This is a genomic window from Alteromonas sp. KUL106 (assembly GCF_009811415.1).
In the GTDB taxonomy this organism is placed as follows: Bacteria; Pseudomonadota; Gammaproteobacteria; order Enterobacterales; family Alteromonadaceae; genus Alteromonas.
The window spans coordinates 1-115,343 of record NZ_BLIG01000024.1 but is presented as its reverse complement, the minus strand read 5'-3'; the positions used below and the strand labels follow the sequence as shown (position 1 = coordinate 115,343).

Here is a 115,343-nt window from a genome sequence, read left to right as displayed (position 1 = left end):
ACACCCGGGTGAGCTTCATCTGCGGCTCCCCAACGCACAAAGTGGGTGCCCTGTGATTCTAGCTGAGCCACTTTAGTTTGATAATCTGTGTAATCACCGTAACCCAGTAATATTATACCGTCGGCTTTATTTGAATCTTCGTATTCTGCGTGCCAATCGTCGTCTAAATTTTGAAACGATACGAGAAGATCATAGTTTGCTTGCGCGCATGCTCGAGTAATACTACCCAGCATCGCCAAGAAAAACGGATTAATCATCGAATCATCAGAGGTTGGATCTTCAAACAAGAGTAGGGCAATTGTGCTGCTCTTTTGCTTCCTCAAATTACTCGCGTTCTTATCGACTTTATAATTGAGTTCCCGAGCAATACGCTGAACGCGGTCGCGTGTTTCTTGATTCACTAACGGGCTGTTATTTAGCGCGCGCGAGACGGTTGACTGCGAAACCCCTGCCAAGTGGGCAATATCAAAAGAGGTTGCTTTTTCTTTCATAAACACCATGTTTTGCTGTTACGACATTGTTGTCGCAAAATTAGGTTAACATATTTTTCAACTTTCGCGTGCTTTTTGCGACGCTGGCGCGTAAATGCAAGCAAAGTTAATAAAACGTCTGTCAAAAGACAATGACATTGACGTCACTAAACGTATATACAGCGCTTTGTTTACAGAACGCTGCTTATTCAACCACTTGTTAGCCTTCTTTGAATAAAACATGGTTGAAGTAATTGCGAGAGTGTTATACTCAGCGAGATTTTGAAACATTATGTGCATAAGGGGAACAAGCGAATGGCCGAGACTGAACACCGTCCGACCAATTTTATCCGTCAGATTATTGATAAAGACCTGACTAATGGTCTACACGACGCTATTAAAACTCGGTTTCCACCAGAGCCGAACGGCTTCTTACATATCGGCCACGCCAAGTCTATTTGCTTGAACTTTGGCATTGCGCAAGACTACTCTGGTACGTGCAATCTTCGTTTTGACGATACTAACCCTGCAAAGGAAGACATTACCTTCGTTAATTCGATTAAAGAAGACGTGCAATGGCTTGGTTTTACATGGAATGGTGAAGCACGCTACTCATCGAATTATTTTGATCAGCTACATGCTTATGCGGTTGAACTTATCGAGAAAGGCTTAGCTTACGTAGATTTTTCCACGCAAGATGTGATGCGCGAAATGCGTGGCACGCTCAAAGAGCCTGGTCAAAATAGCCCTTATCGCGATACAGACGTTGAAACAAACCTTAGTGAGTTCGCCAAAATGACCGCTGGCGAATATAAGGAAGGTGAGTGTAGTCTTCGTGCAAAGATTGACATGACGTCGCCATTTATGTGTATGCGTGACCCAGTAATCTATCGTGTTAAGCATGCTCACCACCACCAAACGGGTGATAAATGGTGTGTTTACCCGATGTACGATTTTACTCACTGTATTTCTGACGCGATTGAGGGAATAACCCATTCGCTGTGTACACTTGAGTTTCAGGATAACCGTCGTTTATACGACTGGGTTATTGAAAACATCTCTATCGACTGTACACCGCGTCAGTATGAGTTTTCTCGTCTTAACTTAGAATATACCGTGTTGAGTAAACGTCGCCTTATTCAACTGGTTGAAGAAAATCATGTAAGCGGTTGGGATGACCCGCGCATGCCAACCATAGCGGGCTTACGCCGCCGTGGGTACACACCTAGCTCTATCGTAGAGTTTTGTAAGCGAATTGGTGTGACTAAGATGGACAACATGGTTGAAATGTCCATGCTTGAAGCGTGTATTCGTGACGACCTCAACACCAATGCGCCGCGTGCAATGGCCGTGCTAGATCCCATAAAGCTGGTAATCGAAAATTATGACGAAGGGCAGACTGAGACACTGGTAGCGCCTAATCATCCTAACGATGAAAGTATGGGTACGCGTAACATCGGCTTTAGTCGCGAAGTGTATATTGAGGCAGAAGACTTCCGAGAATCGGCGAATAAAAAGTTTAAACGCTTGGTGCTCGATAAAGAAGTACGTCTTCGCAACGCCTACGTGGTAAAAGCTAATCGCGTTGAGAAAGATGAAAACGGCAATGTAAAAACTGTTTACTGTACTTATGACCCCGAGACATTAGGCAAAGATCCCGCTGATGGTCGCAAGGTCAAAGGTGTTATTCATTGGGTGGATGCGGCTACAGCGCAGGCGGCGGAGTTTAGATTATATGACCGTTTGTTTAACGTGCCTAATCCTGCTGCGGAAGAAAATTTCACCGATGCGATTAATCCTGACTCACTGGAAATCAAACAAGGTTGGGTTGAAGCTGGCTTAGCGAACAATATTCCTGAAGTTGGCGCATGGCAGTTTGAACGCACGGGTTACTTCTGTGTCGACAACGACAGCACAGAAGACAGGCCTGTTTTCAACCGAACGGTTGGCCTGAGAGATACATGGGCAAAAATGGGCGAGTAGGCACAGGCCTTTAGGCGACCTGACATGCAAAAATCAAAAAACCGCTTAAGTGCTACTTAAGCGGTTTTTTTGTTCAACACTTGACTCATACCCATCCGCATTGATAATACCAGTCCGCATAGATAATTACCCACTCAGCGAGACTTAACATGTTATAGGCTACTTTGGCTGACAATCAAGGGACTGACCGTTTACCGCTTTACTGTCATCACCCATCAAATAAAGATACAACGGCATTATGTCTGCGGGTGTTTTTAATGTTGCTGGGTTCTCTGCAGGGAAAGCCTGTGCTCGCATGTGCGTGCGTGTGCTACCGGGGTTGATACAGTTAAAGCGTAACGTCTTATTTTGATATTCATCAGCAAGCGTTTGCATGACGCCTTCTGTGGCGAATTTCGATACGGCGTATGTTCCCCAGAACGCACGACCTTTTCTTCCCACGCTTGATGTAGTGAATACGACCGAGGCGTTTTTCGCTTTCTCTAATGCAGGAATGAGGGCCTGTGTCATATAGACCATACCATTTAGGTTTATCTGCATAACGTCTTGCCATTCTTGCGCATCAATGTCTTTAAACGCGCTTAAATGGCCCAAAATACTCGCATTGTGAAGTACGCCGTCTAATCGGCCAAACTGGTCGATAATAGTTTGGGTCATTTGCTGGTAGTGAGAGGGGGTTGCCCCTTTAATATCTAAGGGAACGATAGCCGGTTCCTGTCCGCCAGCAGCCACAATTTCATCATATACGGCTTCCAGTTTAGATACAGTGCGTCCCAATAATATACAAATAGCGCCATGTGCCGCATAAGTTTTCGCGGCCTGCGCACCAATCCCATCGCCAGCTCCGGTGATAAGAATAACTTTATCGCGTAATAAATCCGCTGGTGCGTTGTAATCGTTCATTGTTTTCCTTCAAAAGATTTTTTCTATCGCAATGATTGGGGCGTGTTGGCCCAAATAAGAATATGACTGCAGATCATACTCAGCCTGACTCACAAGTAAAACAATGATTGAAAAATTCTTCAAACGTAAAAAAAGTTAACAAAAGTGGTTAACAAAACTTTGCAAAGTTGCAACAAAGTCAATAAGATTGAGGAAGATACAACTGGTCTAACATGTTTAAAACTATCAACTACACCTGTAAAGACAGGGTAGAGCAAGCTACTTTTAATAGCGTTAGGTTTTAGACACAGAATAACAACAATGCTTGTAGGGAGTAGAGATGAGAAAACTCGTATTAAGTTCCAGTGTGGCCCTTGCGCTGGGTCTAGCAGGCTGTGGTGGCTCCGATGAAACCCTTTCCGACATTCAGGCCGAAACAGAAATCCAAACACCATTTTCACGAATCGTTTTTGACCCAGCCGCTGGGAACCTGAACATTCCAAACGACCTTCTTATGCTTCCGGGCGCAGACGGTTTCTTTGATTACACACTAAATATCCCGGTTGATGACCCTACTAACTTTGGTGACCCGCAAAATGCGTTAAATGTGTTAGACGGTTGGTCTACTCAGCATCCATTCGTCATTAATGTAAATACGCCAGCTGGAGCGTCACTGGACGAGAGTACATTAGCATCTGGCGTGCTGTTATTTGAAGCAACCCTTGGGCTTGACCAACGTGATCCAGACTGTGCACAAATCACAACACCCTCTGCGGGTTGTAAACTTGGTGACCAGCTAACCTTTGGCGTAGATTACGTGCTGAGCTTAGCTGACAGTAATACGATCACGTTTGTTCCATTGAAGCCGCTCAAGCCTGCTCAAGGTTACATGCTGGTTATGACCACTGAATTGAAAGATTCATCGGGTAAATCGGTACAAGGTTCAACAACGTGGGATTCTGTAAGACAAGACATTAATACCAATCCTTTATCTAGTGCTGCTCAGCTGCAGCTGCAAGGCTTAGTGAATTCACTCGTTAATCCTGTGATAGGTGCAGGTTACGAGCGCGAAGACATTACTTATGTGTCTGCTTTCACAACTCAGTCTACAGCTAACTCACTTGATACTATTAAAAAGGTGATGATTAGCCGTTTTGCACAACTCGCTGCGGGTGGCGATCCGTCTGCGCCTACTGCACTACCAGCGATTACGGTTAGCGATGTATCTACAGCGCCAAACGCGATGGAAGCGTTAGGCTTAGTGAACGAAACCGTGGTTGCAGGTGCAGTTGAGCTAGGTAAACAAGGTTTACCAGAACCGGTACAAGCAGCAATCGATGCGACAGATTTTAGCCTACTTGAAACATGTGCAGGCCTTGCGGGAACAGCGTCGGGTCAGCTAGCTGCCCAATGGGGTGCACTGAATGAATTCGCAGTTGGCGTGTCTACCGGTATCCTAGCGCAGGCCGGTCCATTTTGTGCCGCACAACGCTATGAAGGTAATATAGCACTGCCTTACTTCCTTGGTGTGCCAAGCGCAGAGAACCCGCTAGCGCCGGTAAATGAATTCTGGAAAGCCGCGTGTGACAGCGGTATCGTGTTAGCGGTCGCTCCACAGGAACTACTTGCAAATGCAGAGCCGGGCCCTAACGCAGCAATGTGTTCTGCGCTTGGTCTTGCTGACGTTCGTATCAACGGCGAAATGTTGGATAGCGCGAGAAATATCACTAAATTTAACCCGTATCCACAGCCAACGGGCGGAAATATGGGAACGGAAACCCTCGACGTTCAGGTAACTATCCCTGACCCTGCTATTGCGGGCGCGCTTGGATTCCCCATTAGTATGCCTGAAGCAGGGTGGCCCGTGGTTATCTTGGCACACGGTATCACCAGCCAAAAAGAAGATATGCTTGCTATCACCGGCACGCTGTCTCTAGCAGGTATTGCGTCAGTGGCTATCGATCAGCCAATACACGGAAGCCGTGGGTTCGACCTAAACGGCGACGGTACGGATGAGTTAAACGCAACAACAGTAAGCGCAACTCACTACATGAACCTTGCTAGTTTGCCAACCGCTCGCGATAACTTACGTCAAAGCGTGTCAGATTTACTTGGCCTGCGTTTAGGGCTAAATGCGGTAGTTGATACTACAGCTGCACAAAACGTTAAGTTCGATATGTCTCGCGTTTCTATCATGGGTGTATCATTAGGTGCGATAACGGGCGGTAACTTTGCTGCTGTTGCAAATACATCAATGGGTGGCGATCTCGCTGCGCTTGACGGTATGTTCGCTGTCAAACAAGCATCACTTGAGTCTCCTGGAGGCGGCGTAGCGCAGTTCCTACTAGAGTCAGCTGCATTCGGCCCTTTAATTAAAGGTCTCTTGCTTTCACAAGCTTCTGAGGACTTTGTTGCATTGCTGAATCAGCTATACGAAACAACTGACGTAAGTGAAGCACAGCTTCGTGCTGCAGTATCGGTATTTGAAGATAATCTTACTGCTGAACAAGCAGCGGCGGTCAACGCGGTGTTTGCTGAGTTTGCTTTTGCAGCACAAACCGTGATGGACGCAGGCGACCCAACTAACTATGCGCAGACGTTAGGTAGTACTACGCCCGTTCACATGATGACCGTTGTCGGTGACGGTAGTGAAGAGAACCTGCCTGACCAAGTTATTCCAATTTCAACGGCATTACCGTTGTCAGGTCAGCTTCCGCTGGCGGCTACCATTGGCTTAGAGCAAGTAACGACTACACAGGGACCAGGTGCAGATCCAATTAGCGGTATCGTTCGGTTCAACAGTGGCGCGCATGCTTCAAGCTTAAGCCCTGCGGCGAGTGCAGCGGTAACGGCTGAAATGCAAAGAGAAGTGGCAGGCTATATTGCGTCGGACGCATTAGTTCTTCCTATTTCAGATGAGAGTGTTGTAGCAAATTAATTAGCTGCCGTTTGCTCTGTAAATCTGCACGCAGAGCGCGGCGATACAAATGCTTACAATTTAAACGTGTAAAGCCGGCAATTACGCCGGCTTTTTTATTTAAGAACCATAATGTTATTTGAATGTTTAATGTTGTTAATGTAGTGTAAATGCAAGGTCCGATCAGTTTAGACTTTTGGCTTAAAACCACCGCTTAAACGGTGTGCAACGATGAAGTCAATGACCTTATCCATTCATCATTAGGGAACATTTGTCGATGATAAATCACACTACATTCACCGCTAAACGGACGCTTATTGCACTCTCACTCACTGCGCTACTTACTGCATGTGGCGACAATAACAATGATTTTTCAAACGTAGAGCAACCCGCGCCCACACCACCAACAATACCTGAACCAACACCATCGCCTATACCAGCGTTTTCGCCAGATGGTGCGCTTTCAGCTGACGTAACGTGGACGACCTATGGGGTTCCGCACGTAAAAGCTGATAACCTTGAAAGTATGGCCTACGGGGTAGGTTATGCATTTGCTCGCGATAACCTGTGCGTATTGGCTGACCAGATCGTCAAGTATAACTCTGAGCGTGCAAAATATTTCGGTCCCGATACGGTACCCGGAAGTGGTGATTCTGAGCACCTGATCAACGATTTTGGTTTTTTAACGTTAGGCATTCGCGAACTTGCAGAAGAAAATTTACCGCGGTTGTCAGCAAACTCGCGGGCAATGTTCCAAGGTTACACGGCTGGGTATAACCGGTATTTAAATGAAACGCCTTTAGATGAGCAAGACCAAAGTTGCGCAGGTCAACCCTGGGTCACAGAAATTGACAGTGTGGACCTCTTAACGTATTCATTAGGTGTAGCGTTACTTCCGGGGGCTGCGAATTTCCTTGGACCTATGTTTATTGCTGCCCCTGAAGGTAAAAGCTATCTACCTACTCCAGCGGCCTCTACAACTGAAGTTACTTCTTCATTGAAGATCACACCAACGGTAGGCCTGCCTGAGAGAAATCCTCAAGAAATGGGCTCGAATGGATGGGGTCTAGGCAGCGATAAAACCACCAATGGCAAAGGCATGGTTTTGGGGAACCCACATTTTCCACACACAGGTAACTTACGCTTTTGGAACTTCCATGCACAAGTTCCTGGTCATTTAAACGTTACAGGCGGGTCATTGATGGGGTTACCTGGCGCTGTAAACATTGGGTTTAATGAAAACGTCGCGTGGACACATACCTTCTCTACGGCAGAACATTTTGTTGTATATCAACTAACCCTTGATGAAAACGATGAATCTGGCCTTACCCATTTAGTTGACGGCAACAGACGAACTATCTATGAAAAGCCAATGCAGATTGATGTTGCAGTGGGTGGCGGTCAAACCATTAAGCTCAACAAGACGGCGTATTACACAAACTACGGCCCGATGATCGAAGTACCAGGAAACTTCGATTGGACCGGTAACAATGCGTTTGCCATTAAAGACGCCAATTTGCCAAACTTTGATATTGTGGATCATTGGCTTGCTATGAATATGGCGACCTCCATGGAGGAATTTAAGCAGGCGTTTAAAGATTACGATGGCGTTATTTTTAACAATACGATGGCAGCTTCTGCTGATGGTCAGGTTTTTTACATTGATGATTCTACCGTGCCGAACCTTACAGAGACGGCAATTGAACAACTGACCACAAATCCGTTACTCATTCAAACAAAAGCTGCTGCTGGATTTACCGTATTACCCGGCAATATTTCACAGTTTGATTTTGAAGGACCTGTTCCTTACGAAGAGGCGCCGAAGTACGAAGGTACCGATTCGGTTCAGAATTCAAACGATAGCTATTGGTTGACGAATTTAAATTCACCCATTGTTGTGAGCAATCCGCTGTTTGGAAAAGTCGATAATCAGCAATCTTTGCGTTCACGTATGGGACAGCAGTTCATAGAGAATGAAGCGGGCAGTGACGGTACCTTTACACCACAAGAGGTCGAAGGGTTGCTATTAAATAACAGGAGTTATTTAGCTGAAAACATTCTGCCTTCGCTACTCTCTTTATGCGCAGCACAGGGTGATACGCCTGTAGATGTAGACGGAACGAACGTGAGTGTAATGCAAGCATGCGAAGCATTAGAAGATTGGGACGGTACCATGAATCTTGCTAGTACAGGTGCGCACGTGTTTAGAGAGTTTGCCTTTCAGTTTAATCGAGCGCCACAGTGGGAAATACCGTTCTCCTTGGATGCACCTGTAACAACACCATCTGGATTAGTACAAAATGAGTTGACGTTGCAACAGTTAGCAAGGGCGACTCAAGTTATTGAAGCGGCGGGGATCGCGTTTGACGCACCGTTGGGAGACGTTCAATTTGTGGAGCGAAGCTTACCTGATGGTTCAGCTTCAGGAATAAAGTTGCCATGGGCGGGCGCGCACAATATTGAAGGTGGCTTTAATGTCTTTGACGCTATTCGCAATAGAAACGGCACACTGCTGCCACGCCATACTTATAATCCAGTAAACAGTAGCACCATTATGAGTGCTGAGGGGCAAGGCTATCATATCAATTACGGTACTAGCTGGGCGATTGTGATCAACTTTACCGATGAAGGTCCTAAGGGGCGTGGTATCTTGACTTACTCTCAGTCTCGCAAGTATGGCAGCGAGCACTTTTTAGACCAAACTCAACTTTATTCTACTCAACCAGCGTTAAGGGATATCTTTTTTACAGAAGAAGAAATCGAAGCGAATAAGATAGAGCAGCTTACCCTATCGTCAGACTAGCGTGAGACTGGTATTATAGCGTAATGAAAACAGCGACTTTGCCGTTAATCGGTAAGTCGCTATTTACTTATGGGTTTGCTATTTAGGGTTACCCGTTAATTTTACTAGGAGTAGAGTTTGGAGTTTTTGTACGAATACGGGTTGTTTGTTGCTAAATCAGTAACACTTGTCGTTGCTTTTATCGTGGTTGTTTCAACTATTGTTGGTGTTGCGAGTAAGCAAAAGCAAGGTAAGGGGCAGCTGGAAATCGTTTCTATTTCTGAGCAATTGAAAGATGTTACGAATTATGCAAAACACGTCCTTTTGGATAAAAATGCACTCAAAAAGTTAGCCAAAGAACAGAAAAAAGAAGCCAAAGCTAAGAGTAAAGCAAAAGACAAGGAGCAGGATGATTCTTCAGCAAAATCTCGCCTCTTTGTTATTGATTTCAAAGGCTCTATGGATGCGAACGAAGTGGACCACTTACGTGAAGAAATAACTGCGATCCTGTGTGTCGCCAATGAAGCCGATGAAGTGTTGGTGCGCCTTGAAAGTGGCGGCGGCGTCGTGCATGGCTATGGACTTGCCGCGTCGCAGTTACAGCGCATTAAAGAAAAAGGGCTAAAGCTTACTATTGCGGTAGATAAAGTTGCGGCGAGCGGCGGCTACATGATGGCTTGTGTTGCAGATAAGTTATTGGCTTCTCAGTTTGCTTATATCGGAAGTATCGGTGTGTTAGCTCAACTGCCTAATTTTAACAAGCTCCTCAAGAAAAATGATATTGAATTTGAGCAGCATACCGCGGGTGAATTTAAGCGTACCCTCACTATTTTTGGTGAAAATAACGATGAAGGTCGAGCAAAGTTCAAAGAAGAAATTGAAGAAATTCATGTGCTGTTTAAGGACTTTGTTCAAAGTCAGCGCCCAGATATGAATATTGACAAGGTAGCAACGGGTGAATACTGGCCTGGCATAAAAGCAAAATCATTGGGTTTAGTTGACGACATTACTACGTCAGATGACTACATTCTTTCTCAATATCCAGCGCGAGAAATTTTTAGCGTCAAATACGCAGTGAAAAAGAATGTTGCTGAGAAACTCGGTATGTCGGTAGCACGCGTTGCTGAGCGCGTGTTCATGAAATCAATGAATAAGGCGCGTCACTGGTTTTAATGTCAACATCGCGTCTGTATTTTTAGGAACGGTATGATATCGCTTTCTACTCATACAGACGTGAGTTAAGTTTTTTAACCTATAAAAAGATAATAAAAATAATATGGCACGGCACACTAAAACCGATATCTTAGATGCGGCGGAATTCTTGTTTTCTCAGGGCGGATTTACGCAAACCTCCATGCGAGAAATCACTGCAAGAGCAGAAGTGAATTTAGCGTCTGTGAATTATCATTTCGGCAGTAAGAAGAATTTAATTCAAGCCGTGTTCAAACGGTACTTTGATCACCTTATGCCACAGGTAGAGTCGTGTCTGGCGTCCTTGTCACCGATTGAAGGTGCCAAAGGCGTTGAGCAACTTTTATATTCCTTGATCCCACCCATGTTAAATCTCAATACGCTTTCAGAGCAGGGTACAGCGACGTTTGTAAAGCTACTGGGGCGAGGGTATAACGAAACACAAGGACATTTGCGTAAATTTCTAATGAACGATTACGGGGATTGTATTCGTGCGCTCGTTGACGCTATCAGACGTTGCCTACCTGAACTACCTGAAGAAGAACTATTTTGGCGTCTGCATTTTGCGATGGGCAGCTTCGTTTTTTCGATGGCGTCGAGTCAGGCGCTGACGGAAATCGCTGAATCTGATTTTCACAAGCATGTCGATATAAAAGAAGTTATTCAACACCTTGTGCCATTTGTTGCTCAAGGCCTGGCGGGTAAATAATGTACGTGAAAATGGCTTTTAGATTGTTCGCAGCACGCGATTAATCAACGAATCAACGTATTGGCGCGCTCACCTATCACAAGCACCATTCAAGTAACGCTGTATATTGCGAAGGGTGAAGCGCCTTAGAAATAAGAAAGGTGTTTTACATTATTTACCGTGGAAGGGTAGCACCGGGCGCTTCTGCATTGAGTTTCTCTGCCCAAAAGTCTTTCACTGAAAATCCTGATTTTTTAGACGTTGTTGCTTTTTTTTCTGAGGGTTTAGCGGTAGCTTTCGTGTCTTTCTTTGGCGTCTTTTTCTTGGCGATGTCAGGTGCTGAGTTTAAAGATTCTGTCATTTCTTGAAGTTGTGCTAATCGCACGTTTTTGCCGCCGTCGATACTGTACCATCCACTTTTGCTTTCGATAGATGGGGCTTTTCCGTGCGCTTTTTGGTAAGCGTCATTAAATGCTGTTATTACTGCGTCTTTGTCTAAGTTGGTCATGCTTTTTTGCTCTTCATTTTGTTAAGATGACGAACGTTTTGAGACTTATGATGCTACCGCGACAACGCAAGAAACATTATTGCGTAGCATAAAATCTAAACTGGCTCGTGCCGCAAAAAATTGGACTCACTCACCACTCACATTTGTCTAATTACAGGTATAATGCTAAACGTTCGCGTCTTTTTATAACGTTTTTTGAACTATTTGTCTAACTTTTAGCCGGAGGACTTGTGTCTATAACCAACCTAGAACTGCAGAATTATCTAAATGGAATGTTAAGGGTTAGTGAGATCAGCGATTATTGCCCAAATGGTTTACAGGTTGAGGGCACAAATAAAATCGAAAATATAGTTACTGGCGTCACTGCTTCTCAGGCGCTGGTTGATGCTGCAATAGACGCTAAAGCTGATGCCCTCATAGTTCATCATGGTTATTTTTGGAAAGGTGAATCACAAGTGATTGCCGGAATGAAAAAGCGTCGTCTTCTGGCGTTGCTCTCCAATGACATTAACCTTTATGCCTATCATCTTCCACTGGATGTACACCCAGAGTTTGGCAACAATCGTCAGCTCGCCACACTGTTAGGCATACAAAATGTGAGTGCGGTAAGTGGCGTAAAGCCTGTTGGTGTGGTCATGCAGGGAACGTTCGAAGAAGAGATTGAAGGGACAGCGTTACAGTCAAAGTTACAGGGCTTGCTAGGAAGAGATGTGTTAATAGAAGGTCCTGTGTCTAAACCTATCTCGACACTTGCTTGGTGCACGGGCGGCGGGCAAGGGTTTATTGAACAAGCCGTTGAACTTGGTGTAGACGCATTTATTACCGGTGAGGTGTCAGAGCAAACCGTGCATACCGCGAGGGAAATGGGGATAACTTTTTTTGCAGCAGGGCACCACGCTACTGAGCGTTACGGAGTGAAGTCGCTGGGTGAGCACATTGCAGAGAAGTTCCAGTTACCAGTCGAATTTATAGATGTCGACAATCCTGCATAGGGAAAAGAACGCTAAATGAACAACGATCGTATTTTTGATGGTATCGCGGAAAAGTTTTCAAATAATATTTACGGTACTACAAAGGGTAAGTTACGACATACTTTACTCTGTGACGTTCTTTCGCCCTATTTAACAACACCGCTTCGCGCCATTGAAATAGGTGGTGGAACAGGGGTGATGACTGCCCATATAGCGTCAATGGGTCACGCGGTAACGCTTACGGACGCTTCAAAGGATGTCCTTGAACAAGCACGGGCCGTACTTGGGGAATTTGATAATATAACGATAAAACAACAGTATTTACAGGCGATAGAAGATTTAGCCAACTACGACCTAGTGGTTTGTCACGCCGTCCTTGAATGGCTTGAAGCCCCTTTTGACGCAATAGATTTCATCTTTCACAACATGAGGCCGGGAGCCTGCCTTAGTCTTAGTTTTTTTAATCAAGATGCGAACTTATTTGCCAATGCGATTTACGGCAATTTTGACTACATCGCTAAGGGAATGAAAGTAAAAAAGCAGGTAAGGTTAAACCCTAAACAACCGCTCAGTGCGATGCGCGTGGTAGAGCACTGTGAGAAATTAGGCTTTGAAGTGCTGGAAAAGGCTGGAATTCGCTGTTTTCATGATTACATGCGGGATACCAGCCATCAAAGCAGTAAGTTTGATGACTTACTTGCGTTAGAACGCCAATACCACAAAACCGAACCTTATATGTGGCTCGGAAAATACTTCCACCTGATGTTGAAAAAACTGTAGCGTCACGTATTTGTTTTATACCAGTTCGCTTAGATAATTACCCACTCAGTGAGAGTTAAAATGTTCGTCATCGCGGCGTGTTATCGCAGGTATAGGGGTTCTACATCAAGGTGGCTACACTTCAGATTCGGTTGCCGCCATTGAGTATATTATCAAGCGTTATTTCGCCAATTTCATGCAAGGCTTCATGAGTAAAGAACCCTTGGTGCCCTGTGATCAAAACATTAGGGAAAGTAGTCAGTCGTTGAAAAACATCATCCTGTATAATGTCTTGAGAGTGGTCGCTAAAAAAGAGTTCGGATTCTCTTTCATAAACGTCCAACCCTAAATAACCTATTTTCTTGGATTTAAGACCCTTCACGATCGCATTGTCGTCAATGAGACCACCACGGGAGGTGTTGATAAGCATGACGCCGTCTCGCATCTTGGCAATACTATTGGCGTTGATGATGTGGTGGCTATTCTCATTGAGCGGGCAATGCAACGTTATGATAATACTTTTCGACAACAGTTCGTCTAGAGAAACATACTTAGCCCCCATGCGCTCAACAGAGGGAAACGGTTCCGGGTCGAAACATAATACATTGCAACCAAAGCCTAATAGTATCCGAATAACTGCTTTGCCAATTTTTCCCGTTCCAATAACACCGACGTACTTTTGGTGAAGGGTAAATCCCATCAAGCCTTGCAGGTTAAAATTTCCTTCTCTGACCCGGTTATACGCCTTATGTGTTTTTCTATTTAATGTAAGAATAAGTGCCAGCGTATGTTCAGCCACAGTTTCTGGACTGTAAGCGGGCACACGGCTTACACTTATTCCTGCTTTGGCGGCAGCATTAATATCTACATTGTTATAGCCCGCACACCTGAGCGCCACATGCCTTACATCATTTTCTTTCAATACGTTAAGGGTATGCGCATTTACATCGTCATTTACAAATACCACAACATCAGAAAATCCTTTACTACCTGATGCCGTTGAGGCCGTAAGCGGATGCTCATAAAATGTCGCCTCTATTGGAGAGGAGAGCGTTTTATTGCGGGCATCGAGTAGTTCGGTAAAAACCTGTTTTTCATAAGGGCGAGTACTGTAAAAAACGACTTTCCTGCTGGCGCTATGGTTCATTTTTAACCTTCCTGTGTCACGTTTATACCTTGTAATAAAGTATAGTGAAGATGCCTACCAATTATTACTCTACAGGCAAAAGCTTGACGATATCCTTTTCAATTGCAGAAGGTTTGATAGTCGGCGCGTATCGCTTAAGTACTTTACCGTCTGAAGTGACAAGAAACTTTGTAAAATTCCATTTTATTCGCTTCGTACCCAAAAGACCTGGCGCCTGTTCTTTTAATGCTTCAAAAAGTGGATTTGCATCATGACCATTGACTAGGGTTTTTTTGAACAAGGGAAAGGAAACCCCGAAGTTTAAGCTACAAAACTGTGCGATATCATCATCGCTCCCTGGCTCTTGATGACCAAATTGATCGCATGGAAATCCTAAGACTTCTAGACCTTTATCTTTATACTTTTTGTACAGTGTCTCCAACCCCTCATATTGAGGGGTAAAGCCACATTTGCTGGCAGTATTGACGATAAGCAATACTTTTCCTTTGTATTGTTCTAGGGTCGTTTGTTCGCCGGTATTGAGGGTTACAGGGTGCGCGTAGAGTTCCAAAGTAAATTCCTATGTTTTTGTTGTTGTTAAGTCTGTTACTCTTAAGTAATCAACTTATTGATGTTTAGTTTCTAGAGTATATTTTGTATGACTGATTTTAAAGTGAGTTTTTTAGGTTTGGGTGTAATGGGTTTTCCAATGGCCGGACACTTGAGCAAAGCGGGTTATCCTGTAACTGTTTATAATAGAACCACACAAAAGGCCAAGGACTGGGTATCAAGTTATCAAAACGGCACAGCCCAAGTAACAGCCTGTGAAACAGTGGATCAGGCCTGCAAAGATGCTGATATTGTTTTCATGTGTGTGGGCAACGACAATGATGTTAAAGAGGTTGCTACACAAGCCCTTAACGCAATGAAACCGGGGAGTGTGCTTGTCGATCACACAACCGCTTCAGCAGACATTGCAAGAGAACTTTATGCCGCATGCAGTGATAAGCACATAGGCTTTCTCGATGCTCCGGTCTCAGGCGGTCAGGCCGGTGCTGAAAATGGCCAACTTACAATAATGGTGGGAGGCGATGAAGACATTTACAGTAAAGTTGAACCTGTGATGTCTCACTATGCACGACACAGTCAATTGTTAGGCAAAAGTGGAAGCGGGCAATTAGCAAAAATGATGAATCAAATATGTATTGCTGGCATTGTACAAGGGCTTGCGGAAGCGTTGCATTTTGGGCAAAGAGCCGGATTAGATTGTCATGCTGTCATTGATGTCATCAGTAAAGGGGCTGCCCAATCTTGGCAGATGGAAAACAGAGCCAGCACTATGCTAAACAATAGTTTTGATTTTGGTTTTGCTGTTGATTGGATGCGAAAAGACTTAGGCATTGCGCTAGATGAAGCACGTAAAAATGGCTCCACGCTGGCGCTTACTGCGCTGGTTGACCAATACTACGCTGATGTGCAAAAACTAGGCGGTGGACGCTGGGATACATCGAGTTTGTTGACGCGCCTTAAATAATGAGGTCGTATGGTTAGTGCAATATAGCGCATTGGTTGGTCCTGACTATACATCGGGACTTTGCATTTAACCCGTTACATTGAACGCTCTTGAGCAGAGAGAATAAGCTGCTCAAGACGTGATTTGTTAGTCTCATTTAATGTCATTGTTGTTATCTTTGCAATGAGCTGTTTAAGGTTAAATTTTCGATATACGCCCGTATCTGCCTCAATCATACATTGAAGTAAATTCAAGCCAAATGCTGGTGTTTCCGGCGAAAGATGAAACGCGTCATAAAAATGCTTCATTGCGCTTGTGAAGCTCCCTTCAATAAATAGCTGGGTGCCGGTTTCGTTAATAAGCACGGCCTGCTCGTGATTCAAGCCTAATCGCTCTCCACCAGAAAAAATGAGTTCATCATTCATCACTTGTTCAGAGATAGCCTGTAGCTCAACATTTTTTTGCTTGGCCATCAGGAGTAATTCGCCCGCTTTACGTTCATCACCTAAGCCGTGATGAACCTTAGCCGCTATAACTAATATCGAGGGTTCAGTACGCAAATAGTTGTCTATGTAGTCGCCCTCTAGCAAATGTGCGGCTTTCTCTAAATCATTGTCAATAACTGCACCGAATGCGAGAAGATAGTCTCGTTTTTGAAGAATTTGAGGATCGCCTTGGCTTCTACCCGCTATGCCGACCAGCTTACGGGCCTGAGATAAACTCTCGGCTCGGTTTGTTTCGGGAGATTCTTCAGCAAGAAAAAGATAAAATTCTGCAAGTTCAAACGTGAAATCAATAAACCTATCTTTAGCGCTTCGATGGATAGCTCTTTTTTTCTGAAGCAGATCAATTGCTTCTATCACCTTGTCTTGTTTTTGAAATGCAATGGTTTTTAACTTAGCCGCGGGAAGGCTCAGTTCACTGAAGTTAATCTCATTTAAATACTTTTCAACATCCTCAAAGGCGTTCTGCTCAAAGGAAATAGACGCCAACCATTCAAACGCTTTATCACGAGCAAGACTCGAATTAACCATATTCCCTAAGAAGTTTTTACACTCTGGCCATTCCCCAGAGACATATTGGCACTTGATTTTACCCCATTGAGCCCACAATACCTTCTCAGAACGGGTCAATACATCTTCATATATAGTGAGTGCACTGCGAATTTCTCCGCACTCAACGAGGAGTCGCGCATAAAGTTTTCTTATGTCTCCGACGAGACGTGGCGGTATACCTTCTTTGATTTTAGCTCTTATGATGCTAACCGCTCGATCAGGTTGCTTACTATCGAGGGCGTGTAGCGCGTTTTTGATAAAGTCTCGGTAGGTTAAATAATGTTTAACTTGCCGGGTTAGGGAGGCAATGGTGTAGGGCTTGATCAAAAGAACATCAGGCTGCAAGTCCATAATGCGGCCGATAATTTGTGGAGACCTATCCGATGTTAAAAAGATAATACCTGTGCTTGGTCGAATAAATCCTGCCTCGCGCAAGTTTTGTATCCATTCAACCCCGTTTTTACCCTCACCGAGATGGTAATCCATTAGCACTAGCTCAAAGTGTTGTTTTTTAAGCGCTGCCTTAAGTTCAACACCCGTTGCAAAACTGCTCACTTCTAAATTCGCAATAGACATAAGGTGCCCTCGAAGCGCAGTTCGAGCAGTGGCGTTATCCTCTACGATGGCTATTCTAAATTCCACGGCTACCTGGTGAGTAATGACAAAGTCACTACATTATCAGTCGCGGCAGAAAAGTGCATTAGCAAATAGACCAAGATTCCATTGATAGTTGGCCTAATTTTCATTTCTGGCCCAATTTCGTCACAAAATATTTACGTCAGATGCGATCTATATTAAAAGAATGTTTACCTTTACGTTTACGTAAGGGGTAGCTATTGGTTATTGTTACGGAAAAGCCAATCAATTGAAGGTATGACTCATGAACTTTGATTTAACAGACGATCAATTAGCCTTTGAAGATACTGCCCGACAATTCGCGCAACAAGAATTAGCACCCAATGCGGCAATGTGGGATAAAGAACATTATTTTCCTGTAGAAGCGATAAGAAAAGCAGGAGAATTAGGGTTTTGTGGTTTATATGCACCAGAGAGTGCAGGGGGCCTGGGGTTATCACGCCTCGATTCGTCGATTATATTCGAGCAACTCGCTATGGGATGCACAACGACGACGGCTATGCTAACCATACACAACATGGCAACATGGATGATTGCTACGTGGGGGACCGAGGAAGTGAAAAATACTTGGTGTGATTCCCTGGTATCGGGCAATAAGCTTGCGTCCTACTGTCTTACTGAACCCGGCGCAGGTTCTGATGCTGCGTCACTTAAAACGAAAGCTACCAAGGAAAACGGCGGCTATGTTTTAAACGGTGCTAAAGTCTTTATTTCTGGTGCAGGAAGTACGGACGTACTGGTTGTTATGGCTCGTACCGGTGAAGAAGGTCCTAAAGGTGTATCGGCGTTTGCTGTTCCGGCAAACGCAGAAGGTATTGAATATGGCAAGGCCGAGGAAAAGATGGGCTGGAACGCACAGCCAACCCGTATGATTACCTTTGATAACGTAAAGTTAGACGCAAGCTGGTTATTAGGCGATGAAGGTCAAGGCTTTAAAATGGCTATGCAGGGCTTAGATGGTGGCCGTATCAATATCGCAACCTGTTCAGTAGGAACCGCACAGCAGGCGTTAAATGTCGCACGTGATTACATGAATGAGCGCGAGCAGTTTGGTAAACCTATTGCGGGTTTTCAAGCGTTACAATTTAAACTGGCTGACATGGCCACTGAGCTAGTAGCAGCAAGACAAATGGTTCGCATGGCCGCATGCAAATTAGATAATGATGACGCTGATAAAACCACGTACTGTGCGATGGCAAAACGCTTCGCAACAGATGTTGGTTTTAACGTGTGTAACGACGCGCTACAGTTACACGGTGGATATGGCTACATAAAAGAATATCCGCTCGAGCGCCATTTCAGAGATGTCCGCGTTCATCAAATATTGGAAGGGACTAACGAAATTATGCGCGTGATTATCGGCAGACGTTTATTGTCCGATGAAAGAAGCGTGTTGTAACACGCTCCTTTCACTCATTTTTTATTAACGGATTTCTTAAGAGGAGTTGTAATGACAGGTGCCGAATCAGTTGTGGTCGTTGATGATGTTAGTACAAATAACAATGGCTTTAACATAGGTCGCTTGACGTTAAACAAGCCAAAGGCTTTGAACGCGCTTGACCTCGAAATGGCTGACATCATGCTAAAAGCCCTTCAAAAGTGGCAGACGAGAAGTGATATCGTCGCGATTGTTATTGATTCAGCCGGTGAAAAGGCCTTCTGTGCGGGCGGTGATATCGTCTCTATGTACGAGTCAATGGTGGAGGCACAAGGTCAAATTCCAGCCTTTCTGGAAACATTTTTTGAAACCGAATATACGTTGGACTACACCATTCATAACTACAACAAGCCGATTATAGTGTGGGGCAGTGGTATTGTAATGGGGGGTGGCATGGGTCTTCTATGTGGCGCTAGCCATCGGGTAGTTACAGAAACCTCACGCTTGGCAATGCCCGAAATCACCATTGGCCTCTATCCCGATGTAGGAGGAAGTTATTTCCTTCCTCGTCTTCCTGGGAAGTCCGGATTATTTCTAGGGTTAACTGGGGGCCAAATGAACGCGGCTGACGCATGCTTTGTTGGTCTCGCTGACATTATGGTGGCCAGTTCCGAAAAGACGAATTTGATCGAGCAACTCGTAAATTATACGTGGGGTCCCACCGATCAAAACAGTTTACAAGAAGCGGTAAACACTATCTTGAACGACCTTGCTAAACCAGAAAGCGAGCCTCAAGGGAACATTGAGCCCAATATGGCGCTCATTAATCGGCTATGTGAAGCCGACTACGTGAGTGACGTCGTTAACGCGATTCTTTCTTCAGACATGCAAAATGATAAGTGGCTTTCAAAAGCGCAAAGCACGCTTGCGAAGGGGTCGCCCATTACAATGCACCTCGTCTTTGAGCAGTGTAAAAGAGGGGCTGACATGTCACTTGCGGCATGCTTTAGAATGGAAGCTGATATGTCTTGTCGCTGCGGAGAAAGTGGCGAATTTCAAGAAGGCGTCAGGGCGTTACTCATTGATAAAGATATGGCGCCAAAATGGAAGTATAAAAACGTTGAAGACGTTCCGAAAAGTGAAATTGAGCATCACTTTACATCGCCTTGGTCTAAGGAAAGTCACCCCTTGTCATCACTTCAGTAGTGGGATTCTCCAGAAAAAGACAGCGCTGTTATCTGCCTATTGCTGAAGTGAGCGTTTTTGTATCCGTCACTTCCTGATGATAGGGGAATACATCACAGCTTGTTGCCGTAAAGGTATGGGATTTGGTATCCTTTACGGCAAATTACTGACAAAAAAGATCCTGCCATGTGGCACTGCCCACTTTGTAAATCTCCAATTTCTCTAGACACGAAACAAACGCGCTGCCTCAATGGTCACAGCTTTGACAAGGCAAAATCAGGTTATGTGAATTTATTACCTGTTCAGTTTAAAAAGTCAAAATTACCAGGAGACGATAAGGAGATGGTGCGGGCCCGTAGGCAATTTCACCAGTTAAACGCCTATAAACCGCTTATAGATAGAATGGTTTCCCTTCTTGGGGATGCTTTAATTGATTTAAATACGCGACGCGTAGCATCGAATGGCAATGGGGCAACCAACGTCATTAATATTTATGATGCCGGCTGTGGTGAAGGCAGCTATTTAGATGCGGTAACCGACGGACTATCCTCAAAAGGGTTGAACGTTACAGGGGCAGGGAGCGATATTGCTAAAATTGCGGTAGAACTTGCAGCAAAGGCATTTAAGCAGTTACAGTTCGTGGTCGCCAGTAGCTTCGATCTCCCGCTTGCTGATGGCTCTCAAGACGCCGTAATTCAAGTTTTCGCTCCAGGTAGCAATGATGAATACCTTAGGGTACTAAAAAGTGAAGGCCTGCTTATTACCGTAGATCCTGGCCCAAATCACCTATATGAGCTAAAAGAGCGCGTTTATGACAATCCTAAGCAGCACCGAGTTGATGACATGTTGAGAACAGGCTTTACGCGATTAAGTAGTGAGGTATTTTCGTTTTCTATTGAATTTGACCACCACGAGCACGCTCTCGCGCTTATAAAGATGACGCCGTTCTACTGGAAGTTACCTAAAGGTAAAGTTGATGAGATCGTGACAAAGCTTATGTCGGTTTCTGCTGATTTTCATATTCAACTATGGCAAAAGCGTAGCAATGAAGACACCCAATGAACAGTTCCGATAAACAGCGCGCGCTTTTTTTAGACAGGGACGGTGTTATTAACGCAGACCATGGCTATGTTGGGACATATAAAGATTTCCATTTTATAGAAGGGATTTTTGATGTAGTCCTTTTCTTCCAATCAATGGGATACCTGCCTATCGTCGTAACAAATCAAAGTGGTATTGCACGTGGTTTTTACACAGAGACTGATTTTGATGTGTTAATGGACCAGGTTAAGAAAGATTTTTCTGCCAATGGTATCCATTCATTGCCTGTGTATTATTGTCCACATCACCCAGAAGCGAAAATACCGCAATACGCAATGACATGTGTATGCCGCAAGCCAGCACCCGGCATGCTTCTAAACGCCGCGCAAGATTGGCATATTGATTTGGCTAGCAGTGTATTAATTGGTGACAGTTGGCGCGATATACAGGCTGCTGATGCTGCTGGGATAAAGCAAAGTTACTTTCTGTCGAAGAATACTGCTACTCGTGAGCAATCAAGTTTACTCTCACAGCACCACAAAGTTACAAGCGTCTCGAGCTTTTCGGCACTGTTAGCTGCTGCTTCTCGTTACGCGTAACCTTCCAGTGCTTTGAAAAGACAGTGTTTTTAATTAATGTGGTTAATTAAATGTGCGGTAAGAGACGTTACCGCACATCTTAGACTTAATCAGTTTTGCGTTGAAAAGCGAGAGAGGTGTTTTATTGCCTGACTGAGCAGATCGACGTTTAGGGCGTCTTTGCTGCGTTTACCCGTCGTCATGTCGTTAATTTCATAACTTCCATTACTCAATACGTCCGTGCGCTTACCGTCGTGAAATACAACAATGCGCTCGCCAGATGTACTGACCAACCATGCTCTTGAGGGAGAGAGTAGATTTTGACCCGTTGAATAGTAGGTACTCGGTGCGTTGCAGCCCAGAGCACCAAGTATGGTAGGCGCTAAATCTTCCGTACTCGCTATTGTCGCGTTTAATTCAAGCGTACTGTAAAGCGAGCCCTTTCCCTCTTTATCTCCAAATCCCGTCGCGACGATAATATCGTGTTTGCGAATGAGCGTGCTTTTCACATAGCTTTCCACATTCTTACTAGGCATAAACGCGATGTGAAGACCTTGGTGATTATTAGTGATTGGCTGAAGGTATCCCGACAACTGTGGAAGAGGTAACGCTTCATCACTATGGATACTCACTGGCATTCCCGAACCCAATGGTAGCGCGAGAAGAACAGGGCGCTTCTGAGCCAAAGCGTCTTGATAAATTTCAGGTACGCCAAACAGGGTTGATGTCATCAAACCTTCTATAGAGCTCGCCGTCGAGTAGTAATTGGATACCTTATTTAAGGTGATGCCGTTAATATTCGTCAAATCCACAGCGTGTTCACTATCTGTTTGCACTATTACGGTCAAATTTCTATTTGTCTCGACAGAACAATAAACAGGTTCTGCTGGATACGTAATGTTATGAATGTCTGGATTGAACTGAAGCTGCTTTCGCTCTTCATACGCAGCTAAGTCAAGGAGACCATATCGTGACATTGTCGTTTTGGCTGTTGCTGGGTACGACAAGGGGAACATATTGTCTTGCTTTATGATAGGTTGATAAAGCCTTGCGTCTGCCCAAACATGGATTGCGTGACTAGTGACAAAACAGCTCACGAAAAACGTAGTGACAGGGATCCCGACTTTGTGGCGCGAAAAACGTTCAACGCGTTTCCAAATCGCATTCGCTAATACAAGTTGAAAGCCAAGCCATACAATAAATAACAGGAACAAAAACGACCACTGTTGCCAACTTTCGATGGCCATGGTTGATTGTGCTTCATCTCGCAATAAATCTGCTGCGTGAAAGCTAATGTGAAAGCCGGTACGGTTAAATAGCAGGGCATCAAAAGCCAAAAGCGCAAGGCCAACCGCAGCGATGATTGATGCGCTTAACTTTATGATCCTCTGATTACTGACCAAATAGCACAGCGGAAGGATAAAAATCACAAAGCCAAAAAAAGTCATAAACCCAATATGACCAAACCAATTGGCAAGAAGATACAGAGTGCCGACACCCGTGCCAGGCATTGGCGATGAAAAAACAAAAATTGAGGCAATGACAATGGCGATGACAATATTCGCCAAGGCAAACCAGTGCCCCCAATTTACCAGTTTAGTAACGCGCTGGCGACGAGGTGATTCAGCAAGTATCATGCAATCCCTTAGCTATTTTTAACGCTTTTCTTTAGAACGTCGGCAAATTGTGTTGCCATGGCTTCGCGATTTTCAGGGGCTACCTGAGTATTTAAAATGTGCGTAATAACATTGCCTAACACCATCAGTGAAAGATCACGGTTTGCACCGCCTTCTTCAAGGGTTAGAATAACGTTATTCATTAGCGTTTCGAATTCGTCGTTGCTATAGCGGCTTTGTTGGGGCATTGCTACGCCTCTTTTTTATGATTATCTTTGATAAAAAGAATGGTTTTACACATAAAATGATTATAATCGTTGTTTGAGTGAGTACAATCATTCATTCTTAAATCCCGCAATTCTTTGAATATTTCTGACACTTTTTAAGCAACAGGACACCTGATACTCTATGAGTGCACTGATTCATCACTTTGTTGTACATCGTTTGATTGTAAACAAAGAAGAGAAAATTGAAGCAATTCCACGTGACAACTGCTTAGCAGTGACACCTGAAATTGAGCTTCTAGCCCATCAAATCAACCACAGCTTCAACACTAAACCGGGAAAAGGCGTTGGCCATTTTGTTACGGAAGTCTCTCGTGAAGCGAAAGTGGAAAATGAAGAAGGTGAAGCGATCACCCAAACAAGCACCGAGAATGTGGCTGAGTTTGCTGAAAGTCTTAAGCAATATATGGATATTCAAAAAGCGGCGGGCGACAATGTCGAAGAGGCATTTCACGCATTTTCGGTCTCGGCTACACATCGCTTAGTTCGCACCTTGGCAGAAATGGGCACGGTAGAAACCGGCTTTTTGATTTTCTGCCAGTATGAATATTTAGCCACTCAGTATCTTATGATTGCACTGCTAAATACGCGGTCACATGTAGAAGTCACTCACTCGCTAGACTTATCTGCTCGAGAGCACTTGGATTTAGCGAAAATGCAATTAGCCGTGCGTTTCGACTTAACACAGCTAGATATCCAACCTGAACAGCAACGCTACGTTAGCTTTATAAAAGGGAGAATGGGGCGAAAAGTATCTGACTTCTTTATGCAGTTTGTTGGTTGTGAAGAGTTGGTTGATGTAAAGCAGCAAAATAAACAATTGATTTCTACCGTTGATGCCTACCTTGCCAGCGCGTCTCTGGACCCGCAAGAACAGCATCAGCACAGAGAAGAAGTTAAATCATACTTTAAAGAAAAGATTGATGCGGGCGAGAGTTTATCGGTAGATGAACTGGCTAACCGACTTCCACAAAATGAAGAGACCAGCAGTAATTTTTCTGCGTTTACGCAGTCTATGGAAGTGCCGCTTGAAAAAGAAATTCAGCCAGACCCAGCAGCGCTAAAACAACTTGCTAAATTTACCGGTCAGGGCGGTGGTATCTCGCTAAGCTTCGAACGCAAGTTAATGGGTGATAGGGTGTTTTACGACCCGGCTACGGATACGCTAACAATTCGCGGAATTCCACCAAATTTAAAAGATCAGCTTAATCGCCAATCTTCAATGGACTAGTCGCTGCGAAGCGAAGATAAAAAACGTATACTAGTCAGTAGAAAATAAACTCGATTCAAGGGTGTTATGCAATTATTTGTAAATGATTTGACAGTGATGGACTTCTCTTACCTTTGCCCGAAGCGTGGCATGGTAGGAGAAAGCTGGATTGTCGATGTGATTTTGGACGGTGAACTCAACGAAGAGAGCATGGTTCAAGACTTTGGTCACGTGAAAAAGAACTTAAAGCGACTTATCGACGAGTATGTCGACCACAAGTTACTTGTACCTGCTGAATACAGCGGTTCACAAGTCATTCACGATGATGATTCTGAACAGGTTGAAACCCGTTTTATCTGCACTGATGGGCGTAGCATCATGTTACATTGCCCAGCCGAAGCCTATGCATTTGTTTATTCTGATGAGATAAACATGGAGTCTGTTGGCGTTTACTTAAAAGAAGTGTTGGCGACGCACCTTCCTGAAAACGTTGAAAACATAACGCTGCATTTACGTGAAGAAGTGATTAACACTCCTTATTATCACTATACTCACGGGCTTAAAAAGCACGACGGTAATTGCCAGCGTATAGCGCACGGTCATCGTTCGCGTATTGATATAATTCTTGATGGCAAAGTGTGTAACGAAAGTCAGCAATATTGGGCAGACCGTTGGGCCGATATTTATATAGCAACCCGTGAAGATGAAATTGCCTACAGCGATAGAAAGCTTAAAGGTGAGGTCGCTAATGACGAGGATTATCACTGTTTTGCTTACGAGTCATCGCAAGGCTACTTTGAACTATTAATTCCTAAATCAGATTGCGAAGTCATTGAAACCGATTCAACCGTTGAGTGTTTAGCGCAATATCTCTTGGAAGAGCAAAAGAAGCGTACGCCAGATGGTGTTTGCCAAGTCATCGCATACGAGGGCGTGGGTAAAGGCGCCACAGTAAAAGGTTAACGTTCGATTACTGCGAGTTATAGGGAAGGGAGTTAACGATGCTATTCACGCTTTCAAAAAACAGATTAGGCATTGTAATATCACGTATATTGAAATGTGCGATGGTGCTTAGCGCAGCTGCTTCTATGTCATTTGTTTCTGCGGCTGCAGAGTTAAATGACCAAACCAACGTGTTACCTAGTCACAAGCAAATAGACGTTGCGCTGAACGGCAAGTTTACGCAAGGTGCTTTGTTGCGCGGGCAAGCACCCGCAGGAGCCAAAGTAACGCTTAATGGAGAAAACGTCCAAACAAATAAAGACGGGAAATTTGTCGTCGGTTTTGAAAGAGAAGCAGCACTTCAGCAAACCTTGGTTGTTGAGTTAGCCGATGGAAACAAGTGGCAGCGTGACATCACCCTTGAAAAACGCGAATACAATATTCAGCGAATTGAAGGGTTAGAACAAAAAATGGTTACACCGCCTGCTGAAGTTACTGCGCGCATCAAGCAAGACAATATCAATGTAGCAAGCGCGCGAAGTGGAAACTCTGATTTGGATGCCCTGTTTACGCGGTTTGAATGGCCTGCTAAAGGTGTTATCTCAGGTGTATACGGTAGTCAGCGCATATTAAATGGTGTGCCAAAGTGGCCGCACTATGGCTTGGATATCGCAAATGAAACAGGTACGCCTGTGTATGCACCTGTTGATGGTGTTGTGACCCTAGCTGATGACCTTTACTATTCGGGTAACACGCTGATTTTAGATCATGGTATGCGTGTGTTTTCCACGTTTCTTCACATGGACACCATAACGGTAGAAGTGGGTGAAACCGTTAAACAAGGCGAGCAGATCGGTACAATAGGCTCGACAGGACGCTCTACAGGGCCGCATCTAGACTGGCGAATTAATTTAGGCAACATTCGTTTAGATCCTCAGACTATTATTTCGGGGTCGCCCGAACAATAACCATTAAGTTGGGTTAGTCATCATTCGTGAGAAAAGACGGAAAGAAACAGGCGCTTTAGAGGGAACTCATAGCGCCTTATTCGTTTTTACGTTACGGGGCGGCGTTACTTCCCCAGCCACTGGCTAAGCTTTTCTTCATTATTGATTTCAAAGTAAGCCATTTCTTTTCGAGCTTCAGTCACCTCAAGAGGGAGCGTTAGAAGTCGTCCATCTCGAATGAGGGAAATGTCTACCTTGGATGTTTGGGCATTATCTAATAGGCGCTGAAGTTTCTGAGTATTTACGATGTGGCCGTTTATCGCAATGATGACATCGTTTAAAAGAATACCTGCTTTCATTGCGGCAAGACCTTCAAATACCTGCATCACCGTTAGTCCAAAGGTTGCTGGCTTTAATGTGGCGCCAAGCTGATTTTTGATAACAGGCAGCGTGGAAATACCTCCTTTATCTTCACCTAAAACGCGAGCACGAGCGGCATAGTTTACGCCCATTTCAGATACTAACGAAGCCAGCTCCACATCGTCTGTGCCATACACCACACGGTTCAAGTATTCTGATACATCGATATCAAAATGCGTTTTGCACAAACGTTGAATGACATCATCGGGTGTGCCTTTTTCGTCTACCCCGTAATGCTTCCAAAGTAACTGCATAAGCGTGTCTAAATTAACCGCATTGTTCGATTGCTTTCGAAGCAGTAAATCGAGTCCTAGTGCAATGATGCCGCCTTTTGTGTAGTAACTCACAATGTTGTTCGTGGCGCTAGCGTCTTGCTTATAAAACTTTGTCCAAGCATCAAAACTGCTTTCTGCGGCACTTTGTCTAAAGCGCCCTGCATTTTGCAAAAGTCGACTGACATTTTGCGCCACAATATCGAGATACTTTTGCGGTTCGATTACGCCAGCTCTGGCAAGGGTGACATCGTCATAAAAACTTGTAAAACCTTCATATATCCATAGTTGATTCGTATACGTTTCCTGAGATAAATCAGGCTTTACCATCACGTTGGGTTTAATTCGCTTTACATGCCAGGTGTGAAAGAATTCATGGCTACACAAGCTTAAAAATGTAATGTAGCCATCCGTTTTCTTCTCCGGTTCGCCAACCTGAGGTAAATCAAAGCGCGGATAAAGTAGGGCTGTAGAATATTTATGTTCAAGACCACCAAAGCCATTGTCCGCTAGCAACGTCATAAACAAATAATTGTCGATAGCGCGAGGGGTGCCAAATAAATCGAGATGATGTTTACAAATCGGCGTTAAATCACGGGCTATACGCTCACAATCAATGTTGTTTGTGCCAGAAAAAAGCAAGGTAAAAGAGACGCCGTCAACATCAAAGCGATGGATATCAGCAACGCCGACATAAAGTGGGTGATCAATAAATTCGTCGTAGCTATTCTCAATAAAATGCCACTCAGAAACAGGGCTGTGATCGCTGCACTTTGGCATTGAAGTATACGCTTTCCAATCCGCGGTGGTTGGGTCTTCATCATTGAGTTTTACACTGAGTTCATGGCGTGCATTTTCAAACCCTGACACTTTTAGAAACGCACTTGTACCATTAATAAATGCGTACTGGTCGTTCATGAATGCCGAACGGATAGACAAATCGTTCGCATAAACAGTGTATTGAGCGGTACATGCGTGACCTCCGGTTTCAACACGCCACGTTTGCTTGTCAAGCTTGGTGATGGAAAGGGGAGTCAGAACCGCGTTCTTTGTATCTTCAAGGCTTATCACATCTAACTCGACAATGCTCTTTGCAAAATCTCTCACCATATAGCTACCTGGTATCCAGCTTGGCAATGAAAGCGTTAGAGTGTTTTCACTATGCTTGGGTATTTGTAATGTGACGGTAAATTGATGAGCGCGCCAATTTGAAATAGTTAACGTGTAATGAAGAGCAGAAGGCATAAACGTCCAATAGGGTGAAAAAATCTAATAATCAACTATACCAATCTATTGCCGTAAGCCCAATAGGATCATCGCTATCACAAATATCACCTCTTTTGACTCATAGTGTTGATAAGTTTTTGTTTGATGCGTACATTGAACCTATCATCACAAAGTCCAGCAATAACAAATACAAATGGCTGAAAAAATACAAAGCAGTTTATTGAGCGAAGAAAACTTAGATGCTTTGCGTACGTTAGTACCCGGCGATACAGTTGATTTACAAATAGCAATGCCTGCTGCCCCAAAGCGAGTTAAAACTGACTATATAGGCATGCTTATTGATGAGTGCTTGCTTTTTCACATTCCTACGTCGGCGAAATGGATAACGGTGAGAGACGCACTTACCGTAGGTAATGACATTGTTGTGCGGTCTGTACTAGAAGGCGATACGGGACAAGTCATTGCCTTTAAAGTGAAAGTGCTTAAGCTTCTGTCAAAGCCTTCCGGATTGCTTATTACTACTTTTCCTAAACGCATAGAGAGCATTGGCCTTCGGTCGGTCAAACGCGCCCAACTTGGTGTATCTATAACACTCAACGCAGAGGTTTACCCTAGCGATGAGAACGTAACGGGTATTATCATCGATTTGAGTCAGAAGGGCTGCAAAATTGCGTTGCAAGTAAAACCAAATTGGCCAATTTTGATTGATGAATCGGATGTGAAACTAAATTATTCGTTAGACGGTAAAGAAGTGGCTCTTAATGCCAAAGTGAAAAATCACAAAATTGAAAATGATGTGGTTTACTACGGGCTCGCCTTTACCTGTGACGAAAAGCTGATAAAAACGCTGTTATCCCGACATACACTTTTATCATAGTGTTCATGTTAAATTATGATAACGGATATGCAGTTATTGAACGTTAAAATGGCAGGCCGGGGGAATCCACATGAGAAGTATTGAGCGATTATTAATGCAATATGGCGAAAGTCACCAAAATAAAACAAACGTTCTTATCCACGCAATCGCGGTGCCCAGTATCTATTTTGTATCGATCGCATTGTTATGGAGTTTACCCGTACCCGATTTTATTGCGCAATTTGATATAACGTGGGCTCATATTATTGTTATACCGGTTCTGTATTATTATTTCCTTTTGTCTGGACCCATTGGTGCGGCAATGACCTTACTAACGATTTTGTGCTTCGGGGCGATTAATGTCCTTGTTTACTTCGGTATCACTGTGTGGTCTTTTTCATTAGTCCTGTTTGTGGCTATGTGGGGTCTTCAATTTATCGGCCATCATATAGAAGGAAAAAAACCGTCCTTTTTGGATGATTTACGCTTTCTGTTAGTTGGACCCGCGTGGTGGTGGGTTCACTGGCTTAAAAGAATGAACATTAGCTATTAGAACTTACCCCTTGGGATCTCTAGAAACTGACATCTTTCTTCAAAAGAGGCCTACTATCAGGATTTTGACCTGCGACCAGAGGCATAAGTCATACGACCAAGCTGCTTGGGTGATAGCAATGCATGCGTATAATCTTACTATAAGTCTTTAAAATGGTAATGTTGTGAGTCGCTTTCAGCGTGTAATAGAAAGTAATGAACGCTTATTTTGGATGCTGCACAGCGCGGGCTGGGCTGGATTCGCAATAATTTATTACATTGGATCGTTCCTCCACGATGTGAGGCCCATATGGGTGTTCATCATCATGCTCAATGCCTATGCAGGATGGTTGCTCACTATTCCTCTTCGCTATGTCTACAGGTGGGCTCGAAAACAATCGCCGCTTAACATGATCATTATCGTGATTGTTTCTTGTTACCTTGTCGCGTTGCTTTGGGCCGTGGTGAAAAACATCAACTACTGGGAAATCTACAAGCATGGATATCGCCCAGATGAATGGTATATGTACTTTACCAATACCATAAACTCATTAATCATGGTGGGGTGTTGGAGCGGCGTGTACTTCGGCATCAAAAACTTTCAGATGCTGCAAAAAGAGAAGCAGAATGCGCTTAAAGCAAGCACAATGGCGCATCAGGCTCATATTAAGATGTTGCGGTATCAGCTCAATCCTCATTTTTTGTTTAATACGCTAAACGCCATATCAACGCTTATTCTTTTGAAAGAGAACGATACGGCAGAAGCGATGGTTTCGCGCCTTAGTGACTTTTTGCGTTATTCGCTAGATAACGATCCGATAAAGCGGGTACCTTTGGGTCAGGAAATTAAAGCACTACGCCTTTACTTAGAAATAGAAAAAGTGCGTTTTGACGACCGATTAGAAGTACTCTGGGATATTGATGAGAGCTGCGAAGGTGCACTTGTACCGAGCATGATTTTACAGCCTATAATTGAAAATTCGATAAAACACGCCATATCTAAAATGGAGAATGGTGGCCGTATTTCAATTACAGCACGTACTTTTGGCAACGACTTGTTGATGGATGTTGCCGACAACGGGCCCGGCGCGGATATTAAAAACGGTACCCTTAGTCGGGAGAACGGCGTGGGCTTGGCTAATATCAAAGAGCGTTTGCAATCCCTTTATCATCGTAATTTTGCATTCTCTATAGAACACAATCAGCCTTCTGGAGTGCGCGTAAGAATTCGCATTCCTTATGAAGTTAAGGACGTATAGTATGACAAAGCAAGTGATTAAAACCATTGTAGTGGACGACGAACCTTTGGCTCGCAAAGGGCTTCGCGCCAGGTTAGAGCGCCATCACGATGTTCAGGTGCTTGCCGAGTGTCAAAACGGTCTGGAAGCGGTGAGCAGTATCTCGCAGCACCGTCCAGATTTAGTGTTTTTAGATATTCAAATGCCTGGTTTAAATGGGTTTCAAGTTATTCATAAGCTACGGGAGCTAAAGCAACCCATTCCCATGATCGTGTTCGTTACCGCCTATGACAGCTACGCGATAAAGGCGTTTGACGTACATGCGCTAGATTACTTGTTAAAGCCCGCAGACGATGAGCGCCTAGGCGCTGCATTAAATAAAGTACGAGAGTACTTCTCAACTCAGCATCAAGATGAACAGTCGCAAAAACTTGTAAGTCTGGTTGCTGAATTAACAGGTGACGATTGCGAAGAAATTCTGCGTAAACTTGCCAATGGTGAGCCGGTAGAAACCAATCCCTACCCAGACGTTCTTGCTATAAAAGACGGCTCAGAGGTAACACGAGTTAACGTGCAAGACATTCAGTGGATTGACGCGGCTGGAGACTACATGTGTGTTCATGCGCTGGACGGCATGCACATAATGCGTAAGACCATGAAAGAGCTAGAGCAAGAACTTAATCCCCAGTTTTTCGTTCGGGTACACCGTTCAGCTATCGCCAATATTCGATTTGTAAAAAAATTAGTGAGTCACATTAGCGGTGAATACCACCTTATTCTTCAAAACGACACCGAACTGAAAGTAAGCCGTAGCCATCGCGATAAAGTAAAAGCGGCAATGAAAATGTAAAGCGACTACTGAATAATCGCCAATCTAAAAGCCTTGTTTAAGTCATAAACAAGGCTTTTTTGCTTTTTAAGTAAGCATTTCGCAATGAGTCAACTATTTAGCAAATGGTCAAAGGGCGTAGGTCATTGACCCACGTACCTCTCATTCATTAACGTACGCATTGCCTCTACACGCGCCTCGTTGAGTGGCTTTGAATTTTCCCAAGTCATTGACAAAGGCACGGTAACGGGGCACTGATTTACTTCACCTACCATAACGTTGTTCACATCAGTGCCTACTAAACGTATGGCATGCTCCCCAAGGGTTGTTGCCAGTAGACGGTCCTGCGCAACAGGAGAGCCACCCCGTTGTACATGACCTAATGTAACAGGCCTAACATCACTAATGCCATGCTGCTGCAATGCTTGGGTAAGACCTGGTAAGCCGTTTGGCCACACGTTTTCCGCCACAACAGCAATAAAACTTACAGGACCTTTTAGTGCACGCTGCGCTTTTATCTGCGCCACTATCTTGCTTATTTCCACGTCGGGAGATTCAAAAAATTCAGGCACAATCACATAATCTGCAGCCGAAGACAACGCTGCATTCAGCGCCAAAAATCCAGCGTTACGCCCCATTACTTCCACGAGAAATATACGTTCAAAGGCATCTGCCGTGTCGCGAACTTTATCAATCGAACTCATCGCTGTGTCAATGGCGGTGAAATAGCCAATAGTTGCATCTGTTCCCGCTATATCGTTATCGATAGTGCCAGGAATACCGATTATTTGCCCCTCCCAATGTTCACTTAACTTGGCTGCGCCACGAAATGATCCGTCGCCACCAATCACTATTAGCGTGTCGACTTCCGCCTGCCTCAAGTTTTCTGCAGCCTTTATCTGCCCCTCTTGGTATTCAAATGCTTTGCATCGCGCGCTATGTAAAATGGTACCGCCTTGCTGGATAAGGTTGTGGGTCGAATCAAGAGAGAGTGAAATATACTCTTGATGCAGTAAACCATTATATCCGTGTTTATAACCGAGCAAGGTGAACTTGGCTTTTTGGCACGCAATAATTGCGGCGCGAATGCATGCATTCATACCTGGTGCGTCACCACCAGAGGTTAAAATTGCGACACGTTTTGACACAATAAAGTCCTTCTTTTTTCGGGCACTATGGATAAAGTACCGATAGGGTTTCGCTTCGTAAAGTTAACATTAACATTGTTCAAAAGAGTAGTTCCGTCACGAAAAATAGTACAGCCTCGCAATAGGGCGAGCTACCCTCTATTTATGCTCTTTGATTCTCAAAATAAATAAGCGGTTTTTCTGCTACTAACGTAGTTAACATAAAAGGAAGAGTTATGCGCGCACTGTTAGTATTGTTTTTTACCATGTTTCTTGCCTCATGCAGTTCTAAACTGGCCTATAACAACCTTGATTGGTGGGTTTATTGGTATATGGACGATTATATTGAGCTTAAGGATGAGCAAGAAGAAAAGTTCGATGATTATTTACAAAACTGGCTTCGTTGGCATAAGACATCGGAACTTAAACGCTATCAATCTCAACTTATCGATATTAAACGACAAGTGAAAGAAGGAAGCTTAGATTCCAGCTCTGTTTACAAGCACCTTGTCAATGCAAGATCGCATTGGGAGAGAGTGCGAGATGAGGTTAGCCCAGAATTGGCCGAAATTGCCAAAACACTGGATGATGAGCAAGTTGTCTCTCTTTTTGCTGCGCTTGAAAAAGACAACAAAGAGGAAGAAGAAGAGCGACAAGAAGTGCTCGAAAAAACAGAAAAACAGCGTTTAGAGGACCGCGTTACACGTATAGAGGAGACAATAAGTGAACGCATTGGGAAGCTTACTAGTGAGCAAAAACAAATAGTGCGTACATATGCATCCCAGTTCATACCCACCGGTGAGGAGTGGCTTAAATACCGCAGAAATATACAAGATGCAGCAAGAAAGCTCTTTGTAACGCGTAAGTTCAATAACGACTTTGAAAGGGACCTAGTGGCACTGATGCAAAACCCTGATAGTTATAAAACGGCAATTTATAAGCAGAGCAGTGCACACAATATGACAGTTACCGCTACGTTAATTTCAGAGGTCTTTTCTACCCTTACTGATAAGCAACGTGAGACACTGCTTGAAAACATAGAGGACCTGATTAAGACTGTAGACAACTTTAAGGGGTAGGCGTTACATTGCAAGTCAGTGCCAAGCGCATATGTAAAAAGAGTTTTATTAATGCACAGCCATTATCATTTTGTACGTAGAACTCGTCGGTTTAGTCTTATTGTGCTGGCGAATGCATGTTTGTTACCTGTTATATACTGGGCCTGCGAGAACTATTTGATCAAGGGCCAATTCGAGCCTATCGTTTTGATTCTAGTTGCGATAACTGAATGTCTTTTGCTGGGAATAGCAGCTTACTTATGGGTAATAAATAGACAGGTTGAGATTAGGGTTACCTCCGATACGTTTTACTACAACGACCCTTTGTTTGGCGGAAAAGAATTGACTGTTTCAACAGATAATATAGTTGAATTGGTCCAGGTACAAAGCGCTACTCATCGCATGTTACGTAATCTTATACGCCTAAAAGATGGTTCAGTGCATGAACTGATGTATCAGAACTACAGCATCAACAAACAGGCGATGTTCGACGCACTGAAAAAGGCTAATAGGAATATTAAATTGCCTGCCAGCATTTGGGATTACGAGCAATCCCGACCTCAATGGGCGAAAGAAGTAAGAAAACAAATGGGTTTAGATGAGTGAACAGGAAAGATGATTACAAGCTGCACTTTGTAACGCTATTTAAAGCACGTGGACATATACTTGATTAGTGTTTACTTCCATCACTGATCATTTTGCGTGCACGGGCGTCCGACTGTTTAATCATATCGTCAATTAATGACGTTTCAGGCATATTTTTCCAATATTTCTTAGGCATTTGACTTAACATTGCATTGGTTTTGATTCGAGCAGGGTTAAATATATTGGCGTAGTAAGTTAGCCAGTAACTTTCGATACGATCGCTGTCGGGGACAGCACTGGAGTCTGGGTTATCCTCAAGGATAAGTGTTTCCGTATCCCAATGAGCGGCGCGATAAGGAGTAAGAATAGACCATCGCATGTTCTTAAAACGGGTTTGGAAAAAACCAAGCTTCAACTCTAGACTATAGTGTTCCGGCTCGTACCATGCGACGAAGTGGGCTTTTCCGCCAACATTGATCTCTCTAAACCGTAAAAACGCGCTTATTTTATACGCGTCGCGCTTTACCGCCTTTGCCATGGCAAAAAGCTTGATAATATCGTCATCAGTTTTCAATTGAATAAGGTTTTTATTCTCATAAACAAGCCGCCACAAAACTCGGTAACACAGTGCGAAACGGGTATCATCGCTGTGACAAATTGCGTATTTAAAAAGCGCTAAGGCAGCTTTTGGAACGGTATGCTTCCTACCTGGCTTATTGAGCACTTCGGTTGCTTCTTGATGGCCAAAAAGGTCGTCTTGGATAGCATGCTGCGTATTTTGCCAAATCACATTTTCAGGACTGATTGATTCTGCTAAACACATTCTCGAGGCATCACGCCATGCTTCAAATCCAGGTACTGAGGTAATGGTTATCGCTTTCATTTTACAACTACCTTTAAGGGGAACGTGTCTACCCGCCAAATAGCTCAAACTGTTTAGGTTGTTTAAACTGAAGTTCAAAGTTGTTACTGTCGAGAAGATGAATATCCGGTCGGTAATCGCCTACGCTAATGAACGGTTTCAACTTTTTCAACGGGAGCTTCATCTTCGTCAGGTCTATCCAATTGATCTTCGTGTAGCGACGTATCGAGAGAATTTTTTGTACCGTGCGTGCACCGAGGCCCGGCACGCGTAATAGAAGCATCTTATCGGCTTTATTTAAATCGATAGGGAATATATGGCGATTTCGAAAAGCCCAAGCAAGTTTAGGGTCATGTTCCATATCAAGCATGTTGTCATGCACAATCTCATCGAGAGTAAAACCGTAAAAACGCAGAAGCCAATCGGCTTGATAGAGTCGGTGCTCTCGTATCAAGGGAGCCGGCTTTAACGGTAAAACGTCTGACGCATCAGGTATTGGTGAAAACGCAGAGTAATAAACGCGACGTAATTTTTGTTCACTGTAGAGCTTAACGCTTGTTCCTAAAATGGTTTTATCGCTGGAATCATCAGCGCCGATGATCATCTGCGTCGATTGCCCACCAGGGGCGAAGCGAGGAGGGCGTTTTCCTGTATATGTTTTTTCAACCCTATGCTCTGCGATTTTGTCTTTCAACGTATTCATCGCCCCGTGAATAGCGCCTAAGTCTTTTTCTGGTGCATATTTATTTAACGAGGGTTGGGTTGGCATTTCTACATTGATGCTTAATCTATCAGCATATAAACCAGCCTCCGCCTGCAATTCAGGCGAGGCATTGGGGATGGTTTTAAGATGAATATAGCCTTTAAATCCATGATCGAGCCGCAAGGATTTAGCAATTCGCACCATACTTTCCATGGTCAAATCTGGCGAACCGACAATACCTGAACTTAAAAACAAGCCCTCGATGTAATTGCGCTTATAAAAATTCAACGTAAGGTCTACGGTTTCCTTAACTGAAAAACGGGCGCGTCGCTCGTTGCTTGATACTCTATTTATGCAATAGTGACAATCGTAGATACAATAGTTTGTCATCAATATTTTTAATAAAGAAACGCACCGACCATCAGGTGTGAAGCTATGACATATCCCCGAACCACCGGTAAGTGAGCCTATACCACTTTTGTCGCTTTTGTCTGCCTGTCGTTTTCCTGCTGAACCACTTGCACATGAAGCGTCATATTTTGCAGCGTCAGAGAGTATTTCGAGTTTTTGTATAAGTTTATCGTGCATTACAGATGAGAGATTCCTTAGATTTAAAACGCAAAATGGAACAGTAATCTTATATCAAACCGCAGAGATGATTGCCCACTGAGAAGCTTGCCAAACCTTCCCTTAGGGCGAGTTTAAAACGTCCGTACTCTTTGTTGTGCCACCTTAATGTAGAACCACTATACCTGCGGTAACACGCCTCGATTACGAACAATTTAAGTCTCGCTGAGTGGGTAATTATCTCTGCGGACGGGTATTAATCTTCCCTGTGGCTTATTTGGTTAGGCCCTAAAACCTTGCGTGTTATATCACGATTTTTAAAACTGTACAAATGTACAGTATATGTGTTTTGTGAGGCAATGGGGTGTTGACATCAGTGATTGACAAACACCACGATGCAATTAAGTCCTTGCGAACTTTCGCAACGGCGAGAGGTGGGAGGATCATAATTAGACCGTCAAAAACCTATGTACTGAGAGAGTTCATCTCGAAGATTGACATACTTGTCTTTATAAGGAGCCCTAAGTGACATGTCGTCGATGAGCTTAAATAAACGCTTACATTCGTTGATTAAATTAACGTCTGCACTGTCTTTTTCTATCGCTATTTGAAGGAGACATTGTAGAAGGTTGAGTGCAACGCCAGTATTCACAGGCGCGAAACCCTGTGCGAGAGCAAATGAGGCCTTAGCACGCTCGTAGTCTTTTTGTTGATAATGCTGTATTCCTTCACGATTAAATTGCTGATAGCTGGCAAAACTTTTTTGTGCATTTTGAGTTTGAATTTTTAACATGCTTGCGCTGTTTTGGTCGAGCACGTCGCTACGGGTCTCAAGCAATGCGTTAAGTCTTACCGCATCATCGAATTCTCCCAATTTGAACATCACATTTATACTATCGGGAATATAAGCGGTAGGAACCTCGGTATATTTATCTTCAATTAAGTTCTGAGATGACGCTAAGTGACGCTTTGCATCTATCAATTTACCATCTATTGCACTTATTCTAGCGTTTACGATATTTCCAAAAATACTTACGTCAAAATCACGGTCAATTTTTTGAAGGTGTTCGTCAAACTTTCCCCGCTGAAGTGTAAGAAGGGCCTCTTGTTGATACTTATTACGCTGCTTTTTATCTTCGGCAAATTCGGCTATATCTAAATAGCTTCTAATAATTCCACACCAATGCAGGCTTGTTTTATGAACGGTACGTTTTGATAAATCCCAAATGGCTAAACTGGAATTAGCGGCGAGTAGCAAGTCTTCATTCTCTCTACCAATTTCACAGGCTTTGAAATGCCTTGGTAGCGAATAGGGCGAGAGTTTTATCGCTTCTTTAATGGCCTCCAACGCTTTATCACCTGCGGTCATAGCCTGGTAAGCGTGCGCAAGAATATCGTGAGCATCCGCGTTGAACCTGTTGCGCTTCAGCGTTCTCTTTGCAATTGAAATCGCTTTTTCATAATCTTTCAGCTGAAGGTAGGTTTTGCCAACGGCGATCTGCGCCCAGAGAACAGGCTTTCCATCAATATAGTCATTCAAAACATCAAGTGCTTTTTCTGGCATACCGATACGCCAATATAGCTCCACCAAAAGTTGCTCACAATGTCCTTTATAATGGGACGGCGAATCTAGTAGGGATTCTATATGATCGATTGCGCTGTTAATTTCACCTTTACTGATGAGTGTATATGCTTGCTTTAAAAATTTTCGCTTTTGAAAAGCGCGAACAATTCGCGACTTTAATTGTACCTGTGAAAAAGGTTTGATAAGAAAATCATCCGGACGGCGTTCGATGGAACCTAACACTATAGGACGCGCGCTATCGGCACTAATAAGAATAAAAACCGTCGTCGGTTGAATAAGGCTACCGGTGCGCAACTCCTCTACCAGTTCATACCCATTTTTATTTTCTGCCCCTAAATGCAGATCACATATCACGATATCGAATTTATGCTTTTTACAAAGTGATACAGCCTGCTCAGCAGACGACTTGGTGACTACATCCGAAGCGCCCATTGAATGCATCAGCCCTTTAAGAAGAAGTAGAAAAGGGCGTTGATCTTCCACAATCAACACTTGTTTGTTGCTAAATTGCATTTCGCATCCGTGAATGTGCCCTCAAAGGTTTAATAAAAGTATATCTAACTTTTAAAAATAAGCTTAAGAAAAACATTATCTTGCCGAAAACATAAGTATACAAATTAAGTAACAATGATGCATTTTGATGGATACACCTACAGCGAGTGACCAAACACCTATCGATCCCAGTATTTACTGGGAGCGAAGTGGGGTACTCGCGCGCGCATCAACACAAGGGGCGTTGTTTTCTCTATATCTTGCTATGCAGCAGCATAGCGTTGCTGAGCCTTTTGAGATAGACGCGGCACCGTCGGCCGGTGACAATAGAAAAAGTATAGAGTCTCAACTCGCTTCGCTTAATCACTATAGACGTCCTTCACTGGCGGCCAGCGAGAGTGAATGGGAAAACATGCATGCATTCTCTAGCTTAGTATCACAAAACTATGCGAGCGCAAGGCTACATCTCTGCATGAAGCCTCCGCCACTAGCGCAAATAGATGACGCCAAGCGTATACCCGATGACGTTATGAATAATTGCAGTCTAGCGACTCAGAAACGATTAAAGAAGCAGGTTACGAATACTCTGAAAGAGGACAATACATTACTGTACGATATTCTCTCTTCACACAATGGAAACCGTGATTCAAATGACGTGTTTAAAAAAGACGCGTATATAGATGTTCCTTCATTCGAAAATATCGCATAGCGTTTTATTGCAACCACGAAAACGTCTTACGGCATCAACCCTAGTTTTTAACATCCAATTTTGTTATATTGCGCGCCGCATTTTGCACTGGTCTTACGCTCCAATCAGCAAAGGTTAAACTATGTCCAAGTATATTGTATGCGCAATGTATAAATTTGTTGCGCTTGAAAACTATAAAGAAATCCGCCAGCCGCTTCTAGAGACGATGGAAGCAAATGGTATCAAAGGTACACTTCTTCTTGCCCATGAGGGCATAAACGGAACAGTTTCCGGTACGCGAGAAGGTATCGACGCATTACTCGCTTATTTAAACAGCGATGAACGTATGAATCCTATCTCAGTTAAAGAATCACTTCACGAAGAGCAGCCGTTCTACCGCACGAAGGTAAAGCTTAAGAAAGAAATCGTGACCATGGGCGTAGAGGGTATCGACCCCCGTCGAACCGTAGGCACCTATGTGAAGCCCAAAGACTGGAATGCGCTCATAAGCGACCCAGACGTAACGGTCATCGATACGCGAAACGGCTATGAAATTGAGATCGGTACGTTTAAGAACGCTATCGACCCTAAAACCGAAACCTTTCGCGAGTTTCCTGAATATGTGGCGAAAGAACTCGACCCAACTAAAAACAAAAAGGTCGCTATGTTTTGCACCGGCGGGATTCGCTGTGAAAAATCTACGGCTTACCTGAAAGAGCAGGGTTTTGATGAGGTTTATCATCTAGAAGGCGGTATTTTACAGTATCTAGAAGATGTACCAAAAGAAGAGTCCTTGTGGGAAGGTGATTGCTTCGTATTTGATAATCGAGTTGCTGTAAACCATGATTTAGAAAAAAGTCATTATGAGCAGTGCTACGCGTGCAGGCTTCCAATTACCGAAGAAGACAAGCAAAGCGATAAATACGAGCCTGGCGTGAGCTGCCCACGTTGCTATGGTACGCATACCGACGATCAAATCGCGCGATTTAGAGAACGTGAAAAGCAGGTCCAACTGGCGAAAGAGCGTCAACAGGAACATGTGGGAACCGAAGCGCGCTTAACCATGGAACAAAAGCGCAAAGAAAAAGCAGAAGCTCAACGTTTACGCGCACTTAAAGCGAAAGAAAATCAGGCGTAGACAGTCAGAAAGAAGGGCGTTACACTCGAACTTATTGCAGTTGAAATTAAGGAATGCGAGTGAGCACTCAACTTTCAGAATCTAAAATTGAAGAAATCAGAAAGGACTTCAGCTTTTTCGATCGTGATGGCAATGGCCAAATCGATTTACCTGAGTTCATTGAGCTTTTAACCGTTATTTCGCCAAAAACCAAAGTGAGCCACGTACAAGAAGGCTTTAAGCTTATCGATAGTAATGACGATGGTTTCATCGATTTCGAAGAGTTTTTGGCTTGGTGGCAAGAAGGATGGTGGGAGTACTAAGTTTATACTTAGTGAAGCACCATCACTACAGCTTTGCGCAAGCGCCGTTGATGGGTTTGCTTAGCGTCTTGCTAATGAAAGAGAAATCGTTAAAACGAGTGCTTTAATCAAGCGCTCGTTTTTTTTTGTCCGCAAATAACGCATAAACGTTGACGACGCTTTGGACGTATCAAAATCTGTTGAAGTCTAGGCTTCTTTGACTGCCAATGACTTCGGCTTCGGTGACCGTAAGAATGTCGAATGGTATCCTCAATGGTTACCATGAGCTTCAGATAGGTGCTGCTATAAAAAATCTAACCTTTTCTGAGGTGGACACCAAATATATTAGTGGGGAAAGAACACACTCTTTAATGCGTCAATGTGATAAAGCATTGTACAGAGCCAAACGCGATGGCCGCGGCAGGCTTTACGTTCATAACCGCTGAGCTTTTCCCCACGCTCAACATTGAATTGGGTTTCACTGGTGTTGGTATCCTGTCAACTTAACGCTACCGCATTAACGTAATGCAGATTTTTATTTCAGACAAAAAATAGCAGCCTAATGGCAGCTTTTTCATAAATGTCAGCATAACTCGTAGTTGGGGAAAGGTGTCTACTTCTCGCGTCGTTCATAAGAAAGATAAACGCTAAGTACCACCCACTGTGTTAGCCGAAGCTAAGGCTAGTTGAACATGAGTTAAATGAATACTTTTCAGGAATCATTGCCGTCCCCATTCTTTTCCCCCCATTTCTACCAACCGAGATGCGGCTCGTCGAAAGGAAAAGGCGAGATCATTGGCGGACGAAAATTGTGCCAGTGACACGCCAACTCGCCCCGTCGCCGACCACTCATAATATTCACCCTTTTTGGTGCGAATCATGGTCGTCGCAAAGGAACTCGAGTTTCCTCCCTTCTCACTGACAATTAATTCTCCATCGCCATCATTGCTTTCAACGTGCGCTTCAAAATCGACAAACAATTCGTTAAGCGGGACTTGTGACGTCAGCACTAAACGAGTGCGAGCTTCATAACACGCATCAATGAGGGTAACGAATCGCCGCGCTTCGTCGAGGTGATTGGCGTCTAGTTGGGGAACGCCTTCCATGATGATGACCTGAAATCGGTAGCAGAGGGAAATATAATCGGCCGCCCCGAGCGGTTGGTAGCACAACTCGGAAAAATCAAACCAGGCGCATCGGTCATTTAATCGAGCTACCTGAACGGTGCGACCAAACAAAACGGAAATGGTTTCGGTCTCACTTCCGGACGCTGTACCACCAAATATTGCCTCTAACTTCGCCTGTATGTTTTTATCAACATCGCCACAAACACCTGTGTCTGACAAAAAATAGGATCCACCATCCGCGCGAGTTTCGCGTCGATAATCTTTCTGGGAGTCCTCCATTGAAATAATGTCTGTCGTGTCTTTCAACATGTCGATGAATGGCAAAAAGAGCGAGCGGTTTATGCCTCCCTCATACAAGGCATCAGGGGATCGATTCGAGGTGGCTACCACCACGACATTACAATCCAATAAATGTGAAAACAGCTGCTTCAAAATCATGGCATCGGCAATGTCTGTCACCTGAAATTCATCAAAACAGAGGAGTTGGGCTTCTTGTGCCAATTGTTGCGCAATAACAGGGATCGCATCATCTCTGGGGTGCGTTTGTTTGTAGACAAAGATTCGATGATGGACGTCTAACATGAATTCATGAAAGTGGACACGGCGTTTGGTTATTTTTGCGTGCGTGTTGCTGTGGCTTTTATGACAGCGAAAATTATCATCAGGAACAGTAACCGACGCAAAAAAGAGATCCATTAGAAAGCTCTTGCCAACCCCAACTGGGCCATGAATGTACATACCTCTCGGTGGTGGACCAAAAGACCACAAATACCATTTCTTTTGAAAAAAGGACTGGGCGGATGCCAAGGAACGCGCCAATAACCGTAATAGCGGACTGCTGCTGATAGAGCTGCTCTCTGTCAGTTTTTCAGTATTTACTGGTACTGGTGGGAGCGAGGCAAGAGACGCGTGCAGAGCATCAAACTTTGCCGCTAGAGCGACTTGCGCGTCATCTCGTCGCACCTCCCTCGCATCCACTTTTCGTTCATATGCCGCTGTTACGGGGCCTTTTGGCAGGGACCGCCGAGCGTCGCGATGTTGTACTGCCATATTCTTCATCACCGTCTTCATCGTGAACCTGAAGAGTTTATCAACATGGTGGTTTATTACGCTTGATTTCCGTATGGGTATCAAATGAATTTGTATTAGAAGCTTATGTTTTCAACATTCAACGTGATATTGCAATGCCAAATTTAACGAAAGGAGATGTATAAATACGATGTATGCGGACTGGTATAAGATATTAAGGTGCTGTTGCACGGCCGAGTTTGGAAAAGATCGGAACCAAGAGCAGAGAGTCTTGAACGTCCGCTCCTCGTCTTAAGCAGAACGTTGAGATTTTTATAAATAGTAATGCACGCTGCTCTAAGCTGAGAAATACATAGGTAGCGTTATAAAAAGCACGCTACACACTACCTAGCAAAAGCTACCAATCAGTGCTGTATTTTTCATTTGCCTTTACTGCTTCTACTTCTAGCGGTGCTTTGTCGTAGCCATATTCCGCCATGTCAAAAAAATGTTGTGTGACAATGTCATCTAAACTGGTTCTTTCAATCTGAAGTACATGCACTAACTCGTGAGCCAACTTTGGCTTATTAAGTACAAAGTCTTTGCGCGCATAAATTGAATAACCGAAAACCTGTGCGTTGTTAATAATTCCTTCGCCAACGAGTCCAACAGCTTCACCAAATACCTTCAAAGCAAAATTTTCATAAGGGTAGGGTACTTGGTCTACATAAATTATTCTTACTTTTTCTGGGTGTTTAATGCCTATTTCTGATGCGAGCAATCGTTCTTTTTCGTTTAACGGAACACCATCATTAAGCCCTTTCTGATCAGTTTCACGCGCCCACTCGATGTATTGAGGTAATAATACACGCGCAATTATTTCCTGATAAAAAAGTGCGGCAACAACAATGACAGCGAAGAGTGATATTAATACGAGTTTACGTGCTTTCATGTTTGCAAAATCCGTTTTGAAGAAAGGCTTAAGAAGCTTTACTCATGTTTATATTAAACTCATAACGTTGCAGGTTAACGATATGTGCTGAATAGAGTACAACATAAACTCGCAAAAGATTGAAAAAGAAAATGTAAGAGAATGTTCGTTAAAACTAAATGTGATATTGCCCGCCGCTTATGAGCATTAGCGGCGGTTTAGGTATTAACTATTGCCTGTTAATTTCACTCATCATCCGAGAGCGATTTTCTTGGTTTGCGTTTAACAGGGACCATACCGATATCTTCTCCCGACATGGTATCAACGCGCTTTTTTGCGCCCGTCTTTTCAGATTTAGCGACACGCTTTTTACCATTATGTACACTGGCTTTTTTCGTCACTTTTTTCTTCGGTTTTAAACCTTTAAACGACGCAGCGAATTCATCATGTGCCGAACATTCTAATGCATATTGCAGGTGGCTTTTTAACGCTTCAAAGCTGTTCCAATCACGTGGGCCAATTAAAGAGAACGCTTCGCCTTTTTGCCCTGCACGTCCAGTACGGCCGATTCTGTGAATATATTCATCAGCATTCTTAGGAAGGTCAAAGTTAACCACTAAACCAACTTTTGACAGGTCTAGACCGCGAGATGCAAGGTCGGTAGTAACGAGAATACTATGCTGTCCACGGGCAAACGCGCTCATTACTGCAGCACGTTGGCTTTGCAACATGTCACCACGAAGCGCAATGGCTTCAAGATTCTGCGCATTAAGAAGCGCAGCAATTCTATCTGTGTCCTCGCGGGTTGCAGTAAAAACTATCGCTTGATTGTATTCACGATTTATCAATTCAAATTGTAAAATTTGGTCTTTATTTTGAACGTTATCAGCGAAAAAACATTGCTGAACAATATCACCGTGCTCGGCAGTTGAGTCGCCAACTGCTACCCTGACAGCCCCCTTAGTTAACTGTGCAGTCATGTGCTTGAGCTCGATGTTATCAAGCGTGGCAGAGAACAGCATAGTTTGGCGCTTTCTATGATCAGCATAGTCATTAATCATCTTAAGCTGTGCAGAAAACCCTAAATCTAGCATGCGGTCAGCTTCGTCAAAGATCAGAAGCTCTAAACCGTTTAAATACATACTTTTATCTAAAAGGTGATCCGCAACGCGACCAGCAGTGCCCACAATTATATGCGGGTTGCGGCGAAGCCCTTTAACTTGGTCATTATAGTTTTCGCCACCCACAATGAGTGAACACGTCAGATTTAAACCCGTACACATTGACTTCGTTTCAATGAAAACTTGTTTAGCTAGTTCGCGGGTTGGTGCGAGAATAAGTGCACGTGGATCCTGCCGACTGAGTGCTTTTTGCGATAGTAGTCGGTTAATGGCTGGTACCAAAAAGGCGAAAGTTTTACCTGACCCTGTTTTTGATGACGCTATAATATCCTTGCCTTGAATAGCAGGAAGCATTGTGCGTTCTTGAATTTCGGTTAGCGTCGAAATGTTCTTGGTTTCGAGCTTTGAAATAATTTTGTGGTTTACAGGTAAATCAGTAACTAGCAAGAAAATAAAGCCTTTAAAGATAATTGTTCGGGCGCATTATCCCTTAATGTAAAGCGTAATGAAAGGCTTATCGAACGGCTCGGTTAGAGGTTCTGGATGTTAAAAAACGTCACTGCTATTAAGCAGTGACTAAGCAAAAAGAGAACCACTGGTAGGGTTCACGTTTACCAATCAACTACTTAAATGTTGCTTGATAAGCGCGAACCAACGAAACCCAATCAATAGGTGGGTTAAAAATGCATTTCAGGTACGTTGTCTGGGACAACGAGTTTTCCACCCGTTTTCTCTTTAATCTCGTCGACGCTCACGCCTGGAGCACGCTCTTGAAGCACAAATGCGCCATTCTCAACGCTCAGTACTGCTAAATCGGTGATGATACGCGTAATACAATTTACACCGGTTAATGGCAACGTGCATTCGCTAAGTAGCTTTGGATTACCGTGTTTATCTGTATGGGTCATGGTAACGATGATGTTCTTTGCGCCGGCAACAAGGTCCATAGCGCCACCCATGCCTTTGACCAACTTGCCTGGGATCATCCATGACGCAATATTTCCCGATACGTCGACCTCAAAAGCGCCAAGCACCGTGAAATCTACGTGCCCACCTCGGATCATCGCAAAGCTTTCAGCGCTACTGAAGATAGACGCGCCCGTTATTGCCGTTACGGTTTCCTTACCTGCGTTTATCATGTCAGCGTCGATTTCACTTTCGCTAGGGTAGCGTCCCATACCTAAAAGGCCGTTTTCCGACTGAAGCATCACGCTGATATCATCGGGCACGTAATTGGCTGCAAGGGTAGGGATGCCAATGCCCAAATTAACGTAGTCACCATCTTTAAACTCTTGGGCTACGCGCATCGCAATTTGTTCTCTACTAAGCATTATACTGTCTCCTTGCTGACTACACGACGCTCAATGCGTTTTTCGAAAGACCCTTTAATTACGCGATTTACATAAATACCCGGAGTGTGGATTTCGCTAGGGTTAAGCGCGCCTGGCTCTACAATTTCTTCGGCTTCTACGACAGTGATCTTGCCTGCCGTAGCTGCCATAGGATTAAAGTTCTGTGCGGTATGACGATAAATACAGTTTCCGAAGGTATCTGCTTTCCATGCCTTCACTATGGCAAAGTCACCCGTAATAGCGTGTTCAAGAATGTATGGACGTCCATTGAATTCTTTTACTTCTTTTCCTTCGCCTACAGGCGTGCCGTAGCCCGTAGCCGTGTAGAATGCCGGGATGCCTGCACCACCTGCTCGCATTTTTTCTGCTAGCGTACCTTGTGGCGTAAGCTCTACTTCTAGCTCACCGTTTAAGAGCTGTTTTTCAAATAGCGCATTTTCCCCAACATAAGAAGATACCATTTTGGCTATTTGCTTATCTTCAAGGAGAAGACCCAGGCCAAAGCCATCCACGCCACAGTTGTTGGATACAACCGTTAGGCCGGTAGTGCCCATTTTTTTAATTTGACTGATAAGACCTTCTGGTATGCCGCAAAGACCAAAGCCTCCGGCAATGACTGTCATACCATCTTCAAGACCGGCCATCGCCTCATCGTACGACGATACAACTTTGTTAAATCCTGCCATACTTTTTCTCCAATATTATTTGTTAAAAATAAGTATCAGCATTGTTGCTAGATTTGTAAAATCGAATTAATCTTGCTATTAATAAATATAATTTATTAATAAGGGCGCGCTCGCTATGGATGTATCTTACCGTCAAATTAAAGCATTTGTAGAAGTGGCCAAATCCTCTACGTTTGCCGAAGCCGCCGTTAATCTCCACCTAACACAGCCTGCTTTGTCGTCTGCGATAAAAAAGATGGAGGAGCAACTCGGAGGCAAACTGTTTCAACGAAATACGCGCAATGTAAGCCTTACCCCTGAAGGCGAGGTTCTATTTCCCAATGCTGTTCGACTTCTTCACGATTGGGATAACACGTTTTCAGACATTCAAAATTTGTTTGCTATGGCGAAAGGGCAGCTAACGATTTGCGCAATGCCTTCATTTGCGGAGGCGCATTTACCGGAAATTTTGTGTAAGTTTCATCAGCGAGCCCCTAACGTTAACTTGCGAATTGTTGACGTCGTGATGGAACAAGTTATTCATGAAGTATCAACCGGACGCTCAGAAATAGGTTTTTCCTTTGAGCCAGAACGTAAAGACGGGTTAGTCTTTGAGAGTCTCTTCGACGATCAGTTCGTCGTAGTGACAAATCAAGAACAAGCCTCTTTGCTACCTACTAAGATAAAATGGTCTGACTGCTTAACGATGCCTCTCGTTATGATGAACAGAGGGTCAGCTGTGCGTCATTGGACCCAGACAAAATTAGCCATGCATGGAGATCTTAATATCGTTGCCGAAACAGGCCAATTATCCACCCTTGGTAAGCTTATACAAAACGGTTTGGGTATTTCAGTTATGCCGGCAATTTGTAAAAGACAAATGGAAGGACTGGGCTTAGTAGTAAAGGAGGTACCTGACGAGCCGCTTATTAAAAACATAGGCTTAATTAGAAACGCCAGACGAAGTCTTTCGCTACCCGCTCAGTCTTTGTGGGATCTAGCGGTAGCGTATTATGCGCAATAAAAAGGCTTAGACAATCCCTGAAGTACGTCAGGGACCAGCACTACCACTTCTTCTTAGGTGCAAATAATTCGTCTAGCTCGTCTCTTTCTTCTTCTTGTCTTCTTACCCGGTCTTTTTCGTTAACGCTTTTCAAGTTATTTTGTATATCGCTCAACCATTCATTTAGCGTTGCCAGTTTAGACATTGAGTAGTCATCTTGTGGATTTTGGTTTTCAAGGGCCGCTTTTGCCTTTTCAAAATACTGTCTTGCAGAACCTAGCATGTTCGTTTGTAGAGCTGCGCGACCGCGTTTTATCAGCGTTTCTACATTGACTTTAACCTGTAAACGCTCAAGCTGTTTATCTTCATCCGAAAAAACTTTTGAATCAATTTGACCTTTACTGTGCTCTGAACGAAGCATAATACGAAGCTTTTTCACTGATTGAATATACTGGATAATCATTTTGTCGTTATCCGGCAGTGTGAATTCGCCCAGTGAACCGCTATTGTCGGAGAGGGCTGCTGTCATTGCTTGTTCGCTGCTTGAAATTCGTTGCCTTAAATCCGCTGAACTCGCCAACTCATTCATGATTTTGAGCGCATTGTGCATGCGATTGTGCAAAATGCCCATAATGCGTGACGATACCGGCATATTTAAACTTGCAGTAATGACTTTATCGGTTTCATCAACAATCGCGCGCTGCTTAGCTAATTCTGCTCTACGCTCAGCTTCTTGCTTTTGACGATGCTGCTGTATTGCATTGATAAAAATCGCCGCGATAAGCAAAACAACAATTAAAATTATAATTATCACGTACATGCGTGTGTTTCCGTTTGTGTTCTATTTTTCATCACGCCACTCTCAACTTTAATGTAGGCGTTACTTTTTGAATTACTTCACTTTATTAAATAATACTACGGTATTTTTACTTCAAATACACTTCCACCGAGTGAACCACCGTTAAAAAGTGCGATAGTTCCTTCTTTATCGTCTTGGGAATGTGCGCGAGCTATTAGCTTTGCGAAAAACAAACCCAGACCGGTGCGACCTTGACTTAATTCAAAATCAGATAGCTCTTCATGACTTTTATTTAGCATAGATTGAGGGTAACCATGACCGTCATCTTCAATTCTAATTACCAAATTTGCGTTTTGGTCTACCTTTGCTGATATGTGTATCTTTGACGTTCCATACCTCATTGCATTGATAATGACATCGTTTAGCAGTAAGTAAATCAATTCACCGTCTAAATACCAGCTTAGGTCTTCATCTATAGAAGTGGAAATAGATATTTTCTTTTGTTTTATATACAGCGTATTTGAACCGACAACATCTTCTATTAAATCTTTTATAAAACTTTCATCAACGGTAATGGGAAGACTCTCTAACTCAGCTCGGTAGAGTGAAAGAATTTGAACCAGATTAGTATTTAACCTCGATGCTTCGTAGTGAACGCTGGCGACTTGTTCCTGTGCTTCAACATTTTCAACCGACACAATTGTGCTTAACGACTCAATAGCCTGAATGAGTAGAAACAGAGAATTTTTCATATCGTGCACTGCGGCGGCAAGCACTGAGGAGAAGTCTATTGTGGATGTTACTTGTTTACTACGCATCATAACCAGATTATTGCCGTGCATTACTTTTTACTTCACCATAATGTAGAACAAATTAACCTAGCGCAAAGAAATACTGCTTAAAATCGTAAGAAAATGAATGAAATGCAACTTTATAATGCCATTTTTGTAATAGCAACTAGTAAAAACAAGCAGTTTTGGTTATAACGGTGTCAGAACAATGTCAGTTTTTCGCATGAGAACGGTGTAAATATGAAGCTTCAACAACTACGGTATATCGTAGAAGTCCTTAATAACAATTTGAATGTATCGGCAACGGCGGAGAGTTTGTATACCTCACAACCTGGTATCAGCAAACAAGTTCGTATGTTGGAAGACGAATTAGGCGTTCAAATTTTTGGCCGTAGTGGCAAGCACCTCACTCATGTTACCGACGCAGGAAATGATGTTGTAAATATTGCGAGGGAAATTCTGGCTAAGGTTGAAAGTATCAAAGCGGTCGCCAGAGAACATACATTGCCTGATCAAGGTAAGTTGAACATAGCGACTACTCATACCCAAGCACGCTATGCGCTGCCTGATGTCATTCAGGGTTTTATGAGTAAGTATCCAAAGGTTTCGCTTCATATGCACCAGGGTACCCCGTCTCAAATAAGCGATTTAGCTGCCAAGGGGGAGGCGGATTTCGCTATCGCCACAGAGGCCCTTCATCTTTACAACGATTTAGTCATGCTCCCTTGCTATCACTGGAATCGCAGTGTCATTGTTAATAAAGACCATCCGCTTTCGCAAAAAGGCACGATTGATATTTCCGACATTGCAAAGTATCCGCTAGTGACTTACGTTTTTGGTTTTACGGGCCGCTCTGAATTAGATCAGGCTTTTGAAAGAGCAGGGTTGACGCCAAAGATTGTATTCACTGCAACAGATGCTGACGTCATAAAAACGTATGTCAGACTGGGGGTTGGCATTGGTGTGATTGCATCAATGGCGGTAAGCGAAGACCTAGACGATGACTTAGTCAAGATTGACGCGAGCCATTTATTTGATTACAGCACGACTAAAATTGGCTTTAGAAAAGGGTCGTTTTTAAGAAGCTACATGTATGACTTCATTGAGCGATTTGCGCCTCATTTAACAAAAGATAAAGTCGAAAAGGCGATGATGCTTAAAAACAATGAAGAAGTAGAGAAGATGTTCAAAGGGGTAACGCTACCGGTCAAGTAATCGATTTGTTCACGGTGCTGTTATCTCGCAATTTTAAAAATGGGGCATTTCGCCCCATTTTTTATAATATGCGTTAACATTCGATAATGTTTACAGCCAGACCCCCTCTAGCGGTCTCTTTATATTTTGTTTTCATATCGTTTCCTGTATCGCGCATGGTTTTTATCACCTTATCTAGCGACACTTTGTGCTCGCCGGTTCCGCGAAGCGCGAGGCGAGATGCGTTAATTGCTTTTATGGCACCCATAGCATTTCTTTCTATACAAGGTACTTGCACAAGGCCACCTACTGGGTCGCAGGTAAGTCCGAGGTTATGTTCCATGCCAATTTCAGCCGCGTTTTCTACAGATGCAGCGGTGCCGCCCATGATTTCAGCAAGAGCGCCTGCTGCCATAGAACACGCCACACCAACTTCTCCTTGACAGCCAACTTCAGCGCCAGAAATTGATGCATTTTCCTTATAGAGTATGCCGATAGCACCTGCTGTTAATAGGAACCGACTGGCTACTTCTTCGTCAACAGGACGAATAAACTTATCAACGTATTGCAGCACCGCGGGAATAATGCCAGCCGCGCCATTTGTTGGAGCAGTAACCACACGTCCACCCGCGGCATTTTCTTCATTTACTGCCAGCGCGAAAAGGTTAACCCAGTCCATAGTCTGCATTGGATCGTTTGTATGTTCTGTCTGAAGACGGCGATAAAGGCCCGGAGCCCGGCGAACGACCTTCAAGCCACCAGGAAGAATACCTTCACTTTCGATTCCGCGCTGAATACAAGCTTTCATCACCAGCCAGATATTGTGAAGCTGTTGCTTAACTTCGTGTTTCGGCCTAAATGTTGACTCGTTTCGCAACATTAGCGAGCTGATGCTAAGGCCGTTTGTTTTGCATAAAGCAAGAAGTTCTTCTGCGGTTTTAAACGGAAAAGGTACAGCAGCTTGCAGGCTGGCTGCGTGTGCTTTCGTCGCGTCGAAATCCTCGTCTTTAATGATAAAGCCGCCGCCAATGCTGTAATACGTTTGTTGTTTTACGAGCTCATCTTTGGCATAAGCGTAAAACGTGAGTGCATTGGCATGTTTAGGTAACGTTTTTCGGCGATGGAAGATAATGGCGTTTTTGCTTGGAAACCGTACGTATTTTTCACCGTTCAGGCAAAGTTGTTCGCGGTTTCGTATTTCTTCAAGCTTAGAGTCGATGCTGTCAACATCAATTAAATCAGGGAGTTCACCAAGTAAACCTAAAATGACCGCTTTTCCAGTACCATGGCCGACACCCGTTTGCCCAAGTGAACCAAATAGCTCAACTTTTACGCTATCTACGGAATCAAACATCTCTGGGTTTTGTGAGAGTTCACTGACGAACTCGGCCCCCGCTTTCATGGGACCTACCGTGTGTGAACTTGATGGGCCAATACCCACACTGAACATGTCAAATACACTGATCATAAACTTTCTAAAATTAAAACAAAGTAATATTGAGATCATGCATCTAGGAAGTGAAAACCACAATACAGAAAAGCTAATAGAATGATTAGTTTTGCTAATACGGTGTAAAGATTAATTTATAGCTGGTGAGTGGGGCGTAACCATGATGTGGCCAAAATGAAGTCGTATCCTGTTTTTTTAGCCAGACAATAATTATCTGTACGGGCTGATATTACTTAGGGGTGAATATGATGAGACAGATTCCGCAACATTGCTGCCGTTGCTCCCCAAATCATTCTGTTTTTCCATGGAATAAAATAAATAGGGAACGCTTTTTTGTCACGGTGTGTGGTGTGAACAAGATGATTTTTTCTATCTAATACGTGGGATAGAGGGACTTCAAAAGCACTTTCCACTTCGTTTTTATCAATGATAGGAGTGAAATCGGGGTTCACAAAGCCCACTACAGGTGCAATTTCATATCCGCTTATCGTGCGATATTTTGGAAGCATACCCACTACATCAACATTTGTTGAAGGCAAACCGACTTCTTCTTGTGCCTCTCGAAGCGCTGCGTCGAAAAATGAATTATCTGACTCATCAACGGCACCCCCGGGGAAACTGATTTGACCGGGATGATGTTTAAGGTGATGAGCACGTTCAGTAAGTAAAAGCTGAAGTGAATTTCCATAATCGACTAACGGAATCAAAACTGCGGCAGGCCGCCCTGTTTTTTTCAAAGGAAAGTCGGGTTCACTGTGGGTCTGTCTTAAATGATGAAATTGCGATAGAAATTCACTTCTTGTCATATATGTTTATCAACTCAACAGTTTAACGACGTCGCTCAAACCCTATTATTGGTTAATTGATTCAAGTACGGGCAGGATCTTAGATACTTTATCTAACGTTTCCTGATATTCCTCACTGGGTATTGAATCTAAAACAATACCACCACCTGCCCAGCAATGTAATTGACCATTTTCGGCTAACACCGTTCTAATACAGATACTTGAATCCATGTCCTCACGAAAACCCATATAAAAGATACTACCACAATAGATACTGCGTCGATGAGGTTCTAGCTCATCAATCACTTCCATAGCGCGTATCTTCGGTGCTCCCGTTATTGAGCCGCCCGGAAACGCTGAGGCCAAAAGTGCGAGGGGAGAAGCGTTATCATTTAATTCGCCTGTTACTGTACTGACTAAGTGGTGAACCGCTTCGTAACTCTCGAGCGCGAAAAGCGCCGGAACGTTTACCGTGTTAGCTTTACAATGTTTCGAAATATCGTTTCTAAGAAGATCAACGATCATGAGATTCTCAGAGCGGTCTTTCTCCGCAAAAAGCAGACTCTGAGCACTTGCTTTGTCTTTTTCAGCATCATCAAACCGTGGACGTGTTCCTTTGATAGGCTTTGTTTCAACTACACCATTCTTGACTCTTAGAAAACGTTCCGGCGAAATAGAGGCGATACTGCCTTGAGGCAAGTTGTAAAACGCAGAAAATGGCGCCTGATTTTGATCGCGCAAGAGACAATAAGCCTGCCATATACTTCCCTCAAAAGATGCACTAAAACGCTGCGCCATATTGACCTGATAGCAATCTCCTGCTCTGAGATAAGCGTTTATTTTTTCCAAACATTTTTCGTATTCTTGTTTAGATAAGTTTGATTCAAACGAGGATGTAAGCGCGAAATCACGAGCATTAGCGGTCGCGCTAGAAGAAGAAAAAAGTTCAGCTAGCGCGAGGTTCTCCGGCGAGCAAACATAGACATAGCCGGTTTGCGTGTCTTCAATGACTGAAGAGGTATAAAGGCCAACTGCGAAATCAGGTGTAACGTAGTCATTTTTAGCGATAGACGGAAGCGCCTCGTAAAAACGACCAGTGTCATAGCCAGCCATTCCTGCGACACCGACAATGAATGGCAGATGTTTGGTATCGAAACTCGCATGTACGTTTACGGATTTTACGCGAGCATGTAAATGTTCGTTGACTGCTTCAAACGGAAGCAAAGAAACCGATTGTTTTTTAGATGCTTCAAGGTCAATTAAGAAAACCTGGTCCTCGGACGCCTCAATAACCGCAGTGGGTGAAAACGCCATGATATTGAAACGGCCTTCGCTTTTGGTTGAGCCAGATGTATCGAATAAAATGGAATAGGGTAGCGTAGATACATGTGAGAATAATGCATTAAATATTGCATCGTCCGCCACATTATTCAGAGATAAAGCGTCCCTAATTTCGCTTTTGGTATAGCGGGATACATGTACATGGATAGGTTTTTCGTGTGACATAAATTGTTTCAATACTATTAACTGTAGGTGTCGCGCTCGCTATCGCTTAACAAACTGAGGTTTATTGCTTTCAAGTAACAACAAAACTTGCCTTGTTCATATTATCAAATTTACGATTTTTCGTTTTAAATTTCGCGATAGCGCTTCCTGATGGAGGTATCGATATCTATGTTCCAGGCATTGTTAAAAAAAATAACTAGAATTCGCTTCAAGCGAATGGTTTTACATGGTGCGTTGTCTTTAGATGCGCTAGTATACGCTTTTTTAGCTAGCTAAGACCACGAAAGCCAAATAAAAAGAGGATGTCATGACCGTTATCCGTCAACAAGACTTCATTGACAGCATTGAAGATGCCCTGCAGTTTATTTCTTACTACCATCCACTAGATTACGTTAAAGCCGTAGAAGAAGCGTATAACAAAGAAGAAAGCCAAGCCGCAAAAGACGCGATGGCACAGATTCTTATCAACTCACGAATGTCTGCCGAAGGTAAGCGACCTTTATGTCAAGACACCGGAATTGTGACTTGCTTTGTAAAAGTGGGGATGGGTGTTACGTGGGACAAAACGGATATGACCGTTCAAGAAATGGTTGATGAAGGTACGCGTCGCGCATACTTAAATCCGGATAATCCATTGCGAGCATCTATCGTTGCAGACCCTGCTGGTGCTCGTACCAATACAAAAGACAATACGCCAGCCGTAGTTCATCTCGATATGGTAGCAGGTGAAAAGATCGAAGTGATGATAGCTGCGAAAGGTGGCGGCTCTGAAAACAAGTCTAAAATGGTAATGCTAAACCCCAGCGATGATATTGCCGATTGGGTTGTAAAAACATTGCCCACTATGGGCGCTGGCTGGTGTCCTCCTGGAATGCTGGGTATAGGTATCGGTGGTACTGCTGAAAAAGCCGCTGTACTAGCGAAAGAAAGCCTAATGGATCCTGTCGATATTCAAGAGCTCATTGAACGCGGCCCGCAAACCACCGACGAAAAACTTCGTTTAGAAATCTTTGAACGCGTCAATAAACTTGGTATTGGTGCACAAGGTTTGGGCGGCTTAACGACAGTCGTTGATGTGAAAATTAAGTCTCTACCCACACACGCGGCGTCAAAACCAGTGGCAATGATCCCTAACTGCGCAGCAACGCGTCATGCGCACTTTTATCTAGATGGTTCGGGCCCGACAGAATTAACGCCGCCTAAGCTAGAAGACTGGCCAGAGGTTACTTGGGAAGTGAGTGAAAATACACGCCGGGTCAATCTTGATGACGTAACGAAAGAAGATATCCAAGAATGGAAAGTAGGCGAAACGGTACTACTGTCAGGTAAAATGCTTACTGGCCGCGATGCGGCACATAAACGCATCCAAACCATGATGGAAAATGGTGAGGGCTTACCCGAAGGCGTTGACCTCACTAATCGCTTTATTTACTACGTAGGTCCAGTTGATGCAGTAGGTGATGAGGTAGTCGGTCCGGCAGGCCCAACAACAGCCACGCGGATGGACAAATTCACCGATATGATGCTTGAAAAAACAGGCCTTATTGGCATGATTGGTAAGGCAGAACGGGGCCCTGCAACCGTTGATTCTATTGCAAAGCATAAAGCGGTGTATTTAATGGCAGTAGGTGGTGCAGCATACCTTGTATCTAAAGCTATTAAAAAATCCCGTGTTGTTGCGTTTGAAGATTTAGGTATGGAAGCCATTTACGAATTCGACGTTGAAGATATGCCGGTAACCGTTGCAGTAGACAGCACGGGCGCCAATGCACATAAAAACGGACCTGCCATTTGGAAGGCAAAAATTGAAGAGCTTGATGCTTCACTTTCTAAATAGTGAATGGGTTCAACGCTAGAAAATCTTGTGGTTAGCTGGCACGGGCCCATGCTAACTTTTTAGGCTTTACAGGGTTTAAAAACGTTGGACCTAACGAAAAAAACGGGTGCGCAAGCGCCCGTTTTATTCATTCATTTAAACCAACAGTAATACCGCATAATACCTCTTGAACGCTATTTGAATAGTAAACACCGATACACGTTGGTATATTTTTCTCATTTTGTTTATAGTGCTGTACAAAACAACAGTATGAATGTGCACTATGTTAATTACCCTCATTTCAAACGAACCCATCGCTTTTTTAATCGCTCTTATTAGCGTTTGTGTTTTTTCTGTTTATTCCTTTATTCGCGTTCAACTAAATTCAGCAAAATTTACGGAAATCACTCAGTGCAACGCGCAATTACAGAGCGAACTGAACAATGAACGCATTGCTAATGCGAAACTACAAGCGCAAAACGACGCGCATCAAGCAAGGATCCAAGCACTCCATGCGGCGCACGAAGATAAGCTGGCGTCTATGAACGCGTCTGAGCAACGTCTACAAACGCAGTTTGAAAACTTAGCAAATCGCATATTTGAAGAAAAGCAGCAGCGGTACACCCAACAGACAAAGGTTAATATAGAAGCTGTACTAGCTCCGTTCAAAAACGAGTTAGACGGCTTTAAGCGCCAAATTTCAGAACAGCACATCCGCGAAGGGCAAGAGCGAGCCTCACTTAAAACTGAGATTTTAAGCTTGAAGGCCCTTAATCAGAAAATAACCGAGGAAGCTGCTGCGCTGACTAATGCGCTAAAAGGTGATAACAAAAAGCAAGGAAGTTGGGGAGAAGTGGTTCTCGAACGTATTCTCAAGGAATCGGGTTTACGTGAAGGGCACGAATTTGAAACACAGGTGTCGGCAACATCGGAACTGGGCAAACGCTACCAGCCCGATGTAGTGGTACATTTACCTAACGACAAAGACGTAATAATAGATTCGAAAGTTAGCCTTGCGGCTTATGAGCGATATTATAACTGCGATGATGAAAGTGAAAAAGCACAGTTCTTGAGTCAACATGTAGCTTCTATAAAAGGGCATATAAAAGGGTTAAGCGCAAAGGATTACCAGACGTTAAAAGGCCTAAAAACACTTGATTATGTGTTGCTGTTCATTCCTATCGAGCCAGCATTTTTAATCGCTGTTGAACAAGAGCCAGATTTGGTCACTATGGCGCTAAATCATAATATTATGTTGGTAAGCCCAACCAACTTGCTAGTTGCGCTTAGAACTATTAACAATATTTGGCAATACGAGTACCAAAACCAAAACGCACAACTTATTGCTGAACAAGCCGCTAAGCTATACGACAAATTTGTCGGCTTTGTCGGAGATATGGAGAAGGTGGGTAAGTCGATGGATGCTGCGCAAGCAAGCTACGATCAAGCAATGAATAAGTTAACCAGCGGGCGAGGGAATATGGTGAGACAAATCGAAAAGTTCCGCGAGCTTGGAGTGCAACCGAGTAAACGCATGTCTCAACACTTACAGCAACTTTCCAGAGACGATTAAAAAAGGCCGCTATTGCGGCCTTTTTCACTTCACTTACATAACGTTATGAACGTTTCATGCGTCTACGTAGATATACCGCTGGCGCTAGAAGCAATGCAATCCAGCCCATTGAACCACCCGACTTATCGTTAACCGTAATAGTCACGCTTTCTGTCGTAGTGTCGATACCATCCGTTGCAGTAACCTGAACCGTTACACGATTGGCTTGCTCGTGGCTCGGTGCAGTACCAGTGAACGATGTTGTTTCTACACCGTTGATAGTAATGGTTACGTCATCACCATCAGCATCAGTTGCTGACGCTGTTACTGTGTACGATTCACCTTCATCAACGCTTGATGGTGCAGAGATTGAGATTACAGGTGCATCCTGTACGCCTGCAACCGCTACCGTTACCGTACCTTCGCCAATGATGTCACCTTCAACCGGTTCACCATTTTCATCAGTAGTGCCCTCAACCTGTACAGAGTACGTGAATGAGTCTTCACCGAAGAAATCAGCGTTTGGCGTGTAAGTAACCGTACCATCGTCATTAACTGTCACTGTACCGTTTGCTGCTTCAGTGGTTACTGCAACAGTTGACGGATCAAGTGGCGCTTTATCAATCGTAATCGGCGTGAACGTACGGAAGTCACCAGAAAGTGATTCCATCGTAAATTTATTGATGATTGTGCTGTCCATTTCGTTAGCTAGAATGTTAGCCGTGACCGACGCATCCTCGTTAACAGAAAGCATATCATCCATGTATTCACTAGAAGGAACAACAGTACCTGCGTAGCTAATTGTTACTTCGTCACCTGCGTTTGCAGTAAGTACGAACTCGTCACCTTCTACAGGCAGAGTGCCTATAGGACCAGCACCAGTAAGCGCCGCAAACGTAGTACCAACGCTACCCGATGAGTTTTCAGCACCAACAACAGTTTCATATACAGGTGTATCCATTGGGCCATAAACGAAGTTTACGTTACCTGTTTCGTACTCAAACCATAGCTGGAAGTTGAAACTTGTGCCATCTTCGTTCCAAATCTGCGCATTTTCCCACTCAACAACAAAGTGGCCTGTAGTCAGACTTACTGCATAAATGCTACCTGTGCCTGCACCACCACCAGCTAGGTCGAAGTCTGTCCAGTAAGGCGCTACAACGTTGTTAGGCTCGCTCAAGTTAGGAAGCACTTCAGCAAATGGCGTAGTGATGTTACCTGAGCTTGTACCCAATGAAACAAAACCATTCGATGAAATCTGCATGGTTGTGTACTCAGCACCTAAGTAGGTGATAGTACGTGGAAGGCTGATTTCGATAGACGCGTCATCGCACGAGCCAGAGCACACAAGTGGCGCTACGCCAATAGAAGACATAGGTACGTATCGACCCAAACCAAAGCCTTCAAGAAGGTCACCAATTGTTGTGTCTGCATTCATCGAGAATGACGCAGTGTTAAGTGCACCTTCCCAATAGACGGTGCCAGAGTCTGCATCGTAGCTCACAGGCTCTTGGTTACCGTTTTTCACAGCAGAGATAGTAGAAGGGTTAATCGCGTACTTGTGATCAATTTCGCCGGTAATGCTGATCATGCCAGTCACATCGGTGTTTGAAGCAAACGCTTCGGTAACAACAAGCTCACCTTCAGCAGCAAACTCATTGCTCACATCACTGTCAAACAGCGAAGGTTCATCGCTGCTGATTGGATAAACAGCTACAGGAATGAAGTAATCTGTTGTTGTATCATCTGTGTCAGCCCAGTTAATACCGCCAAAAGACCATGAACCCGTAGACGCTGTCGTTACATCTAACGAAAGCATGATTTCAGCAGATGCACCCGCTGGAAGGGTCGCCATTTTCGGCGTTACCGTCGCTGTAATGGCTGGGTCGTTAAACATTGCTGTCGCATCAACAGTCACGTCTTCGTTGCTGGTATTTGTGACTGTGATCGACATTTCACAGTTTAAGTAACAGTTGCCGTCAACAAGGCTGATATCACTGTAAGTAAGTTCAACTGAAGTTGCACGAGGCAGGTCTAAACGTCCAGCACCCATGTCAAAGTTGTCAGCACCAGTGGCAGCGTCTTCTTTCAATACATCGCGGATAGAAGAGGTAACAAGCGCACTCTTAATTTGCTGTGCAGTCCAATCTGGATGCATTTGCTTAATAAGCGCTGCAGCACCAGCAACGTGTGGCGATGCCATTGATGTGCCGCCTTTAAACGAGAAATTCTCGCCTACATGCCCCGGCGCGTCTGGTGATTCACCAGAGAAAATTCTAACGCCTGGTGCAGCAATGTTAGGTTTCAAGAACGTAGGGTCACCGTTAGGGCCACGTGAGCTAAAGTCGGCCATAATATCTGCTAAGCTGTCAGATACAACGCGAACTACTTCAGCGCCAATAGTGATATTTACTGCTTCTTCAGAACCAGAAATTAATGTTGCTAACTCCTGACCCGGCGTGGCTGGGATCATGAATGAAGGAACTGTTTGATCTGGGCTAAGGCCACCCATCAAAATGGGAGCTTCGCCGCGACCATCAACGTTATGAATAACAACGGCAACCGCGCCAGCAGCTTCAGCATTCTCGACTTTTGTTACAAAGCCACACGTGCCGCGGCTGATAAGTGCAATAGCGCCGTCAAATGCGCCCGCAGTAAATTCATCACAACCTTCTACGTTTGCCGCATCTAATTCACCCGCGTAAACAACAGGAGCGGTTAATGCAGTGTCAAACACAATGTTAGGGTTGCCAACAGAGTAGAGGGCAGGGATTGACCCAATTGAAGTATCGCCTTCAATGGTTAATTCGTTCGCAAACAATCGGCCTGTTGTTGTTGCTGCAACTGTCAATACATTTTCGTCACAACCAGGACAGCCAATTGTACCTTCACCTGGGCCGTCGTTACCTGCTGCAAATACGGTGACTACGCCCGCATCATGCATCGCTTCCAGTACGTCTTGATAAACAGAACCATTTGGGTTGCCGCCAGCGCTACCACCCCAAGAGTTGTTTACAACATCAGCACCATCTGTCAGCGCTGCTTCAAGCATAGAAAGCAACATTGATGATGCACCGCTTGAAGAGGCTGGGTTAGCTGGGGTTGCGTAGAGGCCCTTGTAAACCATCAAGTAAGCAGCCGGCGCGACGCCCGAAATTTCTGCTTCAGCGCCGTCGCGCTCTGCCATTACACCAAAATTACCAACGGCTGTGCCGGCAACGTGGGTGCCGTGACCGTTAAAACCAAGTGGGCTGTCATACTCTTCTTCTACAACAGTAAAGCCTTCAACGATTTCAGCTGCACGAGCAACGATTAATTTATTGTTACAGAAATCAGGAACTTCTGAACAGTAATCGTCAGTCGGGAGAGTATCTGCCGCAGGCGCTTCAAAGTTTTCACCGCTGAACAATGGGTTTTCAGGACGAATACCGCTGTCTATTATCGCTACTTTAATGCCAGCACCGGCGTTTTCCTTACCGCCGAATTGTTCCCATGTCTGAACGGCGCCAATCAAGTCTAAACTCGCGTCCATTTGAGCATGGTGAATAACGTCAGGATAGACCGCTTTCACCGATGACAAGCTTGATAGTTCATCAAGAGCGCTTTTAGAAACGATACCCGCGAACCCGTTAAATGCAGCAGTGTAAGATAAATCAGCTTTAAACGATTTATCGAATGCTTTAATCGACTTTATAACCGATTGTTGTTGAGTTTCTAGAAACGATTTGTACTCTTTCGCAGCGTTTGACTGAAAATTAATCTTCTGTCCTTTGTGAGCAGCCATGGTGCTCACACTTGGATTAACTGCGCTGAATTGTGCCATTGGCACATCATGTAGTTGAACGATAACACGTACGCTGTCGTTAGAGGCTTGAATCGCATTCGCAAGAATATTTTTCTTATCAAATGAGGCTTCAATAGCATTGCGTTGCTCAACGCCATGACCGGATAATTGATTTGAAATAGCTAACGCACCAAAAGCAGAGCCGGCTAGTGCGGCTGCAACTACGGTACTAATAATTGTTTTTTTCATAATTATTCTCGTGTGAATAGTTCCCTGGAGTCCAGCGATTTTTGGGGTACGATGCAAAGGTCATTCGCCTCTTTATAAACGTCCATTATCGCTGTGACTATTTATTACTAGCACACTTTTTACTGTTTTGTAACGTATGTTTCTGCAATACACAAATTACATATTTTGTTACATTTACACCGCAAGACAATTGTGAAAATTAACTAGACAAATGGGCAAATTCGCGTTGGATTTTTGGCAAAATTCAGTAATTAAATTACATGAAAAGTAAAATCTCGAACCAATAAAACTCAAAAGACCTCCCTTACATGTGAAAGGTTCATCCTATCCATTTATCATTAAATTTACATAAGTTTTACCTTTTTAGGACAGTTATCCTGCCTTGCTCGGTTAATTTGGTATGTCTGTTTCTCCCTTTCTGAAAAAATGCCTTTGAATAAGTAAGACGCTCCCGTATGTCCTCATCTAGCATAGTGTAATCACTATAAGTCGCTATCAACCCTCATTTTTAAGGGGAAAAAACGTGAAAGACAGAAACCATTTGGCCGAAGTAAAAACAACCAACAAGGTCGAAATTATTACTAAAGGGGTCGTTGATATCCCCATGTTGCAAATTCTTTCTGCACAAGGTGAACTCATCCAACAAGCAGTGGAGCCTGAACTGAGTAAAGAAGAAGCATTAAAAATATTTAATACCATGCATTACATTCGCGTATTGGATGAGCGTATGGTGGGCGCCCAGCGTCAGGGCCGCATCAGTTTTTATTTAGCAAGTACAGGTGAAGAAGCCGCGTCTGTAGCAAGTGCTGCCGCGTTGTCAGATGATGATATGATCATGTCGCAGTATCGCGAGCAAGGCGCGCTCGCATACCGCGGGTACACCACAGAACAATTCATGAACCAAATGTTTAGCAACAAAGACGACCCGAACAAAGGTCGCCAAATGCCTATACATTATGGTGATAAACCGCTTAACTTCATGACGATATCATCGCCATTGGGAACGCAAATTCCCCAAGCTTCAGGCTATGCCTATGGCCAGAAGATGTCAGGGAAAGATGTCGTCACTATTTGTTATTTCGGCGAAGGCGCTGCTTCAGAAGGAGACTTCCACGCAGGGCTCAACATGGCTGCGGTATTACATTGTCCCGTTATCTTCTTTTGCCGTAATAATGGCTACGCCATTTCAACTCCAGCGGAAGAGCAATTCGCAGGTGACGGGATTGCGTCTCGTGGCTTAGGTTACGGTATCAAAACTATCCGTGTTGATGGGAACGATGTGCTAGCTATTTATGCTGCTACTAAAGAAGCACGTCGCATTGCCATTGAAGAAAAATGTCCTGTGCTTATTGAAGCCATGACGTATCGCTTGGCTGCACACTCAACGTCGGACGATCCTACGGGCTATCGCTCGCGTGAAGAAGAGGATAAGTGGCGAGCCAAAGATCCTATAGCTCGAATGGCTAAATGGCTAGAAAGTAAAGGCTGGTTTGACGAAGCCGAGAACCAAAAGCGTGTTGATAAAGCCAGACAAGATGTATTGGCAGCGATGAAAAGCTGTGAAAAAACGGACGTTTGCTCAATCGACGATATCGTTGAAGATGTATATGACACGCCGCCATGGCATTTAAAAGAACAACTCAGTGAATTAAAAGCACATATCAAAAAGTACCCTAAGATGTACCCTAAGACAGCAGGGAGAGTAAAATAATGGCTAAGATGAATCTACTTCAAGCGATTAATAATGCACTCATCACAGCCATGACCGAAGATGAAAAAGTGATGGTCTTTGGTGAAGACGTGGGTCATTTTGGTGGTGTGTTCCGCGCAACCAGTCATCTTCAGGAAAAGTTCGGCAAAGCTCGCTGCTTTAATACACCGCTTACTGAACAAGGCATTATTGGCTTTGCTAACGGATTGGCATCTCAAGGCTCTGTACCGGTCGCTGAAATTCAATTCGGTGACTACATTTTCCCCGCATTCGATCAAATTGTGAATGAGACGGCAAAATGGCGCTATCGTTCAGGGGGACAGTTTGATGTAGGTACATTGACGATTCGCACACCATACGGCGGCGGTATTGCGGGCGGCCATTATCACAGTCAATCACCGGAAGCGTTCTTCGCTCACTGCCCAGGCTTGAAGATTGTTATCCCACGGGATCCATATCAAGCGAAAGGTTTGTTACTTGCGTCAATTCGCGATAAAAACCCCGTATTGTTTATGGAGCCTAAACGCCTTTACCGTGCTTCTGTATCAGAAGTACCGGAAGAAGATTACGAATTGCCGTTAGGTAAAGCAGACATCGTTCAAGAAGGAAACGACATAACGCTACTTGGATGGGGCGCACAGATAGAAATATTGCAAAAAGCCGCAGAAATGGCCCTAGAAGACGGTGTCTCGTGTGAAATCATTGATTTGCGCAGTATATTACCGTGGGATGTAGAAACGGTTATGCAATCGGTAATGAAGACAGGCCGCTTGTTGATAAATCATGAAGCGCCGCTCACAGGCGGTTTCGCTAGCGAAATTGCAGCAAGTATTCAGGAGCGTTGCTTCTTGTACCTAGAAGCGCCTATTGCAAGAGTGTGTGGTTTAGACACGCCTTATCCACTGGCACATGAAAAAGAATATATGCCAGATGAAACTAAGACGTACGAAGCCATAAAACGTACGCTTCATTACTAAGACCGGGAGACAATGAAATGACAATTGAGTTTATCTTACCGGACATTGGTGAAGGTATTGTTGAATGTGAACTTCTTGAATGGTTGGTGTCTGAAGGCGAGCACATAGAAGAAGATCAGCCTGTCGCAGAAGTAATGACCGACAAAGCGACCGTTCAGATTCCTGCAATGCATGCGGGTGTGGTCAACAAACTGCATTATGCTGTGGGCGATATCGCTAAGGTCCATGCACCGTTGTTTTCTATGACACCAGATGATGCCAATACAGACGGGCAGTCAGAAAACGAGCAGGCCGAGATAACAGGCAGTGCGTCTGAAAAGGTGCCAGAGAATGAAAATACTTCTTCTGCGTCAGGCTCGTCAAATGGTAAGCATATTGAAGACTTTATTCTGCCGGACATTGGTGAAGGGATTGTTGAGTGCGAAATTGTAAAATGGAACGTGGCAGAAGGCGATGTAATTGAGGAAGACCAGGCCGTTGTAGAAGTGATGACCGACAAAGCAGTGGTTGAAATACCTGCTAAAAATGCCGGCACCGTGCATCGTCTTTATTACGCTCAGGGCGATATAGCGAAGGTGCATAGCGCATTGTTCGCATTGGAAGTGGCCGACGAAGCCTCGGCTGCTAACAGCGCATCTGATGTCTCGTCATCGGCAAATACCAGCTCTTCTAACGTTGCTTCTCAAAGCTCGGTGCAAACCCAAACGAACGGTTCGAACCAGCAGTCAACGCACGTCGCACCTTCTAAGTTCAGCGACGGCGAATACGAGCCACCTATTGCTATAGAGGGTAAGGTGTTGGCTAGCCCCGCGGTAAGACGTGTTGCAAGAGAAAAGAATATCGACCTTTCTTCCGTTCAAGGGTCGGGTAAAAAAGGCCGAATCCTTAAGTCTGACGTTTTGAATCTAAAACATTCAAATGTTGGCACGTCGTCGCAAAAACCGTCTTCTTCGTCAAGCTCATCTGCCGCAGAAAAAGGCGCTTCAAACATTGCGAGCACTGCTATTGAAGGCAGCGTAAGAACGGAAAAGGTGCGTGGTATTCAGGCTGCCATGGCTAAGCAAATGTCCGCATCGGTTTATACTATTCCTCACTTCACAGTCAGTGACGAGTTAGTGATGGACAACCTGATCTCTCTTCGCACGTTGCTTAAGCCTGAGTTCGAAGCGAAAAACGTAAAACTTAGCTTTATGCCGTTTTTCGTTAAGGCAATGTCGTTAGCACTTAATGAGTTCCCTGTAGTTAACAGCCAACTTAACGACGACGCCACTGAGATCAGTTATTTCGCTGATCACAATATTGGCTTTGCGGTCGACTCTAAAATTGGTCTGCTTGTACCAAACATTAAGCGGGTTCAAAACCTTTCTCTGTTAGATATTGCTGTTCAAATGCAGGACATAATAGAGCAAGCCAGAGCAGGACGCGTGGCTGGTGAGCACTTGAAAGGCGGTACGATTAGCATCTCTAACATTGGAGCAATAGGCGGTATTACCGCAACGCCAGTAATCAATAAGCCAGAAGCTGCAATTGTGGCGCTTGGTAAAACGCAGAAACTTCCGCGTTTTGATAATGAAGGAAATGTTAGCGCTCAGAATATCATGGTGGTTAACTGGTCTGGCGACCACCGTATTATTGATGGCGCAACGATGGTGCGATTTAATAACCTATGGATGAGTTACCTAACGACGCCAGAGAAAATGTTAATGCATCTTAAATGATATTATTCAACGTCATTTGACTTGCATGAGCATGATACTAAAAGGGCCAAATTCAAACCGATTGGCCCTTTTTAGTTTTGTATACCTCAAAGCGCGATAACGTTATTATAGTGCATTATAAACAAACAAGAATTTCACCGAGGTTTCGTGCTTAGCTATCAACACGCCTTTCATGCGGGCAACCACGCTGATGTTATCAAACATCTTAGTTGGATTGGCGTTATCAACGCATTAAAGAAAAAAGATAAACCTTTTACACTTTTCGACACTCATGCTGGTGCAGGTGCATACGATTTAACCGACGAGATGTCGTTGAAAAACAAAGAATTTGAAACAGGTATTTCTCGTCTGCTTACCAAGGATAGTAGTACGCAAGATTTGCCACACTTGTTAGCCGACTACTTATCGTTATGTGAACCATTTTTGGCGCAACAGCAATATCCCGGTTCCCCTGCTATAAGTGCAAAGGCGAAAAGGGATTGTGATAACTTACATCTGATGGAGCTTCATCCAGCGGAGTTTGATAAATTAGATAAAAACCTTTCCCGATTACGTTCGTTAAATACCCATGTACATAAACGAGACGGTTATGAAGGGCTTAGAGCGCTCACGCCGCCGAAACCCAACCGTGGCGCAATCCTAATAGACCCGCCTTATGAGCGTTTGAATGAATATAGCGACCTTGTTAAGGGCGTAGAACAGGTATTTAAACGCTGGCAACAGGCACAAATCGTAGTGTGGTATCCGTTACTTTCTGAGAGAGCCGGCGCCAAAAGCGGCGCGAGTGAAGCTATGTGCGACCAGCTTGCAGCATTAGGTAAACCTTGTTTTAAAGCAGAGATCTGTGTAGCAGAAAACACGGTTGATGCCGGCATGTATGGGTCGGGTGTGTTTGTATTAAACCCGCCTTGGCAACTCGATGCAAATCTAAATCACGCATTGGAAAGCGTAATCGGTATGCTAGGCGCAGGTGAAGCGGGTTTTCATGCGACAGCGCATGTTTCCTGGATAAACGAAGATAATTAGTGGCCGAATTTACAGCTAAATTATAGTTTTTGCGTTACAGCTGAATAAAGCATTTTAAGCAGCAGATAAACAAATACCATAAGTGAGAAACAAAAAATGTCTCAACTTAAAGGCCTAAAACACTTCTACATACCTGATGAGCAGTCGATATATTTGCTTTCTCATGCAGACGCCAAAAAGCTCAAAGATTGGGTAAACCTGTGTATTTCACAGTTGGAGAGTTTAGGTTATAGCGACATTGAGCTTCTGGGCAAAGGAGCTTTTGGTTTTGCGTTCGCAGGGAATGCGCCAAGTGGTGAATCACGGGTATTCAAATTCTCACGCATTACGTTACCACAGCACGTGCAAGATAGATTAGAAGAAGAAGCATTTATGCTCTCTCACGTAAATCACGAGTTTGTGCCTCGCTTTATTGAATATCAGCAAATTCGTAAACAGTCTATTTTAGTAATGGGTCGTGCACCTGGCGAAGACTTAGAAAAAGTCAGCTTGAAAACCGGACCATTACCGCCCCGTATTATTGTGAAAATTGCGGTCCAAGTAGGCGAGCTTTTATCGAGCTTTCGTCAATATAGCGAGAATGGAGAAATAAAACCCATTGTTCATGGAGACATCAAACCCTCGAATTTGGTTTGGGATGCTAAAAATGAATCTGTCGGATTGATAGATTGGGGTTCCTCGGTATTTGCACAGACTGATATTACCGGACAGTATGTGGGTAATAACGTGATGGATTTAATGTCAGGAGAATTACATCAAACTAACGCCCGTCTTGGTGATGTTTATTTTATCGGCGAGGAACAGTTAAATGGTGCGCTTTCCAGCCCGCGTTTTGACGAACAAGGGTTGGCAAGTACGCTATATGCATTGGCATCTGGGCAGTCGTGTCGCTATGGCAGTAAAGTGATCACGCCGTCATCCCTAGGACTCCCCAAAATGCTTGCTAATATCCTAGAATACATGCTTAGCGAGGATCCGGTAAAAAGAAGGCAGGGGGGGGACTATTTATTTAATCATCTTCACGTATTGAAAAATATGGTGTTTACCCGTGATATCCCTCATCAATATACCCCGCTCATTCCTACATGGTTAACGCGAAATCATGCAGATATTGAGACAGTTGTTTACAGCTCTAGAAAATCTTATCTAAGGCAACAAGCTCGACTCTCTGACGCTATAGATGAAAAAGAAGTGGAAGAATTGCGCTACATAGACGATGCGCAGTTTGATCGCTACTACAAAAACTATTTACAGGGCATGGGCGATACCGAAAAAGCCTTTGTTTCGGCTATAAGCAGACTAGGCCGTTACCCTGTGGTAGGCGGTATGGCAGTGCGTTGGGAGCCAGAGGGTATATATGTTGATTCGAGCTTGAATTTGTATGATGAAACATTAAAAACCGCCTTTGATTTAGCCGTCAACAACGTTATTAACTTAGCAAGAGCTATACACAAACCAGCTGTATTTAAATGCTGTATGTTTAACGCAAAGAATACACTTCATATTGAACGGGACAGTGAGGATGAGGACTTTGTTCCAGCCAACGGCGTATCAATTCCTTACGAATTATCACGTACCTCCGCACAAAAAGACGATAGCCGCACCCACTCTTATTTTGAAGACGGCGACGATCCTGACGAATTATTAAAATTACCGCAGGACATCATCGATACTATCGTTCAACTAAACTCAATCCATCATACAGGCTGCATTATATTTGAAGCGCTTCCCAAGCATTTGAAGATCCATAACTATTATACATTGCTTGATCACAGCCAAGAGGAACGTTTCAAAGCATTATTAGCGCTGTTGGTACAACAAATTCCCGAAATAAAAGGGCTAGGCATTTCAGGGTTTATGAAGTTACCCTATAAAGATACGCGTTTTTTCGAGCATAAAGCAAAATTGCCTGAGAAGTATTATCCGCGAAACCCAAAAGCAGTTATTGAAGAGAATGCATAACATGTCTGAAATTAAACTATCGTCACTTTTTGAACTCGAAACAGTGGAAGCTGAAATTTATCGAGGTCAGAGTTGGGATTTAGGCTTTAGAGCGTTATTTGGCGGACAGGTTTTAGGACAAGCATTGGCAGCAGCCTACAAAACCGTGGCAGAAGATAGGGTGGCACATTCATTCCATACTTACTTCTTGCTGCCAGGTGACGCCAAAAAGCCTGTGGTTTATGACGTGGAAATAGTACGAGATGGACGAAGTTTCTCTGCACGTCGTGTAAAAGCTATTCAAGATGGCCGAAATATTTTTTATATGACAGCGTCTTTCCAAGTTCCACAAAAAGGAATGGAGCATCAAAATCCGACCATGCCAGATGTGCCTCCGCCGGAAGACGTACAATCTGACATAGAGTTTTATGAGGCGAATTTCAATAAAATAGCGCGCCCTATGCAAGAAGCATTGAGCTACCATAAACCGGTAGACATTCGCACAGTCGACGCGGCCAATTCATACCATTCTGCTAAGCGTGAACCCACTCGTTATATTTGGCTGAAAGCAAGAGATACAATGAATGCACAACTGTCTGTGCATCAAGCAGCGTTGGCGTATGCATCAGATTATCATTTTCTTAGCACTTCGCTGCAACCTCACGGCGTTGCGGTAACTGACAAGTCACTTCGTATTGCAACTATTGACCATGCCATGTGGTTTCATCGCCCAATTAATATGAATGAATGGATGCTATATGCAATGGAAAGTCCCTTTAGCGGTGGTTCACGAGGACTTGTTCGCGGACAAATCTTCAATCAAAGTGGTGAACTTGTCGCTTCAACTATGCAAGAAGGGTTAATGAGAAAAGTAGACGAATAGGGAAACGATTATGCGATACAGGTTAGGTTCTATTTCACCAGATATTCACGAGAGTGCGTTTATTGCACCCGGTGCGCATGTTATTGGCAACACAGAACTGAAAGCCGGCTCCAGCGTTTGGTTTAACGCGGTGCTACGTGGCGATATGGATAAAATAACTATTGGTAAAAATACTAATGTCCAAGACGGAAGTGTATTACACACTGATGCGGGAATTCCTTTGATATTGGGTGAAGGGGTAACGGTCGGCCATAAGGTGATGCTTCACGGATGTGAGATTGGTGATTTCTCCCTAGTAGGCATTAATGCTGTTGTGCTAAATGGCGCGAAAATTGGTAAGTATTGCATTATTGGCGCTAACGCACTTATTACTGAAAACATGGAAATTCCTGACTACAGTTTAGTCGTAGGTGCGCCAGGTAAAGTGATTCGAACTCTGGATGAAAATGTAGAGCCCAAACTCAGAGCTTCCGCTGCACACTATGTAGAAAACGCTAATACGTACAAAACATCGTTGAAGCCAATTGATGATTAACGTTGATTGTACGGGCGTGTTGATCTTTATCGCACCATAAAAAATGCCCAGAACGTAAGTTCCGGGCCTAGGGGAATGGCTCATTGCTGAGCCGTGCGCTAACTTTTACAGGGAGAGTTTAAATAAATACTTTAAACGAGTTGTGATTATAGAATATCTCTGTTTATTTTATAAACAATTTTTATGTGAAATTTATCTTACAATGGCACCATTCAATCGAGTTAATGATTATTACTCGATATATCAACAAATTAAATACTGGTCGGATGTGATGATTTTGGCCAAAAAATTTCAGAAAACTTTTCTCTCTAACTGCCGCATGTTGCCTTTAGCAGGTCGGATCTTATAAGTATATTAAAATTGCAATATACAGTTACGCTTTCATTCATATTAATTATGTTCAAAACAGCCTGTTGTTCCTTTTTATTATCCTTGTAGTATGACGTCAAAAGTCATGGTTTACATTCATGATTCCAAATATAAAAACAGGCCCTTTACAAAAATGAGGATGGATTATGCAATCGTTTTCAACATTTATACCCCCTGAACGTACCTTGATGGGACCAGGACCATCCGATGTTAACCCTCGAATATTGAATGCCATGGCCAGACCTACGCTCGGTCACCTCGACCCTTTATTCATCGAGTTAATGGATCAGACAAAACAGCTATTACAGTATGCATTCAAAACTGAAAACGCGCTTACTATGCCAATATCGGCACCGGGTTCAGCGGGAATGGAAGCGTGCTTCGTTAATTTAGTTGAACCTAGTGACAAAGTGCTCGTGTGCATTAATGGTGTGTTCGGTAATCGCATGGTTGAAAATGTTGAGCGCTGCGGTGGAGTAGCCATAACCATCAACAATACATGGGGCGAGCAAACCGATCTGAATGCTGTCGAGGATGCGCTTAAAGCTAATCCGGATGTAAAGGTGCTTGCTTTTGTCCATGCGGAGACATCAACGGGCGTTCGCAATGAAGCTAAAGCGCTTTGCGAACTAGCAAAAAAATATGATTGTTTAAGCATTGTTGATGCGGTTACCTCGCTTGGTGGAATTGAACTGGATGTTGACGGCTGGGGAATTGACGCGATCTACTCTGGTTCACAAAAATGCTTAAGCTGTGTACCTGGAATTTCGCCGGTCTCTTTCAGTGATAAGGCGGTTCATGTTATTCAAAACCGCAAAACGAAAGTCCAAAGCTGGTTTTTAGATATGAATTTAATCGTTGGCTACTGGGGGCAAGGTGCGAAACGTGCTTATCACCACACCGCGCCAGTCAACAGTATGTACGCGATGTATGAGGCGCTTCTTATTTTAAAAGAAGAGGGCTTAGAAAATGCGTGGCAGCGACATGCTTTAGGCCACGAAAAACTGGCGCAAGGCTTAAGTGAAATTGGTTTAGAACTAACTGTAGACAAGCGTTACCGTTTACCACAGCTGAATGTAGTTAAAATTCCAGATGGAGTAGATGACGCTGCCATTCGCAAGCAACTGCTCGAAGATTTCAATCTGGAAATAGGCGCGGGATTAGGTGATCACGCAGGTAAGGTGTGGCGAATTGGTCTCATGGGATATGCTTGCAAGCCTCGTAATATAGACCATTGTCTTGCCGCATTGAGCACTGTGCTCAAATAGGCAAAGCGCACGCATTCATAAGCACATTTTTTTTGAATTAGTTGTGGCCAAACCGTTTAACCAAATTGTCAGTTAAACGTTTGGCTTTTTAACTCCCCATACGAGCGGCTTAACCCGTTTCGGGTTTGCCGTGTAAAAACCGCATTTCGGCGAAGTAACCTCTCTTTTCATATCAGTTCAGTGCTAATCTTTGTGCATTGCTACTATTCATAAACTGTTCAGTAATCGACACTTATCCTTTGTATAACGAAATCAAACGGTATTAAACAAGGAATCTTTATGAAATCGTTCACGCGAATTAAACACAACATGATGGCAAAGACGCTGTTTGCTTCAGCTGTAGTCTTTTTTTGTTCAGCAGTATCTTCGGCACACGCTGCACAGGATGCTGTAATCAATGTTCAAGGAGTAGGTGCTGTAGAAGTTACACCCAATGCCTATTCGGTGACGCTTGTAGTCGAAGAAGAAGGCAATACTGTTAGCAAACTCAATACTCAGCTAGATTCTGATTTAAGGTCAATCGTAACGTTTTTACTCAGCGAGGGTATTGAGGAGAAGCATATTCAAAGTATGCAAGTGCGCCTCCAGCCTCGCTATATCAATTCACCTCAGGGGCGTCAGCAAGAAGGCTTTACTCTGTCTCGCGATATATCAGTCACCTCTACCGACCTTGAAACGTATGATAAAGTGCTAGATGGAGTATTGAAAAGAGGCGTTGACCGTATCCAGCAATTTAACTTTATTTCAGTCGCAGAAGGTAACGCATATCAAAAAGCACTAATCGCGGCGGTGAAAGACGCAAAGCAACGTGCACGCTTATTGGCTAAAGAATTAGGGGTTGAAGTAGGTGAAGTAGTTGCAATCTCTGAATCTGGTGGCAATATGCCGATTCCAGTAATGCGCGCGGAAGCCTTCGCCAAAGACATGTCTATGTCTCTCCCCGGTCAAGAACGCATAGAAGCGCGGGTTAGTGTGTCTTTTAACATTGTTCAATAGCAGGAAATACGTTTGAAAGAACAACAGTATACTCAGCTGGTAGCCCAAGCGAAGAGCTTGGTTTCTGGCGAGCACGATCTTATCGCTAATATGGCCAATATCAGTGCGCTACTTTTCAACAACCTTGAAGAGGTTAATTGGGCAGGCTTTTATCTTTTTAAAGAAGAGCAGTTGGTACTCGGGCCATTTCAAGGACAGCCCGCCTGTATTCGCATTCCGTTAGGAAAGGGAGTTTGTGGCACAAGCGCAAGCACTCGAACCGTTCAGCGCATTGCGGATGTTCATCAGTTTGAAGGTCACATTGCATGCGATGCCGCGTCAAATTCTGAGATCGTGGTACCACTCGTGCTCAATGATGTACTTGTTGGTGTGCTTGATATTGATAGCCCTGTGTTTGAACGTTTTTCAGAAGAAGACGAAAAAGGGCTTGTTGAAATTGCTCAAATTCTTATGGATTCGCAGAAATAATTATGAAATCCAGTGTCGATATACACGTTGTTTTATCTACGTTCGAGGATATGGAAGACTTTCATGATGACCCAGATGAGGCATCTGAGCGTTTAAATTTTATCCTGCACGCTATTTATGACAATGCGGAAGAAGATATTGAAACACAGCGTTTAGAACAAATTTTGCACTACGCATGGGAATCTTGGCAACAAGATAAGCATTTATTAGAAATAGATGACGACGAATTGCTTGATTGGGTTGACCACACGCTGGCAACTTGGGATGATGCAAGTAACGATGAAATCTCTTGAATAATTTAGAAAGTTAATGGAATCACCAGAGAAGTTTACCAACAGTAAGGAAGTAATAGCTTTCCTTGCAGAGACCTTTCCAAAATGTTTTAGCATTGAAGGCGAGGCCCGCCCACTTAAGATCGGTATTTTTCAAGATCTTGCCGCACGTTTAGAGGAAGAAGAACGCGTAAGCAAAACGCTTCTTCGTTCTACACTTCGTCATTACACTAATAGTTGGCGCTATCTTCATAGCATCAAAGAAGGTGTGAATCGCGTAGACCTAGACGGTGTAGAAGGTGACGCAATTGAAAAAGAGCATGCTGATCACGCGCATCAACAGTTAGAAGAAAGCAAAGCAAAGGCGGCTGAAAAGCGCAAAGCTAAGCTAGCTCAACAGCCAAAGCGCAAAGATAAACGTCAATTTAATCGCCCGAAAGGTGAAAAATCTGCAAATTCGGACCAAGCTGATACTAAGCGCGGAACTAAACCGAAAAATAGCAGACCAAACACTACACCACCTGCGAAATTGACAGAAAGCGATTTACAGCAAGGGACACAAGTTACTGTTAAGCTAGGTAAAGCACCGATGCCGGCAGTCATTACCGAAGTTGCTAAAGATGGCGTTCACGTACAATTAGACTCAGGTATGGTAGTTAAAGTAAACGCAGACGCTTTACGTTTGGCACGCTCCAAGAGGTCGTAAAATATGAGAGACATCCTTCGAATTTCCATTGCCAGTGCTTTTCTTACCGTTGGGGTAGGAGCAGGCGCAGTTACGTCAACACCAGATGTAGACGAGCTTCCTATCTTACAGCAGGAATCTCAACACAGTGTTGCGGCTAAGCGAGTAAGCGCGCTTTTTACTCGGGCGCACTACAAGGAAATATCGTTGGATGATGCGCTCTCTGCTAGAGTTTACCAACGCTTCGTCGACTCATTAGATCACAATAAACAAGTTTTGTTGTTGTCTGATGTTGTCAGTTTTGAGAAATACCGCACGTTGTTCGATGATGCCCTAAGTAAGGGTAACCTTTCAGTTGCCTATGATATGTATAACGTCAGTGCGAAACGTCGCATTGAGCGTTACGAATATGCATTATCACTGTTAGAAAAGGGACCATTCGACTTTGAGAAAGAAGGCGATAAATTCTTTTATGACAGAGAGGACGCAGAGTGGCCTGCAAGTGAGGCTGAGCTTGATGAAATTTGGCGTCAACGCGTTAAATACGATGCGTTGAACCTTATCCTTACTGACAAAACTTGGGAAGAGGCTAAAGAGCTTCTTACCAAGCGCTACACGAGAGCCATTAAGCGCACCAAGCAGGCGAAAAGCGAAGACGTCTTCCAGACTGCTATGAATGCATTTGCTCGTACCATAGAGGCCCATACCAGTTATTTGTCGCCTCGCAATGCGGAACGCTTTCAAATGGATATGAATTTGTCGTTTGAGGGCATTGGTGCTGTGTTGCAAAGCGAAGATGATTACACGGTAATTAAAAGTGTTGTGCCTGGCGGCCCAGCCGATGAGTCAGGTGCGATTAAGCCAGAAGATAAAATTGTTGGTGTAGCTCAAGACGACGAAGAGTTTGTCGATGTAATAGGTTGGCGCTTGGACGAGGTTGTAGAGCTTATTAAAGGGCCTAAGGGAAGTACCGTTCGTTTGCAGGTTGAAAAAGGTGCTAGTGACGCTAAGACAACCTCAGTCGTCAGCCTAACCCGCGATAAAATCAAATTAGAAGACAGAGCAGCCAAATCTGAAGTGTATGTGCCCGAGACGGGCCCACACGCTGGAGAGCCGCTAGGTGTTATTACCATTCCAAGTTTTTACAACAACCTTAGTATGGATGTTGCTAAAGAAATAGAAAGCTTGAAAGCGCAAAACGTTAAAGGCGTTATCGTAGACTTGCGCGGTAATGGCGGTGGCTCTCTTACCGAAGCAACATTACTTACAGGCTTATTTATTGAAAAAGGCCCGGTGGTTCAAATTCGATACGGCCAAAGCAAAGTTAGCGTTAACCGTGATACTGACGGCGAAGTGGCTTATGATGGCCCGCTAACCGTATTGGTTGATAGATATAGCGCATCTGCATCAGAAATTTTTGCGGCAGCGATGCAGGATTACAACCGTGCACTTATCGTAGGTGAACAAACCTTCGGGAAAGGGACAGTACAGCAACATCGCGGTTTAGGTAAAATTTACGACCTGTATGATAATCCTTTAGGCAGTGTTCAGTTTACTATCGCTAAGTTCTATCGTATTGATGGAGGAAGTACTCAGCACAAGGGTGTTATTCCTGACATTCTTTATCCATCTGCGGTAGACCCGGCAGAATGGGGCGAATCTCAAGCCGAAAATGCTTTACCTTGGGATAGTATCAATCGTGCGAACTATACAACGTTTGCTGATGGTACTGCTGCATTAGACGTGCTGACAGCTAAACACAACAAACGTATTCTACAAAATCCCGAGTTTTCATACATTTATGACGACATTAAAGAATACAAAGAAAATAAAGACAAAAATTTCATTTCATTAGTTAAGTCTGTACGTGAAGCAGAGAAGAAAGAAGCGGAAGAGAAGTCGCTTGCTCGTGCTAACGAACGTTTACAGCGAATGGGAATGGAAACGGTCACAACATTGGACGACCTACCTGATGATATGGAAGAATTAGATCCATTCTTGGATGAGGCAGCCAACATTACATTCGATATGATCGAAACAGGCCGTTACGCTATCACAAGAAATTAAGTGATTAGAGAAAAGGGCTGGTCTGTGGCCAGCCCTTTTTTTGTGTCTATAAATTATTAAAACAATAATAAAGGGAAACAACATGGCTATCAGAGGCGAATTTTCCTCTCGAATAGGGTTCGTGCTAGCAGCGGCAGGCTCAGCAGTCGGACTGGGTAATATTTGGGGGTTTCCCACAAAAGTAGCAAGTAATGGTGGCGCGGCGTTTGTTCTAGTGTACCTGCTTCTCGCTTTTGTACTTGCTTACCCCGTGCTCATGGCTGAACTCATCATAGGACGCAGTTCGCGTTCAAATATGGTTGATGCATTAGGCAAAATTTCAGGTAACTTCATTGGAAGGCTAACGGGTATTTGGGGCTGCGTTACCGTGTCACTTATTCTGGCATTCTATGCGATTGTTGGCGGATGGATGCTAGTTTATTTCGCCGATGCCGCCGTTAATATGGTGGGTTTAACGAGCGCAAGCGACTGGTTACTTACCTCTTCAGTTACGCGTAACATAATATTCTGCTTTTTATTCATGGGGTTAACCGCATTTATCGTGGTTGGCGGCGTTAAGTCTGGCATTGAAAAGTGGTCAGTGCGACTGATGCCTACTTTGGTCATATTGATTCTTGCTTTGATTGTTTATGTCAGCTTGCAGCCGGGTGCTATCGAAGGTTGGTCTGCTTACTTGGTGCCTGACTTCTCCCGTGTTCTAGACCCAGACTTATTAATTAATGCTATGGGACAAGCATTTTTCTCAATGTCGCTAGGTGTGGGTACCATGTTGGTCTATGGTTCATACTTGAGTAAAAATGAAAACCTACCTAGCATTGGCGCATCGGTAGCGCTTGTCGATATCGGTGTTGCGGTGATAGCAGGTATGCTTATCATCCCCGCTATGTATGTTGCACTAAACAATGGCGTTGAAATCTTCACACCAGAAGGCGCGTTAATCCAAGGCGACACGCTGATTTTTAAAGTACTACCAGCACTCTTTGACACCATTGGGACAGTAGGGCTTTTCGTTGCCTTCACGTTTTTCGCTTTAATGGCTATCGCGGCGGTAACGTCTTCAATTTCAATGTTAGAAGTGCCGGTAGCTTTCATGGTAGAAAGTAAAGGTCTTCAACGGAAAAAAGCGGTGCTGTTAATGGCGACAGTTATCTTTGCCCTGAGCTGCATCATTATTTTGAATTTTGACGCCTTGTTCGGGTTCGTCATCGCACTAACCACTGAATACAGTCAGCCGCTCCTTGGACTAGCGCTTTGCATTTTCGCCGGTTGGGTGTGGCGCAGAGATGCAATACTCGATGAACTTAAGCAGGGTGATGAGTTCGCAGAGCACAGCATCTTTTGGAAAATCTGGCCTTGGTACGTACGCTTCGTGTGCCCAGTGATCATCGCACTGATGTTTTACCGCTCAGTTTTCTAAACAGTCAATAAAAAGCGGACAGCACGCTTAACGCGTTACAAATACAATAATAAGGTTTTAAAAAACGACAATGACGAATAAAGAAATAAAAACGCCGTCACTTCTCGATGCAATGCTTCCTATTCTTGCGTTAGTGGTAATGATGGGCAGTGCGGTTTATCTGTTTGCGGATAATTCTTCATACGGCCCCAACCAGATTGCGTTACTTTTAGCCATGGGCTTAGCTGCCATCATTGGAATGAAAAATGGCTACAGTTGGAAAACCATAGAGAAGGGAATTGTTGACGGCATTTCTATGTCTCTTGGCGCCTGCTTAATACTGTTAGCGGTTGGCTCACTTATAGGTACGTGGATGCTGGCCGGAACCGTACCTACGCTTATCTATTTCGGTCTAGAACTACTTAATCCTTCATTTTTTTATGCTGCTGCGTGCCTTATTTGTGCAGTCGTTGCTATGAGTATAGGCAGTTCCTGGACAACTGCAGCAACAGTAGGTGTGGCGTTAATGGGCGTTTCTGCTGGAATGGAAATGTCGTCTGCTATTACAGCAGGGGCAGTGGTTTCTGGCGCGTACTTTGGTGATAAAATTTCGCCACTGTCTGAAACAACAAATTTAGCGCCAGCCGTTGCGGGAACTGATTTATTCGAGCATATCCGTTATATGCTTTGGACCACTATTCCAAGCTTTGTCATTGCACTTGTTCTCTTCACCGTTCTGGGTTTTAGTGAAGTGGGTGAGGCTAAGGCCGAGCGTATAGAACAGATGCAACTTTTGTTAAACGAATCATTCGACTTGGGGTGGCATTTACTTGTCCCTCTTATCGTTTTACTTACCCTTGCAGTTAAGAAGATGCCGGCGTTTCCCGCTGTTTTCATTGGTGCATTGTTAGGGGGCGTCTGGGCAGTCGTGTTTCAGTGGGACGTGGTGACATCTATGGCGAGCAGCGACGACACTGCAAATGTTGGCGCCCTTAAAGTGGTTTGGACTGCACTATTTGATGGCGTGAGCTTTTCAACGCCAGATGAGAACCTCAATAGCTTATTGTCGCGTGGCGGCATGTCTTCTATGCTCAATACTATTTGGCTCATTATTTGTGCGATGTCTTTTGGTGCAGTATTGGAGCGTGTTGGCCTGTTGAAACGTGCAGTATCAGCTATACTCATTGGCGCAAAGTCAGCTGGCGATATGGTGAGTCGTACCATCCTTACCTGTTTTGCGACCAACTTGGTAACGGCAGATCAGTATATTTCAATTGTCATGCCAGGGCGCATGTACAAAGAAGAGTTCAAAAAACGTGGCCTTGACCAGTTAAACTTGTCTCGTAGCCTTGAAGATGGCGGTACGTTGACGTCTCCGCTTATTCCATGGAACACCTGTGGTGCTTACATGCACAGCGTGTTATTGGTGAATCCATTTGATTATATTTTCTATGCGTTTTTCAATGTAATTAACCCGATCCTTGCTGTTGTTTATGCGTACTTAGGTATTAAGATTCTACGTATTACACCACCTACGCTTGAAGTAAACAGCAAAGAAACTGTTTGATAAAACGCTCCATTACATCCACGTAGGCTTTCTTTTAGGAGGATCTATGTCAGTTCAAGCTAAACGTCGGGCGGATTATCAGCCGCCCGCTTTTTTGATAGCGACAGTTGACCTACATATAACGCTACACCCCAAGCAAACAAAGGTTATCAGCACATTATCGGTTAGCCGTAGTGGGGTTCACGATGAGCCTTTAGTACTCGATGGCGATAATCTAGCGCTAGACTCTATTGCCATCAACGGTAAGCCACTCTCTAGCGACGACTACACAGTAACCGATAGTGTATTAACCATTAACACACACCTCAACGAGTTCGTTTTAAACATCACTAACACCATTGCTCCTGAACAAAACAAAGCGCTTGAAGGTTTGTACTTGTCAGGTGGAGCTTATTGCACCCAGTGCGAGGCAGAAGGTTTTCGCCGAATTACCTATTTTATGGACCGTCCTGACGTATTGTCTGTCTATACGGTCACCGTGGTTGCCGATAAATCAATTCCTATGCTGCTTGCTAACGGAAACCCGGTCGATAAAGGTGATATCGACACAAATACCCATTTTGTCAAATGGCACGACCCTCACCCAAAACCTTGCTACCTTTTTGCCCTCGTTGCGGGTGACTTCGATTTACTTACAGATAGCTATACCACAACAAGTGGGAAACAGGTTGCCCTTGAACTCTATGTGGATAAAGGGAAGAAATCGCAGGGTGTTTTCGCATTGGAATCGCTTAAGCGTGCCATGAAATGGGACGAAGATGTATTCGGTCTAGAATATGACTTAGACATTTACATGATTGTTGCCGTCGACTTCTTTAATATGGGGGCCATGGAGAATAAGGGCCTAAACGTATTTAACAGTAAGTTTGTATTGGCCGACCAGAAAAGCGCTACCGACGATGACTTCTTTAATGTGGAATCAGTTATCGCTCACGAGTACTTCCACAATTGGACGGGTAACCGGGTTACCTGTCGTGATTGGTTTCAGCTAAGTCTAAAAGAAGGCTTAACGGTATTTAGGGACCAACAGTTTAGTGCTGATATGACGTCGGCGTTAAGCAATCGCATAAAGCATGTCCGTGTCATGCGTGAGCATCAATTTGCTGAAGATGCCAGTGCAATGAGCCACCCAATTCGGCCAGATGAAGTGATAGAAATGAATAATTTCTACACAGTGACTGTATATGACAAGGGGGCAGAGGTGATCCGCATGTTCCATACATTGCTCGGCCCTGAAGGCTTTAGGCGTGGTATGGATGAATACTTTAGAAGACATGACGGTCAGGCGGTAACGTGTGATGACTTCATCGCTGCGATGCAATCCGCCACGGATTTAGATTTAACCCAGTTTACACGTTGGTACAGTCAATCAGGCACTCCCGTAATATCGGTTCAGCATAGTGCTGAAGCCGAGCATAACGGCAATGTTAAGCATAGCTTCACGTTGTCACAGCATACGCCTGCAACATCCGATCAAAAAGAAAAGCGTCCACTGTATATCCCGATAAACATTGAAATTGTGGATAACCAAGGGAATAGCTATACGGATAACGAATCGCTTATTCAAAATGGCATGATTATTTTAAAAGACGCCAGTGCGCATTTTACAGTAGATGCCAAAACAACTGATTTAACACCTGTAGTGTTAGGCAATTTCTCTGCGCCAGCGAAAGTTGAAAATCCGTTAGATTTAAATTCGCTACTTACCATTTTTAAACATGCGAGAGACCCGTTTAATCGTTGGGATGCGATGCAAACGTTGTATGACCGCTGTATAAAACAATTGGAGGAATCGCCAGGTTCCGCGATAAGCAACGATATTTGGAACGGTATCAGGCAAGCCATTGCTCTAGAACAGACTAATCTTGAATTATTAGGTGAATGTTTAGTTATCCCTTCTTTTGAAACTTTGTGTCAAAGCCGAAGTAATATCAGCGTTTCTGCGCTCTCTAAGGCAAGAAATGCATTTTGCGATCAATTTGCTCAAGCGTTAGAAGGCGAACTTTTGCAGGTGTTTAACAACATTGAAAGAAGCGCGTACCGCTACACACAAGAAGCAATTAATCAAAGGCGATGTAAGAATGTTGTCCTTGCTCATTTAGCACGGTTACCTCAACACGAAGGTACGGTCATTGCGCAGTTTGATAATGCGGACAATATGACAGACACACTAGGGGCGCTCAGAAGTGCTCAGCATTGCAGTTCAGCGGTGTTTGATAGTTTGATGGCGAAATTTGAAGAAACGTGGAACCACGACCCACTCGTGCTGGATAAATGGTTCGCCCTCCATGCAACGCAAAATCGCGATGACATTTTTGCCACTATCACAATGCTGTGTGAACATCCTCAGTTCGCAATGAGTAACCCAAATCGTGTTCGCTCAGTCATTGGCAGTTTTGCTTTTTACAACAGTGAAAGATTTCACGCGACAGATGGCAGCGGCTATAAATTTGTAACTGACTACCTCCTTAAGCTCGATGCGGTTAACCCTCAGGTTGCAGCCCGAATCGTTACGCCTTTAACCCAATGGCAAGGTTTTGCGAGCGAGCACCAGGTGCACATGAAGCAACAGCTAGGCCGGTTACTCAATCATAAGGGGTTAAGTAAAGATTTGTTCGAGAAAGTGAGTAAAAGTCTTGCTTATGACAAGCATTAGCCCAACAGACTCGGTTTTTTACTTCTCAATTAACGCACCTTACACACAATGTGAGGTGCTATATGTTCCCTCGATGCAGGATGTCGTGATGGTCAGTGAGTCAGGTCTGCGTGTTCAAGTTCCGACCAGCCGGCTCCGGCAATTTGTTACATCTAGCGGTATTAAAGGGCGTTTTCGAATGGTAGTAGATGCCAGTAAGAAAATTAAATCTTTTGAAAGGCTCGCATAGGGCCTTTTTGTTTGTTGATACCAGTAACGCACGTCTTAACGGGTTGCTATACTTCTGTATTGAAAAACGGTGGTCGGAAATCGATCCATTCCATCAAACACTTAGCAATAGGTAGCGACGTAATTTTACGATAAATTTGTTCAATTATTCTGCAAGTTTATAAATGCCTTTTATACTCACAATAAACCAATAACTATTTGATACGATTAATGTTGTAAATTTTGTTAACTGGTAGGATTAGTTCTTGCGGTTATGGCAAAATGATGTAATGATTTTGTTAATCGTTATGGTTGGTCATGATGTCACGTATTAAGTCACATCGACTTGGGAGTATAAAAATATGAAAAACGGGCCTAGCGCTTTTAAGATATCACCAGTAGCAGCGGGAGTTCTCTCACTGCTGGGTGCTGCTGCAGTTCCAGTTCACGCCGCAAACTGGCAGGTAGGTGATGTAAGTATTACCCTCGATTCTACCTTTACACTTGCTACAAGTATTCGTACAGAGTCGCGAGATTACAGTCTAATCGGTAACAGTAATCATCCTCAGTTTGACTGGAGTGGCTATCACGCTGCTTTTAATCCTTTATACCCGAGTGGCGATGTGTGGGGTTTGGCAGACGGTGGTTATTCAACGAATGGTGACTTGGGTAATCTTGCTCACGATCCAGGTGACGCTTTCGCAACACAAGTTTCTGGAACGCATGAACTAGATATTAATTTCGGCGACTACGGTTTCTTCGCTCGTGGTTTCTGGTTCTATGATTTTGAGCAAATGGACGGAGACCGTCCTTACTCCAACCCAATCACGGGTAACCAATATGACCTGTGTCAAGATCCTGAAGCCGAAGATCTTCTTTGTAATGACGTTCGTTTATACGATGCATTTTTCTACGGCGATTGGTGGATTGGAAACAAACCTCTAACGCTTCGCGTTGGTCGTCAGGTGATTAGCTGGGGTGAAAGTACATTTATCCAACACGGTATCAATACAACTAACCCTGTTGACGTAACGCGAGCTCGCGCACCAGGTGCAGAATTGCGCGAAGTATTTTTGCCTGTGGGAATGGTGTATGCGTCGTTAGGCCTAACAGACACAGTAAGTGTTTCCGGCTATTATCAATATGAATGGCAGGAGAGTTGGCTTCCTGTTGCAGGTAGCTACTTTGCGACCAATGACTTCGCAGGAGAGGGCGGTCAACGCAATAACATCCAGTTAGGCTTCAGTGGTAACCCTGATATTGATTTAGAGCACCTGTTGTCTGCTTTAAATGGGTTAGGCGATGCGCTTCGTTCAGGTGCTGACGCGTCCGCTCTTTCTCAGGCATACTTGGCATATCCTACAAAAGTGGCTGTGAGAGGCTTCAGCGATGAAGTGCGTAACGATGCAGACGACCAAGGTCAATATGGACTTCGTTTGACGTGGTTTGCCGAAAACTTAAACGAAACTGAATTTAGTTTTTATCACATCAATTATCATAGCCAGCGCCCGCTTATCTCAGGCGTTACGTCTGACTTCACGCAAGCGGGTATAGGTGCGGACCTCGCGTTTATCGCATCAAACGAGGTAACGCGAGATAACATTACCGATCTGCGTGCATTCACAAAATCTGAGTTTTTCTTCCCTGAAGATATCAAGCTTTACGGTATGAGCTTCAACACCAACATCGGCACAACAGCGCTTGCTGGTGAGTTCGCTTATCGCGTAGATGAGCCACTTCAAATTGACGATGTTGAATTGCTTTACATGGGTATGCCAGAGCAGCTTGCTAATGCAGGTTTACGTCCAGACCTCGAAGGTATTTCACAGCTAAACAACATCGGTCGCGCTGTAGGTCCGGGTGAGACCGCAGAAGGTTTCCTTTTCTCTGACACGTGGCAGATGCAGTTTACTGCTTCACATGTATTCGGGCCAAAATTTGGCGCAGATAACTTTGTCCTCTTAGGCGAAGTAGGGTACGTAAATATCGTAGATATGCCAGACCCTGACGTCATTCGTCTAAACGCACCGGGTACTTCACGTACACCGTCGCTAGAGCCTATCAATGGCAATGCGCGTCAAGGTTTACATCAGGCTTTGTCTGATGGTCCAGAGACAAACCCATTTGCTACTGATGACGCATGGGGTTATCGTTTACTTGCTGTTGCTGATTACAACTCAATATTCGCAGGTATGAATCTTCGTGTTCGCGGTACGTTCTCACATGATGTTGACGGTACAACGCCAGATCCATTATTCCTTTTCACAGAAGATGTTAAGTCAGCCGCACTTTCATTTACACTCGATTATTTGAGTAAATGGGAAGCTACGGCATCGTACAGTGCGTTCTGGGGTGGTATCGGAACTACCAACGCATTGGCAGACCGCGACTTCATTTCATTTAACATCCGATATGCAATCTAGAGAGTGGTACAGATATGATTAAAAAAGTAGGAATTATTGCTGCAGCATTGTCACTAGCCTTATCTGGTGCAAGCGCTATAGCCAAAGTGTCTGATGCAGACGCAAACAAATTGGGTAACGAACTCACTCCACTAGGTGCGGTAAAGGCAGGCAATGCGGACGGAAGTATCCCAGCGTGGACGGGTGGCATAACGTCAGCACCGGCCGGTTACACCATTGGTGACCATCACCAAGACCCTTTTCCAGAAGATAAAGTGCTCTTTGAAATAACAGCACAAAACTACAAAGAGTATGCGGAATTTTTATCAGAAGGTCAGAAAAAGCTTTTTGAAGCTTACCCTGATACATTCCGCATGCCGGTTTATCCAACACGTCGTTCTGCGTCAAACCCGCAGGCTATTTATGACGCAACAAAGGTAAACGCAACAAGAGCCGAGCTTTTAGATGACGGTAATGGTATTAAAGGTGCTGTAATCGGCATCCCATTCCCGATTCCACAAAATGGTCTTGAAGCAATTTGGAATCACATTCTTCGTTATCGAGGCGAAGCGGTTCAGCGTAATGGCGGTCAAGCCGCGGTAACGACTAGCGGTGATTACAACGTTATCGGTTTCGATGAACAGTTACTCATTAAATATGCAGAAGAAAACGCAACGCCAGAGAAGCTAACAGAAGATAATATTCTGTTTATGTTCAAGCAAAAAGTGACCCAGCCAGCACGTCTTGCGGGAACTGCATTGCTTGTACACGAAACGGTTGACCAGGTTAAAGAGCCACGAAAAGCATGGACTTATAACACCGGGCAGCGCCGCGTTCGTCTTGCTCCTAATATTGCGTACGACACGCCGGGAACAGCAGCAGATGGCCTAAGAACTACCGATGATTTCGATATGTTTAACGGTTCACCAAACCGCTATGATTGGAAACTTGTCGGTAAGCAAGAAATGTTTGTGGCTTATAATAACTATGCGCTACATTCAGATAATGCGTCTTATGCAGATATTTTGAAACCAAATCATGTTAACCCAGACCTAACTCGTTGGGAAAAACACCGTGTTTGGGTAGTTGAAGCCACACTTAAAGAAGGTTTCCGTCATATTTATCAAAAACGCGTATTCTTCATAGACGAAGACAGCTGGCAAATTCAAGTGGCTGATATGTATGATAATCGTGGCGAACTTTACCGTGTTGGTGTAGCTTATGGTGTGAACTACTACGAAGTGCCAACACAGTGGTCAACACTTGATGCGTACTACGATTTAAACTCTCGTCGTTACTTGGCTATTGGTCTTGATAACGAAGAGGAAATGTACGACTTCTCAGTACGACCTAAAGACGTGGAATTCACGCCTCAGGCGTTACGACGAGAAGGTATGCGCTAATCGCCTTACACAACAAACGGTTGGCAATTGCCAACCGTTTTTGTATGCAGACAATTATAAATAGGGGGAATGGTTAATTATGAAAAAAACCATTGCAGCGTGCATTGCCGCCACATTCGCAGTTAATTACTCTACAGCTGCACTTGCCGAAGAAGCATTCATGGCACCATTGGTTGAGCAATCGGTTCTTTTGGACATAGACGCTGATTCATTTGTCGTTATTGTCGGTGAACGCGGTCATGTATTAGTGTCAGAAGATGGCAAGGCATTTGAGCAGAAAGCCGTGCCAACTCAATCAACGCTTACAGCAACAACGGTTGTGGGCGAACACATCTGGGCAGTGGGTCACGACGCTGTCATTCTTCATTCTTCAGATAGAGGCGTAACTTGGGAGGTCCAAAATTATCAACCGGATCTTCAACGCCCATTTTTAGATGTTCTTTTCTTTAACGAACAGCAGGGTATCGCAACAGGTGCCTATGGCCTGTTTTACCGTACATTAGACGGTGGGAAGACGTGGGCTGCAGAACGACATGCCAGTCTTCTAGACCCAATGGACCAAGAGTACCTTGAAGATATCCGTAAGGAAAACGAGGAGTTTTATCAGCAAGAGTTGGAATCTATCTTACCTCATCTAAATAGAATCACACTTGACGGCGATACACTTTATTTAGCGGGTGAAGCCGGCTTGTTAGCAAAAAGTACTAACATGGGTGAGTCTTGGGAACGCTATTATGTAGACTACACCGGCTCATTTTTCGACATTAAACCCTTAGATGACAACACGGTGTTAGCGGTAGGGCTTCGCGGAAATATTTTTGTCAACAGAAACCAAGGAGAATGGGAGTACGTGCAAACTTGTTCAACCAGTACGCTCAATTCTATACTTGTTGGCTCTGAATCGAAGGTTTACGCGTTAGGTAACAACGGAATGATGGTGAGCGCACAGCGCCCACTTCCCACCAGTATGCGAGACCCATACGCCTCTTCTTCAGATTGCGAAGTTGACGAAGGCATTGTCGTATCACAGATAAAAGATAAAGCCGCGCTTCTAAATGCTACGCAGTTTAACGGTGTAAGCATCGCTGTTACCGCAAACGGCATTAAAACGTTGAATTTAAAATAGGGCAGTATAAAAACAATGACCCATTTTCTTGAAAAATTAGTGTTTGGGAACCGTAAAATTGTGGTGGCGCTTTTCGCCATTGCAACGATCTTTCTAGGTTACCAAGCCTCTCACATGCGCTTAGATGCAGGTTTTGAAAAAAACATTCCGCTAAACCATGAATACATGAAAACCTACATTGAGCATCGCCAGGATTTTGGTGGCGCCAATAATATTTTGGTTTCAGTATGTGACAAGAACGATAATATTTATAATCAAAATTTCTTTGATACTTTAAAGAATGTTCATGACCAACTTTTCTTCATAAATGGTGTGAACCGTTCACTTGTCATATCCCTTTTCTCGCCGTCGACCCGTTTTACCGAAATCGTAGAGGGTGGCTTTGCTGGCGGTCCTGTAATACCTGCTGACTTTAATTCAGCCAGCCCAGAAGCGTTAGAACTGGTTGCTGCAAACGTGGAAAAAGCCAATATTGTTGGAAGACAAGTATCCAGTGATTACAGCTGTGCGATGGTCACTGCACAATTGCTTGATATTGACCCGCAAACCGGCGAACCACTCAACACCCTGGCTTTGGCTGCAGAGCTTGAAGAACAGCTGCGCGGTCAGTATGAGAACGAGAACACGTCTATTCATATTATTGGCTTCGCAAAGATGATTGGTGATGTGGCCGACGGTGCGAAAGACGTATTACTGTTTTTTGCCATAGCAATCGCAATTACGGCAGTTATGGTGTACTTCTTCTCGCGCAGTATCATGCTTACCCTATTGCCGCTCGTATGTTCAATTATTGCGGTTATTTGGCAGCTGGGGCTCTTGACCTCTATTGGTTTTGGTATGGACCCCATGTCAATTCTGGTTCCATTCCTGGTATTTGCTATTGGTGTAAGCCATGGTGTGCAGATGATCAACGCAGTTGAAAAGCAAGCTGTGACAGGTATTGGTGCGAAACGTGCGTCGATGGCAGCATTCAGAAGCTTACTCGTGCCCGGCGGTATCGCATTGCTTTCGGATACTGTGGGATTCATGACACTACTTGTTATCGATATCGGTATCATCCGTGAACTGGCGATCACTGCGAGTATGGGTGTTGCGGTTATTATTCTTACCAACCTATTGCTGCTTCCTGTCCTGATGAGTTTCTTGAAACTCGACCAGAAATACGTGGAAAAATTTGCAGGTAAGGAAAGCGAAAATTCCAAATTTTGGGAAATCATTGCGGCATGCTCGCGTAAAAAGCCTGCGGCTGTCATTCTACTCGTTACGGCTATCTTGTTTGTGTTGGGTCATTTCCAAGCACAAAACATGAAAATCGGTGACCTGCATGCTGGCGCGCCTGCGCTTCATGAAACGTCTCGCTATAACCAAGATACGTTTTTGATCACTGATAAGTACGAGGTAACAGTAGACTATATTTCGATTCTGGTAGAAACCACGCCTGAAGCTTGTACGTCACACAGTGTCATGAAAGCCATGGACGATTTCCAGTGGAAAATGGAGAACGTCGAGGGCGTGCAGTCTGCCGTATCGTTAGCCTCTGTCGCAAAAATTGTTAACGCGGGCTATAACGAAGGTAACGTCAAGTGGCAGGTGCTTCCGCGTAATCAGCAAACGCTAGTACAGGCTATTTCCCGCGTACCTACTTCATCTGGTCTACTTAACGGCGATTGCTCTGTTATGCCAATTATCCTGTTTATGGAAGACCACAAAGCGGAAACAATTTCTCGCGTGGTTGATGCGGTTAAGGCATATCGCGATGAATATCAAACCGACGATATGAAGTTCAGCCTGGCTTCAGGGCCCGTTGGCGTGATGGCCGCGACTAACGAGGCGGTAAGTGCTGCGCAAGACCCAATGATGCTTTATGTCTTTGGCGCTGTGATTGCGTTATGTCTTATTAGTTTCCGTTCCCTGCGCGCAACTCTGGTAGTGGTGATACCGCTTTACGTGGTGTCTGTGCTCGCGCAAGCGCTAATGACATACCTTCAAATTGGCCTCACCGTTTCTACCTTGCCAGTTATCGCACTCGGCGTGGGTATTGGTGTGGACTATGGTATTTATATCCTCTCTACCAAGAGCTTAATGTTGAAGAAAGGCGCAACCGTTCAGGAAGCCTATTTCGCTGCCTTGAAAGAGCGAGGAAGTGCGGTTCTGTTTACGGGTATCACGCTAGCAATTGGCGTGAGCACATGGGTGTTTTCTTCGCTTAAATTCCAAATGGACATGGGGATATTGCTTACTTTCATGTTCGTCGTGAACATGCTTGGCGCAATAATCGTACTACCGGCGCTAGCGAGATTCTTGTGGTGGAACAGAAACGACCCTAATGCATAAAATATTTTTGCATAGCTAAGCATAAAAAAGGGCCTTTTGGCCCTTTTTTTTGGGTGTTTTCTGCATAGTTATCTATGCTGTTAATATAAGGTTAAAAATGGGCTTTCATTAGCGCCATTTATTAGAGAAAATAGTTAGGTACTCGGCACTTATACCAAATCAGATTGGTATTATGACATTCAAAAAGGTTAACAAATGACAGTCACCTCACAGCGACACTCAGTACTGCTAGATAACGTATTTGCACTTATTGATAAAAAGGTAGATACCAAGCAGAAGTCTCTTGTGCAGCAATTCGGACGTCTGTTGTATAAAAATATTTCAAGCGATGATTTAGAAAATCGCAACGACAGCGACCTTTATGGTGCAACACTCAGCTTGTGGAACGGTCTTGCAAAATTTGACAACAGCGCTCCATATATACGCGTATTCAACCCAGAAATAGCAAAGCATGGGTGGCATTCAAGCCACACTATCGTCGAGATAATAGTATCTGACATGCCGTTTTTAGTTGACTCTGTACGCATGTTGTTGAACAAGTTGAACATTACTGCACACTTATTTCTACACAGCCCCATTGGTATTAAGCGAGACGATACGAACAAAGTAGAGGCGTTTGTAGAGCCTGGCAAATCGATTGAAGGTGCCAAGAAAGAAACGGTAATTTTTATTGAGATTGATACCCAAACATCAAAAAAAGATATTGAAGCGCTAACAAAAGAACTTCATTCTGTGGTTGATGAAGTGTCGCTAGCGGTACAAGACTGGCAAGGTATGACTAATACCCTGAGAGACGTCATTGATAATTACGCGAAATTCAATTGGCCAGTATCAGCGGAAGCGAAAAATCAAACGAAAGCGTATCTGGAGTGGCTAAGCGACCACAACTTCACCATGATGGGCTATCGCTATTACGATGTAAAAGCGATTGAAGGCGATCATAGATGGATACCTAAAAATGAAACAAGTCTCGGGTTATTAAAAAATTCAATTAATGACCGTGAACGCCTATTGTCTCGTTTACCGGCATCTGCAAGAGCAGAGGCTTTGAGTAAGAATCCATTGATTTTAACGAAAACAAATTCTCGGGCACGAGTCCATCGCCCGGCCTTTATGGATTATGTTGGCGTTAAGGTATTCAATAAAGACGGTCAGGTAGTGGGCGAACATCGCTTCCTGGGCTTGTACTCGGCATCGTTCTACAACAATAGCGTGACGCAACTGCCAATACTTCGAGAAAAGATAAAGCGCATTTGTGAACTCTCTGGCTTTGAGCCAGGCACTCATGCTTACAAAGCGTTTGCGAATATTATAGAAACGTACCCCCGTGATGAGTTACTTCAAACACCGGCTGAAGAGTTAGCGCAAATTGTCATGGGCATCTTTCAGATGCAAGAGAGAGGTATCTCTCGTTTGTTTATTCGTAAAGATATCTTCGGACGTTTTTTCTCATGCATGGTATTTGTACCAAGAGAGCGCTACAACACTCAGCTAAGAAAAGAGACCCAAGCGCTTCTGAAAGCATCGTTAGGAGCGACTGAAGAAGTGGAATTCACCACGTTTTTCTCAGAGTCTGTGTATGCCCGCACGCACTACATTGCACGAGTCAACGATAACAATGCGGAATTCGATGTGAAGGAAATAGAGCAAAATATAATTGAGTTGACCAAAACGTGGAATGATAGATTAGCTTCTGCAATTTCTGCAGCTCACGGAGAGGCATCTGGCAAAGCGCTTGAGCGTAAATATAATAATGCATTCTCTCGAAGCTATATGGAACACAATCTTCCATCAGCGGCGCTTGTCGATATTGGCAAACTCGAAATGTTAAACGATAGCCATACGCTTGATATGCTCTTTTACCGTCCACAAGAAGAGGACGCTGATAGCCAAGTCGTTAAGCTTAAGCTTTTTCATCGTGCAGAGCCTATTCACTTATCTGACGTTCTGCCTATGCTGGAGAATTTTGGGTTACGCGTAATTGATGAAAGTCCCTACAAAGTGACTTGTTCAGAGGGTGAGCGCAATTGGGTGATGGACTTCACCATGCTGCACAAAAGTGGTCAGCATTTTGATATGGAGAATGCGCAGCTGTTGTTCCAAGACGCGTTTGCGAAAGTATGGACCAAGACGTTAGAAGACGATGCATTTAACCGCTTAATTCTCGGCGCAAACATGACCGGGCGAAAGGTGACAATTTTGCGCGCCTACGCTAAATACATGCGTCAAACAGGCAGTTCCTTCAGCCGCGATTATATTGCTAATACATTGTCGAACTATCCCGACATAGCCCGTTTATTAGTTGATTTCTTTGACCTACGTTTTAATCCCAAAAAGAAACGCAACGTCAAGAAAGAAGAAGCGCTTTTAGAAGATATTAAAGTGCAGTTGGATAATGTGAGTAATTTGGATGATGACCGCATTATTCGTCGTTATCTAGATATGATGTCAGCTACGTTACGTACAAACTTCTATCAGCCAGATGAAGCCGGTAACGAAAAATCTTACGTATCGTTTAAAATGTTGCCAGAACTTATTCCTGAGATGCCGCTTCCGCTGCCCAAGTTCGAAATTTTCGTCTATAGTCCTCGTGTAGAAGGTGTGCATTTGCGAGGCGGTAAAGTTGCTCGTGGTGGGTTGCGTTGGTCAGACCGTCAGGAAGATTTTAGAACAGAAGTACTGGGGTTGGTTAAGGCGCAGCAAGTTAAGAATACCGTGATTGTTCCTGTGGGTGCAAAAGGCGGTTTCGTTTGTAAAAACTTGCCTGTAGGTGAAGGGCGCGCGGCTGTTCAAGCGGAAGGCCAAGCGTGTTATCGCATTTTTATTACCAGTTTACTTGATATTACCGACAATATTATTAACGGCGAAATTGTTCCGCCAAGGGATGTCGTCCGCCTTGATGATGACGACCCGTATCTCGTTGTGGCTGCTGACAAAGGTACCGCAACTTTCTCTGATATTGCCAACGGCATTGCTGAGGAGTTTGGTTTCTGGCTTGGCGATGCGTTTGCTTCTGGCGGAAGTATCGGATACGACCATAAAAAAATGGGAATTACTGCACGCGGTGGATGGGAATCGGTTAAACGCCATTTCCGTGAAATCGGTATAGACTGTCAAACTACGGACTTCACGTGCGTCGGTGTGGGTGATATGGCGGGTGACGTATTTGGAAACGGGATGCTGCTTTCAAAACATACGCGCCTTATTGCAGCATTTAACCATCTGCATATTTTCTTTGATCCAAGTCCTGATGCGGCAGCCAGTTATAAAGAGCGTCAGCGTCTGTTTGAAAACCCAAGCCTGAGTTGGGAAGATTATGACAGTAAGCTGATTTCGAAAGGAGGTGGCGTATTTAGCCGCGCATCCAAGTCGATTAAGCTTACGCCTGAAATGAAAAAGTGGTTAGGTACGCGTCAACTTACCATGACGCCTAACGAGCTTATTCATAATATCTTAAAGATGCCTGTGGACCTTCTGTGGAACGGCGGCATTGGTACGTATATTAAGAGCAAGAAAGAATCTCATTCCGATGTGGGCGACCGCGCTAACGATGACTTGCGTGTAAATGGGCGCGATGTCCAGGCGAAAATTGTGGGCGAGGGCGGTAACTTAGGCTTAACGCAATTAGGACGTATAGAATATGCGTCTAACGGCGGCCGCGTTAACACTGACTTTATCGATAATGTAGGCGGTGTTGACTGTTCAGATAATGAAGTGAATATCAAAATCTTGCTTAATAGCCTCGTGAACGACGGTGAATTAACCCTCAAACAGCGCAATAAACTTCTTTACGATATGACGGATGACGTGAGTCGTATTGTGATAGAGGATTGTTATCGTCAAACTCAATCCATTTCCATCACTGAGCTTGCAGGGGTTAAACAGCTTAAAGAGCAACTACGCTTTATTCACGGTCTAGAGCGTGAGGGGCAGCTAAATCGTGAGTTGGAATTCATCCCAACTGATGATGAGATTTCAGACCGCGTAGCAACTGATCAAGGGTTAACACGCCCTGAATTGAGCGTGCTGATAGCCTACGGTAAAATGGTGCTAAAAGACGCGCTTAACATTCCTGAAATCACTGATAACCCTTATCACGGTAAGCTATTGGTTGAAGCGTTCCCATCAATTCTTCGCGAAAAGTTTGCTACGCATATGCAGCAGCATCCCCTGCGAAGCGAAATTATAGCCACTAAGTTAACAAACAATATGGTTAACGATATGGGCCTTAATTTTGTTTTCAGGATGCAAGAAGAAACCGGCGCAAGTGTGAGCGAGATTGCAGATGCTTACGCTATTGTCCACGGCATATTCAACATGAAAACCCTCTGGGCACGTATTGAAGAACTCGATAACGTTATTCCTGCTCAACTACAGTTGAAGATGCTGGATGAAGCGCGCAGAATTATGCGCCGTGCCGCACGCTGGTATATACGCCATGGCAACAAAGCGCAAACAATTGAAGAGGCCATTGCAAGCTACCGCGGTACTTTTGATACTTTGTCGAAAAACTTACAGCAATATCTTGTTAAAAGCGAATATGCGCAGCTTGAAGCCGCGACGCAAAAATATATCGACAAGGGTGTGCCGGAGGATATCGCTTATCAAGTGGCTAGTTTCTCAAACATGTTCTCAAGCTTCGATCTTGCGCAAATAGTGGAAGCTGACAAGCATGATACCGACGTGGTCGCAAAGCTATACTATCAGTTAGGTTACCGTTTAGAGCTTCATTGGTTCCTGGACCAAATAAACAATCAGGCGGTAAGCAACCACTGGCAGGCACTTGCACGTGCATCTTACCGAGAAGAGCTTGACTGGCAGCAGCGTTCCATTGCCGCTAATTTGCTGGCTTCACGGAAAGACTTAAGCGATGCTGACCAAATTCTAGACGAGTGGATTGAAAGCAATCAAGTTCTGCTTAAACGCTGGTATCACATGATGTCTGAGTTTAAGACCAGTACAACACACGAATTTGCGAAATTTTCTGTCGCTTTACGTGAATTGATGCTTTTAAGCGTGAAGTCTAACCATTAGAATACCCGTACCTTAATGATGTAAGCCCTGTTAATCAGGGCTTTTTATTGGCTGGGTGTTCAATGCTGCCAACTCTCGCAGCTGTGTTTATATAAAAGTACTGAATTTCGGTGCCGCAAACACAAACAATAATCCTAGCCCTTAATGAGCGAGTGTTAACACAAACATGCAATCTTTAGTGCAAAAACTCTTACTTCAGTGCGAACCTGAAAAAAGTCACGATTTCACCATTAACTGGTTAAACAAGACACAACACACACCGCTGAAATGGATGTACAGCACACCCACAATCAAAAAGCCCGTCACCGTTGCTGGAATGACATTTGATAATCCCGTAGGACTCGCCGCTGGACTGGATAAAAACGGCGATTGCATTGATGCCTTTGCTAGTATGGGGTTCGGTTTTGTTGAAATTGGTACCGTTACTCCGCGCCCACAACCAGGCAATCCGAAGCCTCGCTTATTCAGGATCCCTGAAAAACATGCCATTATTAACCGCATGGGTTTTAATAACAAAGGCGTTGATCATCTCATTGAACAAGTGAAAAAGTCACAATTCAAAGGGCCAATTGGGATTAACATCGGCAAAAATAAAGATACCGAAGAGGCAAATGCGCTCGAAGATTACCTAATATGCCTCAACAAGGTTTATCCTTATGCTAGCTATGTGACGATCAATATTTCGTCACCCAATACCCCAGGTCTAAGAAATCTTCAGTATGGCGAAGCACTCGATAAGCTGTTAGCTGGCCTAAAAGCGGCGCAGGAAACTTTGACGCAAACCCATGGCAAATATGTTCCGCTGTTCATAAAGATTGCGCCAGATTTAAGCGATGTTGAAATAGACAGCATTGCTGCATCTCTTATCAACAGTAAGATGGACGGTGTAATCGCCACAAATACTACGCTATCCCGTGATGCAGTCGCGGGGCTCAAGCACGCAGATGAAATGGGGGGCTTGAGCGGCTCTGTCATGACAGAAATGAGCCTAGATGTCACGCGCAAGCTAAGCAAAGCACTTGATCGTGCTATTCCGATAATCGGAGTGGGAGGGATAGATTCGCCACAAGCCGCAAAAGACAGACTCAATGCGGGTGCATCTCTCGTCCAAGTCTATTCGGCTTTTATTTATCAAGGCCCGCCACTCGTTAAACGCATTGTAAACGCGTTATAATACATCCGAAAACAATCTCTCGTGTGCATGGTTTTATATAAACGCATGCACACCAAACACAGGTAAATGAATGAATACTATTCTGGTTACGACCAGTCGCGGTCTTGACGAACTATTAAAACAAGAAGTGCTGAACCTCTGCCCTGAAGCGCAAATTAAACAGGGGCCAGGCACTATTCAGTTCGAAGGCTCAAAGGAAGACGCATATAAGCTTTGCTTGTGGTCGCGATTAGCTAATCGCGTTGTCTGGGTGCTCGCGTCTGGTAAAGCCGGTGATGCTGATGCGCTTTACGATACTGCTATGGGTATCGATTGGCAGATGCAAATGGATTCACGTCATACATTATCTGTACAGTTTATTGGAACCAACTTTGCGATTAAAAATACGCAATTTGGTGCGGTGCGTGTTAAAGACGCGATTGTCGATTCTTTTGTTGAGCAAGGATTAGCGCGCCCTTCAGTAGAACGTAAAAATCCAGATATCTCTGTGTATGCAAGGCTACACCGCGATAATGTGATCATAGGTATTGACTTGGCTGGAGCGAGTTTGCACCAGCGCGCATACAGACAAGAAACGGGTGATGCGCCGCTTAAAGAACACATTGCTAGTGCAATGTTAATGCGCAGCGGCTGGACAGAAAATACCGAAGCACCACTGGTAGACTTAATGTGTGGTTCGGGCACTATCGCTATTGAAGCCGCCTACATTGCGCGAAACATAGCGCCTGGTATTAAGCGTGTCTATTGGGGTTTTACTCAATGGCTTGGCCATGAAGAAAAGTTATGGGAGAACCTGGTTGACCACGCTATTTCTGTTCAAAAGGCAAGCTGTGGTGGCATTTACGCTGGCGATTACAGCCGTAAGATGGTGGCCATTGCAAAGGCTAACGCAGATTTTGCAGGCGTGTTTAACGACATCTCTTTTTCACAGCAAGACGCAACGAAATCGTCTCCTCCCGTAGCCACGCCTGGTTACGTGGTATCAAATCCTCCCTATGGCGAACGCTTAGGCGAACTTACGTCGCTTATTCCGTTGTTTAGCGATTGGGGCAAGCGCTTCAAAGAGGCGTGGAAAGGCTGGCATGTTTCCCTGCTAAGTAGTAATCGCGACCTGCTGCGCGTATTAAAACTTCGCGCAACAAAAGACTACGCCATGAACAATGGTAAGTTGGAATGCCGCCTCGCAAACTATGTGTTGAATGACGAGAACACGGTTCAGTTTAGTGAAGATGCTGGCAATCACGAGTTTGCCAACCGGCTTAAGAAAAACCTTAAGCGTATGAAAGGCTGGATCAAAAACGCTAATACCAACTGTTATCGTATTTACGATGCGGATCTGCCTGATTATAACGTTGCAATAGATAGATACGGTGATTGGCTCGTAGTACAAGAGTATGCTCCGCCGAAAACGGTATCGGAAGATAAATCGCGAAAACGTCTACAAGAAGTATTGCTTCATTTACCTGCAATAACAGGTGTTTCACCTAAACAAATTGCCTTAAAAGTGCGCGCCCAGCAAAAAGGCACAAAGCAATACGAGAAAATAAATCAGTCTGGCGAAATGATGGAAGTGTTCGAAAACGGCGCTCGCTTTTTGGTAAATCTGACAGATTATTTAGATACCGGACTTTTCTTAGATCATCGTAATACCCGTCAAAAGGTGAAGGCGTTATCACACGGAAAAGATGTGCTAAACCTTTTCTCTTACACGGGCAGTGTGTCTGTTTTTGCTGCCATGGGCGGCGCAAAATCAGTCACAACGGTAGATATGTCGAATACCTATCTGGAATGGGCAAAGAAAAACGTGGCACTCAACAAGCTTACGGGCCCTCATGCGTTTATTCAGGCTGACTGTACAACGTGGCTCAATACCCATAAAGGCAAATACGACTTAATTTTTATCGATCCACCGTCATTTTCAAATTCAAAACGCATGCAAAGCACGTGGGACGTTCAGCGCGACCACATAAAAATGCTTACCGATGCGAAAGCTTGCTTAAAAGAGCAGGGTACAATTATTTTTTCCAACAACAAGCGTGGCTTTAAGCTCGATGAGCAAGCAATCGGTGAACTTGGGCTATCGATAGAAAATATTACACGTGAAACGATACCTGAAGATTTTTCCCGGAAAGGAAAGATCCATCAATGCTGGGTACTGAGTGCATGAAAATCTATTTTTATACAGGCCCCGAATGTAGTTTATGTGATTTAGCCGATATGGAGATTGCTCGCACATCTATGTATGCATCGTTAACAATAGAAAAGGTTAATATTCGCGAAAGCACAGCGCTTTATCATTTATATGGCGCTCGTATTCCAGTTCTAAAGCGAGACGACAATAATCAAGAAATCGGCTGGCCTTTCAGTACAGCTGATCTAGAGGAGTTTCTTCAGTGAGCATTTTGCAGTTAAAAAACATCACTGTTATTTACGGAAATCCGCCCCTTTTAGACGGCGTCGAGCTTGTTGTTCAGCCTAAAGAACGAGTGTGTCTTGTCGGCCGAAATGGAAGTGGTAAGTCTACGCTGATGAAAGTCATATCTGGCGATATTATCGCCGACGACGGTCAGCGAATTATTGAAAATAACACGGTAATTGCACGCTTAGAGCAGGATCCACCGCAAACCACAGACGTAACGCTTTTTGACTATGTTGCAGAAGGGCTCTCGGATGTGGGAGAAACGCTTAAAGATTACTTCCATCAAACCCGTATCGTGGGAGAAAACCCCAGCGAAGCAAATCTCAATAAGCTACAGCGTTTACAAGAACAACTTGAAGCCAGAGACGCCTGGCAGTTTGAACAGCAAATAGAACAAACACTTACCATGCTCAAACTGGATCCAGATATTTCGCTTTCCACGTTATCTGGTGGTTGGCGTAGGAAGGCTGCGCTCGCCCGGGCGTTAGTTCGTCAACCAGATTTGTTACTCCTGGACGAGCCGACTAACCACCTTGATATAGAAATGATACGCTGGCTTGAAGCAAGCTTAAGTAACTATCAAGGTGCGATCGTCTTCGTGAGCCACGACCGAGCCTTTATACGAGCGATGGCAACGAGAATCATTGATCTCGATCGAGGCTCAGTAACCAGCTATCCCGGTAATTACGAAACTTACTTAGAGAAAAAACAACAAGATTTAGAGGTTGAAGCATCGCAAAATGCTGAGTTTGATAAAAAACTGGCTCAGGAAGAAGTGTGGATTCGTCAAGGTATCAAAGCGCGCCGCACACGTAATGAAGGTCGAGTACGCGCACTTAAGAAACTACGTGAAGAACGAAAAGCGAGACGTGCCGTTCAAGGTAACGCTGTAGTTAACCAGCACCAGGGTGCCCGTTCAGGCAAGATGGTTTTTGAGGTAAAAGACTTAAGCTATAGCATTGAAGGTAAGCCAATTGTTAAAGGCTTGAATTTAAACGTGTTGAGGGGCGATAAACTAGCGCTTATCGGACCTAATGGAAGCGGTAAAAGTACGCTGATCAAGCTATTGTTGGGCGAACTTAAACCCGATGCTGGCCACTGTAAGCAAGGAACCAATTTAGAGGTAGCCTACTTCGACCAGCACCGTCATGGCCTTGATTTAGAGCAGACTGTTATTGACGCCGTGGGAGACGGAAAACGTGACCTCATGGTAAATGGCCACCCGCGACATGTGATTAGCTATCTACAAGATTATCTTTTCACACCAGAACGCGTTAATGCGCCAGTTAAGTCTTTATCTGGCGGTGAAAAGAACCGTTTAATGCTGGCTAAACTGATGCTCAAGCCGAGTAACGTTCTAGTGCTCGATGAACCAACCAATGACCTCGACGTTGAAACCTTAGAAATGCTGGAAACGCTGCTTAATGAATACGCGGGTACAGTACTTCTAGTCAGCCATGATAGGGAATTTGTTGATAACGTGGCAAATAGTAGTGTGGTTTTTGAAGGACAAGGCCTGCTTCGAGAATTTATTGGGGGTTTCACTGACGTTGAAAACTGGTATAAAGACCAAGACAATAAACGTCAGCAAATTGAAAAAGAAGAAAAAGCCAAAATAAAGAATGAAACTAATTCAGATTCGGGCAGTCCTAGTGCTAAGTCTTCTCCCCGTAAGACGAAAAAGCTATCATACAAAGACCAGCGCGAGCTTGAGTCTCTGCCTAAAGAATTAGAAACGTTAGAAGAAGAGCTCGAAGCCATGCAAGAAAAGGTCAACGACCCAGATTTTTTCAAACAAGACAGCAATATCACCGCCAAGGCGTTAGCCGAATTAGCGGACAAAGAAGAATTACTTTCCCAGAAATATGCGCGCTGGGATGAACTAGAAAGTATGCTGGAAGATAATCAGCAGTAAATAGGATTTTAAATGAAACGAACTCAGCTTGCCGCCGCCGTTCTGTTGGCAACAGGAAGTGTTTCGGCACTCGCCGCGACCTATTCCGTAACGCCTCTTCCTTTACAGGATACCGGTAGAAACAATTTCGCTCGTTCAATCGATGACGCAGGTAAAATGTTGTCAGTTGTACAGTTTGAATATAACCCTTCTATTGATGTTGAGCAGCTTGCAGAAGATACTACTTTTTTTACCCAGTTCGCTGAAGTATTAGAGGAAGAAGAAAACGCTCGACAAGGTGTTTTTACTGACGTTGATTACACAACGATTGTAAATTACCTTCTGCAAAATAGTACAGCGTTACAAGGCCAGAAGCTTGCGAACTTCAGAACCTATGTTACTGATACTCAGGATGCCTCACTTGTTCCTGGTTTAGATGAGATTACCGATAAGTTCGATGACTATACGCAATCGGTAGAAGTTAATGGCCGAGACAGTTTAAATGGTAATTTTATTGTTGGTGATTCTACTGGGTTAGTCGTATTGGACCCATACGAAAACAACAGTGGCGATACGATTAACTACACGTATAGTGAGTCGGCGCAACAGGGGTTCGTGCAGGCGTCAGGTGTCACAAAAGTACTTCCTGCGGTTGATACCACCGTTGGCGGCTTTTCATCAGCCCGCGCTATTAATGCAAACCTTCAGGTTGCAGGGTTCAGTACAGTGAGCTTTCGTGATGACGTTAACCAGGCTGTAGAAACTTGTTTAGATGATGAACTTCGAGGCGACCAGTCAGAAGGGCGCTGTTTGTTTACCGTCTACAATGGTGATTTCGCAGTTCCTCGAATTTCGAATTATTTCATCAATACCTCGACGAACTATCTACCCGGTTTTGTTTTACGATCAGAAGTGAATGCCACTATCTGGCAAATCGATGTTAATGGTGACGTTGTTAGCACAGAAACCTATCCATTACTTTTTGACCCCAGCGAAGATGATGAACGTCACTATTTTACCTATGCTTACGACATCAACAGTCAGGGCATCGCTGTGGGCGAAGGGTTAACAGGTGACAGAGTTACAATTACTCGCCCTAATCAGTCTGGATTGGCTGAGAGTGAACGTGTTGCAACCGTTTTTAGAGATGGAGAAACTATTGAGCTTCTTCCACGAGATGAAAACCTGCTCAGCCAGGCCATTGCGATTAACGATGAAAACTGGGTAACTGGTGCAGTACTTCGTTCACAGAGTGGTATTGCTCGCTCACGCCTTTTTGTCTACAACCTAGACACCCAAGAGCAGCGTTACCCATCAGGTTTCTTCCTCAGTGCAGGCGTAACGGCTAACGCAATCAACAACAACAATATCGTAGTTGGTAAAGCTGATGTTGACGTGACAAGCGACACGCTGCGGGAAACTGCTGCTTTTATGTATAACATCGATACAGAAGAGTTCATTGACCTGAATGATCTCGTATCTTGTGACAACAGTTATGAACTACTTGAAGCCGTTGATATTAACGATGACAATGAGATCATTGCCAACGCACGTATTAAAGCGACGAGCAAGTATGTTACTGGCAACGATGTGATTAATTCAGACGGCGAGACTGATGAAGTCGATACCATTGTGGCAGTTAAGTTATCACCGATTGCCAATGGTTCCATTGACGAGTGTGAGATACCGGAAGATGAGCAACCCTTTGAGCGCAGTGGTGCCTCTACGGGATGGTTAGCGCTTTTCGGTCTGCTTACCACAGCATTTATACGCAGGCGTCTAAAAATAGTGAAATAGTTGCTTAATATTTGGATAGACAAAAAAGTCACATTCTTGTGGCTTTTTTTATATCTGAATATTGTAAAAAGTGACATATTTATGCATAAAAAATGTAACATAAATTTCATCGAAACTTCATTTATTTAAATAATGTCAAGCCCTTTAATTTTTTATTTTTCTTGAACCATTTTGATAATTGCACTATCAAAGTAGTGTACGCAATAACTTTTCCGGCACTATCAACCGAAATGATGTAGAGCGCTCGAGAAAATGATTTGTTGTACATTCAACAAACAAAAGAGGCTAATCAATGAAAAGACAAAAAAGAGATAAACTGACACGCGCACATGCAAAAGGCTATCAAGCTGGTATTAGCGGTCGCTCGAAGGAACTATGTCCATTTCAGCAAAACGATGCTCGTTCGCAATGGTTAGGTGGATGGCGTGAGGCAGTAGAAGATAGACACTTGGGTCTAAGTGTTAAATAACACTTCTCTTTTATGAACTGATTATGCAAAAAGGAAAGCCCCACTAGTGGGGCTTTTTTGTATCTGACAAACTCACGTATATGTCGTTACATGGGAAGATGTTAAAAGTTAGACGTGTCTTGGAAAAGTCCAACTTTTAAGTCTTTCGCGACATAAATCTCACGGCCATCGACCTCTACTGAGCCATCTGCCATACCCATAAAGAGTTTACGCTTGATAACCCGCTTCATGGTGATTTTATACGTCACTTTTTTTGCTGTGGGTAAAATTTGGCCCGTAAATTTTACTTCACCAACACCTAGTGCACGACCTTTGCCTGGGCCTCCGCTCCAGCCGAGGAAGAAACCAACCAATTGCCACATGGCGTCAAGACCAAGACAGCCTGGCATTACAGGGTCACCGGGAAAGTGGCAATCAAAGAACCACAGATCAGGTGTTATATCTAACTCAGCGATAATTTCACCTTTTCCGTGTTCACCACCATCTTCGGTAATTGAAACGACGCGATCCATCATAAGCATATTGGGCGCGGGGAGTTGGCTGTTCCCTGGACCAAACATTTCACCGCGACTACACGCAAGTAAATCTTCTCTATTAAAACTATTTTTCTTCTCTGACATTCCCAACTCGTTGTTGTTATTAAAGTGCTGCCGTTAATTTAGCGAACACTTGTAAGCTAAACAACTCTGAACAGTCATTTTTCTAAAGAAAAACGCATGTTACTATGACCATGGTCATCTAACTCGGACAAATACCGCTCTGAACGAGTGATATTTATACAGTCATTATCCTAAGATCTACTATAACGCAACTTCGTGTGAAAACTATGACAGAACAAAAAACAAAAAAACTCAGTAAAAGTAGTTCAACAGATAGAGCAAAAGCAAATGCTGATAAACAGCGCCGGTTTAGAGAAAGGCAAAAAGAAGCGGGTAAAAAGCTGGTTAGAGGTTACGTTAGCCCGGAAGCGAAGGCATGCTACGACGAGATTCGTGACAAGACCGGCTGGACAGACAGCGAAGCTATGTCGAATGCCATGCGATTGATGTACGCGGCATATAAGTGTGGTCAAATTAAACTACTCAACGAGTGGCTTAGAAAAAACAACCGCTAGGCATGTTTCTTCGCTTTAGCCTTTAACCACGTTCGGCTTGGACTATTGCTCAAAGTGTGACGTTGTATGATGCGCTTCGCTTCTTTGAGTACATCATCCCGTTCTCGATAATCCCATAAACGCTTTGCCGTAGACCGGTTGTGCTCTGTAATATCAATAATGGGCGCTACGTAGTCCCGTTCTAGCTCAAAGTCCAACATTAAGGCCTCAAGCGGCGGAAGTGAGTAAGGTGCATGAACGGTCTCATCTGGTAACGCTGAGAGCTCTGGTATCCACCTTTTTATAAACACGCCGTCAGGATCAAGTTTTTTTGACTGGGTTACAGGGTTGTATAAACGAACCGTATGTATACCTGTTACGCTTGCTTGCATTTGAATTTGCGGATAGTGAATACCGGGTTCAAAATCTAAAAACTGTGTTGCCAAATAATGCGCCGCTTTTAGCCAGTGTACATTTAAATGGTGACACAAAAAGCTAGTAACCATGGCGCGCATTCGAAAGTTAAGATACCCAGTTTGTTTTAATGCACGCATACATGCATCGACAAGAGGGTAGCCTGTTTTTCCTATACTCCATAAATAAAACCGACGTTCAGCTTCTGGACCATCAATATAGGGAAAGTTGTCGTATGCGCTGTTCATTGCGCGCCATTCAATACTGTGCTCGCTCTCGAACTTTTGAATAAAGTGACAATGCCAATGTAGCCGAGATGTCAAAGCAGAGAGGGCACGGCCCCATCGACTTCTCTCACTTTCCGAAAGCGACTTCTTTTTTTGCTTTTCTAGCTGTACGGTCTGATAAACCTGTTTAATAGAAATATTGCCCCATGCTAAATAGGGGCTCAATCTCGTGCACGCTCGCCTGGCATTTTCAGGCTTAGAAATATGTAGATGATAAAATTTGCCGCGACTATGGAAAAAATCTTTCAATACTTGCCATGCCCGACGTTCTCCACCAGGCTGCATTTGACGATAAATGAGATTGCTATTATCGGGCACAATATAGCAAGGAATTGGACGTTGTTGGCTATGACAGCATTCATTAGATTTGTATGATTCTAATAAATCAGTCAGCGATTTCTCAGCGACATTTAAATTAGAGTTTGCACGCCAATCTATCCAATCGACGTTATTTATATCGAAATCAAAGGTTTTCTCAGAGAAATGGCGTTCCCAATTTGACTGCCATTGTGAGCGGTGTGGCAACCCTCGCATTACGCCACCGTAGCTCGCCTCAATAAAGGGAATTTCTTTTTCGCTCAGGTGCTTAGAAACCTTCTTATCTCGGTTATGCGTAACCGAAAGTCCCACTTCTTGGTAACTCCTAACCGCAGAAATGGCGTAAAATTGCGAAATATACTCAAATGCGTCTACCGCTTCTGAATGAAGTGAGAGAACCGAAATACCCTCTGGTAATTGTTGATTAATATCATCAAGACTTTGCTCGATAAAGCGCCAATGACGCTCGCTCATATGGGGATCTTTAATAAGTGATGGCTCCCAGCAAAAGAGTAACAATACTTTCTCACTGGCCATTGCCGCTCGAAAAAGCGGCTCATGGTCACGTAAACGCAAGTCGCGTTTTAGCCACACTACCGTTAAAGGCGGCTTGATGTTGGAGGACGACATATCCGTACCGACTACAGCCACTTCTTTCGGAATTCGCCCTGCGGATCGTAGGTGTCCGTCTGTTTTTGCAAATTGAATTGTCTATGTCCACGAGGGTCACTGCCAACACCTGCAAGGTACAACCAGTTGCCCCAATTACTGCCTACATCATAGTCTACAAGCTGCTGTTCAAACCAAGCTGCGCCATATCGCCAGTCTTGACGGAGTTCATGAACAAAACAGCTTGCCACTAGCTGACGCCCTCGATTAGACATATAGCCAGTCTGTGAAAGCTGCCTCATACAGGCGTCTACAATGGGGTACCCCGTTTTACCTTCACACCAGCGACTAAAGGTCTCTGGATCATGTTGTGTTTGCGGTGATTTACCTTGTATACCACCAAAGCGGAACCATTTGGCGCCATATTTACACTGTAACCAATGGAAAAACTCTCGCCAGAGGAGTTCGAAATATATCCAATACGTTGAATCATTTTTCTCAATGGTTTGTTCGAATTGTTGAACTTGTCTAATTACTTCGCGAGCAGACAAGGAGCCATTTGCTAACCAAGGTGAAAGCTTGGTGCTATGTTCCCACGTGTCTAGTGCGTTTCGAGTCTCTTTATAGGTAGCGGCCGCATGCCACTCAAACAGATAGGTATTGAGATGAGAAAGTGCTGCAGTCTCGCCGCCAACAAAACCATGGTTTGAAGGTGGCGGTAATTCTATGCAGTTTTCATTGCAATATTGCTGCTCCACCTTGGGCTCGAAAGGTTTCGGCAGTTTGCGTATCGCTTGACTCACTGGTAAAGGTTCACAGTGCTTTTCCACTTTCCTTCGAAATGGACTAAAAACATCTGGCATGTCTTCAATACTGAAAGGAAATGCGTCAACATCGAAAAGGCCGTAGGTAGGTGTTTCTATTACATTTAAGGTATTAAAGAAACGTTTGACAGTATTGAGGTGGGCCGTCTCGTTAAAGCCACAATGCTGGCTAACGCCCAAATGCGTGTATCCACCGGTTTGCAAGAGGTTCACTAAACAATCTGCTGTTTTACCTTTAAGCACTAATAACTTGTGCCCAAGCTTACCAAGGGAATGACTCAAATCGCTTAACGTTTCTAAAAGAAATTTATGCCTGTGCTCGCCAAGTGGACATAAGCCGAACGCGTTCGGTTCAAAATTTTTCTCATCTAAAATATAGGTAAAGGTTACCTCTGTTACTTCCTCACAAAGCCGTAATATAGCAGGTTGGTCATGAAGTCTTAGGTCGTGTCGGAACCAAAATACCCCCCTGCGAACATTTTCTGTGCGCTCACTTTCTATTTGCTTATTTATCATACTAATTTGTCACGCTTTTTAGATTTTTTATCGGATCCAGAATTTGAAATAGTTCGTACTATGTAATCTACGAAAGTTAATCAAATTAAGTGCAGTGATTAAGGAAAAAATGTGACCGTTCCTACTAGCATTATGTGGTTCAGACAGGATCTACGCGTAAAAGACAATCCCGCCCTCAATGCGGCTTGTGATATGGGCAAAATAGTGCCTATTTACATCTACGACGACAGTGCCCCAGATGGGAGACTTCTTGGTGGTGCAAGTCAGTGGTGGCTGCACCATTCTCTTGAAGCCTTAAATGAAAGACTTAACGGTCATCTTCAGGTTTTTAAGGGTGATCCAAAAGTTATTATTCCTAATCTAATGAAGACGTTTGGCTCGAAAGCTATTTTTTGGAACCGTTGTTATGAGCCATGGCAAATAAACCGCGATAAATCGTTGAAGACGTGTCTTCTGGACGAAGGCTTTGAGGCTCACAGCTGTAATGGGAGCTTATTATGGGAACCGATGAAAGTATTGAAAAAAGACGGTTCACCATACCGAGTTTTCACTCCCTATTATAAAAACGGATGTCTACTTGCTGAAGAGCCACGCTATCCTAAAGCGCCTCCAGCGAGAATTACTTACGCAGATGTGAAAGATGAGAGCGATGGTTTAGCCTCATTAGCGTTACTCCCTACCATAAAGTGGGATGAAACAATTGCCAAAGAGTGGGCGCCAGGCGAAGAGGGTGCAGCGAACAACTTATCTGACTTTATAGAGAACGCTGCACGTAAATATAAAAATGGCCGTGATATACCGTCTTTGCGTGGCACGTCTCGTTTATCTCCACACCTACATTTTGGTGAGGTATCTCCGAATCAAGTCTGGTATGCGATTAAGGACAAATTCGGCAACAGCGAAGATGAAAGTATTGCAACCTACTTGAGCGAGTTGGGATGGCGTGAGTTTAGCTATTATTTACTGTTCCACTTTCCAACGCTTCCCAATAAAAACTTTAATGATAAGTTTGACAAGTTCCCGTGGCGTACTGATGCTAAAGCATTAAAAGCATGGCAAACCGGTAATACCGGCATTCCCATCGTTGATGCTGGTATGAGGGAATTATGGCAAACAGGCTATATGCATAATCGCATTCGCATGGTCGTTGGATCATTCCTGGTTAAAAATTTACTGCTTAATTGGCACGAAGGGGAACGTTGGTTTTGGGATACTCTACTAGATGCGGACTTGGCGAGTAACAGCGCTGGATGGCAATGGGTAGCCGGATCAGGCGCAGACGCTGCCCCTTATTTTAGAGTATTTAACCCTGTGCTACAGGGCGAAAAGTTTGACAAGAAAGGCGCGTATGTTCGCAAGTATTGTCCCGAACTTGATGGCTTGTCGGACAAATATATCCATAAACCATGGGAAGCGCCTTCGGCGATATTGAAAGATGCAGGCATAGAGCTTGGGAAGAACTATCCAAAACCCATTGTTGATTTAAAAGCATCACGCCAACGTGCATTAGACGCATTCCAACAAATAAAAGAGTAGGGTATGGCAGCACTTATATTAGTCTTAGGCGACCAGCTTACCGATACGTTACCCGCTATTGCCCACGCGTCTAAGGGCAGCGACACTATTCTGATGGCGGAAGTACGAGAAGAAGCGACGTACGTTAAACATCATAAGAAGAAGATTGCGTTTCTTTTCAGTGCTATGCGTCACTTTGCTAAACACCTAAAAGACCATAATTATAACGTAAATTATGTCCACTATGACGATGAAGAAAACAAAGGCAGTTTACTTGAACAAATAAAGCACTGCCTTACCACGCAAAAATTTAGCGAAGTAAAAGTCACCACCCCAGGAGAATATCGGCTGCTAAAAAGCATGGAGCAGTGGGAAAATGTCCTTGGCGTACCGGTGACGATTTGTGAAGACAATAGATTTTTGGCTTCGCCTGACGACTTTAGTGCATGGGCCGAGGGAAAGAAACAGCTACGCATGGAGTTTTTCTATCGCGAAATGCGGCGAAAACACAGCGTTCTAATGGACGGTAAAAATCCTATTGGTGGCAAATGGAATTATGATGCTCAAAATCGAGAATCTATGCGTGAAACCCACAAAGTCCCCAAACATACAGAACTAAAACCAGACAACATGACTCAAGAGGTAATTGAGCTCGTAAAAAACCATTTCGATGAACACTTTGGCGCACTCGATGACTTTCACTTTGCAGTCACACGTGAAGATGCGCTGGTCGTGCTCAATACCTTTATTGATGAACGTCTACCTAATTTCGGTCAGTATCAAGACGCAATGGTAGAGGGCAAACCCTGGCTATATCACTCACACATCGGTTTTTATTTAAATTGCGGTCTGCTTACGCCTAAAGAAGCCATTCAAGCTGCTGAGCAAGCCTACCATGCCGGACAGGTTCCTTTGAATTCAGCAGAAGGTTTTATTCGCCAGATTCTAGGCTGGCGAGAATACGTACGGGGCTTCTATTGGCATTTCATGCCAGGACTAAAAACTGACAATTATTTCGATAACCGTCGCGCTTTACCTTCGTTTTTTTGGAACGGGCAGACGAACATGAACTGTATGCGACAGTGCATAAAGGAAACCCAGCAAAACGCATATGCGCATCATATTCAACGTCTAATGGTTATTGGAAATTTCAGTCTGCTCACTGAGTTAAGCCCTGAAGAGGTGCAAGCGTGGTATCTTTTGGTCTACGCGGATGCTTACGAATGGGTTGAACTACCGAATGTGGCGGGCATGATCCTCTACAGTGATGGCGGCAACTTGGCAAGTAAACCCTATGTCGCTAGCGGCAGCTATATTAATAAAATGTCGAATTATTGCAAAAACTGCGGTTATCAAGTGTCGAAAAAAACAGGGCCGAAGGCTTGTCCCTTCAATTATCTGTATTGGCATTTCATTGATAAACATAAAGAAAAATTGAGTAATAACCATCGAATGGCAATGATTTACAAAACCTATAGCCGAATGAAGGAAGAAAACATAGAAGGTATGAAAAAAGACGCCACCATCTTTCTCTCAAAATTAACGAAAAATGAAGAAGTCTGATTTACCCACAAAAATGTGCCCGGTTTGTCAAAGGCCGTTTACGTGGCGTAAAAAATGGGAAAAAAATTGGGAACATGTACGGTATTGCTCCAAGCGCTGTGCGGGGAACAAACGCAGCGCGCAAGCGTAGCGAATCGTAGCTATACAACAGGGGCTCGACCTTTGGCCGCAAATTTCCGTCCCTAACTTTGGCTGTAGATTAACAAAGGTTAATCATTTACGTGTCATACACCGTATTAAATTCATTAAGTCAACAAGGAGTGTGTGGTGGAAGCACCGATAACCGTAGATCGCCTGCGATTTCTTATTTACAGTTTTAAAGAGAAGCTCTGGGTTAAACCATTGGGCTTTTGTTTGCTGTCTATTATGGTTGTGTTTGTCGCAAAAATTGCCGATAGCACTTCGCTTGCAGAACACATCCCTGAAATCAAACCTGAATCTGTTGAAACATTGCTGTCAATCATGGCTTCTAGCATGATGGTGATAGCAACATTTTCGGCCGGTACCATGGTTAATGCCTACGCATCTGCAAGTCAATCTTCAACGCCTCGCTCACTCAGTTTAATTATTTCAGATGACGTATCGCAAAACGCGCTTTCAGTTTTCATTGGCGCTTTTATTTATAGTGCTGTTGCGCTTACTGCTATAAGCCACACCTTTTACGAAAAAGCGGGCATATTTATACTTTTCGGCTTAACGTGCCTTACTTTTGCCGTTGTTATCCTGACCTTTATTCGCTGGGTAGATAGTGTGGCACGTTTGGGCCGAGTTGAATCAACGCTTTTAAAAGTGGAAAAAGCGACAGAGCGCGCAATTAAAAATAGAGTGAGCACGCCATGTCTTGGCGCGGTACCTCATAGCAATGTAAAAGAGCAGGGGACTTACGCTATTTATTCCCAAGAGGTCGGCTATGTTCAAATGATAGACATTGCCAAGCTTCAAAATTGGGCTGAATCCAACAATAGTTTCGTAAATGTTGTCATATTGCCCGGTGAATTCGTTACCCCAGAGCGACCGCTAGCCTACCTGAAGTCCAAAACAGAGGCTCCTGAAATTGTAAGTGCATTTTCTATTAGTGAAGCCCGCTCGTTTGAAGCAGATCCGCGTTTTGGTCTAATTGTGTTAGCGGAAATTGCATCTCGCGCGCTGTCTCCGTCAGTAAACGACCACGGTACTGCAATCAATGCATTGGGTAGTATTACGAGGCTAATTTTGCTTTGGCGGGATAAAAGTGAATTAGTTGATGGCACAGACGATAGCCCCGAAAAAAAACATCACAGCCAGCGCACTCACGAAGAAGACAGCAACTATAAATATGACCGTGTGTCGGTACCCGCACTGAACGTAAACGATTTATTTGACGATGCCTACACAAGCATAGCTCGGGATGGCGCAGCAAATATTGAGGTAGCTCTACGTATTCAAAAGTCACTCAATTCAATCAAAGCTTGCTTTAAAGCCTGCGATGATACATTCGTTGAAGCAGCATCCTTATTAGCAAAACAAAGCTATGAACGTAGTATGTTAGCGCTAGATTATGAAGAAGATAAAAAACGATTGAATAAGGTTTTCAATAAAGAGTAATCAAAAAAACGTTAGCCGCATAAACCGTGACTAAAAGTGGACGATTGACAGTACTGATCAACCTGATTTTAGACAATGGGTACATGCCGTACATTAATTATATGCGCTATAAACGTAGTTAAAATTAAAGACAATGAAACGACCAAAATGCCTTTAATTACTTCATAAGAGAAAGTTAACTTTTCAAAAGTCTATTTTTAAACCTGAGATTCAATTGTCGAGCTGTTTATATATTCTAAAACACCATTCCTACCAATCACACGCCATCTTAGCCATAATTTTAAAACGTGACGCTACGCAAATAAAATCAAAGTTTGAAGGGCCAAGTACAGTAGATTTTACGTAGCGTACGATTCAATTTAATACGTCTAAATCAAATCATCTGAGCGGTTTTAAATTAAAAGTACTGGCGTAAGTGCGATGTTCACGCACAAGCGTAAACACCAACACAGCATCCACGCATAAAAGTCTGTAAGTAATCACAGCCAGCAAACCGACCAAATAGAAAGACATCAACGCCCTAATCGCCCACATACCTAATTACGCATAATGTATATTATGTTAAATAGGATGTATGAGTAACTAGGAAAATAGTGTGTGTAGAAAACTTGCATGTCTCACTAGGCACAAATCTATACGAGGTGCCTGTATTCCCTCTTATTACTTTAATTACAATAACATTGCCGTACATTCTTATTTAAATAAACACCGTTAAATTTGCTGTTGAATAAATAGAACGATATTCATAATTAATTAACTAAACGACGTTATTGTTCAGCTACGTTATTAAATTAACTTTCAATACAGTCAATCCTAAACCGCTATTTAAACAGTAAAGCAAAAAAAATATCAGCGGTATAGATATAAGTTGGCGGGTCTATTCCTTATTTAATATCGTTTTATAAAGAATTTAACCTAATTATTTTCAACATAGTTGGCATATTGTTAGTTCTATTATTTTTTCAATTTAACGTTGTTTCTTGTGCATATTGAGTGCGTTCTAGGCTTTATTTATTGTGCTTATTAACGTGTTTTATGTGAGATATAATTTAAGCAGCCTGGCTCTTATGGAAGTGTTTACTAAATATTTATCGCTCAACTTATGTGATATTAAACTTAGCGCCACGAGCCTGTTTGACTTAATAATCCATTTCTTTTTTTTCGTCGATATTCCTTAATAAATAATGGCTAATGAAGTTAGTGGGAATAGAAGTCTATCGACTTTAAATAGGTAGCCAGTGTTTTCTCCACCGTTAACTCTCACCTTTCGCTGTCAATTCAGGCCCTCGTTGAATTGAGGTATCACTGATATCTCGAAACTCACGCTAGCCACGCATAGGAAAGAAGTTAGTTACCAAGAAAATGGAGAGGTTTTTTAGCTCATTTTTCAGGCGACGCTACGTGAAATCTGAGTAGGCATTAGAGGTATTGCCTTGTAGATTTCGCATAGCGCGCGATTTTTTACGCAACCAAATTGTACAAATAACCATCAAATCTGTGGATTCTTTCATTTATCCTATAAGCGCAATGGTGCAAACTGTTCATATATACAGTATTATGAAAGCCGCAGCCTTTATTATTGTTTATGTGCTTAGTTGAGTAGCTTAGTTGAGTAACAAAACATCAACTGTACACAATAAGGCTAAGGTATGTCGGTAGGTTCACGCATGATAATTACAGTTATCATGCGTGAATAATCATATAAATCAATGTTTTACGAAATTTCTTATAACCGTTATCGTTGAATCGTTATTTCCGTTTCTAGGCTCAATCATGTCATCAAAGCAACACATTCCGCGCTTAATAACTCAACATTCAACGGTTTCAAAAAGTCACTCGACGGCCCATCAAGCTGATGGGGCCAATCGTGTACATAAGAATCAGAACCAGCCTACCCATACACCTGCAACAACGACTAATAGTAACGCTTCTCGCACTTCTGGCGCTGAACTCTTAGTGCCAGGAGATACATTTTCTTCAAACTCTTTTGAAAACTACTATCAAGATATATTCATTAAGTTGCCTTACAACACGCAGCGAGCATATATCAGCGATTACAATGAGTTTGCCATTTTCTGCAAACAATCTGGTATGCATGGATTCACACATGATTTTGGTCATAATGAAGCTTGTATAAAGCGGTATGTAGAAGCGTTATGTCAGTCTCCCCTAGCCTACAGGACGATCAAGCGTCGCCTCTCTGCACTGAGTAAATTTCTCGGCGTAGCGAAATTGCCAAACCCCATCATTCGTTCCGCATATTTGAGAGATTTCATACGCTTATCGCTTATTGAAAACAGAAAGTATCGTTTATCTCACAAACAAGCTGTGCCTTTAACCATTGAAATGCTAGAACAAATCAACAACGCCATCATTCCAGATTCGCTGTTAGAGTTAAGAGACATTGCGATTATAAATCTTATGTTCGATGCATTATTACGCGCTGACGAATTGGTCAGGGTTTGTGTTGATGATATATCTGCTCGTAATAATACGTTGCTTGTTGTTTCATCAAAAAGTGATCAGTCAGGTCAAGGCCAATATAGGTTTGTCTCTTCAAGTACTATATCCATGATTCAAGAGTACATTAACGAAGCAAACCTTAACCCGAAAACCAAACAGCCAAGGCAACTCACAGATTTAAGAGGCCTACACAAAGGTATTCTTTTTCGCCGTCTCACAAACCATAAAACGGCCCTGCTACCTTTTGATGAAAATATTCCAAGTCATAAAGCAAACGTACTTAATTATTCGAGTGTATACAGGATTTGGCAACGAATAGCGCGTCGTGCCGGGATTGCAGAAAATATCACTCCCCACAGCGGTCGTGTTGGTGGCGCAGTGTCGCTTGCAGAAGATGGAGCTTCACTACCAGAATTACAGCTTGCCGGCGGTTGGCAGTCACCGGAAATGCCAGGTCATTACACTAAGCAGGCTAATGTAAAACGCGGGGGTATGGCTAAGTTATCAGCGAAACGGAAAAGATAGCGCTATATTCGGCAATATACGTCATTAGTTTTACGCCACTTGGTTACGCGTAAAAAAATACTGTTACCGCCCTATTGTTTCTTTTATTGCTTTTTTTACTACATCGTCCTGCTCATCTATTTATGCAATCTAAACAAGCGTTCTTTGCGTACCTAAGAGTATTAGTTTGTAAAGGTGCACTGAAATAAGTCACATGAAAACTGAACACGGTTTGCTTTTAAATAAAGGAGTTTTACATGAGCAGTGGAATAGATACTAAACACGGAAAATTACTCGCAGAACTGGTCGTCCCATCAACATCTTGGCATATCCAACCTGAAAAACAGGACCCTTTCAAGTCGAAAGAAGCTGCGATCGAGTACCTAAATTCACACAACGAACCACTATACCTCCATGTTCCGTTAGCGCAATCAGGGGACTTCGTTCGAATTTGCGTAACATCTCGCGACGATGACGTGGTGTTTACCATCAAAGACATGAGTAAAGGTGGTGAAACGTCTCTTCATTATTCACATATAAAAAACTTAGACAGTACCATTCGTACGTTGGTGAACGATTGTTGTGACAAAAAGATTACGTCACTC

At 43.8% G+C, this 115,343-nt stretch carries 90 protein-coding genes (1 of these 90 running past the window's edge); 63 read left to right on the top strand and 27 right to left on the bottom strand.

Annotated features, from left to right (window positions below; translation table 11 throughout):
• A protein-coding gene (locus GVO63_RS08560) for a LacI family DNA-binding transcriptional regulator (protein WP_159579132.1) crosses the window boundary here: on the bottom strand, nt 1-491 show its 5' end (the start). The gene continues 532 nt to the left of window position 1, outside the view; only the first 491 of its 1,023 coding nucleotides appear in the window; the start codon lies at nt 489-491; the stop codon falls past the left edge of the window.
• A 294-nt stretch (nt 492-785) separates the two neighbouring features.
• On the opposite strand from GVO63_RS08560, the gene glnS reads away from it, so the two are divergent.
• The gene (gene glnS / locus GVO63_RS08555) at nt 786-2,453 is read left to right on the top strand and encodes a glutamine--tRNA ligase (RefSeq protein WP_159492592.1); all 1,668 of its coding nucleotides are present in this window, start codon (nt 786-788) and stop codon (nt 2,451-2,453) included.
• Nucleotides 2,454-2,612: 159 nt separating this feature from the next.
• Here glnS and GVO63_RS08550 read toward each other — a convergent pair whose 3' ends face one another.
• Nucleotides 2,613-3,356 (bottom strand): YciK family oxidoreductase, encoded by a 744-nt coding sequence (locus GVO63_RS08550; protein WP_159579130.1) that lies wholly within the window; start codon nt 3,354-3,356, stop codon nt 2,613-2,615.
• 319 nt (nt 3,357-3,675) lie between these two features.
• Between GVO63_RS08550 and GVO63_RS08545 the strand changes: the two genes are divergently transcribed.
• The 4 genes from GVO63_RS08545 (at nt 3,676) to GVO63_RS08530 (ending at nt 10,934) form a co-directional block, all read left to right on the top strand.
• Entirely contained in the window at nt 3,676-6,273 is a 2,598-nt protein-coding gene (locus GVO63_RS08545; protein ID WP_159492599.1) for a VolA/Pla-1 family phospholipase, read from the top strand.
• A 256-nt stretch (nt 6,274-6,529) separates the two neighbouring features.
• On the top strand, nt 6,530-9,055 hold the full coding sequence (locus tag GVO63_RS08540) for an acylase (protein ID WP_159579128.1): 2,526 nt from the start codon (nt 6,530-6,532) through the stop codon (nt 9,053-9,055).
• A gap of 117 nt (nt 9,056-9,172) precedes the next feature.
• Complete coding sequence (gene sohB, locus GVO63_RS08535; RefSeq protein WP_159579126.1) at nt 9,173-10,207, top strand: protease SohB; 1,035 nt, start codon at nt 9,173-9,175, stop codon at nt 10,205-10,207.
• 103 nt (nt 10,208-10,310) lie between these two features.
• Complete coding sequence (locus tag GVO63_RS08530; protein WP_159579124.1) at nt 10,311-10,934, top strand: TetR/AcrR family transcriptional regulator; 624 nt, start codon at nt 10,311-10,313, stop codon at nt 10,932-10,934.
• A 154-nt stretch (nt 10,935-11,088) separates the two neighbouring features.
• On the opposite strand, the gene GVO63_RS08525 is transcribed toward GVO63_RS08530, so the two are convergent.
• A complete protein-coding gene (locus tag GVO63_RS08525; protein ID WP_159579122.1) occupies nt 11,089-11,421 on the bottom strand; it encodes a hypothetical protein in 333 nt (110 codons plus the stop codon).
• A gap of 230 nt (nt 11,422-11,651) precedes the next feature.
• Between GVO63_RS08525 and GVO63_RS08520 the strand changes: the two genes are divergently transcribed.
• The gene (locus GVO63_RS08520; protein ID WP_159579120.1) at nt 11,652-12,413 is read left to right on the top strand and encodes a Nif3-like dinuclear metal center hexameric protein; all 762 of its coding nucleotides are present in this window, start codon (nt 11,652-11,654) and stop codon (nt 12,411-12,413) included.
• A gap of 15 nt (nt 12,414-12,428) precedes the next feature.
• A complete protein-coding gene (locus tag GVO63_RS08515; protein ID WP_159492605.1) occupies nt 12,429-13,172 on the top strand; it encodes a methyltransferase in 744 nt (247 codons plus the stop codon).
• A 121-nt stretch (nt 13,173-13,293) separates the two neighbouring features.
• Here GVO63_RS08515 and GVO63_RS08510 read toward each other — a convergent pair whose 3' ends face one another.
• Nucleotides 13,294-14,298 carry a 2-hydroxyacid dehydrogenase gene (locus GVO63_RS08510; RefSeq protein WP_159579118.1) on the bottom strand — a complete coding sequence of 335 codons (1,005 nt, stop codon included), beginning with the start codon at nt 14,296-14,298 and terminating at the stop codon, nt 13,294-13,296.
• A 64-nt stretch (nt 14,299-14,362) separates the two neighbouring features.
• Entirely contained in the window at nt 14,363-14,848 is a 486-nt protein-coding gene (locus tag GVO63_RS08505) for a glutathione peroxidase (protein ID WP_159492607.1), read from the bottom strand.
• 87 nt (nt 14,849-14,935) lie between these two features.
• Between GVO63_RS08505 and GVO63_RS08500 the strand changes: the two genes are divergently transcribed.
• Nucleotides 14,936-15,811, top strand: coding sequence for an NAD(P)-dependent oxidoreductase (locus tag GVO63_RS08500; protein ID WP_159492608.1), 876 nt, complete (start codon nt 14,936-14,938; stop codon nt 15,809-15,811).
• 74 nt (nt 15,812-15,885) lie between these two features.
• Here the strand turns inward: GVO63_RS08500 and GVO63_RS08495 are convergent, their stop codons facing one another.
• Nucleotides 15,886-17,469 (bottom strand): response regulator, encoded by a 1,584-nt coding sequence (locus GVO63_RS08495; protein ID WP_308469298.1) that lies wholly within the window; start codon nt 17,467-17,469, stop codon nt 15,886-15,888.
• Between the two features lie 256 nt (nt 17,470-17,725).
• Between GVO63_RS08495 and GVO63_RS08490 the strand changes: the two genes are divergently transcribed.
• The 4 genes from GVO63_RS08490 (at nt 17,726) to GVO63_RS08475 (ending at nt 21,684) form a co-directional block, all read left to right on the top strand.
• The gene (locus GVO63_RS08490; RefSeq protein WP_159579114.1) at nt 17,726-18,880 is read left to right on the top strand and encodes an acyl-CoA dehydrogenase family protein; all 1,155 of its coding nucleotides are present in this window, start codon (nt 17,726-17,728) and stop codon (nt 18,878-18,880) included.
• A gap of 51 nt (nt 18,881-18,931) precedes the next feature.
• Nucleotides 18,932-20,065 carry an enoyl-CoA hydratase/isomerase family protein gene (locus GVO63_RS08485; protein ID WP_159579112.1) on the top strand — a complete coding sequence of 378 codons (1,134 nt, stop codon included), beginning with the start codon at nt 18,932-18,934 and terminating at the stop codon, nt 20,063-20,065.
• Nucleotides 20,066-20,230: 165 nt separating this feature from the next.
• Nucleotides 20,231-21,106, top strand: a complete 876-nt coding sequence (locus tag GVO63_RS08480; RefSeq protein ID WP_159579110.1) for a putative RNA methyltransferase — start codon at nt 20,231-20,233, stop codon at nt 21,104-21,106.
• Entirely contained in the window at nt 21,103-21,684 is a 582-nt protein-coding gene (locus GVO63_RS08475) for a D-glycero-beta-D-manno-heptose 1,7-bisphosphate 7-phosphatase (RefSeq protein ID WP_159579108.1), read from the top strand. The genes GVO63_RS08480 and GVO63_RS08475 overlap by 4 nt, the downstream gene beginning before the upstream one ends.
• A gap of 89 nt (nt 21,685-21,773) precedes the next feature.
• Here GVO63_RS08475 and GVO63_RS08470 read toward each other — a convergent pair whose 3' ends face one another.
• Entirely contained in the window at nt 21,774-23,300 is a 1,527-nt protein-coding gene (locus tag GVO63_RS08470) for a DUF3413 domain-containing protein (RefSeq protein ID WP_159579106.1), read from the bottom strand.
• A gap of 8 nt (nt 23,301-23,308) precedes the next feature.
• Nucleotides 23,309-23,527, bottom strand: coding sequence for a DUF1414 domain-containing protein (locus GVO63_RS08465; RefSeq protein WP_014949499.1), 219 nt, complete (start codon nt 23,525-23,527; stop codon nt 23,309-23,311).
• A gap of 160 nt (nt 23,528-23,687) precedes the next feature.
• Here GVO63_RS08465 and yejK point away from each other — a divergent pair, with 160 nt between their 5' ends.
• The 3 genes from yejK (at nt 23,688) to GVO63_RS08450 (ending at nt 26,683) form a co-directional block, all read left to right on the top strand.
• Nucleotides 23,688-24,794: a nucleoid-associated protein YejK gene (yejK, locus tag GVO63_RS08460; RefSeq protein ID WP_159579104.1), complete on the top strand. Its 1,107-nt coding sequence runs from the start codon at nt 23,688-23,690 to the stop codon at nt 24,792-24,794.
• Nucleotides 24,795-24,860: 66 nt separating this feature from the next.
• Nucleotides 24,861-25,736 (top strand): 6-carboxytetrahydropterin synthase, encoded by an 876-nt coding sequence (locus tag GVO63_RS08455; protein WP_159492617.1) that lies wholly within the window; start codon nt 24,861-24,863, stop codon nt 25,734-25,736.
• A 38-nt stretch (nt 25,737-25,774) separates the two neighbouring features.
• Nucleotides 25,775-26,683: a M23 family metallopeptidase gene (locus GVO63_RS08450; RefSeq protein WP_159579102.1), complete on the top strand. Its 909-nt coding sequence runs from the start codon at nt 25,775-25,777 to the stop codon at nt 26,681-26,683.
• Nucleotides 26,684-26,787: 104 nt separating this feature from the next.
• Here the strand turns inward: GVO63_RS08450 and GVO63_RS08445 are convergent, their stop codons facing one another.
• Complete coding sequence (locus GVO63_RS08445; RefSeq protein WP_159579100.1) at nt 26,788-28,599, bottom strand: M61 family metallopeptidase; 1,812 nt, start codon at nt 28,597-28,599, stop codon at nt 26,788-26,790.
• A 175-nt stretch (nt 28,600-28,774) separates the two neighbouring features.
• On the opposite strand from GVO63_RS08445, the gene GVO63_RS08440 reads away from it, so the two are divergent.
• The 4 genes from GVO63_RS08440 (at nt 28,775) to GVO63_RS08425 (ending at nt 32,056) form a co-directional block, all read left to right on the top strand.
• Entirely contained in the window at nt 28,775-29,458 is a 684-nt protein-coding gene (locus tag GVO63_RS08440) for a PilZ domain-containing protein (protein WP_159492620.1), read from the top strand.
• Between the two features lie 70 nt (nt 29,459-29,528).
• Nucleotides 29,529-29,990, top strand: coding sequence for a DUF962 domain-containing protein (locus GVO63_RS08435; protein WP_159579098.1), 462 nt, complete (start codon nt 29,529-29,531; stop codon nt 29,988-29,990).
• 163 nt (nt 29,991-30,153) lie between these two features.
• Nucleotides 30,154-31,227, top strand: coding sequence for a sensor histidine kinase (locus tag GVO63_RS08430; RefSeq protein ID WP_159492622.1), 1,074 nt, complete (start codon nt 30,154-30,156; stop codon nt 31,225-31,227).
• A gap of 1 nt (nt 31,228) precedes the next feature.
• Nucleotides 31,229-32,056, top strand: a complete 828-nt coding sequence (locus tag GVO63_RS08425) for a LytTR family DNA-binding domain-containing protein (RefSeq protein WP_159492623.1) — start codon at nt 31,229-31,231, stop codon at nt 32,054-32,056.
• 122 nt (nt 32,057-32,178) lie between these two features.
• Here GVO63_RS08425 and GVO63_RS08420 read toward each other — a convergent pair whose 3' ends face one another.
• Complete coding sequence (locus GVO63_RS08420) at nt 32,179-33,183, bottom strand: ATP-dependent 6-phosphofructokinase (protein ID WP_159492624.1); 1,005 nt, start codon at nt 33,181-33,183, stop codon at nt 32,179-32,181.
• A gap of 215 nt (nt 33,184-33,398) precedes the next feature.
• On the opposite strand from GVO63_RS08420, the gene GVO63_RS08415 reads away from it, so the two are divergent.
• Nucleotides 33,399-34,241, top strand: a complete 843-nt coding sequence (locus tag GVO63_RS08415; RefSeq protein WP_159579096.1) for a DUF6279 family lipoprotein — start codon at nt 33,399-33,401, stop codon at nt 34,239-34,241.
• Nucleotides 34,242-34,292: 51 nt separating this feature from the next.
• Nucleotides 34,293-34,826 carry a hypothetical protein gene (locus tag GVO63_RS08410; protein ID WP_159579094.1) on the top strand — a complete coding sequence of 178 codons (534 nt, stop codon included), beginning with the start codon at nt 34,293-34,295 and terminating at the stop codon, nt 34,824-34,826.
• 64 nt (nt 34,827-34,890) lie between these two features.
• On the opposite strand, the gene GVO63_RS08405 is transcribed toward GVO63_RS08410, so the two are convergent.
• The 3 genes from GVO63_RS08405 to GVO63_RS08395 all read right to left on the bottom strand — a co-directional run bounded on the left by GVO63_RS08405 (nt 34,891) and on the right by GVO63_RS08395 (nt 39,035).
• Nucleotides 34,891-35,688, bottom strand: a complete 798-nt coding sequence (locus GVO63_RS08405) for a TIGR03915 family putative DNA repair protein (RefSeq protein WP_159579092.1) — start codon at nt 35,686-35,688, stop codon at nt 34,891-34,893.
• Between the two features lie 28 nt (nt 35,689-35,716).
• Entirely contained in the window at nt 35,717-36,958 is a 1,242-nt protein-coding gene (locus GVO63_RS08400; RefSeq protein WP_159579090.1) for a putative DNA modification/repair radical SAM protein, read from the bottom strand.
• 436 nt (nt 36,959-37,394) lie between these two features.
• On the bottom strand, nt 37,395-39,035 hold the full coding sequence (locus GVO63_RS08395; RefSeq protein WP_159579088.1) for a response regulator: 1,641 nt from the start codon (nt 39,033-39,035) through the stop codon (nt 37,395-37,397).
• Between the two features lie 127 nt (nt 39,036-39,162).
• Between GVO63_RS08395 and GVO63_RS08390 the strand changes: the two genes are divergently transcribed.
• From GVO63_RS08390 to GVO63_RS08380, 3 genes are all read left to right on the top strand, one after another.
• Nucleotides 39,163-39,723, top strand: coding sequence for a VC2046/SO_2500 family protein (locus GVO63_RS08390; RefSeq protein ID WP_159579086.1), 561 nt, complete (start codon nt 39,163-39,165; stop codon nt 39,721-39,723).
• 121 nt (nt 39,724-39,844) lie between these two features.
• Nucleotides 39,845-40,840, top strand: coding sequence for a rhodanese-related sulfurtransferase (locus GVO63_RS08385; RefSeq protein WP_159579084.1), 996 nt, complete (start codon nt 39,845-39,847; stop codon nt 40,838-40,840).
• 53 nt (nt 40,841-40,893) lie between these two features.
• Nucleotides 40,894-41,142, top strand: a complete 249-nt coding sequence (locus GVO63_RS08380; RefSeq protein WP_159492632.1) for an EF-hand domain-containing protein — start codon at nt 40,894-40,896, stop codon at nt 41,140-41,142.
• A gap of 698 nt (nt 41,143-41,840) precedes the next feature.
• On the opposite strand, the gene zapE is transcribed toward GVO63_RS08380, so the two are convergent.
• The 5 genes from zapE to GVO63_RS08355 all read right to left on the bottom strand — a co-directional run bounded on the left by zapE (nt 41,841) and on the right by GVO63_RS08355 (nt 47,346).
• Nucleotides 41,841-43,298 carry a cell division protein ZapE gene (gene zapE, locus GVO63_RS08375; RefSeq protein WP_236552093.1) on the bottom strand — a complete coding sequence of 486 codons (1,458 nt, stop codon included), beginning with the start codon at nt 43,296-43,298 and terminating at the stop codon, nt 41,841-41,843.
• Nucleotides 43,299-43,674: 376 nt separating this feature from the next.
• Entirely contained in the window at nt 43,675-44,208 is a 534-nt protein-coding gene (locus GVO63_RS08370) for a hypothetical protein (RefSeq protein WP_159579080.1), read from the bottom strand.
• A gap of 224 nt (nt 44,209-44,432) precedes the next feature.
• The gene (locus GVO63_RS08365; RefSeq protein ID WP_159579078.1) at nt 44,433-45,755 is read right to left on the bottom strand and encodes a DEAD/DEAH box helicase; all 1,323 of its coding nucleotides are present in this window, start codon (nt 45,753-45,755) and stop codon (nt 44,433-44,435) included.
• Nucleotides 45,756-45,985: 230 nt separating this feature from the next.
• Entirely contained in the window at nt 45,986-46,639 is a 654-nt protein-coding gene (locus GVO63_RS08360; RefSeq protein ID WP_201281890.1) for a CoA transferase subunit B, read from the bottom strand.
• A complete protein-coding gene (locus GVO63_RS08355; RefSeq protein WP_159492636.1) occupies nt 46,639-47,346 on the bottom strand; it encodes a CoA transferase subunit A in 708 nt (235 codons plus the stop codon). Before GVO63_RS08355 ends, GVO63_RS08360 begins: the two co-directional genes overlap by 1 nt.
• Before the next feature lie 115 nt (nt 47,347-47,461).
• On the opposite strand from GVO63_RS08355, the gene GVO63_RS08350 reads away from it, so the two are divergent.
• Entirely contained in the window at nt 47,462-48,349 is an 888-nt protein-coding gene (locus GVO63_RS08350) for a LysR family transcriptional regulator (RefSeq protein ID WP_159579076.1), read from the top strand.
• 40 nt (nt 48,350-48,389) lie between these two features.
• Here the strand turns inward: GVO63_RS08350 and GVO63_RS08345 are convergent, their stop codons facing one another.
• Both GVO63_RS08345 and GVO63_RS08340 read right to left on the bottom strand, forming a co-directional pair.
• Complete coding sequence (locus GVO63_RS08345) at nt 48,390-49,148, bottom strand: hypothetical protein (RefSeq protein WP_159579074.1); 759 nt, start codon at nt 49,146-49,148, stop codon at nt 48,390-48,392.
• A gap of 95 nt (nt 49,149-49,243) precedes the next feature.
• Nucleotides 49,244-49,948: a sensor histidine kinase KdpD gene (locus tag GVO63_RS08340; RefSeq protein ID WP_159579072.1), complete on the bottom strand. Its 705-nt coding sequence runs from the start codon at nt 49,946-49,948 to the stop codon at nt 49,244-49,246.
• A gap of 210 nt (nt 49,949-50,158) precedes the next feature.
• Here GVO63_RS08340 and cysB point away from each other — a divergent pair, with 210 nt between their 5' ends.
• Nucleotides 50,159-51,133 carry an HTH-type transcriptional regulator CysB gene (gene cysB, locus GVO63_RS08335; RefSeq protein WP_159492639.1) on the top strand — a complete coding sequence of 325 codons (975 nt, stop codon included), beginning with the start codon at nt 50,159-50,161 and terminating at the stop codon, nt 51,131-51,133.
• 73 nt (nt 51,134-51,206) lie between these two features.
• On the opposite strand, the gene GVO63_RS08330 is transcribed toward cysB, so the two are convergent.
• From GVO63_RS08330 to pabB, 3 genes are all read right to left on the bottom strand, one after another.
• A complete protein-coding gene (locus tag GVO63_RS08330; RefSeq protein ID WP_159579070.1) occupies nt 51,207-52,580 on the bottom strand; it encodes an L-serine ammonia-lyase in 1,374 nt (457 codons plus the stop codon).
• 215 nt (nt 52,581-52,795) lie between these two features.
• Nucleotides 52,796-53,368 carry a CoA pyrophosphatase gene (locus GVO63_RS08325; RefSeq protein ID WP_159579068.1) on the bottom strand — a complete coding sequence of 191 codons (573 nt, stop codon included), beginning with the start codon at nt 53,366-53,368 and terminating at the stop codon, nt 52,796-52,798.
• A gap of 45 nt (nt 53,369-53,413) precedes the next feature.
• Complete coding sequence (pabB, locus tag GVO63_RS08320; protein WP_159579066.1) at nt 53,414-54,853, bottom strand: aminodeoxychorismate synthase component I; 1,440 nt, start codon at nt 54,851-54,853, stop codon at nt 53,414-53,416.
• A 307-nt stretch (nt 54,854-55,160) separates the two neighbouring features.
• On the opposite strand from pabB, the gene GVO63_RS08315 reads away from it, so the two are divergent.
• The gene (locus GVO63_RS08315) at nt 55,161-56,690 is read left to right on the top strand and encodes a fumarate hydratase (protein ID WP_159579064.1); all 1,530 of its coding nucleotides are present in this window, start codon (nt 55,161-55,163) and stop codon (nt 56,688-56,690) included.
• A 262-nt stretch (nt 56,691-56,952) separates the two neighbouring features.
• On the top strand, nt 56,953-58,242 hold the full coding sequence (gene rmuC / locus GVO63_RS08310; RefSeq protein ID WP_159579062.1) for a DNA recombination protein RmuC: 1,290 nt from the start codon (nt 56,953-56,955) through the stop codon (nt 58,240-58,242).
• 43 nt (nt 58,243-58,285) lie between these two features.
• Here the strand turns inward: rmuC and GVO63_RS19780 are convergent, their stop codons facing one another.
• A complete protein-coding gene (locus GVO63_RS19780) occupies nt 58,286-62,254 on the bottom strand; it encodes a S8 family serine peptidase (protein WP_159579060.1) in 3,969 nt (1,322 codons plus the stop codon).
• A 523-nt stretch (nt 62,255-62,777) separates the two neighbouring features.
• On the opposite strand from GVO63_RS19780, the gene GVO63_RS08300 reads away from it, so the two are divergent.
• The 28 genes from GVO63_RS08300 to rmf all read left to right on the top strand — a co-directional run bounded on the left by GVO63_RS08300 (nt 62,778) and on the right by rmf (nt 103,048).
• The gene (locus tag GVO63_RS08300) at nt 62,778-63,965 is read left to right on the top strand and encodes a thiamine pyrophosphate-dependent dehydrogenase E1 component subunit alpha (RefSeq protein WP_159492644.1); all 1,188 of its coding nucleotides are present in this window, start codon (nt 62,778-62,780) and stop codon (nt 63,963-63,965) included.
• Nucleotides 63,965-64,942 (top strand): alpha-ketoacid dehydrogenase subunit beta, encoded by a 978-nt coding sequence (locus GVO63_RS08295; RefSeq protein ID WP_159579058.1) that lies wholly within the window; start codon nt 63,965-63,967, stop codon nt 64,940-64,942. Before GVO63_RS08300 ends, GVO63_RS08295 begins: the two co-directional genes overlap by 1 nt.
• Before the next feature lie 17 nt (nt 64,943-64,959).
• Entirely contained in the window at nt 64,960-66,660 is a 1,701-nt protein-coding gene (locus GVO63_RS08290; RefSeq protein WP_159579056.1) for a dihydrolipoyllysine-residue acetyltransferase, read from the top strand.
• A 147-nt stretch (nt 66,661-66,807) separates the two neighbouring features.
• On the top strand, nt 66,808-67,686 hold the full coding sequence (locus GVO63_RS08285) for a 23S rRNA (adenine(2030)-N(6))-methyltransferase RlmJ (RefSeq protein ID WP_159492647.1): 879 nt from the start codon (nt 66,808-66,810) through the stop codon (nt 67,684-67,686).
• Between the two features lie 96 nt (nt 67,687-67,782).
• Complete coding sequence (locus GVO63_RS08280) at nt 67,783-69,648, top strand: phosphotransferase (RefSeq protein WP_159492648.1); 1,866 nt, start codon at nt 67,783-67,785, stop codon at nt 69,646-69,648.
• A gap of 1 nt (nt 69,649) precedes the next feature.
• Nucleotides 69,650-70,510, top strand: a complete 861-nt coding sequence (tesB, locus tag GVO63_RS08275; RefSeq protein WP_159492649.1) for an acyl-CoA thioesterase II — start codon at nt 69,650-69,652, stop codon at nt 70,508-70,510.
• A gap of 10 nt (nt 70,511-70,520) precedes the next feature.
• Complete coding sequence (locus GVO63_RS08270) at nt 70,521-71,045, top strand: gamma carbonic anhydrase family protein (protein WP_159579054.1); 525 nt, start codon at nt 70,521-70,523, stop codon at nt 71,043-71,045.
• Between the two features lie 515 nt (nt 71,046-71,560).
• Nucleotides 71,561-72,682 (top strand): alanine--glyoxylate aminotransferase family protein, encoded by a 1,122-nt coding sequence (locus GVO63_RS08265; RefSeq protein ID WP_201284957.1) that lies wholly within the window; start codon nt 71,561-71,563, stop codon nt 72,680-72,682.
• 279 nt (nt 72,683-72,961) lie between these two features.
• Complete coding sequence (locus GVO63_RS08260) at nt 72,962-73,678, top strand: SIMPL domain-containing protein (protein ID WP_159579052.1); 717 nt, start codon at nt 72,962-72,964, stop codon at nt 73,676-73,678.
• 12 nt (nt 73,679-73,690) lie between these two features.
• Entirely contained in the window at nt 73,691-74,146 is a 456-nt protein-coding gene (locus GVO63_RS08255; protein WP_159492652.1) for a GAF domain-containing protein, read from the top strand.
• Between the two features lie 2 nt (nt 74,147-74,148).
• Complete coding sequence (locus GVO63_RS08250; protein WP_025255289.1) at nt 74,149-74,439, top strand: hypothetical protein; 291 nt, start codon at nt 74,149-74,151, stop codon at nt 74,437-74,439.
• A 16-nt stretch (nt 74,440-74,455) separates the two neighbouring features.
• On the top strand, nt 74,456-75,124 hold the full coding sequence (gene proQ, locus GVO63_RS08245) for an RNA chaperone ProQ (protein ID WP_159579050.1): 669 nt from the start codon (nt 74,456-74,458) through the stop codon (nt 75,122-75,124).
• Between the two features lie 3 nt (nt 75,125-75,127).
• On the top strand, nt 75,128-77,170 hold the full coding sequence (prc, locus tag GVO63_RS08240; RefSeq protein ID WP_159579048.1) for a carboxy terminal-processing peptidase: 2,043 nt from the start codon (nt 75,128-75,130) through the stop codon (nt 77,168-77,170).
• An 82-nt stretch (nt 77,171-77,252) separates the two neighbouring features.
• Complete coding sequence (locus tag GVO63_RS08235) at nt 77,253-78,587, top strand: sodium-dependent transporter (protein ID WP_159579046.1); 1,335 nt, start codon at nt 77,253-77,255, stop codon at nt 78,585-78,587.
• A 70-nt stretch (nt 78,588-78,657) separates the two neighbouring features.
• On the top strand, nt 78,658-80,133 hold the full coding sequence (gene nhaC, locus GVO63_RS08230; RefSeq protein ID WP_159579043.1) for a Na+/H+ antiporter NhaC: 1,476 nt from the start codon (nt 78,658-78,660) through the stop codon (nt 80,131-80,133).
• Between the two features lie 46 nt (nt 80,134-80,179).
• Nucleotides 80,180-82,789, top strand: a complete 2,610-nt coding sequence (gene pepN, locus GVO63_RS08225; RefSeq protein ID WP_159579041.1) for an aminopeptidase N — start codon at nt 80,180-80,182, stop codon at nt 82,787-82,789.
• Nucleotides 82,776-83,018 (top strand): DUF2835 family protein, encoded by a 243-nt coding sequence (locus tag GVO63_RS19760; protein ID WP_159579039.1) that lies wholly within the window; start codon nt 82,776-82,778, stop codon nt 83,016-83,018. The genes pepN and GVO63_RS19760 overlap by 14 nt, the downstream gene beginning before the upstream one ends.
• Nucleotides 83,019-83,358: 340 nt before the next feature.
• Nucleotides 83,359-85,419, top strand: coding sequence for a DUF1302 domain-containing protein (locus tag GVO63_RS08215; RefSeq protein WP_159492659.1), 2,061 nt, complete (start codon nt 83,359-83,361; stop codon nt 85,417-85,419).
• A gap of 14 nt (nt 85,420-85,433) precedes the next feature.
• The gene (locus GVO63_RS08210) at nt 85,434-86,801 is read left to right on the top strand and encodes a DUF1329 domain-containing protein (protein ID WP_159579037.1); all 1,368 of its coding nucleotides are present in this window, start codon (nt 85,434-85,436) and stop codon (nt 86,799-86,801) included.
• A 79-nt stretch (nt 86,802-86,880) separates the two neighbouring features.
• Nucleotides 86,881-87,927 carry a YCF48-related protein gene (locus GVO63_RS08205; protein WP_159492661.1) on the top strand — a complete coding sequence of 349 codons (1,047 nt, stop codon included), beginning with the start codon at nt 86,881-86,883 and terminating at the stop codon, nt 87,925-87,927.
• Between the two features lie 15 nt (nt 87,928-87,942).
• Nucleotides 87,943-90,261: an RND family transporter gene (locus GVO63_RS08200; protein ID WP_159492662.1), complete on the top strand. Its 2,319-nt coding sequence runs from the start codon at nt 87,943-87,945 to the stop codon at nt 90,259-90,261.
• A gap of 195 nt (nt 90,262-90,456) precedes the next feature.
• Nucleotides 90,457-95,295 (top strand): NAD-glutamate dehydrogenase, encoded by a 4,839-nt coding sequence (locus tag GVO63_RS08195; protein WP_159579035.1) that lies wholly within the window; start codon nt 90,457-90,459, stop codon nt 95,293-95,295.
• Between the two features lie 166 nt (nt 95,296-95,461).
• The gene (gene pyrD, locus GVO63_RS08190) at nt 95,462-96,469 is read left to right on the top strand and encodes a quinone-dependent dihydroorotate dehydrogenase (RefSeq protein ID WP_159579033.1); all 1,008 of its coding nucleotides are present in this window, start codon (nt 95,462-95,464) and stop codon (nt 96,467-96,469) included.
• Between the two features lie 70 nt (nt 96,470-96,539).
• On the top strand, nt 96,540-98,636 hold the full coding sequence (gene rlmKL / locus GVO63_RS08185; RefSeq protein WP_159579031.1) for a bifunctional 23S rRNA (guanine(2069)-N(7))-methyltransferase RlmK/23S rRNA (guanine(2445)-N(2))-methyltransferase RlmL: 2,097 nt from the start codon (nt 96,540-96,542) through the stop codon (nt 98,634-98,636).
• Complete coding sequence (locus tag GVO63_RS08180) at nt 98,633-98,866, top strand: glutaredoxin family protein (RefSeq protein ID WP_159579029.1); 234 nt, start codon at nt 98,633-98,635, stop codon at nt 98,864-98,866. Before rlmKL ends, GVO63_RS08180 begins: the two co-directional genes overlap by 4 nt.
• Nucleotides 98,863-100,803 carry an ABC transporter ATP-binding protein gene (locus tag GVO63_RS08175; RefSeq protein WP_159579027.1) on the top strand — a complete coding sequence of 647 codons (1,941 nt, stop codon included), beginning with the start codon at nt 98,863-98,865 and terminating at the stop codon, nt 100,801-100,803. The genes GVO63_RS08180 and GVO63_RS08175 overlap by 4 nt, the downstream gene beginning before the upstream one ends.
• Before the next feature lie 12 nt (nt 100,804-100,815).
• A complete protein-coding gene (locus GVO63_RS08170) occupies nt 100,816-102,579 on the top strand; it encodes a DUF3466 family protein (protein WP_159492668.1) in 1,764 nt (587 codons plus the stop codon).
• Nucleotides 102,580-102,871: 292 nt separating this feature from the next.
• Complete coding sequence (gene rmf, locus GVO63_RS08165; protein WP_105931333.1) at nt 102,872-103,048, top strand: ribosome modulation factor; 177 nt, start codon at nt 102,872-102,874, stop codon at nt 103,046-103,048.
• A 101-nt stretch (nt 103,049-103,149) separates the two neighbouring features.
• Here the strand turns inward: rmf and fabA are convergent, their stop codons facing one another.
• The gene (fabA, locus tag GVO63_RS08160; RefSeq protein WP_159492669.1) at nt 103,150-103,668 is read right to left on the bottom strand and encodes a bifunctional 3-hydroxydecanoyl-ACP dehydratase/trans-2-decenoyl-ACP isomerase; all 519 of its coding nucleotides are present in this window, start codon (nt 103,666-103,668) and stop codon (nt 103,150-103,152) included.
• 206 nt (nt 103,669-103,874) lie between these two features.
• Between fabA and GVO63_RS08155 the strand changes: the two genes are divergently transcribed.
• The gene (locus GVO63_RS08155; protein ID WP_159492670.1) at nt 103,875-104,162 is read left to right on the top strand and encodes a hypothetical protein; all 288 of its coding nucleotides are present in this window, start codon (nt 103,875-103,877) and stop codon (nt 104,160-104,162) included.
• Here GVO63_RS08155 and GVO63_RS08150 read toward each other — a convergent pair.
• Nucleotides 104,159-105,811 (bottom strand): cryptochrome/deoxyribodipyrimidine photo-lyase family protein, encoded by a 1,653-nt coding sequence (locus tag GVO63_RS08150; protein ID WP_236552092.1) that lies wholly within the window; start codon nt 105,809-105,811, stop codon nt 104,159-104,161. The genes GVO63_RS08155 and GVO63_RS08150 overlap by 4 nt on opposite strands.
• Nucleotides 105,802-107,109 carry a DASH family cryptochrome gene (locus GVO63_RS08145; protein WP_159579025.1) on the bottom strand — a complete coding sequence of 436 codons (1,308 nt, stop codon included), beginning with the start codon at nt 107,107-107,109 and terminating at the stop codon, nt 105,802-105,804. The genes GVO63_RS08150 and GVO63_RS08145 overlap by 10 nt, the downstream gene beginning before the upstream one ends.
• Nucleotides 107,110-107,220: 111 nt before the next feature.
• Between GVO63_RS08145 and GVO63_RS08140 the strand changes: the two genes are divergently transcribed.
• The 6 genes from GVO63_RS08140 to GVO63_RS08115 form a co-directional block, all read left to right on the top strand.
• A complete protein-coding gene (locus GVO63_RS08140) occupies nt 107,221-108,645 on the top strand; it encodes a deoxyribodipyrimidine photo-lyase (protein ID WP_159579023.1) in 1,425 nt (474 codons plus the stop codon).
• A 3-nt stretch (nt 108,646-108,648) separates the two neighbouring features.
• Complete coding sequence (locus GVO63_RS08135; RefSeq protein WP_159579021.1) at nt 108,649-110,187, top strand: cryptochrome/photolyase family protein; 1,539 nt, start codon at nt 108,649-108,651, stop codon at nt 110,185-110,187.
• Entirely contained in the window at nt 110,174-110,317 is a 144-nt protein-coding gene (locus GVO63_RS08130) for a DUF2256 domain-containing protein (protein ID WP_159492675.1), read from the top strand. The genes GVO63_RS08135 and GVO63_RS08130 overlap by 14 nt, the downstream gene beginning before the upstream one ends.
• A 137-nt stretch (nt 110,318-110,454) precedes the next feature.
• Nucleotides 110,455-111,771 (top strand): DUF2254 domain-containing protein, encoded by a 1,317-nt coding sequence (locus GVO63_RS08125; RefSeq protein ID WP_159579019.1) that lies wholly within the window; start codon nt 110,455-110,457, stop codon nt 111,769-111,771.
• A 1,773-nt stretch (nt 111,772-113,544) separates the two neighbouring features.
• The gene (locus GVO63_RS08120) at nt 113,545-114,759 is read left to right on the top strand and encodes a tyrosine-type recombinase/integrase (RefSeq protein ID WP_159579017.1); all 1,215 of its coding nucleotides are present in this window, start codon (nt 113,545-113,547) and stop codon (nt 114,757-114,759) included.
• A gap of 236 nt (nt 114,760-114,995) precedes the next feature.
• Nucleotides 114,996-115,343: hypothetical protein (locus tag GVO63_RS08115; protein ID WP_159579015.1), on the top strand; the 348-nt coding region annotated here is incomplete at its 3' end.

Bases quoted from the DNA above. Each gene is read 5' to 3' on its own strand.
- glnS (WP_159492592.1), top strand. From the start codon at position 786: ATGGCCGAGACTGAACACCGTCCGACCAATTTTATCCGTCAGATTATT.
- GVO63_RS08550 (WP_159579130.1), bottom strand. From the start codon at position 3,356: ATGAACGATTACAACGCACCAGCGGATTTATTACGCGATAAAGTTATT.
- GVO63_RS08545 (WP_159492599.1), top strand. From the start codon at position 3,676: ATGAGAAAACTCGTATTAAGTTCCAGTGTGGCCCTTGCGCTGGGTCTA.
- GVO63_RS08540 (WP_159579128.1), top strand. From the start codon at position 6,530: ATGATAAATCACACTACATTCACCGCTAAACGGACGCTTATTGCACTC.
- GVO63_RS08530 (WP_159579124.1), top strand. From the start codon at position 10,311: ATGGCACGGCACACTAAAACCGATATCTTAGATGCGGCGGAATTCTTG.
- GVO63_RS08525 (WP_159579122.1), bottom strand. From the start codon at position 11,421: ATGACCAACTTAGACAAAGACGCAGTAATAACAGCATTTAATGACGCT.
- GVO63_RS08515 (WP_159492605.1), top strand. From the start codon at position 12,429: ATGAACAACGATCGTATTTTTGATGGTATCGCGGAAAAGTTTTCAAAT.
- GVO63_RS08510 (WP_159579118.1), bottom strand. From the start codon at position 14,298: ATGAACCATAGCGCCAGCAGGAAAGTCGTTTTTTACAGTACTCGCCCT.
- GVO63_RS08500 (WP_159492608.1), top strand. From the start codon at position 14,936: ATGACTGATTTTAAAGTGAGTTTTTTAGGTTTGGGTGTAATGGGTTTT.
- GVO63_RS08490 (WP_159579114.1), top strand. From the start codon at position 17,726: ATGAACTTTGATTTAACAGACGATCAATTAGCCTTTGAAGATACTGCC.
- GVO63_RS08485 (WP_159579112.1), top strand. From the start codon at position 18,932: ATGACAGGTGCCGAATCAGTTGTGGTCGTTGATGATGTTAGTACAAAT.
- GVO63_RS08480 (WP_159579110.1), top strand. From the start codon at position 20,231: ATGTGGCACTGCCCACTTTGTAAATCTCCAATTTCTCTAGACACGAAA.
- GVO63_RS08475 (WP_159579108.1), top strand. From the start codon at position 21,103: ATGAACAGTTCCGATAAACAGCGCGCGCTTTTTTTAGACAGGGACGGT.
- GVO63_RS08470 (WP_159579106.1), bottom strand. From the start codon at position 23,300: ATGATACTTGCTGAATCACCTCGTCGCCAGCGCGTTACTAAACTGGTA.
- GVO63_RS08465 (WP_014949499.1), bottom strand. From the start codon at position 23,527: ATGCCCCAACAAAGCCGCTATAGCAACGACGAATTCGAAACGCTAATG.
- yejK (WP_159579104.1), top strand. From the start codon at position 23,688: ATGAGTGCACTGATTCATCACTTTGTTGTACATCGTTTGATTGTAAAC.
- GVO63_RS08455 (WP_159492617.1), top strand. From the start codon at position 24,861: ATGCAATTATTTGTAAATGATTTGACAGTGATGGACTTCTCTTACCTT.
- GVO63_RS08450 (WP_159579102.1), top strand. From the start codon at position 25,775: ATGCTATTCACGCTTTCAAAAAACAGATTAGGCATTGTAATATCACGT.
- GVO63_RS08445 (WP_159579100.1), bottom strand. From the start codon at position 28,599: ATGCCTTCTGCTCTTCATTACACGTTAACTATTTCAAATTGGCGCGCT.
- GVO63_RS08440 (WP_159492620.1), top strand. From the start codon at position 28,775: ATGGCTGAAAAAATACAAAGCAGTTTATTGAGCGAAGAAAACTTAGAT.
- GVO63_RS08435 (WP_159579098.1), top strand. From the start codon at position 29,529: ATGAGAAGTATTGAGCGATTATTAATGCAATATGGCGAAAGTCACCAA.
- GVO63_RS08425 (WP_159492623.1), top strand. From the start codon at position 31,229: ATGACAAAGCAAGTGATTAAAACCATTGTAGTGGACGACGAACCTTTG.
- GVO63_RS08415 (WP_159579096.1), top strand. From the start codon at position 33,399: ATGCGCGCACTGTTAGTATTGTTTTTTACCATGTTTCTTGCCTCATGC.
- GVO63_RS08410 (WP_159579094.1), top strand. From the start codon at position 34,293: ATGCACAGCCATTATCATTTTGTACGTAGAACTCGTCGGTTTAGTCTT.
- GVO63_RS08405 (WP_159579092.1), bottom strand. From the start codon at position 35,688: ATGAAAGCGATAACCATTACCTCAGTACCTGGATTTGAAGCATGGCGT.
- GVO63_RS08400 (WP_159579090.1), bottom strand. From the start codon at position 36,958: ATGCACGATAAACTTATACAAAAACTCGAAATACTCTCTGACGCTGCA.
- GVO63_RS08395 (WP_159579088.1), bottom strand. From the start codon at position 39,035: ATGCAATTTAGCAACAAACAAGTGTTGATTGTGGAAGATCAACGCCCT.
- GVO63_RS08390 (WP_159579086.1), top strand. From the start codon at position 39,163: ATGGATACACCTACAGCGAGTGACCAAACACCTATCGATCCCAGTATT.
- GVO63_RS08385 (WP_159579084.1), top strand. From the start codon at position 39,845: ATGTCCAAGTATATTGTATGCGCAATGTATAAATTTGTTGCGCTTGAA.
- GVO63_RS08380 (WP_159492632.1), top strand. From the start codon at position 40,894: ATGCGAGTGAGCACTCAACTTTCAGAATCTAAAATTGAAGAAATCAGA.
- zapE (WP_236552093.1), bottom strand. From the start codon at position 43,298: ATGGCAGTACAACATCGCGACGCTCGGCGGTCCCTGCCAAAAGGCCCC.
- GVO63_RS08370 (WP_159579080.1), bottom strand. From the start codon at position 44,208: ATGAAAGCACGTAAACTCGTATTAATATCACTCTTCGCTGTCATTGTT.
- GVO63_RS08360 (WP_201281890.1), bottom strand. From the start codon at position 46,639: ATGCTTAGTAGAGAACAAATTGCGATGCGCGTAGCCCAAGAGTTTAAA.
- GVO63_RS08355 (WP_159492636.1), bottom strand. From the start codon at position 47,346: ATGGCAGGATTTAACAAAGTTGTATCGTCGTACGATGAGGCGATGGCC.
- GVO63_RS08350 (WP_159579076.1), top strand. From the start codon at position 47,462: ATGGATGTATCTTACCGTCAAATTAAAGCATTTGTAGAAGTGGCCAAA.
- GVO63_RS08345 (WP_159579074.1), bottom strand. From the start codon at position 49,148: ATGTACGTGATAATTATAATTTTAATTGTTGTTTTGCTTATCGCGGCG.
- GVO63_RS08340 (WP_159579072.1), bottom strand. From the start codon at position 49,948: ATGATGCGTAGTAAACAAGTAACATCCACAATAGACTTCTCCTCAGTG.
- cysB (WP_159492639.1), top strand. From the start codon at position 50,159: ATGAAGCTTCAACAACTACGGTATATCGTAGAAGTCCTTAATAACAAT.
- GVO63_RS08330 (WP_159579070.1), bottom strand. From the start codon at position 52,580: ATGATCAGTGTATTTGACATGTTCAGTGTGGGTATTGGCCCATCAAGT.
- GVO63_RS08325 (WP_159579068.1), bottom strand. From the start codon at position 53,368: ATGACAAGAAGTGAATTTCTATCGCAATTTCATCATTTAAGACAGACC.
- pabB (WP_159579066.1), bottom strand. From the start codon at position 54,853: ATGTCACACGAAAAACCTATCCATGTACATGTATCCCGCTATACCAAA.
- GVO63_RS08315 (WP_159579064.1), top strand. From the start codon at position 55,161: ATGACCGTTATCCGTCAACAAGACTTCATTGACAGCATTGAAGATGCC.
- rmuC (WP_159579062.1), top strand. From the start codon at position 56,953: ATGTTAATTACCCTCATTTCAAACGAACCCATCGCTTTTTTAATCGCT.
- GVO63_RS19780 (WP_159579060.1), bottom strand. From the start codon at position 62,254: ATGAAAAAAACAATTATTAGTACCGTAGTTGCAGCCGCACTAGCCGGC.
- GVO63_RS08295 (WP_159579058.1), top strand. From the start codon at position 63,965: ATGGCTAAGATGAATCTACTTCAAGCGATTAATAATGCACTCATCACA.
- GVO63_RS08290 (WP_159579056.1), top strand. From the start codon at position 64,960: ATGACAATTGAGTTTATCTTACCGGACATTGGTGAAGGTATTGTTGAA.
- GVO63_RS08280 (WP_159492648.1), top strand. From the start codon at position 67,783: ATGTCTCAACTTAAAGGCCTAAAACACTTCTACATACCTGATGAGCAG.
- tesB (WP_159492649.1), top strand. From the start codon at position 69,650: ATGTCTGAAATTAAACTATCGTCACTTTTTGAACTCGAAACAGTGGAA.
- GVO63_RS08270 (WP_159579054.1), top strand. From the start codon at position 70,521: ATGCGATACAGGTTAGGTTCTATTTCACCAGATATTCACGAGAGTGCG.
- GVO63_RS08265 (WP_201284957.1), top strand. From the start codon at position 71,561: ATGCAATCGTTTTCAACATTTATACCCCCTGAACGTACCTTGATGGGA.
- GVO63_RS08260 (WP_159579052.1), top strand. From the start codon at position 72,962: ATGAAATCGTTCACGCGAATTAAACACAACATGATGGCAAAGACGCTG.
- GVO63_RS08250 (WP_025255289.1), top strand. From the start codon at position 74,149: ATGAAATCCAGTGTCGATATACACGTTGTTTTATCTACGTTCGAGGAT.
- proQ (WP_159579050.1), top strand. From the start codon at position 74,456: ATGGAATCACCAGAGAAGTTTACCAACAGTAAGGAAGTAATAGCTTTC.
- prc (WP_159579048.1), top strand. From the start codon at position 75,128: ATGAGAGACATCCTTCGAATTTCCATTGCCAGTGCTTTTCTTACCGTT.
- GVO63_RS08235 (WP_159579046.1), top strand. From the start codon at position 77,253: ATGGCTATCAGAGGCGAATTTTCCTCTCGAATAGGGTTCGTGCTAGCA.
- nhaC (WP_159579043.1), top strand. From the start codon at position 78,658: ATGACGAATAAAGAAATAAAAACGCCGTCACTTCTCGATGCAATGCTT.
- pepN (WP_159579041.1), top strand. From the start codon at position 80,180: ATGTCAGTTCAAGCTAAACGTCGGGCGGATTATCAGCCGCCCGCTTTT.
- GVO63_RS19760 (WP_159579039.1), top strand. From the start codon at position 82,776: ATGACAAGCATTAGCCCAACAGACTCGGTTTTTTACTTCTCAATTAAC.
- GVO63_RS08215 (WP_159492659.1), top strand. From the start codon at position 83,359: ATGAAAAACGGGCCTAGCGCTTTTAAGATATCACCAGTAGCAGCGGGA.
- GVO63_RS08210 (WP_159579037.1), top strand. From the start codon at position 85,434: ATGATTAAAAAAGTAGGAATTATTGCTGCAGCATTGTCACTAGCCTTA.
- GVO63_RS08205 (WP_159492661.1), top strand. From the start codon at position 86,881: ATGAAAAAAACCATTGCAGCGTGCATTGCCGCCACATTCGCAGTTAAT.
- GVO63_RS08200 (WP_159492662.1), top strand. From the start codon at position 87,943: ATGACCCATTTTCTTGAAAAATTAGTGTTTGGGAACCGTAAAATTGTG.
- GVO63_RS08195 (WP_159579035.1), top strand. From the start codon at position 90,457: ATGACAGTCACCTCACAGCGACACTCAGTACTGCTAGATAACGTATTT.
- pyrD (WP_159579033.1), top strand. From the start codon at position 95,462: ATGCAATCTTTAGTGCAAAAACTCTTACTTCAGTGCGAACCTGAAAAA.
- rlmKL (WP_159579031.1), top strand. From the start codon at position 96,540: ATGAATACTATTCTGGTTACGACCAGTCGCGGTCTTGACGAACTATTA.
- GVO63_RS08180 (WP_159579029.1), top strand. From the start codon at position 98,633: ATGAAAATCTATTTTTATACAGGCCCCGAATGTAGTTTATGTGATTTA.
- GVO63_RS08170 (WP_159492668.1), top strand. From the start codon at position 100,816: ATGAAACGAACTCAGCTTGCCGCCGCCGTTCTGTTGGCAACAGGAAGT.
- rmf (WP_105931333.1), top strand. From the start codon at position 102,872: ATGAAAAGACAAAAAAGAGATAAACTGACACGCGCACATGCAAAAGGC.
- fabA (WP_159492669.1), bottom strand. From the start codon at position 103,668: ATGTCAGAGAAGAAAAATAGTTTTAATAGAGAAGATTTACTTGCGTGT.
- GVO63_RS08155 (WP_159492670.1), top strand. From the start codon at position 103,875: ATGACAGAACAAAAAACAAAAAAACTCAGTAAAAGTAGTTCAACAGAT.
- GVO63_RS08145 (WP_159579025.1), bottom strand. From the start codon at position 107,109: ATGATAAATAAGCAAATAGAAAGTGAGCGCACAGAAAATGTTCGCAGG.
- GVO63_RS08135 (WP_159579021.1), top strand. From the start codon at position 108,649: ATGGCAGCACTTATATTAGTCTTAGGCGACCAGCTTACCGATACGTTA.
- GVO63_RS08130 (WP_159492675.1), top strand. From the start codon at position 110,174: ATGAAGAAGTCTGATTTACCCACAAAAATGTGCCCGGTTTGTCAAAGG.
- GVO63_RS08120 (WP_159579017.1), top strand. From the start codon at position 113,545: ATGTCATCAAAGCAACACATTCCGCGCTTAATAACTCAACATTCAACG.